The sequence below is a fragment of the Merdimmobilis hominis genome (genome assembly GCF_016901855.1).
GTDB lineage: Bacteria > Bacillota > Clostridia > Oscillospirales > Ruminococcaceae > Paludihabitans.
In genome coordinates this window covers 57,672-154,733 of record NZ_JACJKY010000006.1, presented here as the reverse complement: position 1 = coordinate 154,733, position 97,062 = coordinate 57,672, and the positions used below count along the sequence as shown (strand labels likewise).

Below are 97,062 nucleotides of genomic sequence, written 5' to 3'. Positions count from 1 at the left end.
TCCTGCACTTTTTGATATCTTCTCCGCATATAAATTCCCCCCTGTTGTAGTTCCATTTTCCTACATCAGGGGGGATTTGTCTATTGTCCGTTTTTTCTGGCGCGGTTCATAAAAAGCGGGGATTTTTGTTATGCGGCATTATTTTTTTCGATTTTTACAACAAGAATCGTGATATCATCGTATGGCGTTTTGAGTGCGGTGCTGATGGCGCTGCAAAGTGCAAATGCAATTTCCGCAGCGCCTTCTTCGGCATACCGGTTTAAGAGCGGACAAATGGCATCAACAGGGAAGGTATCCGTAACACCGTCACTCACGAGAATCAAAATATCGTCCGGTGCAAGCTGTTCTGTGTGAGGGGAGATTTCCGCATCCTGCAAAATGCCGAGTGGAAGCGCGGTTCCTTTGATTTCTTTCATCTTTTTTGCACGATAAAGCAGTGAGAGCGCGGCACCGGCTTTGAAAAACTGCGCTTGTCCGCTTACGGGGTCTACAGTTAAAAGATCGACGGTTGCAAGCGATTCATCGGATGATTTTGTGCGAAGCGCACCGTTTAAGAGCCGCAGAGATGCGGAGGTTCCAAAGCCTGCACGCAGCAGTTTTTTTAAAAGCGAGCAGGTCATCAAGCTGTCGATGGCAGCGCGCTGTCCGTTTCCCATACCGTCACTCAATAAAAAGCAGTGATTTCCGGCATCGTCGGTAAAGGATGCGACACTGTCACCGCAGATACGGCTTTCTCCGCATGCGATTTGCCGTGCTTCAAACGAAATCGAAAACGGCGCTTCCTCCAAAAATAACAAACGATGCAGATGTCCGGCGGTACAGATTTGCGGGCGGTCAAACGAGAGATCGAGCGCTTCGCTGGCAATGACTGCAAGGGTGTCGAGCGTACAATCGGGAAGCTGTTCAAAATAGACTTCGGCACACAGCCGCTCGGAGGTGTTTTCAAATACGCAGACGGTTTGCGGTTCAAGCGATTGTTCAAACAAAGCCGCTCTGAGTGTTTCGCTTTTTTCTTTGTCGACATATACCATGGAGGAGATCCCCTGCTCCATTTGTGTGAGCAGCGAGCGAATTGCCTCAAGACCGTCTGTCATCAGCTGTCTTGTTTCCTTGAGTGAGCGGGATTTTCCTTCTTTAAAGCGAAATGTGCGGTATCGTGCGTTGATTGCTGTACACAGCTTGTCCGGCTGTCTGCAGCATTCGGTGAGATAGCGAGGGAGCGTTTGCGGTGTGACGCATCCTGTTTGCCGAAGTGTTTGTGTCAGCGGATGAAAGGCGTCCAGCATTTCGCTGAATCGTGCATCCCAGCAGGACAAACAGTGCGGACACGATTTGCAGACTTCGTTCGAAGCACTTTCATAAACCGTGGTGATGTTGTTTACGTCAATTTGATCGAATTTTTCGGAGATTTCCAAAAATTCATCTTCCATAGCACCCAGTGCATTGGAAAGAAATTTCATCCGGACGCGAAAGACGGAGTCGCCTGTATCGGTATAAAAATGGGTTGTGTATGTTTGCGGAAAAAAGCGCTGCGGAATCAGCAGATAGACTGCACATCCGATAAACAGCGAAAGAACCCAGAAGGTAATGGTGGAAGATGCGCCCATCAAAAACAACGAGAAAACACTGCATGCCAAAAAGGCGAGCAACTGCACAAACTTTCCGGCATTCTGAAACATTCCGCACAAAAACGCAGCAATCGCCAAAAATACAGCAAAATCAGCAAATGAGGAGTGGCATAAACACAGTGCCGCGCCGCATAAAATACCAGCAATACTTCCGCCGGCAACGCCGCTTCTTGCAGACATTGTCAGGATGACAACGGCACAGAGCATCATACCGAGGTTCATGCCAAAGAGCACAATCGCCGCACACGAACAAATCAATGTCACAAGCAGCAAACAAATGCCGATTTTTTCGGTATCGTGCAGAGGCTGATGCTGCTGTGTGTTCGTAATGCCCTGCAAAGCCGCGGAAAACAATGGGATGCAGCTCGTTGATAAAATGAGTTCAATCAGCAAAACGGAAATCGAAAACGGTGTGAGATTTGCTGCCAATGCATAAAAGAACAGACATAGTCCGCTGATGCCAAAGCAGCACAGGCATTTTGCAAGTACAGAAAAACGATTGGAAAGGACACGTTCCAATACGAACCGTATGATTGTAAACAACACGATAGCAACAATATGAAATATGGTGTGATCTGTTTGAAACACGAATATACCGCTGACAGCGCCGATAGCTGCGGGGAATATCATTTTGACAGGTACAGCAGCTGCAAACGCGATCGAAAACGGAGAAAGCGTGTTGAGCAAGGTTGCCGCACCGAGTAAAAACGGCAGCATTCCTGAAAGAAGTGCGTGCAATAAGATGTTGGCTTTTGTTTTTTCCGGGGTAATCCGGAGCAGATTCGCATTCATGTTTATTCCTCCTGATGAGCTGTTGTCCGGGAACCCGGTGGTTTGAGTATATCAAAAACAGAATAAGAAAACGTGCGAATTGCGTATGGGAAAAAACAAGAAGTACTGTCTTTTTGGGCGATTTTGAGAAGAACGACACTCAATTTTATAAAACAGAAAAAACAGCGCGGAAGAATTGAAAAACCAGACGATTCATGGTATACTCAACACAGGATCACCAAAGGAAAGGCGTTTTTTATGGAACAAGAAAAAATTGATCGGATCAACTTTCTCGCAAGAAAAGCAAAGTCGCCCGAAGGATTGACACCGGAGGAAACAGAGGAACGCGCACAGCTTCGTGCAGAATATATTGAAGCATTTCGGCGCGATTTGCGCAGTCAGCTCGAAAACACATATTTGGTGGATGAAAAGGGAAACAAACGAAAGCTTTCGGCGAAAGGGAAAAAATAATTTGCATGAAAAATCGGCAAAGCCAATGAGTGCTCTGCCGATTTTTTGTTTGCGAAGGAAATGGCGGAACCAAAACGAGGAATATTGCATAAGATAATGAGAGAGTAAAAGAGGTGGAAGCGGGATGAAACGGTATTGCTGTCAGTGTTGTTCGCCAATTTTTTCAGGTACTGGTGCCACAGGTCCGACCGGCGTTACGGGAGCGACAGGAGCAACAGGCCCGACCGGCGTCACAGGAGCAACGGGTGCCACAGGTCCGACCGGCGTCACGGGAGCAACGGGTGCCACGGGTCCGACCGGTGTTACAGGAGCGACGGGAGCAACAGGTCCGATGGGTGTTACAGGAGCAACGGGTGCCACGGGATCGACCGGTGTCACGGGAGCGACGGGCGCCACGGGTCCGACCGGTGCGGCTGGTATTGTACCGGATGATGTGTTTGCTTCGTTTAATACGTTTCAGGCACAATTTACGATGGGAAGCCGCATTGCGCTGTTTCCCGATGTGACTGATCCAACCGGGCATATTACACAGATTGATTCACAGCAGATCGCACTCCAGCCAGGCTACTATCTGGTCTCCTGCAAGGTGTCTGCTGTGTTTCGTTCAGGAAATTACATGCAGATTACACCGTTTTATAACGGAACGGCACATTTGGAAACCGGCATCTATTTTGCAACACCGGGTGCGGGAAGTGCCTGCGGTTCTTCATTTATTATTATTGACGCACCTGTTCAAACGCCACTGTTTTTTACCTATTCCGGTTCTGCCGATGCACGTGACGGAGAGGTGAATCTGACGATTGTAAAACTGCGCCGGTCTGTATAAAAAAACATCGAACACGTTATCGTGTTCGATGTTTTTTTATTTATTGAATAGCTGCGGCAATTCGGTCGCCCATTTCACTGCAGGAAATTAAGACTGTGTGTGCATCCATCATATCTCCGGTGCGGAATCCTTCGTCCAATACAGCCGAAACAGCGCGTTCGATTGCATCTGCTTCACTTGGCATATCAAACGAGAATCGAAGCATCATCGCAGCAGACAAAATCGTGCCGATGGGGTTTGCTTTGTCTTGGCCGGCAATATCCGGTGCAGAACCGTGGATCGGCTCATACATGCCGCGTGTTCCGCTGCCAAGCGAGGAGGAACCGATGGTGCCGATGGTGCCTGTGATCATGCTTGCTTCGTCGGAAAGAATGTCGCCGAACATATTTTCAGTCAAAATCACGTCAAACTGTGCAGGATTTTTGCAAATCTGCATTGCGGCATTGTCCACATACATGTGTGAAAGTGTGACATCCGGATATTGTTCGGCAACACGCTCAACGACTTTTCGCCAAAGCCGCGAGGTATCTAATACATTTGCTTTGTCAACCGATGTGACATGATGACGGCGTTTTCTCGCCGTTTGGAAAGCGACGTGTGCAATCCGCTCGATTTCATGCTCGCTGTAAATCATCAGATCCGAGGCGACCGCTTCGCCGTTTTCACTGGTTGTCTGGTGTGCACCGAAATAGACGCCGCCGGTCAGCTCGCGTACAACAACAAAGTCGATGCCATTGGCTGTGATGGACGGCTTGAGCGGACTTGCGTCGGCAAGCTGCGGGAATAAAACCGCCGGCCGGATATTTGCATACAATCCGAGCGCTTTGCGCAGACCAAGCAGTGCTTTTTCAGGGCGTTCACTGCCCGGGAGATGATCCCATTTCGGTCCGCCTACTGCACCAAGCAGTACACTGTCACTGTTTAAACAGGTCTTGAGTGTTTTGTCGGGCAGACAAGTGCCGCACGCATCGATGGCGCATCCGCCTGCAAGCACTTCCTCAAAAGAAAACGTGTGACCGTATTGTTCTGCGATGCGTGTTAAGACTTTTTGTGCTTGGTCGATGATTTCAGGGCCGATGCCGTCTCCTTTGATGACTGCAATATGTTTTTCCATGATGTTGCCTCATTTCTTCTGAATTGCGTTTAAGTAGCCGTTTGCACGAATGATATTTTGAATAAACGGCGGGAACGGCTGTGCAGTATATGTTTCGTTTTTGGAAACGTTTGTGATGACACCTGTGTCAAAATCAATAAGAATCTGATCGCCTTCTTCGATGCGTTCACTGGCTTCGGCGCATTCTAAAATCGGCAGACCGATATTGATGGCATTTCGATAGAAAATGCGCGCAAATGTTTTGGCAATGACGCACGAAATGCCGCTTGCCTGAATTGCGATCGGTGCATGTTCACGCGAGGAACCGCATCCGAAGTTATATCCGCCGACAATCAGATCACCCGGATGTACTTTTTGAGAAAACGATGCGTCGATATCTTCCATGCAATGGGATGCAAGTTCTTTTTTGTCCTGTGTATTCAGATAGCGGGCAGGGATGATGACATCCGTGTCCACGTTGTCGCCGTATGTATGCGCAATACCGTTTGCTTTCATTTCAGATAACCTCCTTGATCCTTTCAGTTCATCACTTCTTCCGGCGCTGACAGCCGTCCTGTGATGGCGGATGCTGCCGCGACCTGCGGAGAAGCCAAATAAACTTCGCTTTTTGGATGACCCATTCTGCCGACAAAATTTCGGTTTGTGGTTGCGACACAGCGTTCGCCCTCTGCCAAAATACCCATGTAACCGCCTAAGCACGGTCCGCAGGTCGGCGTGGACACCACACAGCCGGCGTCAATAAAAATTTCCAAAAATCCGGCTTTCATTGCGTCTTTATAAATCTGCTGTGTTGCAGGAATCACGATACAGCGGATATGATCGGCGATTTTTTTGCCTTTTAAAATTTCGGCTGCCGCTGCAAGGTCGGAAAACCGTCCGTTTGTGCACGAACCGATGACCACCTGATCGATCGGAAGCGTGCCCCATTCGTTTTTGGTGCGTGCGTTTTCCGGCAGGTGCGGGAATGCGACGGTGTGGTCGATTTCGCTCAAATCAATCGTATATTCTGCTTCATAGACAGCGTCTTCATCGGCCTCAAATACGGTATACGGTTCTTTGACACGGCCGTCCATGTAAGCGCGTGTGATATCGTCCACCGGGAAAATGCCGTTTTTTGCACCTGCTTCGATCGCCATGTTTGAGATGCAGAGCCGGTCATCCATCGACAGGGAAGCAACACCGTCACCGGTGAATTCCATCGACTGATACAGCGCGCCGTCTACACCGATTTTTCCGATGATGTGCAAAATGACATCTTTTCCGCTGACATATGGGCGAAGTGTGCCGGTTAAGTTGAATTTGATCGCAGAAGGCACTTTAAACCACAGCTCGCCGGTTGCCATTGCAGCCGCCATATCGGTGGAGCCGACACCGGTGGAAAACGCACCGAGCGCACCATATGTGCAGGTGTGAGAATCGGCGCCTACAATCAAATCACCGGCTTTGACGATGCCCTGTTCCGGCAGCAGTGCGTGTTCGATGCCCATTCTGCCTGCATCATAAAAATGGGTGATGTCATACTGTTTTGCGAATTCGCGTGTTTGTTTTGACTGCGTGGCAGCTTTGATGTCTTTGTTTGGTACAAAGTGATCGAGTACGAGCGAGATTTTATCTTTTGAAAACACGCGGTCAAATCCATATGCATTGAATTCGTTGATTGCAACCGGTGAGGTGATATCATTGCCGAGCACCATATCAAGCTTTGCCATAATAAGCTGTCCCGGTGCAACAAAATCGAGACCGGCATGTGCGGCAAGAATTTTTTGTGACATTGTCATTCCCATAGTAAAACATCCTTTCATTCTTTCAACGTGCGGTTGACCGCGCTGACTAAGCTGATGATTGACGAGGCAATGATGTCCTCGTGTACGCCTGCACCCCATACGGTTGTGCCGTTGCCCGGATCGATGCCGACATACGATACAGCGCGCGAGGAAGAACCGCGCTCGAGTGCATGTTCTTCATATGTTGTAAGTGTGTAGTTGCAGCCGGTCAGTTTGCGCAGGGCGTTGCTCACTGCATCCAAACGGCCGTTTCCTGTTGCGGTGACATCTTGAATTTTTCCGTTGAACTCCATGGTGAGTACGACTTTGAACTGGTCGCCGCTGCGGACAAAGTGATAATCGTGGAGATTGAGCGGACTGCTGTTGTTGACGTATGTTTGCAGGAAAATCTCATAGATTTCACCCGGCAGAAGCTCTTTGTGCCGGTGATCGGAAATAGATTTGATCGTATAACCGAAATGTTCGCGCATTTTTTTCGGCAGATTGTATCCGTAATGCTGTTCCAGCAGATAGCCGATGCCGCCTTTTCCGCTCTGGCTGTTGATGCGGATGACGTCGGATTCGTATTCGCGGCCGACATCTTTCGGATCGATCGGAAGATATGGCACCTCCCAAAACGGGCATTCATGCTCCTCGCGGTATTTCATGCCTTTTGCAATCGCATCCTGATGTGAACCGGAGAACGCTGCAAAGACAAGCTTTCCGGTATATGGCTGACGATCGCCGACATGCATGCGTGTAACCTGCTCGTACAACTGTGAAATGGAAGGAAGATCGGAAAAGTCGAGTTTCGGGTCGACACCGTGTGCGTATAAGTTCATCGCCAGCGTAATCAAATCGACGTTTCCGGTGCGTTCGCCGTTGCCGAACAGTGTGCCTTCAATACGCTCTGCGCCGGCGAGCAAGCCGAGTTCACTGTCTGCTACGCCGCATCCGCGGTCATTGTGCGGATGAAGCGAAACGATAACGTTTTCTCTGTATTTTAAATGCTTGCACATGTATTCCACCTGACTTGCATACACATGCGGCAGGGAAAGCTCGACGGTTACGGGAAGATTGATGATAACCTTATTGTCTTTTGTCGGTTTGAATACATCCAAAACAGCGTTGCAGACTTCTAACGCATATTCCGGTTCTGTTCCGGTGAAGCTTTCAGGTGAGTATTCAAACTGGAAATTTCCGTCCGTCTGTTCAGCAAGTGTTTTTAAGAGTTTTGCACCGTCGACTGCGATTTGTAAAATCTCCTCTTTCGATTTTTTGAACACCTGCTCGCGCTGTGCAAACGAAGTGGAGTTATACAGATGGACAATGGCGTGTTTGCATCCGTGAAGTGCGTCAAACGTTTTGCGGATGATGTGTTCGCGCGCCTGGGTGAGCACTTGAACCGTGACGTCATCGGGAATTAAGTTTTGGTCAATCAGAGCACGCAGAAATGTGTATTCTGTTTCGGATGCGGCAGGAAAACCCACTTCAATTTCTTTAAAGCCAATCTTCGTCAAAAGCTTAAAATAGGTGAGTTTTTCTTCAAGGCTCATCGGGATGACAAGCGACTGGTTGCCGTCGCGCAAATCCACGCTGCACCAAGTCGGCGCATGATCGACATATTCTTTTGTCACCCAGTCGTTGCAGACTTCGGGCGGTATGTAATAGCCGCGTCTGTATTTTTCGTAATTCATCATCAAATATCGTCCACCTTTCTTTTTTTCAGACAAATAAAAAACCTTTCGTCCCGCTGAAACTGTTTCAGCAAGAGACGAAAGGCTGTAAATCCATCCGTGGTACCACTCTTTATTGATATAAATGTTATATCCACTCATCTGTATCGGCAAAAATGCGAATACATTCTCGTCATAACGGGGAGAAACCGGTCAAGCTTACTGTTGGTTCAGCCGACTGCTCAAGGGGGAGTGAATTCAAACGTTTGCACAGCCTCGCACCAACCGGCTGTTCTCTGTACCATGGACGTTTTAATCCAATGTCCCTTTCAAAGCATTTGATATTTTTAATTTTTAAATATCATACACGAAATAAACGCAGATGTCAAGTATATAATACAGCAAAAACCTCCGGAGTTCCGGAGGTTTTTGTCATCGCAATAGATAAGGGGATTATGCGCTTTTCAAAAACGCATAGTAAAGAAAAAGAAGAAGACAATGAGTGAACTCTTATCAAGTTCTCCTTTATTATATCCACCCAAAATACGTTTGTAAAGCATTTTGGGCGGTTTTTTGTATGTTTTAAAAAAGTTTGTGAATTTCGCCGGATCAAAAAAGTTGTTCGATTTGTTTCTTGTTAAAATTTCAGTAAAATTCCAACAACAGCGGCGATGCCGATCCATGCAGCCGGATGGATTTTCTTGAATACATGTGAAAGAACCATCAATACTGCAAACAATACAATCGCTTTCCACACAAACAGATCGCCGATCTGCAGCGTTTGAAAAAACGTACCAAAACGGAACAAGCTGTCCGCGACCACTTGATAGCCGGCATAGGCAATCAAGGCTGTGACTGCCGGGCGAAGGCCGTAAAACGCATCTTTGACAAATACGTTGGTTTTAAATCGCTCTAAGAATTTTGCAATAATCAAAATGACGATCAAAGAGGGAAGCACCAGCGCGGTTGTTGTCAGCACTGCGCCCATAATACCGCCCGGGATGCCGAACATCTGCGAGCCGACATGGTATCCGACATACGTTGCCATGTTGATGCCGATAGGGCCGGGCGTTGATTCGGAAATTGCAATCATATCCGAAAGGATTGCCTCGTTGAACCACGGATATTTTGCCGCCATATCATAGAGGAACGGAAGCGTTGCAAGTCCGCCGCCGATTGCAAACAGACCGGTTTTGAAAAATTCAAGGAACATGATCACAAATGTCATTTCTTTGCCCTCCCTTTCAGACGGCCGGCAAGAATGCCGACGAGAATTGCTGCAATGACCACAAATACAGGAGAAAGTGAGAACACAGCAGAAACCACAAAGGTGACGATAAAGATGATGATGCCCAAAAGATCCTTGATACCGGATTTCCACAGCTTCAATACGGCGTTGACGACCAATACAGCAACGGCAACGCGGATGCCTGCAAACGCGTGCTGTACCCATGCAAGGTGTGAAAAACTCTGGATAAAGCCTGCGATGATAGAGATGATGACGAGCGACGGAAACACAACACCTGCGGTTGCAAATACAGCGCCCCAGAAGCCTTTGATTTTTTGACCGACAAACGTTGCCGTGTTGACAGCAATGATGCCGGGGGTACATTGACCCACGGCATAATAATCAAGAAGCTCTTCTTCTGTTGCCCAGTTCCGTTTTTCAACAATTTCATTTTGAAGCATCGGCAGCATTGCATAGCCGCCGCCGAACGTCAATCCGCCAATGCGGAAAAACGTAAAAAACAGATCCCATAAAAGCTTCATAAACAACCTCGTTTCGTTATAATTTATTATTTCTCTCCCCGATATACACGCTTCACAAATGTACCGCACAGCAAAAGGCCGAACAAAAATCCGGTTTGAATCCAAAGCACTGTGTGGTCAGTCAGCCCGTGTACCAATACAGCAACAAGTGCCGCAGCGGAGAGTGCACACGCATAACAGTACCGTGTGCGGATATTTTGTATGAGTTTTTTAATATAGCGCACAACATAGAACATCCAAAACGCAACGCCGACAATACCGTAGCACAAAAATACATCGAGATATAAGTTGTGTGCATGGGTTGCAGGGTACATGCTGAGCGGTTGCCACAAGACCGAATATGCCATCGTGCCGAATCCGAACAGCGGATAGGATTGAATTGCCCGGCATGTTCCGCTCCAAATATAGGACCGCAGATCATAACGGTAAGGAAGTTCCATAATGCGGTACATAATCGACGGAATCGAGAGCGCAATAATGACAAGTACAGCACAAGCGCTCAGTGCCAGCAAAATTGCACGTTTCTTTTTGCACAATACCAGCAGAGCAAACACAGACACCGCGATGGTGACCCATGCGGATTGGCTGTCACACCAAAACAGTGCAAGACTGCATGCCAGCAGCGTGATGTAATAAAACAGACGCCGATGATGGTTTCGGATGATACGGTACAAACAAATTAAAACGGTAAATTCCAGTACGGTGCCGTAATAATTTGGGTTGTACATGCCGGCATACGAGCGCATCCACCAGCCTAAAATCAGCTTTTCGGAAAACGCATATAAAAATGCGGCATAGCTCGCAAGACAGCAAACATCCATCGCCAGATCAAATAAAGAAATGGTCATTCTCTTGCAGCACAGCAAGAAAAGCAGAACCATCAAAATGATTCCAACGCCTGCAATCGCTCCTTTGAAGTTCCGATAATGATAGGGAACAGCAACCAGCATGGCTGCCAGCGGAAGAAACGGAATCATCCACTTATGCAAAAACGTGTCGCGGAAAAGCTGCTTGTTGCACAAAAGAAAAACCAATCCGGCAAACAGCACAACCGCTGTGACGATATAGTGAAAATAGCAAGAAGCTGCACAGAGAACAACAGCGATTCCTGTCTTGTTTGTTGCGCGCAGTCTTTGGAAAATAGAAAGAATCACGCTGTTTCGTGTGATTTCGGTTCGCATCAAAATCCCTCGTTTTATCGTTTGATTACCACAGCAATAAACAGACAGTCAGCGCCATCGACAGCAATCATGCCGTGGCTGTGACTGGAATCATACATGATGCTGTCGCCTTCATGCAGTTCGACAATGTGATCTTCCACACGCACTTTCAGTGTGCCCTTTAACACGTAGTCAAATTCCTGGCCTTCGTGTGTGGAGAGTGCGATCGGTTTATTCTGCTCTTCTTCAGAATAAATGGCTGTAACCAAAAACGGTTCGCACAGTTTATTTTTTAAGTTGTGTGCCATGTGCTGATAGTGGAAGCCGCTGCGGCGGTTCAGTGTAACGCCGTGGCCTTTTTTTGTCACCGTGAAAAACGACAAATGCGGATTTTCGCCGGTTAACAGTTCAACGATATCAACGCCGAATTTTTCTGCGCATTTGTGCAGGAAAGTAAACGAAAAATCATTGCTTCCGGATTCACACGCGGTGTATTCTTCAACTGTGGTGTCTGTCGCTTCTGCCATTTCTTCAGCAGAGATTTCAAGAATCTCACGCAGACCTTTGATGCGTTGAGCAATTTCAGCAATTCTTGTATCCATAAAAAGGACCTCCGTTCCAGAGAATAAGGGGATTTCGTCATATTTTGCAAAACAAAACACACACAGCGTGTTGTTTTAGCGAAAAGACGTATAAATTGTTTTTTCATTATAGCATGATTTTTTCTGTTTGAAAAGACCAAAAGTAAGAATTTGGAGATTGTTTCCTTCAAAAAATTGATATACTTTCACCCGACTCTTTTGTTTTGAGCGAATCGGTTGCAGACACAGAAAAGAGATGATACAATAAAAGCAAAAAAGGAGGATCGTAAATGTCGAAAATTGTCTGGAATCCTGCGGCAATTCATGCGCCGCTTCCGCCGGCACTCGTTTCGTGCGGAACAATGGAACGATCCAATATCATTACGATTGCATGGACGGGAATCATCAACACGATTCCGCCTATGACATACATTTCTGTACGTCCCGAACGGTATTCCTATCCGATTTTGTGTGAAACGGGAGAATTTGTGATCAATCTGACGACCACAAAGCTGGTGCGTGCAGCAGACTTCTGCGGCGCGCGTTCCGGTGCAAAAGTCGACAAATTTGCGCACTTTTCGCTTACAAAGGAGCCGTGTCAAGGAGTATCCTGTCCGGGTATCGGGCAAAGTCCCGTGCAGATTGCCTGCAAAATAAAACAGCGGATTCCGCTTGGTTCGCACGAGATGTTTTTAGCGGAAGTCGTATCCGTGCAGGTGGAGGAATCGCTGATGGACGAAGCAGGAAAGCTTCATCTTGAACGTGCAATGCTTGCCGCGTATGCACACGGCGATTATTATACACTCGGCAAGCGGATCGGTTCGTTTGGATTTGCTGTGAAGAAAAAGAAAAAAGGAGGACGCACGGATGGCAACGAAAGAACGCGTGCTGTCGTTTCTCGAAGCGCACAAAGGAAATGATATCTCCGGTGCTATGATTGCGGAATCGCTCGGTGTGTCGCGTGCGTCTGTCTGGAAAGCAGTAGAAACGCTGCGGAGCGAGGGATATCCGATTGATGCGGCATCGAAAAAAGGATATCGACTTGCAAACCGGTCGGACATTCTTTCAAAAGAGAGCATCGTTCCGTTTTTGAAGCCAAACAGCCGGATCAAAGAGATTCATGTATATAAGGAAGTGGATTCGACCAACACTGTGGCAAAACAGCTTGCAAATGCAGGCGCGCCCGATGGCGTTTTGGTGGCGGCAGAACATCAGACAGCAGGCCGCGGACGAATGGGGAGGCAGTTTTATTCCCCGAAAGAAAACGGCGTTTATTTTTCGGTGATGCGGAGACTTCCGTTCCCGGCAGAGGTCACAACGCTTGTGACCTCTGCGGCGGCTGTTGCGGTTTGCCGGGCGATCCAGTCACTTTACGGCATTGAAGCACAGATCAAATGGGTCAATGATGTGTATATTGCGGGCAAAAAGGTCTGCGGCATCTTGACGGAAGCGTCGATGAACTTTGAGCATCAGACACTCGATTATGTTGTGGTCGGCATTGGCGTCAATGTGACCGCACAGGAATATCCGCCGGAGCTTGCATCGATTATTACGTCGCTCGATCAGCATACGAGCGAGCCGATTGACCGAAGCCAGCTGATTGCGGCGATTGTCAATGAATTAGAGGATTTTTGCGAAAATCTCTCCGCGCGCACATTCTTGCCGGAATATCGTGCGCGCTCGTTTTTGATCGGACAGCCGATCCGCGTCATCTCGCCGATGCAGACATACGAAGCAAAGGCAATCGAGATCGATGACGACGGACATCTGGTCGTGCAAACGGCAGACGGAACGACAAAAACCGTCAATTCTGGGGAAGTATCTGTGCGGCCGGTGAAATGATTTTTAGTGATTTTTCCTAAAAATCAGAGTATAATTTCAGCAGTTTGCAGACTGTACACCGGGAATTGATTTCGCTATAATGTGGCTGTTCCTTATATAAAAAAGAGAAACAGTTTTTATTATACTTATTTAAAAGAGAGGGGGAAATGATGATGCAAATAATTCCGCTTTCGCCTTGGAAGGCTGTTGGCACGTTGCCGTATCAGGCGGATTTTTCAAAACATATGCAGGAGGGTGTACTCCTGCCGAATTTAACACCGTGGTTTGACGCAGAGGTTCCGGGCAGTATTTACCGGGATTTGATGCGCGCCGGACTGATTGAAGACCCGTATTTTGACAAAAACAGCTTGTCTTGCGAATGGGTTGCCGGCCGCTGGTGGATTTACCGCACGACATTTCGTGTCACCAAAGAACAGACCACACGCCCGCTCGTACTTCATTTCGGGGGAATCGACTATTCCGCACAGATTTATGTAAACGGTGTTGCACTTGGCCATCACGAGGGTATGTATATCCCGTTTGAAGCGGAAATTTCAAAGATCGTCAAACCGGACGAGGAAAACATCTTAGTTTGTGTGCTCGAGCATGCGCCGCTTGCCGATGCACAGCCCGGTTATACGTCAAAAACCCGCTATTTGAAAGCGCGGTTTAACTACAAATGGGATTTTGCCGCACGGCTCATTGACCTTGGATTGTATGAACCGGTGACGCTCACGTCCTATGACAATGCGCGGATTCTCTCGCACTTTGCCCGTCCTGTTTTGACAAATGAGGGATGGAAGCTTTTGTGTGAAGCAGAGGTCGAAGCGTTTTGCGACCATACGGCTTCGCTTTCGGTATCACTTTCGGTGAAGACGAAAAACGGTGAAGTGCCAATGCAGGAGCAGGTGTCTGCGCTGCTTACAAAAGGCATCCATACAATGTCGCTTACGCTCTCGCTCGGCGAAAATGAACCGCTTTTGTGGTGGCCGAACGGATACGGCGAGCAGGTGCTTCACGATATGACGATGACCATATCGAGCGAATCGGGTGTGGAAGATGCCGTTTCGCACAGTGTGGGCTTCCGTACACTTTCCTATGAACATGCAGACGGCAGAGAAGACGCACTGCGTTATCTGGTGGTTGTAAACGGCAAACGTATCTATTTAAAAGGAACAAACATGGTGCCGCTTGACTGCATGCACTGTGTGGACGAAGAAAAAATCCGCGAACGGCTTCTTGCCGCAAAAGAGGCAAACATCAACTATCTGCGCATCTGGGGCGGCGGCCATTTGGAAAGTGAAACGTATTACCGCATCTGCGACGAATACGGTTTGATGATTTTGCAGGAATTTACGATGTCGAGCTCCGGCTGTGACGATGTGCCGTCGCGTAATCCGGAATTTCTCGCGCTTTTACATGAAGCGGCAGTGTATACCGCAAAACAGCGGCGCAATCATGTTTGCCTGACGTTCTTTGACGGCGGCAACGAGCTGACCGACTGGCATTACATGGACACCGAGGATCACGAGGGCCATCCTGCGACATTCGAGGACCCGACGCTTGCGATGTTAAAAGGCGTGCTCGAAACGCTCTGTCCTGATGTGCAGATGCTGCCGTCGTCGGCATCCGGCCCGAATGCACTGTTAAAAGTCGGTGATACCGGCAACAACCATGACGTACACGGCCCGTGGGGATATATGGGTCCGTACGATCACTACCGTTACTATGACAATTCCGACAGCATTGTCCATGGTGAATTCGGATGCGGCGGCATCAGTTCGCTTGCGCAGATCAAACGGATTTTCAAACCGGAAGATCAGCATCTGTGCACCGCATTTAAAAATGCAGCATGGTCGCATCACAGCGGCGGCTGGGATAATTATGCGTTCCGTGAGCGGGTGATGTTCGGCGAGCTTTATGATATCCCGTTTGAAGAATATATCAAAGTCAATCAGTTTGTGCAGGCGGAAAGTCTGCGCTATTCGCTCGAATCAAACCGCCGCCGCCAGTGGAAAAATGTCGGCGAAATGACGTGGCAGTTCAACGAGCCGTGGCCGAACGTGCAGTGCTCGAACGTACTCGAATATTACGGCGGCAAAAAGCTTGCGTATTACTTCCTGCGGGAAGCATACGACCGTGTGCTCGTGAGCCTTTCGTATGAAAAACTGTTCTTTACGGCGGGTGAATCGTTTACCGCAGGTGTGCATATCATCAACGACGGCGCAGACGCACCGTATACGATTACCTGTACGGTAAAAACCGAAGACGACCGTGTGCTCTGCACAGAACGTTTCTGCGGCGAGGCAAAAGAGGACGTTTCCACCTGCTGCGGACAGATCAACGTGCAGCTGCCGGACGATTTGACCGGCGGATTTTCCGTGATTGTTGAAAGCCAGTGCGGCGATTATACCGGTAAGAAGGAATATCTGCTGCTGATTGCAGATAAGAAACTGCCGGTTACAATGAGTGAAACGGAGCTGCTTTCGATGTCGATGCACAAGTTCCATCCGCGTCATTTAGATGAAGAAAACCGCGCGGACTGGCAGGTTGTTTCCCGCTATGTCGATCGGATGAGAGCGCTTTATCACGCAGAATAAAATTTTATTAAAAAACACTTGACACAAAAGAAACCCCATGCTATAATCTTTAGGAAAACAAAGCAGAACCGCCATGTTCTCACCTGTGGATAATGGATTGCACGGGTCAATACGGAAAAAAGCGGAATGATTCCGTGTTTCTTTGTGTTGAAAAAGCGCAGGCGAGTTCGTCTGCGCTTGTTTATTTTCTTTCATTTTTTGGAGGTGCTTGGTCATTAGCAAAACGAATGAATTGCTCATGAATGAAGAGATTCGTGACAAGGAGATCCGCGTCGTCGGCAGCGACGGCAGCCAGCTTGGCATCATGTCTCCGCGTGAGGCAATGAAGATCGCTGCAGAACAAAATCTGGATCTTGTGAAAATCGCGCCGCAGGCGACTCCGCCGGTGTGCCGCATCATGGACTACGGTAAATACCGTTATGAGCAGGCAAAACGCGAAAAAGAAGCAAGAAAGAACCAGAAAACCGTTGACGTCAAAGAAGTACGCATGTCTTTAAACATTGATGTGCACGATTTTGACACAAAAGCGAATCAGGCAAAGAAATTTTTAAAGAGCGGCGACAAAGTGAAAGTTTCTGTGCGCTTCCGCGGCAGAGAGCTTGCACACCCGGAAATGGGCAAAACATTGCTCGAGCGATTCATTGAAGCTTGTGCTGAGGTCGGATCGGTCGACAAACCGCCGAAAATGGAAGGACGCAGCCTGGCTGTGTTCATTGCGCCAAAAGCTGCAAAGTAATTAAAATCAAGGAGGCTTTTTACCATGCCTAAAGTAAAAACACATACCGGTGCGAAAAAACGCTTTAAACTGACCAAAAACGGCAAAGTAAAACGCGCGCACGCTAACAAATCCCACATCCTCAACAAAAAAACAACCAAACGCAAAAGAGCGCTTCGTATGGGTGCGTATGCAGATAAAACAAACGTTGCAGCTATCAAAAAGCTGATCCCGTACAAATAATCAACACATAGGAAGAATAAACGGAGGTACTGAATTATGGCTCGTATTAAAGGAGCAATGGCTACTCGTAAGAGAAGAAATAAAACGCTCAAACTTGCAAAAGGTTACTGGGGCGGCAAAAGCAAGCTGTTTAAAACTGCAAAAGAGGCAGTGATGAAATCCGGTCAGTATGCGTACATCGGCCGCAGACTGAAAAAACGCGACTTCAGAAGACTGTGGATCACCCGCATCTCTGCTGCTTGCAAAGCAAACGGCATGAACTACTCCACCTTCATGAACGGCCTCAAAAAAGCTGGCGTGACTTTAAACCGCAAAATGCTCTCTGAGATCGCTATTCATGACGCTGCTGCTTTCACCGCTCTGTGCGAGCAGGCAAAAGCACACCTGTAATTTTTTGAAAAAATCGCCCGGTCAAAACGACTCGGGCGTTTTTCGTATGTGGAAAAAGAAAGGCGGAACAAACGTTGTTTGAACAAATCTCATCAAAAGACAACCGGCAGATTAAACGCTATGTGAAACTCTGCACATCAAAATCTGCGCGGACGGACGCAGGCGAATTTGCCATTGAGGGAACGAAGCTTGTGTATGAAGCGGTGCGCAGCGGGATTTTACTTGATACGCTGTTTATCACCGCGCCGTGCCTTGAACGGCTTGCGTATCGGGAGGAGATCATAGGCGCGAGCGCACAGGTGTTTTTGATTGAGGGGAGTTTGGAATCAAAGCTTTCGCAGGTGCAGACACCGCAGGGCGTCTATGCGATTGCAAAGAAGCTTGACAACGATTCGTCCTGCGCTACAATAGAACACAAAGGAAAGAGTATCCTGCTCGTCGATTTGCAGGATGCAGGCAACGTGGGCACGATTATCCGGACAGCCGAGGCTGTCGGCATTGACCGCGTGCTTGTGACGAGCAGAACGTGCGATGTCTATAATCCGAAAGTCATTCGCAGTACGATGGGGTCGCTGTTTCGCATGATGGTGCAGACGGTGCCGGATGCTATGACGGCGATTGAAGCGTTTCAGTCGAACGGTGCGGCTGTGTATGCGTCGGTTGTGGATGCGGACGCACAGAAAATCGGTACGTTTTCCTTTGCGCAGGACAGCCTTCTGCTCATTGGCAATGAAGGCAATGGGTTGCCGCAATCGATCTCACAGGCGGCAGATCATCGGATTACAATTCCGATGAAAGGAAATACGGAGTCGTTAAATGCTTCGATGGCTGCGTGTATTCTGATGTGGGAGATGAATCGCTGAAAGGGGATGTTTCACATGGAGGACAAGCGTTATGATGTCTGGCTTTCGCAGTGCTTTCCGTATGGGAGTCCGCTTCCCGGAAGACTGCTTGCGCAGTATGGTTCGGCGAAAGCTATTTATGAGGCGGAAGAACAAGACCTTGCTTCGTGTGGCATTTTGACAAAAAAGGAAGCAGCCATCGTTAAACGCACGTTGATCGAACGTGCGGATCGGATTTTAAACGATTGCGCACATCATAAAATCCGTGTGCTGACGCAAAATGATCCCGATTATCCGGAGCGGCTTCGTAATCTGTTTGCACCGCCCACCGTGCTTTATGTGCTCGGTGCTTTTTCGGGAATTGACGAAGAACCGGTTGTCACGGTGATTGGCACGCGGAGTGCGAGTGAATATTCGCTTGCAGTGGCAAGACAGCTTTCGGCCGATCTTGCGAAGGCGGGATGCACGATTGTGAGCGGATGCGCAGTCGGCATTGATGCACAGGCGCATCGTGCCGCTATCGAAGCAGGCGGAAAAACGATCGCTGTGCTTGCATGCGGACTGAATGTGAACTATCCGGCAGAAAACGGGAAACTTAAGCGTGCGATTTTAAACAGCGGCGGTGCACTCGTTTCCGAGTATCCGCCCGGTGTGAACGTAACAAGGCAAACGTTTCCTGTCCGTAATCGGCTGATGGCAGCGCTGGCGGTCGGGGTGCTGATTGTGCAGGCGCCGGTTCGCAGCGGAACGCTTTTGACGGCGGAACACGCGCTTGAGCAGGGAAAAGAGCTTTACTGTGTACCGCCGTGTGATCTGTTTGATCCAAACTATAACGGTGTGATCCGCTACTTAAGAGACGGCGCTGTTCCCGTGTTTGCTGCGGAGGATATTGCACTCCCGCTGTATGCAGCCTTTTCGGAGAAACTTGATTTGTCCGAATTAAAAGGTGATTACGGATATGCGGGAATCGTTTCGATGAAAGGCCTTTCAAAGCACAGTCCCGGCTCCAAATGGAACAAACGGGATGAAAATGAAACGGTTTCTCAAGAGAAAACCCGTTCAAAATCCGAAAAAAAGCAAGAAACAGTAGAAACAATGTTTGATGAAATCCACAAAATGGTGTATAATCATTTAGATACGCACCCGAAAACGATTGATGAGCTGGCGGTTCTCTGCCAGCTGGATGTGGGAACACTGTATTCAGTGCTCACGGATCTTGAATTGTCGGGAGCGATTTCCTCTCCGGTCGGCGGACGATATGTCGGCGGCGAAGAGGTAAAATAAGTGTAAAAAATGGTGTGGAGGCAGTATGGCAAAGAAACTGGTCATTGTGGAATCGCCGGCAAAGGCGAAAACAATTAAAAAATATCTGGGCCGAAATTACGAAGTCGTTGCATCCATGGGACATGTACGCGATCTTCCAAAATCGCGTCTTGGTGTGGACACCGAAAATGATTTTGCGCCAAAATATATTAACATTCGAAAACAATCTGAAACCATCAAAAAGCTGAAAGCGGCGGCAAAGGATAAAGACAAAATTTATCTTGCAACCGACCCAGATCGCGAAGGCGAAGCGATTTCCTGGCACTTGGCACAGCTTTTGGGTGTTGATTTAAACGAGAAAAACCGTGTGACGTTTAATGAGATCACAAAAAGCGGCGTCAAAAGCGGTATGGCTTCACCGCGCAAAGTGAACGAAGCGCTTGTCAATTCCCAGCAGGCGCGCCGGATTCTTGACCGATTAGTCGGCTATAAACTGAGTCCGTTTCTCTGGAAAAAAGTTAAAAGCGGTTTGTCGGCGGGACGTGTGCAGTCAGTGACGGTACGCATGATTGTTGACCGTGAGGAAGAAATCCGCAATTTTGTGCCGCAGGAATACTGGTCGATTGAAGCGATGCTGAAAGCACCGTCGTCTGATAAGCCGTTTGTCGCAAAATTTTACGGCAAGGACGGCAAAAAGATTGATCTGCATACCAAAGAGGAAACAGACGCCATTTTGGCTTCCGTTGCGCATGCGGATTATCAGGTTATGTCTGTGACAAACCGGGTGCGTCAGAAATCGCCGGCGCCGCCGTTTACGACTTCTACCATGCAGCAGGAGGCATCACGCAAACTCGGTTTCCAGGCACGCCGCACAATGAAAGCGGCGCAGGAGCTCTATGAGGGCGTCGATGTGGAAGGTTTGGGCGCAATCGGTCTGATTACCTATATGAGAACCGACTCGCTCCGGATTTCCGACGAAGCAAAAGCGGCAGCAGCCGATTATATCGAGCAGACATACGGAAAAGCATATATTCCGCAGACACCGCGCGTCTACAAATCGAAAAACAACGCGCAGGATGCACATGAGGCAATCCGTCCGTCCTTGCCGGAACTTTCGCCGGACAAGGTCAAAGCGAGCCTCACATCCGATCAGTATAAACTGTATAAACTCATCTGGGAGCGGTTTATCGCAAGCCAGATGGCGAGCGCACTGCTCGATACCGTGGCGGCACAGATCGACGCGGCGGGCTATATGTTCAAAGCATCCGGTTTTACGGTGAAATTCGATGGTTTTACCGTGCTGTACACTGAGAGCCGCGATGAAGAAAAAGAAGAGGGCGGTGTATTGCCGCCGCTTGCCGAGAAAGATTATCTCGACCCGCAGGATGTCAAAGGCAGTCAGCATTTTACACAGCCGCCTCCCCGCTACACAGAGGCATCGCTTATTAAGGAACTTGAGGAAAACGGCATCGGCCGTCCGAGTACCTATGCGGCGACGATTACGACGATTCTCGGCAGAAACTATGTCGAGCGCGAGGGCAAGCAGTTAAAACCGACGGAGCTCGGCGAAGTGACGACGAAGCTCATGAAAGAGCATTTCGAACAAATCGTTGACGCTGATTTTACGGCGAACATGGAGAAAGATCTCGACGAGATCGAGGACGGCGATAAGTCCTGGACAGCTGTTCTGCACAGCTTCTATGACGGCTTTGAAGAAACGCTCGCAAAAGCGGAGGCAGAAACCGAGGGTAAATCATACCGCATTCCCGATGAAGAAACCGATGTCGTCTGCGAGCTCTGCGGACGCAAGATGGTCATAAAAAGCGGACGGTTTGGCAAATTCCTCGCTTGCCCGGGCTATCCGGAATGCAAAAACACAAAACGCATTGTCAGTGAAATGCCGGGTGAATGTCCGCTCTGCGGTTCTAAAATTCTCGAGAAGAAATCGAAAAAGGGCAAAAAATTCTATGGATGCGAAAAGAATCCGGAATGCTCATTCTTGTCCTGGGACCCGCCGATTGCAGAGCACTGTCCGCAGTGCGGCAAAACACTGCTCAAAAAGAGCGGCCGCAACGGCAAAATCTATTGTTCAAACGAATCGTGCAGCTATGAAAGAGGATTGAAAGACGAATGAATGTTACAGTGATCGGCGCAGGCCTTGCAGGCTGTGAAGCGGCCTATTGGCTTGCACAGCACGGTGTTTCGGTTTCGCTTTATGAGATGAAGCCTAAAAAATATTCGCCTGCGCACCATTACAGCGGATTTGCCGAGCTTGTCTGCTCGAATTCCTTGAAAGCCGCACGGGTGGAAAGCGCCGCAGGCCTTTTAAAGGAAGAAATGCGGCGCATGGGATCGCTGACGCTCGAAAGCGCTGCGCAATGCAGTGTTGCGGCAGGCGGTGCACTGGCGGTCGACCGCACACTGTTTTCCGACTATATCACAGAGAAAATCAAAACACATCCGAATATCACGGTCATTTCTAAAGAAGTCACCGAAATTCCGGACGGAAACTGCATTATTGCAAGCGGTCCGCTCACGTCGGACGCACTGGCAGATGCCATTGGCGAGCTTGTGCACAAACGGCGGCTTAGTTTCTACGATGCGGCGGCACCGATCGTCACAGCGGAAAGCATTGACCGGTCTGTTGCGTTTGCGGCATCCCGGTATGACCGCGGCGACGACGATTATTTAAACTGTCCGATGAACAAAGAGGAATATGAGCGGTTTTATGAAGCGCTCATTTCGGCAGAATCGGCGCCCCTGCACAGCTTTGACCGCGCTGACGGACTGAAAGTGTATGAGGGCTGCATGCCGGTGGAAGTGATGGCAAAACGCGGTGCCGATACGATTCGGTTCGGTCCGTTAAAGCCGGTGGGACTGCGTGATCCGCGGACAGGACACCGTCCGTGGGCAGTCGTGCAGCTTCGCAAGGAGAATGCAGACGGCACGCTTTATAATTTGGTCGGATTCCAGACAAATCTGAAATTCGGCGAGCAAAAGCGCGTGTTTTCGATGATTCCGGGCCTTGAACATGCGGAGTTTGCGCGCTATGGCGTAATGCATCGCAATACGTTTTTGGATTCACCGCGTTTGCTTCATGCGTCGTTCTCTTTCAAAGAACGGCCGGGACTTTATTTTGCAGGGCAGATGACCGGTGTTGAGGGCTATATGGAGTCGGCGATGAGCGGCATTATTGCGGCAAAAAATATGTTCCGCTATTTGCAGGGAAAACCGGCGCTTGCACTTCCGGCAGATACGATGTGCGGTGCGCTGAGCCGGTATATTTCGGACGAAACCGTCACCGACTTTCAGCCGATGGGGGCGAATATGGGCATTTTGCCGCCGCTTAATGCACCGGTGCGCGATAAAAAAGAACGGTACCGGCAGCTGGCGGAGCGTGCGCTCGCGTCGCTTGACCGGGTATTAAGACAAGAGGGGGAAGAATAATGAGAATCATTATCGACGGATTCGGCGGCGATCATGCGCCGAAAGCCGTTTTGGAAGGAAGCCGCATGGCGGTGGACGAATATGGCGTTTCCATCATCATGACTGGCGATAAAGAGCAGATTTTATCCTGCGCAAAAGAAAACAATATTTCGCTTGACGGCATCGAGATCGTTCATGCGCCGAGTGTGATTCCGGTGGATGCACATCCGCAGGATATCATGACCGAATATAAAGATTCTTCGATGGCAAAAGCGTTTGAACTCTTAAACGAGGGCAAAGGCGACGCCGTTGTCTGTGCGGGAAGTACCGGCGCAATGGTTGTCGGCGCATCGCTCATGCTGCGCCGAATCAAAGGCGTGCGCCGTGCGACGCTCGCACCGATTATTCCGTCAGAAACCGGATGCTATATGCTTATGGACGCAGGCGCAAACGTTGAATGCCGTCCGGAAATGCTCGTGCAGTTCGGCGTGATGGGTTCTGTGTATATGGAGAAGATCATGAAAATCGCATCTCCGCGCGTGGCAGTCGTCAATATCGGTGCGGAGGAAACAAAAGGCCGTGCGCTCGAGCTTGGTGTGCATGCCATGATGAAGGACAGCGACCTGTTTCACTTCACCGGTAATATTGAACCGCGTTATATTCCGCGCGGTGACGCAGATGTGGTCATCACCGACGGTTTTACCGGAAACGTGATTTTAAAACTCACCGAAGGCCTTGGCAAAATGATCGGCAACGCACTCAAAGATATTTTCAAAAGTTCGTTTATGGGAACACTCGCCGGCCTTTTGGTACTCAAAAAAGTCAAGGGCTTCAAGAAAAAGATGGACTATACCGAATACGGCGGCGCACCGCTTTTGGGTATTTCAAAGCCGGTCATCAAAGCACACGGCAGTTCAAACGGTGTGGCATTTAAAAATGCAATCCGTCAGGCGCGCGATTTCGTGAAGATGGATGTCATCGGCGAGATCACGTCCTCGATGGAACAGTTAAGACAGCAAAACAAGGAAAGACAAAACGATGGAACAGTTTAAAAAAATTGAAGAGGCAATCGGATATTCGTTTGAAAATCCGATTCTCTTAAATGAGGCGCTGACCCATTCCTCTTATTCACACGAGGGTCGGCGCAATTTAAAAGACAACGAGCGGCTTGAATTTTTGGGCGATTCCGTGCTTTCGCTGATCGTTGCGGAGTATCTGTTTTCGCACTATCGCCATCAGCCGGAGGGAGATTTGACAAAGCTTCGCGCATCGCTTGTGTGCGAAAAGAGTTTGTTTCAGTTTGCAAACGAAATCGGACTCGGCGATTTTATCCTGCTCGGAAAAGGCGAGGAGAACACCGGCGGACGCACACGGCCGTCTGTGGTATCCGATGCATTTGAGGCCGTTTTGGCGGCGATTTATCTGGACGGCGGCTATGAGCCGGCAAAGCGGTTTGTGCTCCGTTTTATGCCAAAACATATGGACATTCACCGCATCAGCATGACAAGCGACTATAAAACGGCGCTCCAGGAGATCATTCAGAAAAACCGCGAGGAAAAAATCGAATATGTGCTTGTCGGCGAGTCGGGTCCTGATCACAACAAGGCATTCACAGTCGAAGTACACCTAAACTCGAACGTGATCGGCACTGGTACAGGCCGCAGCAAAAAGCAGGCCGAGCAGCTTGCGGCAAAAGAGGCGCTTTCGCTCATGGGCTATGAAACATAAGACGTTTCCGTTCTTTATTCCGCATTACGGCTGTCCGCATCAGTGCAGTTTCTGCGAACAGCATGCCATTTCCGGACAGGAAGCGGCAGTCACACCGCAGGAAGTCGCAGATACACTGGCGCGGGCGAAAGAGCAGTGCTTGCTCACTTCTGATATGGAAGTGGCGTTTTTCGGCGGCAGCTTTACAGCGATCGGCGAGGAGCGGGTGCGTGCGTATCTGACGGCAGCATTTCCGTTTGTTGAACACGGAGATTGCGCGGGTATTCGGGTGTCTACCCGTCCCGATGCAGTCGAGCCGCCGATGCTTTCACTGCTCAAAGAATATGGCGTGAAAACAATCGAACTCGGCGCGCAGTCGATGCGGGACGAGGTGCTTTTAAAAAACGGACGCGGTCACACAGCGGAAGAGGTACGACAGGCATCAAAACGCATCAGGGAAGCGGGATTTTCGCTCGGACTTCAGATGATGGTCGGACTTTACGGCGACACTTGTCCGGAAGATGCAATGTATACTGCAAGGGAACTGTGCGCGCTTTCGCCGGACTTTGTGCGGATTTATCCGACGGTGATCGTCAAAGGAACAATGCTTGCATCGCTGTATGAAGCGGGCGCGTATGTGCCGATGACGCTTTGGACAGGTGTAGAAGTGTGTGCAGATTTGCTTGAGCTTTTTGATGCGCACGGTATTCCGGTCATTCGTCTTGGGCTTCAGGATTCCGCGTCGTTGATTAAGACGCAAATAGGCGGACTTTATCACCCGGCGTTTCGTGAACTGTGCGAATCGGTTCTGTACCGGCGGCGGATAGAAGAAGCGTTGTGCGGACAGCCGGACGGACACTATACAGTGTTTGTGCATCCGTCATGTGTGTCAAAAGCAGTGGGACATGCACAGTGCAATAAAAAAGAATTTGAAACGAGAGGATTTTTCCTCAAAATAAAGCCGGATGAACAGATTCCGGTGTATCGTGTACTTGTGGAAAGGAGTGAGAATTTTGCGGTTAAAAAGTCTGGAAATTCAGGGGTTTAAGTCGTTTCCCGACAAGACAAAAGTGACGTTCGGAAACGGTCTTACCGCCGTTGTCGGTCCGAATGGCAGCGGTAAAAGCAACATCAGCGACGCGGTGCGCTGGGTGCTCGGCGAACAGTCGACCAAAACACTGCGAGGCGACAAGATGGAGGACGTCATTTTCACCGGTACGAAAACGCGCAGAGCGCAGGGATTTGCCGAGGTGTCTTTGACGATTGACAATAAAGACCGCACACTCCATATTGAGGAAGATGAAGTGACAATCACCCGCCGGTATGACCGGTCGGGCGAGAGTGAATATATGATCAATCGCAAACCGGTCAGACTGCGTGATTTGCAGGAGAGTTTTCTTGATACCGGTTTGGGAAAAGACGGCTATTCGCTGGTTGGACAGGGCAAAATCGCAGAGATTGTGCAGGCAAAGAGCACACAGCGGCGCGAGATCTTTGAAGAGGCGGCCGGAATTGCGAAATTCCGTTACCGCAAAACGGAGGCACAGCGCAATCTTGTGCGTGCTGAGGAGAATTTGGCGCGGCTGCGTGACATTCTGACAGAGCTTGAAAGCCGTTTGGCACCGCTTCGTTCCCAGTCGGAGAAGGCAAAAGCGTTTTTGACGCTTGCCGCTGAGAAAAAGGAACTCGAAGTTTCCATCTGGACCGATACGATCGAATCGTCAAATCGGGCGCTTAAGGATCAAAGTGACAAGCTTTTGGTGAGCAGTCAGCGCCTTGCCGAAACGGATGATCTTCTAAAGCAAAATGAAGCACAGTCTGCATCGGCGTTTGAAGAGATGCAGCGCTGTATGGTGGAAGCGGATACGCTCCGGCAGCAAAAAACGAAGATGCAGGCGGAGGTTTCTGCGGCAGAATCGGAATGTGCGGTGCTCGAGAATGATATCCGTCACAACGATGAACAGAGAAAACGTACCGAACTTGATATTTTGCAGACAGAGCAGACCGTTTTGGATGCTGCGCATCGTGTGGAAGAAAAACAAACCGAAGCGCAGAAAATGAAAGAAAAAGCTGAATCGCTGTTAAAAGAACAGACAGACAGCGAGGAAAAGCGCGCGGCAATTTTTGCACAGCGTGCAGAGCTTGCCAAGAGGGAGCAGGCTGAACGGGAAAAACTGCATAAAATGACCATCGACAAATCATCGGCACAGCTTGCAAAACAGGCGGCAAGCGAGTCGCTTGCACAGCTAAGCGCCGATGCAGAACGTCGTGCACAGATGATTGCACATCAGAAAGAACAGCTTGCTTCTTATGAACAGTCGATTCTTCAGGCAGATGCGCTGATTGCATCGGTCACAGAGCAGATGGAGCGAGAGAAAAATACCCGTGCCGGTCTTTCACTGAAAAAAGAGCGGCGGGAGCAAAAACGAGATGCACTCAGCGAGGAAATCCGTGCGATCGACAAACAGCTTACAGAGGCGTCCCAGAAAGAAAAACTGCTCACAGCAATGGAACAGAGCCTCGACGGTTATGCATTCAGTGTCAAAGAGGTATTAAAACGCGGACAGCGCGGTGTGCTTTCGGGCATTCACGGCACAGTGTCCAACTGCATTACGGTAAAGGATCAATATGCAACAGCAATTGAAACGGCGCTGTCCGGTTCGCTGCAGCATATTATTACCGAAAACGAAGAAAATGCAAAAGCAGCGATTCGTCTTTTGAAGGAAGAAAAACTCGGCCGTGCAACATTTTTGCCGCTGTCCGCTGTCAAAGGCAATCGATTAGACTGCCGCGGGCTCGAGCGGTTTGACGGCTTTGTGGGTCTTGCATGCAATCTTGTGTCGTTTGCACCGGTGTATCAGGGTGTGATGGATTCTCTGCTCGGCCGTGTCGTTGTGGCGGAGGATTTGGACGATGCGGTTTCGATCGCAAAGGCAAACCAGTATAAATTCCGCATCGTTACACTCGATGGTCAGGTGGTCAACGCCGGCGGTTCGATGACGGGTGGTTCTAAAAATAAAAGCACGGGTCTTTTGAGCCGGAAAAACGAGATTTTAGAACTCCGCACCGTTGCACGGACACTTTCCGAGAAAAAGCAGTCGCTTTCAGAATCGTTTGCATCGATTGAACAGGAAGTGAGAAAGCTTTCGGCGGAAATTTCGGCTTCCGAGGCGCAGAGCCGTACGATGCAGGAGGACAATATCCGTGCACAGAGCGAAAAAACGCATCTTTCTTCGCTGATTGCGCAGGCGCGCGAACAGATTTCGCATGAGCGTGACGACGAGCAGGTTCGTGCCGAACGGGCGAAAGCGTTTGAAGAGACGATCGCGATGCTCACAAACCGCGAGGAAGCGGCAGACGCACAGATTGCAGAAATTGAGCAGGTGCTCGCTTTGCTTCACGAAGAAATCGTGAAAACAGAAGGCGCGGAACAGCAAACAGAGCAGGATACCGGAAGGATTCGCGACGCATACAGCGAAGCGATGAAGGAATATGCACTTCTCTGTCAGGAAATTGAGATGATCAAGCGCACCGCCGAAATGGGAGCCGATCAGAAAGAGCGGCTTTACGCGCTGTGTGAACAGCTTCGTGCAGACAACGAAGAAATCCGCGTAAAAATCGAAGAGAAACAAGCGCTTTGTCAAACGCTTCAAACGCGGTTTGCCGAAGTAGACAAGGAAATCGCGGTGCTTTCAGTCAAACGGCAGGAGGCCGAGGGGAAAACGACAGCACTGCGTGAGGAAGAACGAAAGCTTCAGCAGATCCGCGAGCAGTATATGAGCGAATCGGTACGGCTCGAGGAGCGGAAAGCGCAGATTCAAAAGACGTTTGACGAGCTTGTCGAAAAGCTCTGGAGCGAATATGAACTCACCCGTGCGGAAGCTATAAAACTTGCAAAACCGGTTGAGGATCTGACAAAAGCAAATATGATGCTTTCGACCGTGCGGAATAAAATCCGTGCACTCGGCAGTGTCAATGTGGACGCCATCGAGGAATACCGTGAGGTCAACGAACGATATACATTCTTAACGCATCAGATTTCGGATGCGGAGCAGTCAAAGCGGGAGCTGTTAAAGCTTATCGATGAACTCACCCAGCAGATGAAAACGGTGTTTTCTGAGAATTTCGCGCAGATCAACCGTCACTTTAAGCAGATTTTTGTCGATCTGTTCGGCGGCGGCCGCGCAGAGCTCACGATGACCGATCCGTCCGACGTGCTGGAAACAGGCATCGAAATTCATGTCGAACCGCCCGGAAAGGTGATCAAAAATTTAACGCTTCTCTCCGGCGGCGAGCAGGCGTTTGTGGCGATTGCGATTTATTTTGCGATTCTGCGGGTACATCCGGCGCCGTTTTGTATTCTCGACGAGATCGAGGCGGCGCTTGATGACGTGAACGTCGATAAATATGCGGCATATTTGAAAACGCTTTCCGAACAGACACAGTTTATCATGATTACGCACCGCCGCGGTACGATGGAGGCGGCGGATGTGCTGTATGGTGTTACGATGCAGGAGGACGGCGTGTCGAAGCTTTTGACACTGACGCTTTCCGAACCGAGTACAAACAATCTGCTTTCGGCGGAATAAAGGAGGACGCGAGATGGGCTTTTTTGATAAAATTAAAAACGGACTCAAAAAGACGAAGGATTCGATGATTCGCCGGGTGGAAACGGTGATTCATTCGTTTACAAAAATTGACGAGGACTTCTTTGAAGAACTCGAGGAGACGCTGATTCTGTGTGATATCGGCGTGCAGACATCGGTGAAAATCTGCGATGAACTGCGCAGCCGTATCAAAAAGACGGGTGCAACCGATCCGGCTGTGATCAAAGATATGCTCAAAGAGATCATTTCCGAGATGATGTCCGGTTCGGATGAAATGCATATCAGCACAAAACCGTCAGTCATTCTGATGATCGGCGTCAACGGTGTCGGCAAAACAACCACAATCGGCAAGCTGGCGGCAAATTATAAAGCACAGGGCAAAAAGGTCATCCTCGGTGCGGCAGATACATTCCGTGCAGCGGCTGCCGATCAGCTCGGCATTTGGGCGGAGCGCGCAGGCGTTGATATGATTCGTCACGCAGAGGGTGCTGATCCTGCCGCGGTTGTATATGATACGATCAAAGCCGGACAGGCACGCGGCGCAGACCTCATTATCTGTGATACAGCGGGACGGCTTCACAACAAGAAAAACCTGATGGACGAGCTTGCGAAAATTTCGCGTGTCATCGACCGCGAGGCAGGCGACTGCGATCGCGAAATTCTGCTTGTCATTGATGCGACGACCGGTCAAAACGGTGTCAATCAGGCACGCGAATTCAAAGAAACCGCAGGCATCACCGGTATCGTGCTGACAAAACTCGACGGTACGGCGAAAGGCGGCATCGTGATCGCCATCAAAGATGAACTGGGACTCCCGGTCAAATTCGTCGGCGTGGGCGAAAAGATCGACGATTTACAGCCGTTTGTCGCACAGGATTTTGTGAACGCACTGTTTGACTGAGCAGGAGGTGCAGGCAGATGAAACTGATCGTTGCAACAAACAACGCCCATAAGGTCAAGGAGTTTACACGCATTTTAGAGCCGCACGGCTATACCGTGCTGTCGCTTCGCGATGCAGGCATCGTGTGCGAGGCGGAGGAAAACGCCGATACCTTTGGAGGAAACGCATATATCAAGGCAAAAGCCGTGTTTGATTTGAGCGGACTGCCGACTGTGGCGGATGATTCGGGCCTTTCGGTTGATGCACTGGGCGGTGCACCGGGTGTGTTTTCTGCACGCTACGGCGGACCGGGTCTTGACGATATCGGCCGTTATGAAAAGGTGCTTACAGAGCTTAAAGATGTGCCGGATGAACAGCGCACCGCGCGGTTTGAATGTGCGATTTCGCTCGTTCTTTCAGACGATGAAGTCTATTCGTTCCACGGTACATGCGAGGGCAAAATCGGAACCGGCCCGCGCGGCGAGAACGGATTTGGATATGATCCGATCTTCATGGTCGGAGAAAAAAGCATGGCAGAATGCACTCCGGAAGAAAAAGACGCCATCAGCCACCGCGGTATGGCGCTTAAAAAAATGGATGCATTCTTAAAGCAGAGAAAAGGAGAAACCGAATGATTACGACAAAACAGCGCGCAGCGCTTCGCAAATATGCCAATTCGCTCGAAGTGATTTTGATTATCGGCAAAAACGGCATCACGCCGACCGTATTAAAACAGTTAAACGACGCATTCCCGTCGCGTGAGCTTGTCAAGGGCAAAGTGCTTGAAAACAGCCTGCTCACGGCAAGAGAAGCTGCACAGGAACTTGCTGAGGCAGCGGAGTGCGACATCGTGCAGGTGATCGGTTCGAAATTTGTGTTGTACAAGCGAAACAACAAAGAACCGATTTATGACTTGGACGCATGAGCGAGAAAATCGGCATTTACGGCGGGACATTCAATCCCGTGCATGACGGGCATGTGAGTTTGTGCCGCCAGTGTATCGACGCGCTTTCGCTCGACCGGATGATCGTGATTCCCGCAAATGTGCCGCCGCATAAGCAGGCAAAGGAATTAGCTTCCGGAAAAGACCGCATGGCGATGCTTTCACTTGCATTCAAAAGCGAAAAAGCCGTTGAAGTGAGTGATATCGAACAGAAACGGCAGGGCAAAAGCTATACAGTCGATACCCTGCGGGAAATTCACACTGCATTTCCGGATGCACAGCTTTTTCTGCTTGTCGGTTCGGATATGCTTTCGTCGTTTGACAAGTGGTACTGCTTCGAGGAAATCCTCACATTGGCAACACTTGTCGCCGGCGCACGGGAAAAAGATGAATATACCGCACTTTGCAGTGACCGCGAACCGCTTTTGCGCTATGCACAACGGATTCTGATTCTGCCGGTCGAGGAAATTCCCGTTTCGTCCACCGAGGTGCGCAAGAACATCAAAGAAACCGGTACGTCGCCGCATGTTCCGCCGGCGGTGCTCTCGTATATCAAGGAACATCATCTCTATGAATAAAGGAGGCGGCGAAGACGGATCTTTTAAAGTTTGAACAGGCGGCACAAAAAGCACTTTCAAAAAAGCGATATGAACATACGCTCGCAGTCGCACGGCTGTCCGGCGAACTGGCCGAAGTATACGGCGCGGATGTGACCGCGGCAAAGGCGGCAGGTCTTTTACACGATATTGCCAAGGAAATTCCTGCCGATGTGCAGTTTACAATCCTCAAAGAATCTGGTATAATCAATGATACTTCTTTGCTGGCTAATCCGAATGTCTATCACGGCATCACAGCGTTTTTAACGGTGCCTAAATGGTTTTCGGTGACAGATGAGGACGTGCTCAACGCAATCCGGTATCATACAACCGGCCGCCGCGGCATGAGCCTGCTCGAAAAAATCGTATATGTTGCCGATGTCGTGTCCTATGACAGAACCTACAAAGAAGCGGAAGAACTGCGTGAACGCGCATTTTCCGATCTAAATGGCGTATTGCTTTATGCGCAGCGCTTCACGATCAAAAAACTGGTAAAACAATCGCTTCCGATTGCGTTCGATTCAATTGACTGCTATAATGAATTGTGCGAACAGCTTTCGGCGGCAAACAAATAAAACGGAGGAACATCAATGGATTCTTTAGCACTGACCAAACGGATTATCGAAATCCTCGACAATAAAAAAGCCGATCAGATTGAAGCAATCCGGGTGCATGACGTCACCATCCTCGGCGACTATTTTGTCATCGCATCGGCGGACAACACCACACACGTCCGTGCGCTTGCCGACGAGGTGGAGTATCAGTTAAAACAAGAAGGCCGTCTGCCCAAAAGTGTGGAAGGGTATCAGACAGCAAACTGGATTATTCTCGATTACATCGATGTCATTGTTCATATCTTCCACGAACCGTCCCGCAGCTATTATAATTTGGAAAAACTGTGGTCGGACGGCACACGGCTTGACGTGAAAGAGATTCTGGGAATCGAAGAATAACAAACAGCAGTAAGGAGTATGGGGTCAAATGAAATATGATTTTAAAGCCATTGAGTCAAAATGGCAGAAAATCTGGGAAGAAAAACAGACATTCCGCGCAGAAAACGACTATTCAAAGCCGAAATATTATGCGCTGGTGGAATTTCCGTATCCGTCGGGACAGGGCCTGCACGTCGGACATCCGCGTCCGTACACAGCACTTGACATCGTGTCAAGAAAACGCCGTTTAGAGGGCTATAACGTGCTGTATCCGATGGGATGGGACGCATTCGGCTTGCCGACCGAGAACTATGCGATGAAAAATCACATCCATCCGGAGATCGTCACAGCCAAAAACGTGGCGCATTTTAAAGAGCAGATTCAGTCGCTCGGTCTGTCATTTGACTGGAGCCGCGAAATCAATACCACCGACCCGGCATATTACAAATGGACCCAGTGGATCTTTTTGCAGCTGTTTAAGCACGGTCTGGCATACAAAAGCGAAATGAACGTCAACTGGTGTACATCCTGTAAAGTCGTTTTGGCAAACGAAGAAGTCGTCAACGGCGTCTGCGAGCGCTGCGGCGGCGAAGTCGTACACAAGGTTAAAAGCCAGTGGATGTTAAAAATCACCGAATATGCACAGCGCTTGATCGACGATCTTGATGACGTTGATTACATCGAACGCGTCAAAGTTTCGCAGAAAAACTGGATCGGCCGTTCGACCGGTGCAGAAGTCAACTTTAAAACGACTGCCGGCGATACACTGACTGTTTATACCACCCGTCCGGATACGCTGTTCGGTGCGACTTATATGGTTATTTCGCCGGAGCACCCGATGATCCGCGAAAAAGCAGATCTTATCAAAAATATGGACGAAATCTCTGCATATCAGGAAGCGGCAGCGAAAAAATCCGATTTTGAACGCAGTGAGATCGCAAAAGATAAAACAGGCGTTGAGATTCAGGGCATCCGTGCGATCAACCCGGTCAACGAAAAAGAAATTCCGATCTTCATTTCGGACTATGTCCTGATGAGCTACGGCACCGGTGCCATCATGGCAGTTCCGGCGCACGATACCCGTGACTATGACTTTGCAAAGGCATTCAACCTGCCGATCATCGAAGTTGTTGCAGGCGGCGATATCGAAAAAGAGGCGTTCACCGACTGTGCAACCGGCGTGATGGTCAACTCCGGTATGCTTAATGGCTTGAGCGTCGAGGAAGCAAAGAAAAAAATCATTGCTTGGCTCGAGGAAAACGGCATCGGTCATCCGAAAGTGAACTTTAAACTCCGTGACTGGGTCTTCTCCCGTCAGCGTTACTGGGGTGAGCCGATTCCGATCGTACACTGTGAAAAATGCGGATTCGTTCCGGTTCCGGAAGAAGAACTGCCGCTGATGCTGCCGGAGCTCGAGTCGTTTGAGCCGACCGACGACGGTCAGTCACCGCTTTCGAAGCTCGACAGCTTTGTGAACACCACCTGTCCGTGCTGCGGCGGCCCGGCAAAACGCGAAACCGATACGATGCCGCAGTGGGCTGGTTCGTCGTGGTACTTCCTGCGCTACTGTGATCCGAACAACGTGTCGGCACTGGCTGCAAAAGAAGCGCTCGATTACTGGCTGCCGGTTGACTGGTACAACGGCGGTATGGAGCATACCACACTGCACTTGCTCTACTCCCGGTTCTGGCATAAATTCCTGTATGATATCGGTGTCGTCAGCTGCAAAGAACCGTATGCAAAACGTACAAGCCACGGCATGATTCTCGGCGAAAACGGCGAGAAAATGAGTAAATCCCGCGGCAATGTCGTCAATCCGGATGACGTTGTCAACGAATACGGCGCAGATACCATGCGTCTTTACGAAATGTTCATCGGTGACTTTGAAAAAGCTGCACCGTGGAAAGACACCAGTCTGCGCGGATGCAAACGCTTCCTTGATCGTGTCTGGAACTTGCAGGATATCGTCTGCGAGGGTGATGCCTATTCGCCGAAAATCGAATCTTCGATTCACAAGACGATCAAAAAAGTCAGCGAGGATATCGAAAATCTCAAATTCAACACAGCAATCGCCGCAATGATGGCGCTGTTAAATGATATTCAGGATGCAGGAAGCCTCACAAAAGCGGATTACCGCACCTTGCTCATCCTCTTGAATCCGTTTGCACCGCACATCACTGAAGAGCTGTATGAGCTTCAGGGCTTTGACGGCATGCTCAACGAGCAGGCATGGCCTTCCTATGACGAGGCAAAATGCAAAGCGGCAACCGTGGAGATCGTGCTGCAGGTCAACGGCAAGATCAAAGCGAAAGTCGAAGTGGATGCAAACGCTTCCAAAGAGGAGATGGCTGCACTCGCAAAAGAAAACGAGAAAATGCAGCAGGCGATGGAGGGCAAACAGATCGTCAAAGAGATCGTTGTTCCGGGAAAACTCGTCAATTTTGTCGTTCGATAAAATTCATCTTCGTACTTTTTGGAAAAAGCTTGACAATCGTAGTGCGAATTTGATATAATAAATTCGTTGCAATATAGATTGTAAACCTCTGCCTATGCGGCAAAGGGAGGGAATAAAGTGTCAGAAGTTCGTGTAAAAGAAAATGAGTCTCTCGACAGCGCGCTCAGAAGATTTAAAAGATCTTGTGTTAAGTCCGGTGTGTTGGCTGAGGTTCGCAAAAGAGAACACTATGAAAAGCCTTCTGTAAGACGGAAAAAGAAGTCTGAGGCTGCACGGAAACGCAAATATAGATAAGTGTTTGTAAGAAAGAAAAAGCGGGCGTAGGCTCGCTTTTTCGTTTATTTCGGGAGGATGTTATGTCTGTTTTTCAACCGAACGTCATTTTAAAAGATGTCACGCGCATTGATCAGGCATTTTTGCGCGCAAACGGCTTAAAAGGACTGATCCTTGATGTGGATAACACACTAACACTCCACAACAGCCAGATGCTGCGTGCCGATGTACAGGCGTGGATTTCTGCAATGAAAGAAAGCGATATCCGGCTTATCATTGTGTCGAACAACTATCCGGAACGAGTCGCACCGTTTGCAAAAAATCTCGGACTTGATTTTGTTGCACCCGGCTATAAACCGCTGACAATCGGGTTTTCCAAAGCACAGAAAGCGCTCGGTCTGCCTGTACAGGAGATTGGCGTCGTCGGTGATCAGATTTATACCGACATTGTGGGCGGCAATTTAAAAGGCATGTTCACGGTGCTTGTTTGTCCGATGCTTGAGGAAACCGGCGTGACATTTAAAGTTCGGCGTACGCTTGAAACGATTCACATCCGCGCGTATTACAGAAAACGCGCACTTTTAAAACCGTATCAATCCAAATGGGAGATGAAGCAAAAATGACAGAAGCATTAAAAAAACTGATGAGCCGTCTGCCCGATGATGTGGACGGTGCAATGATTACTTCCGACTTAAACCGCCGGTATCTGACGGGAATGAAGTCTTCGGCAGGCACATTGCTGTTCACCCGCGAACACGCACAGTTCATTATTGACTCGCGTTATATCGAAAAAGCACAGAAAGTCATCACCGATTTTCCGGTATTGCTGCAGGGAAATCTGTGCGAGCAGGCTGCGGCATTTTTCGCAGAGGAAAAGGCAAGCCGTATTGCTGTGGAAACCGAGACAATGACGCTTTCGGATTACCATCGTTATGCGGAGAAAATGCCGTCGCTTACACTGCTTGCCGACGACCGGCTGAGCAATGAAGTGAATCTGCTGCGTTCGTTTAAATCCCCGCAGGAAGTCGAGGCAATCAAACGCGCACAGGCAATCACCGACGACACGTTTTCGCATATTCTTTCGTATATCAAACCGGGTGTGAGCGAACGCGACATTGCACTCGAGATGGAATATCATATGAGAAAGCAGGGCGCTTCGGGACTGGCATTTGAAACGATTGCTGTTTCGGGTGTCAACAGCTCGATGCCGCACGGTGTGCCGACCGACAAAAAAGTGGAAGCCGGCGACTTTATCACAATGGATTTCGGCGCTTCCTATGACGGTTATTGCAGTGATATGACCCGTACTGTTGCAGTCGGCTTTGTGACCGATAAACAGCGTCATGTCTATGATACCGTGCTTACCGCGCATTTGATGGCGGCAGAGGCAGCAGCACCGGGCAAAACATATGCTGAGATTGACAAAATTGCACGCGATTACATTGACCAAAACGGCTATGCAGGCAAATTCGGCCACGGACTCGGCCATTCGCTTGGTCTGTTCATCCATGAAGAGCCGCGTTTTTCGCCTGCCTGCACAGAGATCATCAAGCCGGGCGTCATCATGACGGTTGAGCCGGGCATTTATCTTCCGGGCGAATTCGGCGTGCGCATTGAGGATATGATCTTAATCACCGAAACCGGTGCAGAGGGACTCACCCACAGCAAAAAAGAACTCATTATCCTGTAAGAACGCAAAATTTTGATTTTTCCTATTGAAATTTTATGCAGGATACGGTAAACTATTGAATAGAACAAACTGACTTGTCATGTAACTTGGAGGTACATTTATGGTAACAGCAGGAGATTTCAGAAACGGCATGACTTTTGATATGGACGGCGACGTCTATCAGATCATCGAGTTTCAGCACGTAAAACCGGGAAAAGGCGCGGCTTTTGTCCGCACAAAAATCCGCAACGTCATCAGCGGTGCGGTAACCGACAAAACCTTTAACCCGACCGATAAATTCCCGACTGCATACATTGAGCGTCGTGAGATGCAGTATCTGTATCAGGATGGCGACCTGTACTACTTCATGGACAATGAAACATATGAGCAGGAGCCGATCGATTCCCACAAACTGGGCGATAATTTCAAATTCGTAAAAGAGAACATGGAGTGCAAAATCCTGTCCTACAAAGGCAATGTCTTCGGTGTTGAGCCGCCGACCTTTGTTGAACTCGAAGTTGCACACACAGAGCCGGGTGTCAAAGGCGACACTGCAACAAACGCAACCAAACCGGCAACTCTGGAAACCGGTGCAGAAATCCGCGTTCCGCTGTTCATCAATGAGGGTGAAATGATCCGCATTGACACCAGAACCGGCGAATACATGGAGCGCGCATAAGTCGTTTCTTTTTGGAAATCATCAAAATAAGAAAGGATGAATCACATGAGCATGGGCGAAAGCGTTTCTTATCTGAAAGGTCTTGCAGAAGGCCTGAATATCGACAAATCGACAAGCGAAGGCAAATTGCTGCTCGCGATTGTTGACGTTCTCGATGACATGGCAGCAGAAATTGCTGAGATCGAAGAAGCTGCAGATGAGCAGGCAGAACTGCTTGACATCATCGATGAAGATCTGGGTTCCTTGGAAGAGGATTTTTACGGCGACGAAGACGAGGACGACGATGAAGATTGCTGCGACGGCGATCTTTATGAAGTGACCTGTCCGAACTGCGGCGACGAAATCTATCTCGACGAGGACATGCTGCTCGAAGGCAACACCAATTGCCCGAACTGCGGCGAAAAACTGGAGTTTGATTTTGACGGCTGCGACTGCGGCTGTGAAGATGACGAAGATTGCGGCTGTGGCTGCGGTTGTGAGCACTAATCAAATTCACATTCTGATTTTGTAGAAAAATCTGTTTCAGGGCGGAGTGAAAGTCTCCACTGGTGGTGATCGGAAATGATTCCGTAAGTCCGCGAGCGCATCTGCGCAGAACTGGTGTGAATCCAGTACCAACGGTTACAGTCCGGATGAAAGAAATATGCAGAACAATTTGCATAAAAACGCCCGCAGTGTTTCTGCGGGCGTTTTTTCTGCACGATTCTCCCAAAGAACAGATCTCTCTAAATATTTTTATTTTGAAGGAGGATGTTCAAAATGGGACATCAGCAAGGAACAATCGCAAACACACAAACAGGAAAAATGGCACTCAAAACAATCACAAAAGTGGCGGTTCTCAGCGCGATTTCGGTGATCGTTATGCTGTTCGAGATTCCGCTTCCGTTCGCACCCGGGTTTTACAAGGTGGATTTGAGTGAAGTCGTTGTCATGATCGGTACGCTTGCAATGGGTGTGGTACCCGGCATTTTTATTGAGCTTATTAAGGTGCTTTTAAACCTGCTCATTAACGGTACGATCACCGCAGGCGTCGGCGAACTCGCGAACTTCGTGATCGGATGCTCGTATATCGTGCCGGCGGCGCTCATTTACCGCCACCGCAAAACGCTCAAAACCGCAATCGTGGGAATGAGTGTCGGTACAGTGAGCATTACGATCGTGGGTGCACTGATGAATCTGTTTGTACTGCTTCCGGCGTATTCGGCGCTCGCAGGTATGCCGCTTGACACACTTGTTGGCATGGGAACAGCAGTGAACCCTGCCATTACCAATGTGGCAACGCTCGTGCTGTTTGCAACAGTGCCGTTTAATCTCTTAAAAGGTGTGGTGTCATCGGTACTTGTACTGCTGCTCTACAAACGGCTGTCGCCGATTCTGCATCGATAATTTTTTACAAAGAAACAGGGATAATACCGCAAACGAGATACTATGTATATAGTATCTCATTTTTTTATTGCGGAGGTGGCGTTTTGCGAACGATACGCAGCAGCTCTTTTCTATATGGTTCGGCATTGCTTGGAATTTCGGTGGTGCTTGTCAAAATTCTCGGTGCGGTATTTAAAATTCCGCTTGCCGGCATTCTCCATGAAACAGGCATGGGCTATTTTACCTCCGCGTATACCATCTATACGGCAGTGTATGCGCTGGCAGTCAGCGGTCTTTGCACGGCGACCGCACGCGTCACAGCAGATTATGCTGCAAGAGGGTATCGGCTTTCTCCGGTGTTTCGTGCATCGATGATTTTGTTTTGTATCATCGGTATTTCCGGCAGTGTGCTTGCCGTTCTCTGTGCAAACCTGCTTGCCGGCATGATGGGCAGTCCGGACACATTTTATTCGATTCTTGCCGTAGCGCCTGCGATTTTATTTTGCTGTGTGATGGCGGCGTTTCGCGGCTATTATGAGGGACTTTCCGACATGAAGCCGACGGCTGTCACGCAGGTGATTGAAGCGGCAGTCAAGGTGCTGTGCGGATTGACGGGTGCGTTCTTGGTGATGCAGTATGCCAAAACCGCCTTTTTGGCGGGGGAACCGGTGTTCGGGACGGTGTGGAAAACATGGGAAGCGCTCGAACAGAATATGCTGCCGTTTGCCTCTGCGGCGGCAATGGCGGGTGTGTCGCTTTCGACAGCGGGCGGCTGCATTTATCTGTTTCTGCACCGGAAAAAACGAATGATCCCAAGAGGGAACAAACCAATCAAAACACGGAGCGTTTGCAAAATCCTATTAAGAACAGCCGCCCCGGTTGCTGTCGCGGCAGGATTGATGCAGCTTTGTGCGATGATCGATACACTGACGATTCAAACGCAGCTGATGATTGCCGAGCAAACGCCGGGGAATACACTTGCTGAGAAATTCGGCGCATATCTTGCGCCATCGGAGGAGCTGCATACCTTTTTGTACGGTGCGCTGATGAGCTGTATGACGCTGTTTCATTTGATTCCCGCATTTACCGCTGTGTTTTCAAAAAGTGCGCTTTCGTGTATTACGCGTGCATTTTCGGGCGGCAATCGGGAAGAGAAAAATCGCGCCATCCGAAATCTCTTTTTTATGACGTCACTTGTTTCAATGCCGGCCGTATTTGGACTCTGCTTTCTGGCAAAACCGCTGTTAACCCTTCTTTATCCATCGCTTCCGGGAATGGTCGAATCATGTGCACCTGTGCTGCCTGTTTTGGCGGTTTCATCGCTGTGTATGGCGTTTTTCGTTGCATCGCAAACGGTGATGCAGGCGGTGGGGAAACAGCAGGTTCTTTTGCCGGTGATTGCTGTCGGTGCAGTGGTAAAGCTTGTGTGCAATCTGTGGCTTGTGCGGCTGCCGCATGTACATATTATGGGCGCCGCTGTCGGAACATTGGCTTGCAATTTTTTGATGGTTTGGTATGGGCTTTTATCTGTTTGCCGTGTGACCGGCGGGTCGTATGCATTCCTGCGTGAAGCAAAAAAGCCGATGATATGCGGTTTTTTGTGCGGGATTTGCGCATTTTTTGCTGAGAAAGCTTTGACAAATGCATCGCAGAATAGTATAATTACTTTCGTCAGTATTGCGTGTGGCGCGGGAGTGTATGGCTTGTCGCTGCTTTTCTTGCGCGTATTTCGTCTGCCGACTGTTTTCTTTGGGCGAAAACACGCAGAAAAATCGAAAAATACTTGAATTCTCTTTGGTTATACTGTAGAATAGTCAAAGGCGTCCGGAAAGCAGGAACAGATCATGACGTTTAAGCAAAAACAATCATATGGCATAGAGGATTTGCGCGAGATTATGCGTGTGCTCCGCAGTGAAAGCGGATGCCCTTGGGACAGAGAGCAGACACATGCATCCATCCGCAAGGATTTCATTGAAGAAACATATGAAGCCATTGAGGCAATCGATCAAAATGATCCGGCAATGCTTCGCGAAGAACTCGGCGATGTACTGCTTCAGATTGTGTTCCATACACAGATGGAGGAAGAAGCCGGCACCTTTTCGTTTGATGATGTGGTCGATGAGATCTGCAAAAAGCTGATTATCCGTCATCCGCATGTATTCGGGGACGCACAGGTCAGTAATGTGTCCGATGTGCTTGACCAGTGGACACGGATCAAACAGGAAACCAAAGGACAAACGACGGCTTCCGAAACGCTGGATGCGGTACCAAAACAGCTGCCGGCGCTCATGCGTGCGCAAAAAGTGCAGGGACGCGCGAAAAAGGCAGGTTTTGATTATCCGGATGTTACGATGGCATTTGATGATTTAAAAAGCGAAGTCATCGAGCTTTCTGCTGCAATGGATGCGCAGGATGCGGATAACATCAAAGAAGAACTGGGCGATGTGCTGTTTGCCGCAGTAAATGTCGCGCGGCTCTGCGGTGAGGATGCCGAGGAGGCGCTGACCGGTTCGTGCAATAAGTTTATTGCCCGGTTTAAGCATGTGGAAGCGCTTGCCGCAGCGGAGCAGGTTGATTTGAAAACGGCTTCCATCGAAACACTGCTGACGCTTTGGAAAAAAGCCAAGCAACTGTAATGTCATTCAAAGGGATTTCCCTTCTGAATAATAAATTTTTTTAGCATGTTAAATTTATAGGAGGTACAACCATGACCAAAGTCGAACTGATTGCTGCTGTTGCAGAGAAAGCTGAGCTTTCCAAAAAAGATGCAGAGAAAGCTGTAAACGCAACGCTTGATGCAATTGCAGAAGGCATGAAAAACGACGGTAAAGTACAGCTCGTAGGTTTTGGTACGTTCGAAGTTCGCGAGCGTGCTGAGAGAAAAGGTTTGAACCCGGCTACCGGCGCAGAGATCACCATCGCTGCTTGCAAAGTTCCGGCATTCAAAGCTGGCAAACACCTGAAAGATTTTGTGAAATAATTGTTTGCAAACAAAGCTGATAGATCGTCCATTTTTCCGGGCGATCTATTTTGTTTTTAAAAAAGATTGGAGGAGAAGCCATGCGGCTTGATAAATATTTAAAAGTCACCCGGCTCATCAAACGCAGAACGATTGCAAACGAGGCGTGTGATGCTGGAAAAATTACAGTAAACGGCGTGGTAGCAAAGGCATCGTACCAGGTAAAAATCGGCGATATCATCGAGATTGTGCTCGGCACACGGAGCACAAAAGTGCAGGTGACTGCACTGAACGAGCACGCAAACAAAGAAAGTGCTGCACAAAACTTTGTTGTAATCGAAGAATAACAGACGATCTGCGCGCATAGGAATGAATAGTCCCATCTGATAAAGAGTTGATGAGGAGGTCATTGCGTGCAGGGAGAAATGACAAAACAGGCGCCGCATCATGTGGTGCTTGAAAACAGAAAAAAGCTGTCTGTTTCGGGTGTCAATGATATTGAAAGCTTTGACGAATCGCATGTGCTGCTGCATACAGTGCAGGGGTGTATGGATGTGCGGGGAAGCCGTCTGCATATCGGTGTGCTGGATGTGGAAACCGGAAATCTGTCGATTGACGGTATGGTGGAAGCGATCATATATCGTGATGAGGAAAAACGAAAACAGCGCATGTCCATTTGGGCGCGCATTTTTCGGTGATGATGCATATGGGCATGGGAACTGTGTTTTTATGGTACTGTGCTGCAGGCGGAATGCTTGGTGTGGTGTTTGATCTGTTCCGGCTCGGCAGGCGAATGATTCGTCATCCGAAAGCGGCTGTGATCGCTGAAGATCTTATGTTTGCGTTGGTGCTGTTTTGCATTTCGTTTTACGGTCTTGTGACAAAGACAAACGGTGTTTTTCGGTGGATCTTTCTCTTTGGAGAAGCGGCAGGCTTTTTTGTGTATCAGCTGACGATCAGCCGCTTTGTTTTGCGGTGGGCAGAATGGCTTTTGCGTATGATACTGCGCCTGATTGGTTGGATTGTCCGGCCGTTTTGGCGGTTTATCTGTTTTTGGGTGCGCAAAATTCATTTTTTGACAAAAAAACTGATTTTTTTTGCGAAAAACCGCTTTCATGGTCTTGCAAAACAAAAACAAAATGATGTATAATAAAACAGTACAAATTTGCTCAGGGAAGGATGTGAGGAGCGTGGCAAAAGGAAAGAAGAACAAAAAAAGCTTCATTTTTAAAGTTGCGTTTCTTGCATTTACATGTTATGTTGCTGTATCGTTTACGCTGATTCAAATTGATATTGCAAACAAGGAAAAACAGCTCGCGGATGCAAAGACACAGCTTGCTGAGCAAAAACTGATCAAATCGGAAATTATTGACGTTTTGAATTCCGGAGAGAATACCGAATATATCGCGAAAATCGCGCGCGAGAAACTTGGAATGGCGTATCCGGATGAAGAGGTCTTTGTAGATCCGAACCGGAAAGAATAGTCACAGGAGGATAATTGGGTTAATATGCCGCACGAAGTAGGTACAATTGTTGAGGGTAAGGTCACAGGAATCACAAAATTCGGTGCGTTTGTGGAGCTTGAAGACGGTGCAGTTGGAATGGTTCACATTTCTGAGGTTGCAAGAACGTATGTAAGCGATATTTCGGAGCATCTGAAAGAACAGCAAAAAGTCACAGTGAAAGTGCTCAACGTCAGCGATGACGGCAAAATCAGCCTTTCGATTAAACAGGCACTTCCGCAGCCGCAAAATCAAAACCGCGAGCATCGTTTTAATGGTGGTTCAAGACCGTCAGGAAACTTTAATCGTTCGGGCAATTCCCGTCAGAATAACGGAAACCGGCGTTTTTCCAATGAGCAGCGCCCATCTCCCCAGCAGCCGAAAGGCCCTGCTTCGTTCGAGGATATGCTGGCAAAATTTATGTCCTCAACAGACGAGAAGTTTTCGGATATGAAACAGCCGGAGCGCAGACGCCGCCCGCGCAAAAATTATAACGATTACGATTAAGCGATCAAACCGTCCTTTTCAGGACGGTTTTTTGTATCTCAGCAGGATTGTTTCGCGCCTGAAAATGTGGTATACTTTTAAGAAGCTTGATCGGCCAAAAAACAGGAACGCTTTTTCCTTTTTTTCATACAATAGAGTAAGCGCGTGTGAACGAACAAAGATGTTTTCGCGTGCGGTATGTTCGATTTGAAAAGGAGGATTTTTATGGCTGATCAAAAATTTGCAGGACAGCAGTCCGGCTGTTCAAACGGATTCAAAGAAGCCGTCTGCATCAATGCCGGCCGAATTTATGACAGCTGTTCCGACAAGGACTGCTTAGAAGATCTCCGGGTCTATTTTACGCCGCTCAACCAGTCGATTATTGACAATGCCACAGCGGTGAAATGTAAAAATGTGCAGGTATATACCGTACTTATGGACGTTGAACCGGTTCCATTCAACAAGGGCTTTTACTCTGTTGACATGACGTTTTACTTTTTGGTGCGCTTAGAAGCGATCGTTTCGCCGATGACCAAACCGGTGAAAGCAGAGGGCATCAGCGTATTCCAAAAGAAAGTGATTCTTTATGGCAGCGAAGGAAGTGTCAATCAGTTTACCTCAAATCGTTTGACGGTTAATAACGACAAGCACTGCTGCTGTGACGAGAATCTTCCGACGGCGAATTTGTCGGTTGTTGATCCGATTTGCCTTTCCTGCCGTCTTTGCGACGTTTCGGATTGCCAAAAGGAAGTCATGTTCACTTGTCCGGATGTGGTATCGAAGCTGTTTGACGATGAGTTTGACAAAGTCCGTCCTGCAAAAGTGGTCTGCATCAGCATCGGTCTGTTTTCGATTGTGCAGCTTGAGCGCAATGTGCAGATGATGGTGCCGGTGTATGACTTCTGCCTGCCGGATAAAGAGTGCGTGACATCCGCAGATGATCCGTGCGAGCTGTTTAAGAAAATCAAATTCCCGGTCAACGAATTCTTCCCGCCGAAGCTGGAAGACGTGGACTGTGACTGATCTGCGGCAAAAAGGAGAATAAAAAAGCGGCGCCGGAGTCTATGCTCCGCGCTGCCGTTTTTTAGGAAACAGGAGGACAACCCATATGAAAGTGACATTGATTTCCCACACCCCAAATCCAGAAAAGACGATTGCCTGTGCAGCAAAGCTTTGCTATGCAAATACAACCGTCGGCGAAGTATATGACGGATTGACGGATGAAAAAGCGGCTTCGTTTGTGGAGATGCTCGCTTCGTTTGGGCACGAAAGTCCGATTGAGCATGTAAGCTTTACGTTTGGCATTGAAGGCGTGTCGCGTGCACTGCTGGCGCAGATCACCCGTCACCGGATTGCGTCGTTCAGCGTGCAGAGTCAGCGATATGTGAACAAAGACGGCTTTTCGTACATTGTACCGCCGGAAATCGCAAAAAACGAAGCGGCAATGCGTGTGTATGAGCAGACGATGCAGGCAGATCTTGCGGCATATAACGAACTCACCCGCATCTTAAAGGAAACACATACCAAAACATTTTTGGATGAAGGAATGGACGAAAAAGAAGCTGCAAAAAAGGCGGAGAAAAAAGCGATTGAAGACGCACGGTTTGTACTGCCGAATGCATGTGATACCCAGATGATCGTTACAATGAACGCGCGCAGCCTGTATAATTTCTTTAAGCACCGCTGCTGCAACCGTGCGCAGTGGGAAATCAAAGCGCTTGCTGACGAAATGCTGCGGCTTGTCTGCGAAGTGGCGCCGACATTGTTTAAAACGGCAGGCCCTGCTTGTTATGCAGGTGCATGCACTGAAGGTGGTATGACCTGCGGACATGCCAAAGAAATGCGCGCATTTTATAAAGAACTTCATGAAGCGGCACAGGGGGAGAACAGCAAATGAGCGGAAAGCTGATTGTCATTGACGGACTGGACGGTTCGGGAAAATCGACGCAGGCAAAACGTGTTGCCGATGCGCTCACGCAAAAAGGAATCAAAAATATGCTGATTTCATTTCCCGATTATGAAAAACCGTCCTCTGCTTTGGTTAAAATGTATTTAAGCGGTGCATTTTCGGAAAATGCAAATGATGTGAATGCGTATGCGGCATCGAGTTTTTACGCGGTGGATCGGTACGCAAGCTATATGACGGTATGGCGTTCGTTTTATGAAGCGGGCGGTGTGGTGATTGCCACACGGTATGTGAGCTCGAATGCGATTCACCAGATGTGCAAGCTGCCGAATACGGAATGGGACAGCTATCTTTCGTGGCTTTCCGATTTTGAATATGAAAAACTGGGCTTGCCGCGTCCTGACCGGATTTTGTTTTTGGACATGCCGCGCGACGTTGCGGACCGGCTCATTGAATCGCGTTACGGCGGCGACATGAGCAAAAAGGATATTCACGAGAAAAATACAGCCTATCTGCGTCAATGCGAGCAAACGGCCGCATATGCCGCGCAAAAGGAGAACTGGACAGTGATTTCGTGTGCACAAGCGGGTGCACCTCGCCCTCAGGAAGAAATCACCGCGGAACTTTTAGAGAAAATAATCGGAGATCTTTCATGTTAACCTTTGAAACCATAACGATTCAAGATCGTGACTGGATCAAAACCATCAATCAAACAGCGCCTCATGCATCCTGCGAGTATTGCTTTGGCAATTTATTTATTTGGCAGGATATGTATCACACGCAGATTTGCCGAATCGGCGGCTATTATACTGCCTCATTTCAAACGGAAAGCGGAACGTCGTTTCTGTTTCCGATCGGAACCGGCGCGTTAAAGCCGGTGATTGATGAAATGTTACTGCACTGCGGCGAACAAGGCATTCCTTTTAAAATGCACAGTATGGAAGAACAGGATAAGGCGGCTTTGATGCAGGCGTTTCCCGGGAAATTTTTGATTTCTCACTGCCGGGATTATGACGACTACGTGTATGATGTTGCGGCGCTCACATCTCTTTCCGGGAAAAAATATCATGGCAAGCGCAATCATTTGGCGCGGTTTTATGAGCAGAACTGGTCGTTTGAACCGATTGGAACGCAGAATATTGCGGAATGTTTGGCGATGCAAGCACGATGGCTTGCACAAAAGCAGAATGATCCCGCGCTGCTTCATGAACAAAAGGCACTGTTCCGTGCGTTTTCAAATTGGGAAGCGCTTGGCTTTTTCGGCGGACTTTTGCGGGTGAACGGTGAGGTGTGTGCGTATACGATCGCGGAAGAATTAAACGCGGAGACGGTCGTGATTCATTTTGAAAAAGCGGATACGCAGATTCCCGGTGTGTATGCGGCAATCAACCGGGAGTTTTTGGCACGGTGCTGTCAGAAATACCGGTTTGTTAACAGAGAAGATGACGTGGGCATCGAAGGATTGCGGCGCGCAAAGCTTTCGTATCATCCGATCGCTCTTGTTTCAAAATACGAGGTGAGTGCATGACGGACATTTTGATGCGTCGGCTGCAAAACGAAGATTGGCCGCAGGTCCGTTCCCTTTGGATGGAAGCATTTGCAGACAGCGAAGATGTAACAAACGCTTTTTTGCAGGAAATTCGGCTTGAGGAAACAGGATTTGGTGCATTCACCATGACAGGTGCGCTTGTGTCCATGATGTTTTTGATTCCTGCGGAGCTTTATGTGCAGGATCAGATCGCACCTTGCCGGTATGTCTATGCAGTTGCGACAGCAAAAAACGAGCGGAACAAAGGCTTGATGCGTCGGCTTCACGCTTTTGCAGCAACTGAGGCAAAGGCAGCCGGTGCGACTGCACTTTTGCTTGTACCGGCCGAGAAGTCGCTGTTTTCGCTGTATCAAACGCTCGGCTATCGTACACGTTTTTTCCTGGGAGAGCAGCAGGTCGTGTGCACATACAATGATGCGGTGACGCTTGCACCGTGTTCACCGGAACAATTTTTGTGTATGCGTGAAGAACTGATTCATTCTCATGCAATTTCGTTTGATTTTTCGCATGAATTTCGGTCAATGCGATATCCGCTGATGAAAAAGACAGGTGCTTCCTTTTGGATGGTACAGGGTACCGTGCCACAGGGATATCTGTGCACAGAGCAGCGAGCGGAAGAATGTGTTGTACTCGAAACGAATCTTGTTGGGCAGTCACTTTCGGATGCATGCGGCGCATTGGCGAAACAGATCGGATGCCGGCGGATTTTGGTTGTCGGAACAACGGGAAAAGTGACGCCATATGGGATGATTTTGCCGTTTTTTTCGTCAAAATCAGAAAAAATCCCGTTTTTCATTGACGCATATATGAATTTGATGTTAAACTAAAAGTGAATATCATGGAAGTTTGGTTTGATACCGTGGGGAGGAACGAAAATGATCTATGTATTTCTTGCAGATGGATTTGAAGAGATTGAAGCGCTCACACCGGTCGATTTTCTGCGCCGATGCGAGCTTCCGGTTTGCACCGTCGGTGTAACGGGCGCGCAGGTGAAAGGATCGCACGGCATTGTGGTGAAAGCGGACTGTTTGCCGGAGGAAATCAATCCGCAGGATGCGCAGATGATTGTTTTGCCCGGCGGTATGCCCGGTACCTTAAATCTTGAAAAATCGCAGGCAGTACAGGATATGATTTCTTACTGCGTTGAAAACGAGATTCCGATCGGCGCGATTTGCGCAGCACCTTCGATTCTTGGCCACCGCGGGCTGCTTGCCGGAAAACGTGCCACCTGCTTTTCGGGATTTGAGAGTGAACTCTTGGGTGCAAATGTCACCGGTGCACCGGTGGAAGTTGACGGAATGTTTGTGACATCGCGCGGCGCCGGTGTTGCGAATACATTTGCTTTTGCGCTTGCTGCACTGCTGTTGGGAGAAGCGCGGGCACAAACACTCAAGGACAGTCTGTTATGCGAAAAATAGTCGATATCCGTCCGATCAAACGGGAGCTTCGGGCGAAATACCGCCGGATTCGCGAACGGATGAATGCGGCACAGAAAAAAGAATGGGATCATATGATTTTTTGCCGGCTTGTGGAAGCGCCGTTTTATAAGCGGGCAAAAACGCTTTTTTGTTTTGTGTCTACAGCGATTGAAGTGGATACGATTGCGATTTTAAAACAGGCATTTGCAGACAACAAAACGGTTGCTGTTCCAAAATGTATGGATCGAAACGGCCATATGGAGTTTTTCATCATTCACAGCTTGGACGAACTCAAGGAAGATATGTTCGGCCTTTTAGAGCCTGATCCTGCGCAGTGTGAAAAGGCAACGGATTTTACCGATGCACTTTGCATTCTGCCGGCGTTTGCGTTTGATACGGAAGGGTTCCGGATTGGATTTGGAAAAGGATATTATGATCGGTTTTTACAGCGGTTTTCCGGTGTAAAAGCGGGCATTTGTTATAATAATTGCATGACAAGCAGTTTGCCGCACGGAAGATATGATGTGCCGGCTGACTTTGTTGTCACGCCCAAATACATTCTTACAGTAAAAAAACAGGAGGAGCAGTCGCATGACTGAAGAGGAAAAACAAACAAACAAATCATTCGAGTCAGATGCGATTCATGCGTCTGATGCTGAGGATTTGAATGAAGATGCAGAAAAACAGGCACCGCAGGAGAGCAAAACGATTGCCGAACGCCGTGTGCACGCGTTTAAACTGCATGCAGGCAAGGAAATCGAGGAAATCCCCGAATATACGCTGGCGAATGAAGATCCGAAAAAGATCCGCACAAAACGGCGCCGCAGTGCATGGATTCGTGTGACACTCGGTATTGTGATTGTTGCACTGACCGGTCTTTTGTCATACGGTATTTTGTTTGGTGTACAGGATATGTCGGGCTTTGGAAAAGCGGACAGTGCAGTCACCATCGAAATTCCGCAAAATGCCGGAACCGAAAAGGTCGCCTCCATTCTCGAAGAAGCAGGTATCGTCAAATCGGGTATGCTGTTTCGTGTGTATTACAAACTGACCAAGCCGGTCGGTTCGTTTCATGCCGGTGTGTACACATTAAACACAAGTATGTCGTACAGCACGATTTTATCGGAACTGTTTAAATATGCTTCATCGAAAGAAGAAGTTCAGGTACAGTTCCCGGAAGGTGCAACGATCTATCAGATGGCTAAAAAGCTTGAGGAAAGCGGTGTTTGCTCTGCGCAGGAGTTTTTGACCGCGGCAGATACGGTTTCGATTGATTTGCCGTTTGTTTCGGAACTTGAGAAAAACGAGCTCGAATATCATCCGTTGGAAGGATATCTGTTCCCGGATACGTATATGTTTTATAAAAACGACAATCCTGCAAATGTCATTAAAAAAATGATGTCGACATTTGAAACGAAAGTGCTGACTGAGGAGAACAAAGCGCGGGTGCAGGAACTTGGTCTTTCTTTGGAAGATACGATTGCGCTGGCATCTATCGTACAGCAAGAGGGCAACAGCGAGGAGAGCATGGCAATGGTTTCTTCGGTGTACCACAACCGTTTAAATGATGCTGAGACATTCCCGCTGCTTCAGGCAGACCCGACGCGTGTGTACGGCAGAGAACTGCGCACACAGATGGCGGATAACGTGAACGAGGAAATTATCACGGCATATGATACGTATCAGTCGGAAGGATTGCCGCCGGGACCGATTTGCAATCCTGGTGTTCAGGCGATTACAGCCACACTGTATCCGGAATCGACAGAGTACTATTACTTCTGCACCAATCTCCAGACCGGAAAATTCTATTATGCAAAAACACTTGCACAGCACGAGAAAAATCTGGCTTTGGCAGGACTGAAATAACAAACAGGCGAGCAAATCATCCGCAATGCGGATGATTTGTTTTATGAAGGAGGAAAACAGAATGATTTGTACGAAAATTCCCGAAGTATTGGCACCTGCCGGCGACTTTGAACGGTTAAAAGCAGCGGTCACATACGGCGCGGATGCAGTATATCTGGCGGGCAAGCAGTTTGGCATGCGCGCATCACAAACAAATTTTGATGAAGAATCACTTGTTCGTGCGGTTGAATATTGTCACGCGCACGGTGTGCGCGTGTATTTGACGGTGAATGTGTTGCCGCGCAACGAGGAAATTGATGCACTTCCGCCGTATCTTTGTCAGGCGGCAGAAGCGGGCGTTGATGCAATGATCGTTTCGGATCTCGGAACGCTTTCGCTCGTCAAACGTGTCATTCCGCAGATGGAAATTCACATTTCGACACAGACGGGTATCGTCAACTATGAAACGGCAAACGTGCTGTATGAAATGGGAGCAAAGCGTGTCGTGCTCGCACGTGAGCTTTCTCTGCGCGAAATTGCCGAGATTCGCAGACGGACGCCGCCGGAACTTGAAATTGAGGCGTTTGTGCATGGCGCAATGTGTATGTCGTTTTCCGGCCGCTGTGTCATTTCGAACTATCTGACCGGACGTGATGCAAACCGCGGTGAATGTGCACAGCCGTGCCGCTGGGGTTATCATTTGATGGAAGAAAAACGCCCGGGACTCTATTTCCCGGTGTTTGAAGACGAAAAGGGAAGCTATATTTTAAATGCAAAGGATCTTTGCATGATTGAATATATCGATGCGCTGGCTGAAGCGGGAATTACAAGTTTTAAAATCGAGGGACGTGCAAAATCGTCTTACTATGTTTCCGTCGTGACGAATGCATACCGGATTGCAGTGGATGATTATCTGCGCGATCCTGCGCATTTCTCGCTTCGCCCGTGGCTTTTGGAAGAAGTCACCAAAGTAAGCCACCGTCAGTACAGCACAGGGTTCTATTTCGGCACACCGGAGCAATATTATCAAAATGGCGGATATATCCGCGAGTATGATATTGTGGCGCTTGTGTCAGGCTATGAGGACGGCAGACTGCTTCTGACGCAAAAGAATAAGTTCTGTGCAGGCGATACGGTCGAAGTGCTCGAGCCGGGCAAAGAACCGGTTTCGTTTGTCGTTTCCGACATGAAAAACGCAGAAGGCGAGCCGATTGATGCGGCATGCCATCCGGAAATGACACTGTCCGTTTCGTTTGATCGTCCGCTTGCCGTTGCATCAGTTGTGCGTAAAGCAAAATGAATCATGTGATTTCTCACCTTGCAGAGCACCACGGCATTCATCTGAATGAACAGCAGCAAACGGCTGTGTGCACGGATGCGGCACATGTGCTGCTTCTAGCGGTGCCCGGTTCGGGCAAAACAACGGTCATGACAGCGCATATTGCATACGTATTGGAAGAACAGCAGGCGCGTCCTGAGCAGATTCTCACACTCACGTTCAGCCGCGAAACGGCACGCGATATGAATGCGCGGTATGAAAAGCTGTTCGGTGAAAATAAAGCACTTTCGTTTTCCACCATTCACAGCTTTTGTTTTCGGGTACTGCGTCGGTTTGCCGCGCAGTATGACCGGACTGTACCGACGCTCATCGGTGCAGGAGAGGGCACATCGGCACAGAAATATCAGGTGTTGCGTGAAACGATCCGCCACTGCACAGGTGAGTTTCCCGATGAAGAAATGATCGGCGAAATTGAGCGGGTCATCGGCTGTGTGAAAAATCGGATGATTTCGCCTGAAACGGTGCAGTTTTCGCCGGTAGAGCCCGAAGTGTTTGCACGGATTTACGGGGAAGTGCAGCGCGTGTACAAAGAAAACGGCTGGATGGATTTTGATGATATGCTCGTGCTTTGTCACGATATTCTTAAGCGATTTCCGTCGATTTGCCGCTGGTTTCAGCAGAAATACCGCGTGATTTGCGTGGACGAAGCGCAGGACACGTCGCTTTTGCAGCATGAGATTATCAGGATTTTGACAAACGGCGGTGCAAAGCTGTTTTTGGTCGGCGATGAGGATCAGAGCATTTACTCGTTCCGTGGTGCAAGCCCGAAAGAACTGCTCGGCTTTCAAACGGTGTATCCGGATGCGGTGATTTTAAAAATGGAGGAAAATCATCGCTCGAACAGTGATATTGTGGCGATCGCCGATGCATTTATCAAACAAAACAGTGCACGGTATGAAAAACATATGGTGACGCGCAATCAGGATACCGATTCTGTTCAGGTGATCTCGCTTTCGGACTATGATTTGCAGTATGAAACGATCTTGTCGATTATCCGCCAGAAGCATCCGGATGAAACACTTGCGGTGCTCTATAAAAACAATGAATCCTGCATTGCGCTCGTTGACTTGTTTTTGCGGCAAGGCATTTCGTATCGCTGCCGAGAGTCAAATGCCGTCTTTTTTCATTCGACTGTGGTGCGTGACATTTTGGCGTTTTTCCGATTGGCAGTTGATCCGTGTGATATCGATGCGTTTTCGCAGATTTATTATAAAATGGGCTGCTCGAAAGTGATGCTGGAAGCTGCCAAACACGATACCGCCAGAGGACAGACGGTTTTTGACAGTATTCTGTCGCTTTCTTCTGTTTCGAAAGGACGCCGGCGGATGATTCTTCGGTATCAGACAGTGCTTTCAAAGCTGCCGCTCATGCGCTGCGGCGAAGCGATTGACGCCATCCGCACAAAGCTTGGATATGATGATTTTATTGCAAAGCGTATGAGCGGATTTATGCAGGTAAGCACGTATCAGAAGCTGAGTGCGCTCTCGCTGATTGCCGAACGTCTTCGAAGCATCTTTGAGCTGTCCAGACGGCTCTCTGAGCTTGAAGCATTTATGCAGGAGGGCGCTTCGGATGATACGTCGGGCGTATTGCTTTCGACGATTCATTCGTGCAAAGGTATGGAGTTTGACACGGTGATTCTGCTTGATATGCTTTCGGATGTACTGCCGTCTTATCATGCGGTTTCGTTAAAACGCGAAGGCGACGTGAGCGAATACGAAGATGAGGTGCGGCTTTTTTATGTGGCGATGACACGTGCAAAACGAAAGCTGATCGCCTTTTTAAGCACACGGTTAAATGGTGCGGATGCCGCGCCGAGTCCGTTTGTCAAGGCACTTTTACCGCAAGAACCAAAGCAAACCGGTCACACAGAGGTGAAAACGATGGTGCGCGGCACGGAGATTGTGCATAAAACGTTCGGAAAAGGAACGGTTCTTGACGAAAATGACGGAATTATTTTCGTACAATTTGAATGCGGAATCAAAAGACTCAGTGTTTCGGCATGTACAGAAAGAAATTTGTTGATTTAACACAACATTCATTTACGTTTATTGACAAACCGGCAGATTGCTGTTACTCTTAAAAGTGTAATATGCTGATTCTGACCTGATGGAGGAGATCGCAATGATGGAAAACAGATGTTTTCGTTGTATGCGTGTGATTGAAACAGAAACTTGTCCGTATTGCGGGCATGACAATACAGCACCGGAAAATACATGGCCGTCGCTTCTTGCACCTGGAACGGTTGTCGGCAAGCGGTATCAGATTGGGATTGCGCTTGACCGCAACGGTGAAGGTGTCAGCTATATCGGATATGACACCGCACTGCAGCGGCGTATTCGGCTGCGTGAATTTTTCCCGTCCACGCTTGCGCACAGAGCAGAAAACGGCGCGACCATTTTGGTAAATCCCGGCTGTGAAGTGCAGTACAAAGCGCTGATGACCGATTTTGTAGAGCTTTCGCGGCAGATGATTGCACTGCGCACACAAGAGAGCAGCCTGCTGCGTGCGTTTGACGTGTTTACGGATAACGCCACTATCTACACGGTGTATGAAGATGTTGAGTGCGTAACGCTCGCGTCGTATTTATCGGAGCATGTGGGCGATTTTTCGTGGGCACAGGTGCGCAAACTGTTCCGGCCGCTGTTTGATACGGTTGTCATGCTCAATGAGCGCGGCATCATTCACCGGGGAATCAGCACCGATACGATTTTGGTGACACCGGAGATGACACTCCGTTTAAAAGGTGTTTGCACAGCGGCAGTGCGTGCCATCAATTCTGAGGTAAAACCCGAGTTGTTCGACGGATACGCAGCGCCGGAGCAGTATGAAAAATGTAAAGGGCACGGCGAGTGGACCGATGTGTATGCGCTGAGTGCCGTGATGTATCGCGTGCTTTCCGGTGTGACACCGCAGCGCGCCGATTTGCGCATGCAGGAAGATCGGGTGTTCCCGCTTTCGCTGCAAAAGCCGTCTGTTGCGCCTGAGGTTTCCGATGTCATCATGAACGGTTTGGCGCTTTCGTATGATCATCGGATTCGTTCGGTGCGTGCACTGCGGGATCAGCTGTATGCGATTCCGGCAGCATTCCGGCAGATTCAGCTCGATGATGATGAACCGGAGCAGAAGAAAAAAACTGCAAAGCAGAAAAATGAAGTACCGCGTGAAAAACATAAGCTGCCTGTATGGCTGATTGTGGTGCTTGTTTCTCTTCCGATCATGCTGATTTTGTTCTTTGCAGCATATATTTTGGTGCTCGGCGGCAATCAAAGGGAGATTTATGTGAATCCTTCGTCCGAATCTCAGATCGAATCGTCTGTGGAAGAATCGAGTGAGGAATCAGACGATAATCCGGATGAAACATCAAGCAAGCAGGAATCTTCCAAAGAAAGTCAGACGATTGCAAATGTCAGCGTCGATAATTTTGTCGGAAAATTTTATGATGATATTGTTTCCGCAAAAGTATATACAGACAATTTTAAATTTACAGAGAAAAAAGAAGTGTTCGATGATAACGCAGAGATTGGCATGATTGTTGAGCAGAGCATTGAAGCGGGTTCTACTGTCCCGATGGGGACAGAAATTGAACTGACGGTCAGCAAAGGACCGCAGTATGTAGATCTCCCGCCGTTTACGGACAACAGCGGCAATCCGATCGATGCGGCGTCTTATCGTGAGTATCTTGAAAGTCAAGGGCTTTCTGTCACCATTAAAACAGTTTCGGACCCGGATCATGAGGCGGGCGAAATCGTTTCGATGGACCCTGATGTCGGAACGCGGATTGACCGTTCAAAAACCTCTTCTGTAACAATTTACGTTGCAAAATAAAAGAAAGAGGAAAAGCGCACAACATCGGAACTTTCTTGTGTCGTAGAAAATTCCGGTGTTTCTTTGTGTGTTTTTTAAATATTTTACCGGTTGACAAATCATACACGACACTATATAATGATTATCAGATCGCGATAGAACACAAGATGTTGTGGTTTGAACACAGCATAGAAATACAAGGGAATCAAAGGAAGGAAAGAAATGATCACCACAATCACAAAGCGCGACGGACGTACTGTTCCGTTTACTTATGAAAAAATTGCAAACGCTATTTTCAAGGCAGCACAGGCTGTGGGCGGCAGTAACTATGAGGAGTCGCTGACACTTGCATACCGCGTGTGTGACTATGTTGAAAACGTCTTGAAAACAACCAATCCGACCGTTGAGCAGGTGCAGGACGCGGTAGAGAAAATTTTGATTGAAACCGGTCATTCCCAGACAGCAAAACAATATATTCTGTATCGTGCAGAGCGCACACGCGCACGCGACATGAACACAAAACTCATGAAGGTCTATGAAGATCTGACGTTTAAATCGGCGTGCGAAGTGGATATTAAACGTGAAAATGCGAACATTGACGGTGATACCGCAATGGGCACGATGCTTCGCTATGGTTCCGAAGGTGCAAAACGGTTTTACGAGCTGTATGTGCTCGATCCGGTTCATGCACAGGCACATGCTGTCGGCGATATCCATATTCACGATATGGACTTTTATACGCTGACAACAACCTGCTGCCAGATCGATATTTTAAAACTGTTCCGCGACGGCTTCTGCACCGGTCACGGCTATCTGCGTGAGCCGCAGGATATCCGCAGCTATGCAGCACTTGCTTGTATTGCCATTCAGTCGAACCAGAATGATCAGCACGGCGGACAGAGTATTCCGAACTTTGATTTCGGCATGGCACCGGGCGTTTCTAAAACGTACAAAAAATTGTATCGTGCAAACCTTGCAAAAGCGCTGATGCTTTTGTGCGATGTAGAACATGCAGAAGAGGAAGCAAAACGCATTCTTTCGGCAGTAGAAGAGAAAACCGGTCTTGTCCCTGTTTTAGCAAACGATAACGGCTATCAGGACGCAGAGGCACCGTATGTCCTGGCACTTGCACAGGATGAAGTGCTGGCTGATCGTGTGCAGAAATTTGCGGCATCACAGGCATATGAGGAAACCGACAAAGCAACATTCCAGGCAATGGAGGCACTTGTTCACAATCTGAATACGATGCATTCCCGTGCCGGTGCGCAGATTCCGTTCAGCTCCTTAAACTATGGCACTGACGTATCGCCGGAAGGCCGCATGGCAATGAAAAACCTTCTGCTTGCAACGGAAAAAGGTCTCGGAAACGGTGAAACACCGATTTTCCCGATTCATATTTTCAAGGTCAAAGAAGGTATCAACTATAATCCGGAAGATCCGAACTATGATTTGTTCAAACTTTCGATGCGTGTTTCCGCAAAACGTCTTTTCCCGAATTTCTCGTTTTTGGATGCGCCGTTTAATAAACAGTACTATAAGCCGGGCGACTACAACTCCGAAGTGGCATATATGGGATGCCGTACCCGTGTTATGGCAAACGCATATGATCCGTCACGCGAAGTGACCTGCGGCCGAGGAAACCTGAGCTTTACTTCAATCAACCTGCCGCGCCTTGGCATTGAAGCACATGGTGACATTGACCGGTTCTTTGAAATGCTCGAGCAGAAGCTTCAGATTGTGTCCGATCAGCTTTTACATCGCTTGCGGATTCAAAGTCAAAAACGTGTGCGCAACTTCCCGTTCTTGATGGGACAGGGCATTTGGCTCGATTCTGATAAACTGGGCATTGATGACACAGTCAGTGAAGTGCTTAAACACGGTACATTAACCGTTGGTTTCATTGGATTGGCAGAAACACTCGTTGCATTGACAGGCGAGCATCACGGTCAGAGTGAACGTGCACAGGAACTTGGCCTTAAAATCATCGGTTTCATGCGTGATTTCATGGACAAAAAGGCAGAAGAAACACACTTAAACTTCTCTGTCATTGCAACGCCGGCAGAAGGCCTTTCCGGACGTTTTGTCCGCATTGACCGCAAACGCTACGGCGAGATCCCGGGTGTAACGGACCGTGACTATTATACAAACTCGTTCCACATTCCGGTATACTTCCCGATCAGCGCGTTTGAAAAGCTCAAAAAAGAAGCACCGTATCATGCGCTGACAAACGGTGGTCATATCAGCTATGTTGAGCTGGACGGCGATCCGCTGAACAACCTGGAAGCATTTGAACAGGTGGTTCGTTATATGAAAGAAATCGGAATCGGCTATGGTTCCGTAAATCACCCGGTTGACCGCGATCCGGTTTGCGGATATACCGGTGTCATCAACGATGTCTGCCCGCGCTGCGGCAGACGAGAAGGCGAAGGCGTCAGTGTCGAAAAACTGCGTGAACTTCGCAGACAGTATCCAAATATGCCGCATTTTTGTGGTTGTGAATAAATAAGCTATTGAATGGATCAAGAGAGGAGTATTACTTATGATGGAGACAAATGAAAACAAGGCAGTATGCAAAGAAGTTGGAAACGGTGTTGGATTTGAACGCATCCGCAGAATCACCGGCTATCTCGTCGGCACATTGGATCGTTTCAACAACGGAAAACGTGCAGAAGAAAAAGACCGTGTAAAACACAGTGTTTAATTGGCAGAATCCCTCCCAGACGGAGGGATTTTGTTTTGAAGGGAGAAACGAATATGGAACAAACAAAAAAACTGCGGTTAAGCGGTGTTGTGACCGATTCGATTGTGGATGGAAAAGGAATTCGCATGACGGTGTTTGTGCAGGGATGCCCGCATCATTGTCCGGGATGTCATAATCCGCAGACGCATGATTTTTCGGCAGGCTATGAAGACAGCGTCGACCGACTGGTCGAAAAGCTTAAGGAAGATCCGCTGCAATGCGGCGTTACACTTTCGGGCGGCGAACCGTTTTGTCAGGCTGAGGCGCTGTTTGAATTCGCAAAGAAAGTCAAAGCGCTTGGTAAAAATGTGTGGGCATATTCCGGATATACATTCGAAGAACTGACAAGCGGAACGATTCCGTTTGCAAAAGAACTGCTTTCTGTCTGCGATGTGTTGGTGGATGGGCGGTTTTTGATGGAACAACGGAACTTGACACTGCCGTTTCGCGGAAGTGAAAATCAGCGTGTGCTTGATGTTGCAGCGTCGCTTGCACAAAATAAGCCGGTGTTGCTTGCGCTTTGACATAAATGCAGAAAAAGCCGCATTCTCCTCGATCATTTACGAAAAATTCATTGCTATTTGCGCGTGCGGATGATATCATAAATAATGGTATCTTATGAAAAAGAGGAGGAGATGTCGGTGAAGCGCATTTTTGCGTTTGTTTTGGCGCTGTGTCTGGCAATTTGCTTTTGTTCGTGCAGCGATTCTTCTGAACCTATTGTGCTGGCCTATGGCTTGCAGGCAAATCCGACAAATTTAGATCCCCAAAGTGCATCATCGCCGTCGGCGTTTACTGTATTATATGCGACAATGGAAGGCTTGTATCGATTTGATGAAACCGGAACACCGGTATTGGGTGTTGCGGAAAAGGAACCGGAGATTTCGGCCGATCAAAAAAAATATACGTTTACCATTCGGGAAGATGCAGTCTGGACATATTTGAACGAGGACAAGCAGGAACAAACGGTACCTGTGACAGCAGATGATTTTGTGTTTGCATTCGAGCGCTTGCTCGATCCGCAGACAAAATCACCGGCGGCAGAGCGCTTTTATTGTATTAAAAATGCTTCCGATATTCACGCAGGAACGATGGCACCTGAGACAATCGGCGTGCAGGCGATTGACGAAAAAACACTCGTGATCGAGCTTGAAACACCGACTGATTATTTTGAAAGCCTGCTTGCAACAACGTATGCAATGCCATGCAACCGGGAATTTTTTGAATCCACAAACGGAAGATACGGATTAAACAGAACGACGGTGCGTTCAAACGGAATGTATCGGATCGGATCCTGGGATGAAACAACACAGATTCGATTGGATAAAAATACGTATTATCATGCACCGGAGATTGTATTTGCCGATACGGTTCGGCTGCGCATTCCGCAAAAAGATGATGCGTCAGAGCTGGAACGGCTGTCTGATGATATTGTAAACGGTGTATTCATAAGCGGTCAGGATGCACAAGCATTGGATGAAACGGAATATCGGATGCTCCAGATGAAGGACGCTGTATGGGGAATTCAATTTCAGGTTGCAGACGGACCATTTTCAAATGCATCTATTCGAAAGGCGGTTTCGCTGTGCTTTGACCGTGCCGTTTATCAGTCGAAGCTCCCTTCTTATCTTACGGCAACCAACACGATTATTCCGACAGATGCGATGCTGTTTGGAAAAATGTATGAACCGCTTCAAAAAACCGATACCATTGATCCAGCTGCTGCTTATACAGCGTATCAAAAGGGATTGTCGGAACTTTCGAAAAATAGCATCACAGGGGCAAAACTTCTTGTGTGTGAATCGGATACAGTAGACGTTGCGTCTTATTTTTCGGACATTTCTCAGATCTTACAGCGTGATTTATCCCTGTTTTTAAGTGTTGAGTCGCTGCCGCAGAAAGAATATACGCAAAAACTCAAAAACGGTGACTACGATCTGGCGGTTGTCTGTTTAACGTCATCAGACAATAACGCACTTACATATTTGTCGTCATATGCTTCGACAGCTTCAAACAATACAAGCGGCTATCAGAATGCATCGTTTGATGCGCTTTTAAGTGAGGCAAACAGTGCCAATCAATCCAGTCAGGCGCTTGCATTGTGCAGACAAGCAGAAGATCAGCTCCTTTCTGACAATGTATTTTTACCGATGATGTGGCAGTCAAAGGTATTTGCCACGAAAAAAGCGACAGAGGGATTGGTTTACCTAAAACAGACCGGTGTTGTGCATTTTATGAAAACGACAAATGAAACAGCTTGATCAAATAAACAAGCACGGAGGAACTATGGAGAATATTCAGTTTTTTTCATTGGAATGATTATTGGACTTGCGAATATTATTCCGGGTGTCAGCGGCGGAACAATGGCAGTGGTATTCGGTGTATTTGACCGATTGATTGCATCGATCAGCAATATCCGCAAGGAATTCAAAAAAAGTATTTTGTTTTTACTTCCGATCGGCTTGGGTGCCGGCGTGGCAATTCTGCTGCTGAGCCAGGGCCTCAAATGGCTGCTGGATCACTATTATATGGCGACAAACCTTTTCTTTATCGGTGTCATTGTCGGCAGTATTCCGATGATTTTTGGAAAAGCGGTGGAAGGCGGCTTTAAAATCCGCAATCTGATTCCGTTTGTTGTGACGTTTGCCATGATGATTGGAATGATGTTCCTTTCACCGGAGGGTGAGCAGGTGATTGCTCGTTCATTGGATGTGCTTACATTCATAAAATTGCTGGTATTCAGTGCGATTGCAGCGATCAGCATGATCATTCCTGGTTTAAGCGGCAGTTTTGTCATGCTATTGCTTGGCACGTATAATACCGTGATTACAGCGATTGCCGAACTGAATATTGTGATGCTGATACCGGTTGTTATCGGCGTGGCGTTTGGTATTTTGTTTGGTTCAAAACTCATCAACTGGCTGATTATGCGTTTTCCGCAGGCAACGTATTTTGCGATTTTAGGCTTTGTCATCGGTTCCATTCCGACTATTTTCGGGAAAATCAGTGCAGCACAGGCATATCGCGGCGGCTGGGAGCTTGTAATTGGTATATTGGTGGGTGTAATCGGTGTTTTGATTTCGTTTGTATTTTCAAGCGAAACTTTAAAGGAACGTTTATTTAAGAAAAAGGAACATAAAGAAGTATAAATGAATAAATCCGGCGAAGAAAGGATGGCATGCAATGAAACGATGGGAAAAAGCGGGGATTGTTTGCTGTTCCGATCCGTTGCCGGATTCTTTTTTGCCGCAGACGCAAGCACTCTGCGAGGTACTCTCTTCACTCGGCATTACACCGGTGTTGAGTGATGCGATGTTTATATCTGGATTACGCGGGAAAAACGCGATGAAAGCAAAAGCAGATGCATTGATGCGAATGATCAAAGATCCCGATATTTCGGCGGTATTCGATGTCTCCGGCGGTGATCTTGCGAACGGAATGTTGCCGTATCTTGATTTTTCGGTTTTTGCAGACCATCCGAAACCCATATTCGGGTACAGTGATCTGACTGCATTGCTCAACGCAGTATATCAAAAGGCTGGAACTGCCTCGGTGCTCTATTCGGTCAAGAACTTGATCGGAAAGCACGCAGATGTGCAGATCGCACGGTTTTTTGCATATTTGCAGGGGAACAGCGATCTGCTTTTTTCACCGACATGGCAGTTTGTGCAGGGAGAATCCATCCATGGCACGTTGATCGGCGGAAACATCCGCTGTTTGCTAAAGCTTGCAGGCACGCCTTATTTTCCGGCGTGCAGCGATGCTGTGCTGTTTTTGGAATCGAGAAGCGGCGGAGAAAACCGCATTTGTTCGTATTTTGATCAGCTTTTGTGCATGGATGTGTTTTCGAAGGTGAACGGTGTGCTGCTCGGAACATTTACGGAGTTTGAATCTGTGTGCGGTGAGGATGCACCGCAGCAGCTGCTGATGGAAGTTGTGCAGAATAAACATCTTCCGATTGCGAAAACGAAAACAGTCGGGCATGGCAGTGATTCACATGCACTGCCGATCGGTGTTCGGGTATCGCTGTGCGCGCAAAAAGCTTCATATTTGCAGTTTTCACATCATTCGGATTATGATATAATACCATTATAACAACGAAAAACAGGCGGAGGAACCATACATGCAGTTCATTCATGGCGTAATTCATACAATGGAAGGCGAGGTCTTTGAAGACGGCTATCTGACGACGAACGGCTCGGTGATTGAGTCGGTCGGATCGATGGACAGTCTTTCTCAGATTAAAGCCGATGCAGTCGATTTAAACGGTGCAAGCGTGTATCCGGGATTTATTGACGCGCACTGCCATATCGGCATTTGTGAGGACGGATTAGGATTTGAGGGCGAGGATGTCAACGAGGAAACACATCCGCTCACACCGCAGATGCGTGCGATTGATGCAGTCAACTTTTTGGACGACTGCTTTGCGGAAGCAGTGGATTCCGGTGTGACAACGGTATTGACCGGCCCAGGCTCGGCAAATCCGATCGGCGGTCAGTGGCTGGCAATGAAAACATACGGCCGCTGTATGGAAGAAATGGCGTTTGCCGATCCGGTCGGTATGAAATTTGCATTCGGTGAAAATCCGAAAGTTTCATATAACGCGAAAAATATGTCGCCGATGACACGTATGGCAACTGCGGCGCTTATTCGCAAGCAGCTGCAGAAGGCGCGCAATTATATCGAAGATATTCGCCGTGCCGAAGAGGATGATGAGTTGGACGAGCCGGAATTTGATGAAAAATGCGAAGCACTCATTCCGGTGCTCAAAGGCGAGATGAAAGCGTTTATGCACGCACATCGTGCGGATGATATTATGACCGCACTGCGCATTGCAAAAGAGTTCTCGCTCGATGCGGTCATTGTCCATGCGACGGAAGGGTATAAAATCGCGGATCTGCTTGCAGAACGTGATGCTAAAATTATCACAGGTCCGATTATCTGCGACCGTTCCAAACCGGAATTAAAGGGCCTCACGCCTAAAAATGCGGCGATTTTAGCACAGCACGGAATCAAAGCAGCTGTGTGTACCGATCATCCGGTTATCCCGATTCAGTATCTGCCGCTGTCTGCGGCGATCTGCGAAAAAGAGGGACTTTCTCATCAGGCGGCGCTCGAAAGTATTACCATCCGTGCGGCAGAAATTGCAGGCATTGATGCGCGTGTCGGTTCGCTCAAGGCCGGAAAAGATGCGGATTTCTGCGTATTTCCAAGTGATCCGCTCACCGTGAGCGCAAGTCCGTCGATGGTTGTAATCGGCGGCGTGGTTGTGAAAAACAGAAAAGACGGAGGAAATGCATGACACAATATCAGTTTGTATGTCCGTGTTTGTTCGGACTCGAAAGCGTGCTTTCGGGAGAACTGCGCCGCATGGGTGCAGGCAATGTCATGGCACATAACGGAAAAGTCACATTTACAGGTGACAGCGCAATGATGGCGCGCGCGAATATCGGACTGCGCACTGCGGAACGTGTGCTCATCGAAATCGGAAAATTCACAGCAAAAACGTTTTCCGAGCTGTTTGATCAGGTGCGTGCATTGCCGATTGAGGAATATATCGGCTCCAGAGATGCGTTCCCGGTAAAAGGCTGGGCGCTTGAATCGAAGCTTATGAGTGTACCGGATTGTCAGGCAATCATCAAAAAAGCTATGGTAGAGCGGATGCGCCACCATTATAAAATGGACTGGTTCCCGGAAACAGGAGCACTGCATCAGATTCAGTTTTCCATTTATCATGATGAGGTATCGATTATGCTCGATACCTCGGGCGCAGGACTTCACAAGCGCGGTTACCGTGTTAATTCCAATGCAGCGCCGATTAAAGAAACGCTGGCGGCAGGCATGCTGGATCTGATCCGCGTGTATCCCGATACGGTTTTGTGTGATCCGTTTTGCGGTTCGGGAACCATTTTGATTGAAGCGGCTATGAAAGCACTCAATGTTCCGCCGGGACTCAAGCGTAAGTTTGCGGCACAGAATTTCGGCATGTTCGATGAATCGATTTGGCGGCAGGAACGTCAGCGCGGCATTGACGGTGTACGCCGGGATATCACATTTTTTGCGTATGGTTCGGATATTGATCCGGAGAGCGTGGCGCTCGCAAAGGAAAATGCAAAAAAAGCCGGCGTGTTTTCCCGTATGCTCATCGGACAAAAGGATGTTCGTTCGCTTGTGATGCGTGATGATCTGACGCTGATTGCGACAAACCCGCCGTATGGCGAGCGTATGCTCGAGCAGGAGGAAGCACGGGAACTGTATCGTGCGATGGGAAAGGTGCTTTCCGGTTCGGATGCGGCAAAGGCGATCATTACGCCGGACGAACAGTTCGAAACGCTGTTTGGCAAAAAAGCCGACAAGCGCCGGAAATTATATAACGGCATGCTCAAGTGCCAGTTGTATTTATATCAGAGAAATCGCAAAAAACCAGAAAGGGTGGAAACCTATGCAGCAGAATGAAAAACAAGCAGCCAGAAAGCTGTTCATTAAGACAGCAAGTGCATTTTTTATGGGACACATCGGCGGTGTGATCATTGCGTTTATTTTTTGCTTTGGACTGTCCGGCTTGTTTGAAGGAAACGGTATTTTTGTGCTGATTCCGGTTGTTTTATTTGTTTACAGCTATCCGGCTTACGGAACCATGTGGAATGCCGGACATCGAGATTTGAACGCGGCAAACTTTGGTCATACAACACTGCATCGCTGGAAAGGCCTTGTCTATGGACTGGCAGGAATGATTCCGGTTATTTTGATTTCGTTAGGATTTATCCTTTCAAAATTTGGCCTGCTGTTCAATTTCGTCATGCCGTATAAAGTGATCAATGCGGAAATCTGGCCGATCATCAATCTGATCAATACAAGCATCTATCTGCCGGAATTTACATACGGACAGGTCTTTTTGATTGCGGCTTGTTCGCTGATTCCGGTGCTGATCGGCGAGTTTGGGTATCTGATGGGCACATATGACATCTCCATTAAACAAAAAATGGTATACCGCAACGAAAAGAAGAAGTGATCTGCATAAACAAACGCCTGCTTCCATATAGATAGCGATGATAACAAGGAAAAAGCATCGAGTGGGAGGAGGCGTTTTCTCATCGTTACGCGTGTGATTCGTGTGCGTCGAGGTCTTTTGGCTATGATTTGTGCAGGACTTATTGCTGTTTCGGCATTGTTTCATGTTGTGGCACAAACGACGCTCTATACGTCCGAACAACGGGAAATTGTACTGGATGCAGGACATGGCGGATTGGACCCTGGTGCGGTTTCAGCGGATGGGATCAGTGAAAAGGATATCAATCTTGATATTGTGCTCATATTGCGTGATCTTTTGACTGCGAGCGGGTTTTCTGTGACGCTGACAAGAGAAACAGACTGTTCACTGCATGAGGAAGGCTGTCGCACTGTTGCAGAAAAAAAGACGTCAGATTTAAAAAAACGGCTTTCTATCATCAAGGAACATCCGCAGGCAGTTGTTGTTTCGGTTCATCAGAATCATTTTGGTGAATCAAAATATCACGGCGCGCAGATGTTTGCCGGACCAAAGAACGAACAAAGCCGCGTGTTGGCAGAATATTTGCAGGCGTCATTTCGTCAGACACTTCAGCCGGAAAATACGCGCGAGGTGAAAACGGCGACAAGCAGTGTGTATATCATTCACGAAGCGCCCAATCCGATTGTGCTTGCAGAGTGCGGCTTTTTGTCGAATCCGCAGGAGAGCCAGCAGCTTGCCGATCCGGATTACAGAAAAGCAGTGGCGCTGACATTATATCAGGGAATTCTTGCGTATTACGCAAACGAAACATGAAAGAGGGATACGATTGGCAAAACCAAGGACACAGTTTGTCTGCAATCAATGCGGATATGAAACGGTAAAATGGCTGGGCAGATGTCCGGAATGCGGGAACTGGAACTGCTTCGAGGAAGTGGTGAAAAATGCGCCTGCACCGGCATCGTCGTCAAAAATTCAAATTGAGCCGCAGCGTTGGCACGCGCAGCAGATCCGCTCACTTCAAGAGATCAACGAGGATGATGAAATCCGGTTTTATACAGGAATCGGCGAACTTGACCGCGTGTTGGGCGGTGGCATTGTGAAAGGATCGCTCGTGCTGTTGGGTGGCGATCCTGGCATCGGAAAATCAACACTACTGCTCCAGATTTGCGAGCATCTCGGAAAAGAACTGACGATTTTGTACGTTTCCGGCGAGGAATCGGCGCGTCAGCTAAAACTGCGTGCAAACAGACTCAATGTAAAAACAGAGGGACTTTTGGTGCTCGCTTCGACCGATGTGGAAACAGTCGTGAATACGATTCTTGCCAAAAAGCCGGATCTTGTCATGATCGACTCGATTCAGACGATGTGTATCGGTTCGATCACTTCATCGCCCGGCAGTATTACGCAGGTGCGTGAGAGCACCAATGCGTTTTTGCGCGTGGCAAAATCGGAGGATATCCCGATTTTGATTGTCGGCCATGTGAATAAAGACGGTGCGATTGCCGGCCCGAAGGTGCTTGAGCATATTGTGGACTGCGTGCTCTATTTTGAAGGTGAACGCAATATTTCATACCGGATTCTCCGCGCTGTGAAAAACCGCTATGGCTCCACCAATGAGATCGGCATGTTCGATATGGGGGATGAGGGTCTTTGTGAAGTGCCGAATCCGTCGCTTACACTCATTTCCGGCCGTCCGCAGGGTGTTTCGGGAAGCTGTGTCGCATGTATTCTCGAGGGCAGCCGCCCGATTCTTGCCGAGGTACAGGCGCTTGTCACAAAAACCGGATTCGGTACGCCTCGCCGCACAGCAAACGGCTTTGACTATAACCGCATGAATCTTTTGCTGGCAGTGCTTGAAAAGCGGGCAGGCTTTTTCTTCGGAACGCTTGACGTGTATATCAATGTTGTCGGCGGACTTCGGCTCGATGATCCGGCGGCAGATTTGCCGGTGGCACTCTCGCTTGTGTCAAGTCTGCGCGACCGTGCGGTCGATGACGACTTGATCGCATTCGGCGAAATCGGTTTGGGCGGAGAAATCCGCAGTGTCCACAACTTGGCCGAGCGGGTCAAAGAGGCGCAGCGGCTTGGATTCTGTCGGGCGATTGTACCGAAATCTGCGATGTCACAGCTTGCACAGCTGCGCGGGCTGAAGATGGAGCTTTTGCCGGTTTCACACATCAAAGAGGCGTTTGCTGTGCTTTCGTGACTTCCGTGAAAGGAATGATAATATGTTTTATGAACGGTTCTGTGCACTGTGTGCGCCGATGCGTGTCGAACGGATTACATTGGACAATCTTTCGCGTGTGATTGCATTGTTTGCGTCCAATCCGGACTATTTTTCGTGTGTGCAGTCGCATCCGGTCGATGCAGACGAGTGTAAAGCGGATATCACAATGCTGCCGCCTGGGAAAACACTGGCAGACAAGACATATATGCTCGTATCAGATGAGCATGGAGATCTTGCGGTTATCGATTTTGTGGAGCGGTATCCCGATGACATGACCGGATATCTTGGATTTTTGATCGTGTCCGGCAATCGCCGTGGACACGGAGCAGGCACACAGCTTCTTTCAATGATCGAACAGGCGGCAAGTATGTGCGGTCTTTCGCGGATCGAACTTGGCTGTTATGAAACGAATACGAGCGGAATGGCGTTTTGGAAAGGGTCAGGATTTTCGCCGATTCGGAATTCAAAACGCGAAACAGACGGGATTGTGTATACGATCGTTTCGATGGAGAAACATATTGAAACAGAAAAAGTGCCGGAATAAGCGTTTTCGTTCATAAACATACGAACATAACGAATAAAACGACCGCAAGTCATCTGTTTTGATGGCTTGCGGTCGTTTGGTATCTGTTTTTTATACTTGATGTGAGCGTATCACAGTAGGTTTCATTCTTCTATCAGGCGTTATCGCCGAAGAACAGCTTCATATCGTCTTCGACTGTGCCGATGCCTGCAATGCCGAAGTTCTTAACGAGAACATTTGCCACATTAGGGCTGAGAAAAGCGGGCAGTGTGGGACCGAGGTGAATATTTTTGACACCCAGATATAACAGTGCCAGCAGTACAATAACAGCTTTCTGCTCGTACCATGCGATGTTGTAGATAATCGGCAGGTCATTGATGTCGTCTAAACCGAAGATCTCTTTCAGTTTCAGGGCAATGACCGCCAAGGAGTAGGAGTCGTTGCACTGACCGGCATCCAGCACACGGGGGATTCCGCCAATGTCACCCAGAGGCAGTTTGTTGTATTTGTATTTCGCACAGCCGGCAGTGAGGATGACTGCATCTTTAGGCAGAGCCTTGGCAAATTCAGTGTAGTAGTCGCGGCTTTTCGCGCGGCCGTCACAGCCGCCCATAACCACAAATTTTTTAATTGCACCGGATTTCACCGCCTCTACCACTTTGTCTGCCAATGCAAATACCTGAGCGTGCGCAAAGCCGCCGATGATTTCGCCGGTTTCAATTTCTGTAGGTGCAGCACATTTCTTCGCGTGTTCGATAATGACGGAGAAGTCTTTTTGCTCTCCGATCTCACCAGGGATGTGTTTGCAGCCGGGGTAGCCTGCAGCGCCGGTGGTGTACAAACGGTCTTTGTAGCTGTCTTTCGGCGGTACAATGCAGTTGGTGGTCATCAGAATAGGACCGTTGAAGGATTCGAACTCTTCTTTTTGTTTCCACCAAGCATTGCCATAGTTGCCTACGAAGTTTGCATATTTCTTGAAAGCAGGGTAGTAGTGGGCAGGGAGCATCTCAGAGTGGGTGTATACATCCACGCCGGTACCCTGTGTCTGCTCCAGCAGCATTTCCAAATCGCGCAGGTCATGACCTGACACGAGAATGCCTGGATTTTTGCCGACACCGATGTTTACTTTGGTAATCTCAGGATTGCCATAGGCAGTGGTGTTGGCTTTATCCAGAAGTGCCATACCGGAAACACCATACTTGCCGGTTTCCAGTGTTAAAGCCACCAGATCATCCACGCTGAGGGTATCATCCAGAGTAGCGGACAATGCGCGCTGCAGGAAAGCATCTACTTCTTCGTCATCCTGAAGCAGCACATTTGCATGTTTGGAATAGGCGGACAGACCTTTCAGTCCGTAGGTGATGAGTTCGCGGAGAGAACGAATATCCTCATTTTCCGTGGAAAGAACGCCCACAGTTTTCGCCTTTTCTTCCCAGTTTCCGGAGCCGTCCCATAAAGCAGCTTCAGGTAAATTGGCAGTGTGGCTCAACTTAGAGAGCAGCTCTTTTTTGGCGTCGAGTGTGGCACGGATACGCGCCTCGATGCTTTCTTTGTCAAAGTTGGCGTTGGTGATGGTGGTGAACAGATTGAGGGTGATCAGATGATTGATTTTGGCAGTGACTGTTTTCCCCTCATTGCGCAGCGCAGTGGTGACAGCAGAAATTCCCTTGCTTACATACACCAGCAGATCCTGCATAGCTGCTACATCCGGTTTCTTGCCGCATACACCTGCTATAGTGCATCCTTTGCAGCCGGCAGTCTCCTGACACTGATAACAAAACATTTCATTTTCCATAGTCGTACTCCTTTGTGTTATATGCTATACTTTATCCTTCCTGCAGATCTTTTTAGATCGTTAGTCTTTCCAGCTGATTGCCGATACAGGACAGGAATCGATGGCGCTCTGCACATCGCTGTGATTTTCCTCGCTTGCCGACTGGCAGGCTTCGGCTTTTCCATCGTCATTCATGCTGAATACTGCGTCGCATATTCCGCAGCAAAGACCGCATCCAATGCAGACGTCCTGATCTACAACTGCTTTCATTATGTATCGCTCCTTTTTTAAAATACAACAACCAGCAGCATCTTGAATGCTTCTTCTCCATACACTGCATGAGGATGTCCTGCGGGCATGACGATGGACTCGCCCTCGTGCAGAAGATAATCAATACCGTCGATGGTGATTTTGCCGACTCCGTCAAGGCAGGTAACAAAAGCATCGCCGCCCGATTTGTGGGTGCTGATCTCTTCACCTTTGGCAAAAGAGAACAGCGTGATGCTCACTGCATTGTTTTGTGCCAGTGTTTTGCTGACCACCTGACCTTCCTGATAGGTGATCTGATCCTTTAAAACCAAAACCTCTGCCTGACTGATATTTTTCATTTTTACATTCATGATGATGCCTCCTTGTCTGTATTTAGTTTCAGACGGTTTCCTGGGATTTATTCACTGCAAATTGAGTTTTGCACAGCTTTATTCCCGTTTGTGTCTTGAAAATGCGTTCTAATGTGCTTTCGATCCCTTCGGGTGAGATTTGTTCCTCATACAGATTCACCAGAAAATCTGCTTCCACCAAAATCTGATAATCCAGCCCGTCGATGGAATGATAAGAGTGATGGTGTGCTACGAGATAACAAATGCGCTGGATATCTTCTTCCGGCAGATCAAATGCCGCAAGCAACTCGCGTGCATAGGCAGGACCTTCTTTTTCCTGCAAATCACCGGTACAGCGGCCGTATTTTTTCTTACAAGGTCCGATTGCAATGTCATGGACAATGGCTGCACATTCCAGGATAAACTGCAGGTGTTCATCCAACTGTTCTGCTCTGCCAATCAGCTGAGCGAAGCGGTGTACTTTGAGAAAATGTTGAATACGTTTTGCACTGCCTGCGTCATGTTCTATCATTTTCAGTGTGATTTGATCCAGTTTGTTCATATGGACGCTTCCTTTCTCTTTTTAAAACCGGTGTGCTTGACCTTATGTCTGCATTTTACTATAATAAAAACAAAAATGATGTTGGAATTCCAACGTCGGAGGTGTTTATGGAAAAATATTTTTCGATTCTGCTTGAATGTCCTCTCTTTTATGGAATTGGGCAGGAAGATCTTAAAGCAATGATGGGATGCCTTGGTGCAAAATTTACAGCAGTGTCCAAAGGAGATCCTGTCTTTTTGGAGGGTGATTCTGCACAGCTGGTCGGTGTTGTTCTTTCCGGCGGTGTACAGGTGGTTCAGGATGATTACTACGGCAACCGAAGTGTATTGTCTATTTTGCAGCCCGGTGAATCCTTTGGGGAGGCCTTTTCCTGCGCCGGATTGGAAAGCATGCCTGCCAGCGTGTTTGCGATTAAGGATAGCGAAGTGCTTCTTCTGAATTGCCGGAGAATATTGACTTTGTGCTCTCAAACCTGCCACTTTCACAGTCTGTTGATTCAAAATATCTTAAAAGGATTGGCGCAAAAAAATCTGGCATTTACGCAAAAGGTACGGTATATGTCTCAAAAGACCACAAAAGAAAAGCTGCTGGCTTATCTTTTGGATCAGGCAAAACAGCAAGGAAGCGCAGAGTTTGTCATCCCCTGTGAGCGACAGGCATTGGCAGATTATTTAGGCGTGGAGCGTACAGCTATGTCGACAGAAATCAGTAAACTGAAAAAGGCAGGACTGCTGGATACAAAGGGGTCTTGGTTTCGGCTTAAACAAATCGATTCGGATAACTGACAAGCCAAAGAAGCTCCAAAGCGAGATTGTATCATTTTTAAAAAGAGGCTGTGCAAAAACACGGCCTCTTTTTTAGGTAAATACTATGAAATTTAAAATACCGAACCTTCTTCGGACAAAAAAATAACAGCCTTGCGGCTGTTATTTTTTACAATGCAAATCTTATGCCAATTCAGCAAAGTATTTGATTGTTCTGACCATCTGGCTTGTGTAGGAGTTCTCGTTGTCGTACCAGGAAACAACTTTAACCAGAGTTTTGTCTTCGCCAAGCGGAGTAACTTTGGTCTGAGTTGCGTCGAACAGAGAACCGTAGGTGATGCCGATGATATCGGAAGAAACGAGTTCTTCCTCTGTGTAACCAAAGGAGTCAGAAGATGCAGCTTTCATTGCAGCGTTAACTTCGTCAGCTGTAACAGCTTTGTTGACAACAGCGGTCAGCTCGGTCAAAGAACCTGTCGGAACCGGAACACGCTGTGCAGCGCCGTCCAGTTTGCCAGCCAGTTCCGGAATAACCAGACCGATTGCTTTTGCAGCGCCGGTGGAGTTCGGAACGATGTTGACAGCAGCAGCGCGAGCTCTTCTCAGATCGCCTTTTCTGTGCGGGCCGTCGAGAACCATCTGATCGCCTGTGAAAGCGTGGATTGTGGTCATGAAGCCTTTTTCGATCGGAGCGAGTTTGTTGAGCGCGTCAGCCATCGGAGCGAGGCAGTTGGTGGTGCAGGAAGCAGCCGAGATGATGGTGTCTTCCGGTTTCAGGGTTTTTTCGTTTACGCTGTAAACGATGGTCGGCAGATCATTGCCAGCCGGAGCAGAGATAACAACTTTTTTTGCACCTGCGTCGATGTGAGCCTGTGCTTTGTCTTTTTTTACGTAGAAGCCGGTGCACTCGAGTACAACGTCAACACCGATTTCGCCCCACGGCAGCTCTGCAGCGTTGGGTTTTGCGTAAATTTTGATCTCTTTACCGTCAACGACGATTGCGTCCTCTTTTGCTTCGACTTTGTCTGCCAGTGCGTATCTGCCCTGAGCAGAGTCGTATTTCAGCAGGTGAGCGAGCATTTTCGGGTTGGTCAGATCGTTGATAGCAACAACCTCGTAACCCTCAGCGCCGAACATCTGTCTGAATGCGAGACGACCAATGCGTCCAAAACCGTTAATAGCAACTTTAACAGCCATAATGATAAAACCTCCTGTAATTGTATTACACGTTTATTCTATACCATTTTGACGATAAAGGCAAGCCTCTGTGACGGATTTAACAATATTTTTTTAACCATTGCACGGAATAATTCGAAAAAACGGGCACAGAATAGGTTTAAAAGGAAAAAGAATTTACAAATAAAATAAAATGCGATATAATCATTTTATATATATCCGTACAAAATAAAGTCTGATATGAGGTGCAGTATGGAAGCTTCCCTTGATTTTATCGACTGGATTTTGCATTCGGAAAAAACGGCGGCTTTTTTATGTGATCAGAACTTGTGCGTGACAAAAAACGGCGGTGCACCGGTCAAAGAAGGGAAAACACTTTACGAACTGTTTCCCGCACTTGCGGATGAATTTTGTCATGCAAAATCGACATTGTGTCAAAATGCGCCCTTTTTTTCGACAAAATTCGAGCTTTTTCTAAAGAATACGACACTGCTCATTCTGCCGACGCAGAATCCGGATGTCTTTTTGGGCATTTTTTCAAACGATGAAACCGGAAAAAAAGAATCGGCTGATCTGATTGCGCAGATCAGTGATCGTTATCGCTCGCCGGTATCGAATATATTGAATATTCTTTCAGTGCTGTCCTCGGGAATGCAGGGAGAAGCACACGAGCGTGAGCGTGCATATCTGAATGCAGCGGCAAGAGAATGTTATGCAATTCTGCGCGGTGTGATGCCTGCAAACGACTATTACCTGCTCGTCAATCACCGGATGCCGTGCACACGAAATCCGCAGCTTTTGGATTCGTTTTTGGCTGATATCTGTGCAGCACTGCGTTCGTTTTTCCGCAAAACGGAATATGAGATCGTGTTTTCTGCAGAGCAGACAGCCGTCTGCGCGTCGTTTGATGCAAGGCTTTTGTCACTCGCTGTATTTCATCTGGTCGCAAATGCGGCCGCCTTTTCGCCGCAGGATTCGCGCATTACTGTTTCTCTGCGCGTGATTAAAGATCGGGCAGTCATTACGGTGCGGGATGAAGGCGATGGCATTGCACCAGAAGAGCTTTCCCGCGTGTTTGAACCGTTTTATACAAGTCACCGCACAGCCGTTCCGGAGGAGAAAATGGGCATGGGCCTTGGACTTCCGATTGTGCGGGAGATCATGGCACTGCACGATGGTTCTGCGGCAATCACAAGCACGGTAAATCAAGGGACGAGCGTTTCACTGACACTGCCGTTGTGTGAAGAAGTCCCTGCAAAAATGATGCACAGTGATACGGCAAAATATGCGGCGGATAAATTTTCCGATCTTTATATTCTGTTTGCCGACCTGTGTCAGATCAACCTGTTTTATTAAAAATCGTATAGAAAAAGAGCTGTCTTTAAACATTTAAAGACAGCTCTTTTTCGTATACACGGTGCAGCCTTGGCTATGCCGTTTTTATTTTGCGCATTTGCAAAGGTTTTTATGAACATTTATCTGTGTGCATTTTCATAGGCTTTCCTGATTTCCTCCGGCATATCTTCCGCTTTCATCGCACTCAGCCGATCTTCATTTCCGTCTTTGATTGCCTGTTCGTAATACCAGCATTTGAATTTGATCATGTCAAGTGCTCGGTTCATGCGCTCAATTTCAGATTCTACAAGTTCTTTTTGTTTTAAAAACAATTCTCTTCGCTGTGCATACGTTTCACTGCCTTGCACACACCATTCCATAAACTGTTTGATCTCTTTGATTTCGAGCCCTGATTTTTTCAGGCATTCAATGACACGCAGTGCTTCAAGTTCTTTGTCACTGAATTTCCGGATACCGGATACGCGGTTCATGTCCGGGAATAATCCTTCTTTATCATAGTATCGCAGTGTGGAAACAGGTAAATGAAACATTTCTGATACTTGACCGATGGTATACATAAAAAATAATCTCCTTAAATTTTAAAAAAACCATTGACCTGAAGTTAGGTTTAGGTATTACAATGATCATAGCAAATAAAAATGAATGTGTCAAACATCTTTTTGGAGGTCTTATAATGTCAAAAAATATTCTTGTCATTCGTACAAGCCTTAGAAACAACAGCAATTCGGATCTTTTAGCGGATTCTTTTATCAAAGGCGCTGAATCAGCAGGGAATCACGTAGAGGACATCACACTCAAAGAGAAAACGATTGCTTTCTGCAAAGGATGTCTTGCTTGTCAGAAAACGAAGCAGTGTGTTATCCATGATGACGCAGTAAAAATTGCAGATCAGATGTGCAGTGCAGATGTCATCGTGTTTGCGACGCCGATTTATTATTATGAAATGAGCGGTCAAATGAAAACAATCCTTGATCGTGCAAATTCGCTTTTTGCCCGGGATTACGCGTTCCGGGAGATTTATTTGCTGACAACGGCGGCAGAAGATGAAGCGTATGTACCGGAAAAAGCAGTCAGCGGATTAAACGGCTGGATTGACTGTTTTGAAAAAGCAGCGCTTGCAGGTACAGTGTTTGCAGGCGGTGTTGGAGGTGCAGGCGATATCGCCAATCATCCGATGCTTCAGAAAGCGTATGAAATGGGAATGAACGTATGAGAAACAGAAAACAATGGATTCTGCTGGCAGGTTTATTGATTGTTTTGCTGATGTTTACATGCTGTGGGCAAAACAACAAAACGCCGGGAGATGGTTCTGAGCAATCCTCTGTACTTGCGGTTTCATCCGATCCGTCAGAAAACAACGAGGAAAGTTCTTCGTCACAATCAGAGAGCGCAGCAGAAAGGGAGGATACAGCGTTGAAGATCAATGTGCAGGTTGGAGATCATCTGTTTACAGCAACATTGGAGGATAACACTGCCGCGGATGCATTTTTTGAAATGATGAAAACGGCGCCGGTACTGATTGAGATGCGCGATTATTCCGGATTTGAAAAAGTAGGTTCACTGGGCGCGCGTCTTCCCGCCAGCGATCACCAGACGACAACGCACGAAGGCGATATTGTTTTGTATAACGGAAATCAGATTGTCGTGTTTTACGGTTCCAATTCTTGGCGTTATACCCGGCTTGGAAAAATTGATGATTTGTCCGGTTTTAAAGACGCACTGGGCAGCGGTGATGTGACCGTGACCTTTTCTGCGGCGTGATATGGTTTTATTTATAAGAAAGGAGATTTTTAAAAATGAAAGAACAGCTTGAATTAACACAGGAGTGGGATAAAACATTCCAAAAAAGTGATAAAGTCAATCATCGCAAAATTACATTTCATAACCGTTACGGCATCACGTTAGCGGCGGATTTATATGAGCCGAAACATATTGCAGGGCCGCTTCCGGCGATTGCAGTAAGCGGTCCTTTCGGCGCAGTAAAAGAGCAAAGCGCAGGCTTGTATGCGCAGACAATGGCAGAAAGAGGATTTTTGACAATCGCTTTTGATCCGTCTTTTACAGGTGAAAGCGGCGGAACACCGAGATATGTTGCATCTCCTGATATCAATACAGAGGATTTTCAGGCAGCTGTTGATTTTTTGTCTGTTCAGGACAATGTCGATCCAGACAGAATCGGAATCATCGGAATCTGCGGCTGGGGCGGAATGGCACTGAATGCCGCCGCTGTTGACACCAGAATCAAAGCGACCGTCACATCGACAATGTATGATATGACGCGTGTCAATGCAAACGGTTATTTTGATGAAGAGGACAGCGAAGAGGCGCGATATGAAAAGCGCAAAGCTTTAAATGCGCAGAGAATCGCGGATTATAAAAACGGAACATATAAACGAGCAGGCGGCGTGGTCGATCCGCTTCCAGATGACGCGCCTTTTTTCGTAAAAGATTATTATGATTATTATAAAACAGCCCGTGGATATCATGAAAGATCTTTAAATTCAAATGACGGTTGGAATGTAACGTCTTCGCTGTCATTTCTCAATATGCCGATTTTGCAGTACAGCAGCGAGATTCGCAGTGCTGTACTGATGATTCACGGTGAAAAGGCGCATTCCTGTTATTTCAGCAAGGATGCATTTCAAAAGCTCACGGGCAGCAATAAAGAACTGATGCTGATTCCGAATGCGGTTCACACCGACTTGTATGACCGAACAGACATCATTCCTTTTGATCGGATTGAAACATTCTTCAAAGAGAATATGTAATAAAATAAAAGAGCCACACCTAATATACAGGTGTGGCTCTTTTATTCGGCGAACGGTGCACTGTTTTACGGAGAAACAGGACTGCGGTTTTCGATTTCTTTTTTGACTTCAAAATAGGAGGAAATCGATTGGTCGATTGCATTTTTTAAAAGCTCGGCATCACGAATGCTGTCACAGCGCGCAGCATATGCGGCAATCAGCGCGGATTCAAGCCGGAGCATTTCTTCAAACAGAAACGATTCTTCGGTTTGCGAATATGAAAACGACACAGCATTCACCTCATCAGTTTAATTGCTTTAACAGTGCGTCATATTGATTTTGATGGGATGCAGAAAGACGCTCAAGCGCAATCTTTGTTTGCTGATCGTGGCAGTTTACACTATGCCGTCGGTACATTTTTACCATGAATTGCTCATATCGGAGCAGATCTTCGATCGCTGTCGTGTGTTTTATGTTGTTTTCCATAAACTTCCCACCTTTTGTTTTCCTGCAAATAGTATGGGAGGTTTTTTTATGTTTATACGGAGAAATGGTCGCCTTGGAACAAATCGTGATCGCGGAAATAGTTGTCGATGGCGGCGAGAACACCACGTTTGTCGGTTGTCCACCGCGGTGCAATCAGATGGTTTCGGTCACCGTCGCCGGTCAGCCGTTCGATGACAGTATCCGGAGAAAACAGCGCAATCTGCCGGCATACAAGCGATACATAGTCCTCTTTTGACAAAAGCGGAAACGGCTTCTTTTGATATAAAGCGGCAAGCGGCGTCTGTTCCATTACATGAAGCATGTGAAGCTTTACGCCAAACGGCAAAAGTGCGGCAACCGTTTTTGCTGAAGCAAGCATCCGTTCTTCCGATTCCCACGGAAACCCGTTGATCAGATGAACCGTGACCGGAATGCCTGCCGCTTTGAGTGCTTCGTATCCGGAGAGAAACACAGAAAACGGATATCCTCTGTGAATCCGGCTTGCGGTTTCGTCAAAAACGGTTTGCAGGCCGAGCTCCACAAACAGCGGAATTTCTTCGGCGATTTTTATTAAACAGTCAATGATTTCTCGCGGCAGGCAGTCGGGACGTGTGGCAATCGCGATTGCCTCTACGCCGGGAAAAGACATCGCTTCCCGGCACAATGCATACAGCCGCTCAGGCGTTGTATAGGTGTTGGTGTTTGCCTGAAAATAGGCGATATAGTGTTTGTCCGGCCACTTGTTTTTCATGCGCATCGATTCAGCGGTGAGCTGTTCGGTAATAGACGTACTTGGGTTTCCAGCAAAATCACCGCTTCCCGATGCAGTACAGTAAATACAGCCGCCGGTTCCCGCGGTGCCGTCGCGGTTTGGACAGGTGAATCCGGCGTTTAAGCAGAGTTTAATCATCTTGTGACCAAACCGCTGTTTCATTGCGGTGTCAAAGGTCAGATAGTGCTTGTTGTTTGGGTATTGTGTGCGCATAAACGATTCCTCCGGCGGATTGGTTCGTTTTTTAGTATAACAGAAAGGAAACAATTTTAAAATCTTTTTCACCGATTGTATTTGCGCTTTTTGCGTGCATAAAGTATAATAAAAGAAACGTATTTTGTGATGAAAACAAGGAGTATACCATGTTTGATAAATTGATCGAACGATTAAAGAACGAATCCATTCCATATAAAGAAAATATCCGCCTGCGTGACTATACCACATTTCAGATCGGCGGCAACTGTCCGCTTGCGGTTTCGCCCGAAACCGCGGCACAGATGCAGACGGTAACCACATGGCTTTTGGAAAATGACTGTCCATATTTTGTGCTGGGAAAAGGCTCAAATATCCTGGCGAGCGACAACGGCTATGACGGCGTTCTGATTCTGACGCAGTCGCTTCGCACAATCGAAAAAAATGAGAATACGGTGCGGTGCGGTGCAGGCGTTTCGCTTTCAAAGCTTTGTGCATTTGCGGCATCTCATGCGCTTTCTGGACTTGAGTTTGCATGGGGCATTCCGGGCTCTGTGGGCGGTGCTGTGTATATGAATGCGGGTGCATACGGCGGCGAAATCGTCGATGTGATCAAAAGTGCTACGTTTTTGGAAGAGGACGGCACAATCCGCACACTGCCGGCGGAGGAACTTGACCTCACTTACCGTCACAGCTGTTTTACAGGAACAAAACGCATCATTTTAGAGGCGGAATTTTCGCTTCACCCCGATGAAAAGGAAGCGATAAGCGCACGTATGGACGATTACATCGGGCGCAGAACGTCAAAACAGCCGCTCGACAAGCCGAGTGCCGGCAGTACGTTTAAACGGCCAAAGGGCGGCTATGCCTCTGCACTTATTGAGCAATGCGGCTTAAAAGGGTTTACGATCGGCGGTGCACAGGTGAGCGAAAAGCACAGCGGATTTTTGATCAACTGCGGCGATGCAACGGCTGCGGATATGGAAGCGCTCATTCACCATGTACAGCGCGTTGTAAAAGAACAGACGGGTTTTTCGCTGGAATGCGAAGTGATTCATCTTGGATTTTAATAGGGAACAACAGGAGGAGCGACAGATGGATTTTTTAATTGTAACGGGACTTTCGGGCGCCGGAAAATCGCGCGCAGTCGATGCGCTTGAGGACATCGGATTTTTCTGTGTGGACAATATGCCGCCGAAGCTTATTTCGCGGTTTGCCGAAATCGCATTGCAGTCGGGCGGAAAAATGACAAAGGTTGCCGTGGTGTCGGATGTACGCGGCGGCACGCTGTTCAACGATTTTCAGTCGGAGCTTGATCTTATGCAGCAGTTAAAAATCGACTATAAGCTGTTGTTTCTCGATTGCAGCGACGAGATTTTGCTGCGCCGCTTTAAAGAAACGCGCCGCCGTCATCCGCTGATTGACCAGAGCGACGCATCATTGGAACGGGCAATCGAGGCAGAGCGCGCACTGCTTGTCCCGTTCCGGGCACGCGCAGACTACATTATCGACACGTCCAATATGGCGCTCGCACAGTTCCGCGAACGCATCAATACGCTGTTTTTGGAGAATCCGTCCGCATCGATGCAAATCAACTGCATGTCGTTCGGGTTTAAATACGGCGCACCGGCGGAAGCGGATCTGATGTTTGACGTGCGCTGCCTGCCAAACCCGTTTTACATTGATTCGTTAAAATATAAAACAGGACTCGATGCCGATGTAAACGAATATGTGATGGCATGGCCGCAGTCGGTCCTGCTGTTGCAAAAGCTTGTCGATCTGCTTGACTACTTAATCCCGCTTTACATGAAAGAGGGAAAAAGCCAGCTTACCGTGGCGTTTGGATGTACCGGCGGAAAACACCGTTCCGTGACGTTTGCAGAAAAGCTGTATGCGCACTTTTCTGAGCAGAATTTGAGCGTTTCAGTCAACCACCGCGATATTTCCAAAACATAAAGGAGGAACAGACGAAATGTCGTTTTCCGCAGATGTGAAAAAAGAACTGGCAGCCGCGAAAAACGGCTGTTCGTTTTGTTTGGGCGCCTCGCTTTACGGGATGCTGTTATACGGCAGATGTGTGCAGGAGGATAAAATCTCGTTTTCCACTGAGAGCGACGATGCCGCCGAACTGTTTGCAGCTCAGGTGATTGCCATGACGGGAACACTTCTCACCATTCATGAGCCGGACTCCGGTAAGCGTCCGTTTTTTATGGTTACAGTGGAGAATGTGCGCAGTGTACGCCGGCTGCTTGATCAGTTTGAATGGCCGGTATCCGAAAAAGAGCCGGTAAATCGCCGTTTTTTGCCGAATCCGTGCTGTATGGAATCGTTTCTGCGCGGGGTTTATCTTGCATGCGGTTCGATGAGCGACCCACAGAAGGAGTACCATCTTGAATTCCGCGCACCGAACGAAACATTCGCACAAGTATTGCTGTCGCTTCTTTCGGAGAATGGACTTCATTTTAAAGTGACATCACGTGCCGGGCAGTTTGTCGTGTATGCAAAGGACAGCGAACAGATCGAGGACACACTCACACGCCTTGGTGCGGTGCACAGCGCGATGACGCTCATGAATTTAAAAATTGAAAAAGAAATGCGCAATCAGGTAAACCGCGTGACAAACTGCGAGACCGCAAATATCGAAAAAACGGTCAATGCCGCGTTTGCGCAGGTTCAGAAAATCAAATATATCAAAGACACCGTCGGGTTTGACAGCCTGCCGATTCCGCTTCAGGAAGCGGCGCTTCTGCGGCTTGCCAATCCGAACGCAACGCTTTCGGAATTGTGCCGGCTTTCGGGCGGAGCAGTCAGCCGCAGCGGCATGAACCACCGTCTTTCGCGGCTTTCAAAAATTGCGGACGAGCTGAAAGAATCGTTTGCGGAATAACACACAAAGGAGGGATGAGATGCGCGATTTTGTTCATTTGCATCTGCATACGGAATACAGCCTGCTCGATGGCGCATGCGTGATTGACCGGCTGGTCGACAGGCTTTCGTCTATCGGACAAAAAGCGGCGGCGATCACTGACCACGGCAATATGTACGGCGTGATTGCGTTTTACAAAGCCTGCAAAAAAGCAGGCATCAAGCCGATTTTAGGCTGTGAAGTCTATGTCGCACCGCGCACACGGTTTGACAAGGTGCATAAAGTGGACAGCAGTCCGTATCATTTGCTGCTGCTGTGCAAAAACGAAGTGGGCTATCACAATTTGATGAAGCTTGTATCGTATGGCTATATCGACGGCTTTTATAACCGCCCGCGTGTCGATCGTACGCTTCTTTCCCAGTATCATGAGGGACTCATCTGCCTGTCGGCGTGTCTGGCAGGTGAGATTCCGCGTGCGCTTTCCGCAAACGACTATGATCGTGCAAAAGAAGCGGCACTGTTTTATAAAGGGCTGTTCGGTGATGATTATTACATTGAACTTCAGGATCACGGCATCGAGGAACAGCGTCGGATTCTGCCTTTGCTCAAAAAGCTTGCGCGGGAGCTTTCGATTCCGATGGCAGCAACGAATGACTGTCATTATCTTGATAAAGAGGATGCCAAAACGCAGGCAGTGCTCATGTGCATTCAAACAAATACTGTGCTGGGCGAGGGAAATGCCATAGAATTTCCGACAGAGGAATTCTATGTGAAAACAGGCGACGAGATGGCGTCCTTATTTGCCGATGTGCCCGAGGCGATCGACAACACGGTTCGCATCGCCGAGCAATGCAACGTAGAGATCGTGTTCGGTCAGACGAAACTGCCGCGCTTTACGATTGAGGGCGTTTCGGATAATACAGAGTATTTCAAAAACCTCTGCTACCGCGGTCTGCGTAAACGGTATGGCGGTAATGTGACGAAAACACTCACCGACCGGCTTGAGTATGAGCTTTCGGTCATCACGCGCATGGGCTATGTCGATTACTTCTTGATTGTGTGGGACTTTATCCGCTATGCAAAGGAGCACGACATCCCCGTCGGGCCTGGACGTGGTTCGGGTGCAGGAAGCCTTGCGGCATATGCCATCGGTATCACAGGCATCGACCCGATGAGGTACGGGCTGCTGTTTGAACGGTTTTTGAATCCGGAACGCGTCAGTATGCCGGATTTCGATATTGACTTCTGCGTCGAAAAACGTCAGCAGGTCATTGACTATGTCGTGCGCCGGTACGGAAGCGATCATGTTGCGCAGATCATCACGTTTGGTACGATGGCGGCAAAGGGTGCAATCCGCGATGTCGGGCGTGCGCTCGGCATGCCGTATCAGGCGGTCGACCGGATTGCAAAGGCGGTGCCGGGCGGGCTCAATATGACGCTTTCGCGTGCGCTCGAGGAGTCAAAGGAATTTCGGGAGATCTGCGGCGAGAATGCGCAGAATACCGAGCTTGTCACGCTGGCCAAAAAGCTTGAGGGAATGCCGCGTCATGCGTCCACGCATGCGGCAGGCGTTGTCATCACCCGTGATGAGGCGAGCGACTATGTCCCGCTGCAAAAAAACGAGGAATCGATTGTCACGCAGTTTACGATGACAACGCTCGAAGAACTCGGGCTTTTGAAAATGGACTTTTTGGGACTTCGCAACCTCACCGTCATCGACCACTGCGAAAAGGAAATTCGGAAAACTGAACCCGATTTCCGCGTGGCAAATATTCCGATCGACGACAAAAAGGTGTTTGCGATGTTTTCGCAGGCGGATACGGAGGGTGTGTTCCAGTTTGAATCGGCTGGCATGAAACGCGTCCTGCGGGAACTTCGTCCTGAGTCGATCGAGGATATCATCGCAGTCATTTCCCTGTATCGTCCGGGTCCGATGGAGTCGATCCCGCGGTATATTGAAAACCGTCATCATCCGGATCGCGTGACGTATAAGCATCCGCTGTTAAAGCCGATTCTTGACGTGACATACGGCTGTATTGTCTATCAGGAGCAGGTCATGCAGATCTGCCGCAGTTTGGCGGGGTATTCCTATGGCCGAGCCGATTTGGTACGCCGTGCGATGGCGAAAAAGAAAGCAGATGTCATGGCGAAAGAGCGGCAGTATTTTCTCTACGGCAAGGATGACAGCGACGGAACCGCCGCTTGTCCGGGCGCGGTTGCAAACGGGGTGAGCGAACAGGTTGCAAATGAGATTTTCGATGAGATGTCATCGTTTGCGGCGTATGCGTTCAATAAATCCCATGCGGCGGCGTATGCCTATGTCGCATATCAGACGGCATATTTAAAATGTCATTATAAGCATGCGTATATGGCGTCATTGCTGACGAGTGTGTTAAGCAATACCGACAAAGTGATTCAGTATATCGAAGCGTGCAGTGAACAGGGCATTCGCGTGCTGCCGCCGTCTATCAACAGCAGTGAGGTAGCGTTTACTGTAAACGGTGATGCGCTCAATTTTGGGTTGCTTGCCGTTAAGAATCTCGGACGCGGCGCCATTGAACAGATCGTTGCCGAGAGAAACCGCGGCGGTGCGTTTTCTTCGCTGTATGATTTTTTAAAACGGATGCAGGGAAAAGACGTGAACAAGCGCGCAGTCGAGGGACTTATCAAGTGCGGTGCGTTCGACGGCTTTTCGCAGAACCGAAAAGAGATGATGGCTTCCTATGAGGAAATGATGGATCAGGTGCAGGAGGATGCGCGCAAAAACCTGGAGGGACAACTGATGCTGTTTGGTTCAGCGGAAGAACCGGAACAAGCAGTGCCGGCACGGCGGTTGCAGGATTATTCGGTTAAAGAAAAACTCGCGATGGAGCTTGAATCGACAGGTATGTATTTGTCGGGACATCCGCTTGACGAAGTGGCGCCGTTTGAAGGGGCGGTGCCACTTCGGGAAATTATTTCGGAAGAAGCATCTGTCCGCGACGGACAGCGGGTCTGTGTGCTGTGTATTATTCAAAGCAAAAAGCAGATGAGCACCAAGGCAAAGGCGGTCATGGCGTTTTTGAACATCGAAGATAAAACCGGTGTGATGGAAGCAATTTTGTTTCCGAATGTATATGAACGATATAAAATGATTTCTTCGCCTGATTCTATTGTGCTGATCGAGGGTACAATATCATTAAAGGAAGATGAAAAGCCGAAACTCATTTGCGAGAAGATGATCGATTATTTGTCTGTTTCCAAAAAAAATGATAAAAACAGTTTGACGCAATCTTCTTTTAATGGTAAACTATATATAAAGGCGGATTCGCGAAATGATCCTGCGATTTTAAAAATAACAGAACTCATTCATGAATTTCCGGGACAGACACCTGTCTGCATTTATTTTGCCGACCAAAAAAAGAGTGTGACAATCAAAAATGCGGGGGTTTTACTGTCGGATTCTCTCTTAATTCGACTAAAAAAACTGTTTGGAGACAATAATATTGTTTTGAGATGACAAATTCCACGGCAAACGGTTGACTTTTCGCAGTGGAAACGATAAAATGAGAATATATTTTGTCTAAGATCATGTTTGTATAGATAGCTTAGGAGGAAAAGTAATGGGACAGAAGACAATTGGCGTATTGACAAGCGGCGGTGACGCGCCCGGCATGAACGCAGCGGTGCGCTCCGTTGTCAGAACTGCATTGAAAAAAGGTTTCCGTGTCCTCGGTATTCAGAGAGGATATAACGGACTGATTCACGGTGAAATGTTCGAAATGAACATGCGGTCTGTTTCGGATATTATTCATCGCGGCGGTACGATTCTTTACACGGCAAGATGCCTTGAGTTTAAAGAGGAAGCCGGCGTATTAAAAGCAGTTGAGGTCTGTAAAAATGCGGGAATTGACGGCATCGTTGTCATCGGCGGCGACGGTTCGTTCCGCGGTGCAGCAGATCTGTCGAGACTGGGCGTTCCGTGTGTCGGTATCCCGGGCACCATCGACAACGATATCTCCTGCACAGATTACACCATCGGTTATGACACTGCAATGAACACTGCAGTTGAAATGATCGACAAAATCCGTGATACCGCACAGTCTCATGACCGCTGCAGCGTTGTTGAGGTTATGGGTCGTCATGCAGGTCACATTGCGCTCAACACCGGTATTGCATGCGGCGCTTCCTATATCATTGTTCCGGAAGTTGAATACGATGTCAATGATGTTGTGAAAAAAATCCGCGCAGCAGGTGAGCTCGGCAAACATCACTTCATTATCCTTGTTGCAGAGGGTATTGGCAAAGTGGACGAGATTTCCCGCCAGATCGAAGAGGCAACCGGCATCGAAACACGCGGCACCGTTTTGGGTCACGTACAGCGCGGTGGTAATCCGACCGTCCGCGACCGTGTTGTAGCAAGCCGTATGGGCTATCGTGCAGTAGAACTGTTGGAAAACGGCATCGGCAACCGCGTTATCGGTATCAAAGATTCTGATATTGTTGATTACGATATTCAGGAAGCACTCAAAATGAAAAAAGATTTCGATATGGAACTGTATCATATCGCAAACGAAATTTCGTTCTGAGTTTGATTTCTATGATAAAAAAGGCAAAGCAGGAAACTGCTTTGCCTTTTTTGTTTACGGCAGGGGTGTTTCGTGGTATAATATAACGACATGAAAAGGAGTGAGGAGATTGAACGCTTTGCATACAGAAGAAATCGGCAGCGGTATATGGTTTCATACACTGCGGGACAGCCGATTTAAAACAAATCGGATCTCTGTCCATTTTTTATCACCGCTTCGTGCGGAAACTGCCGCGGGTAATGCGCTCATTTCAAAAGTACTGCGCCGCAGCAGCAAACAATATCCGGATTATCAGTCGCTTGCAAAGGCGCTTGAGCATTTATATGGTGCATATATTGAATCGGGTGTGCAGAAACGAGGAGACTGTCAGGTAGTCACCACTGCAATCACAGGAATTGACGATCGTTTTTCGCTTGACAACGCTTCCATCAGCGCACAAATGGCAAAGGTGCTTTCAGATATTTTGCTGTGTCCGGTCATCGAGCACGATGCACTGAATCCACGCTATGTGGAAACGGAGAAAAAATCGCTCATTGAATCGATTGAAGCGCTTGTGAACGAAAAACGTGCCTATGCGGTATCACGTGCACTGCGCGCGCTGTGTGACGGACAAGCGCACGGAATTCCTGTCTATGGCGAAAAAGAACAGGTGGAAGCACTGACGGGTGAGGAATTGCTTGCACAGTATGTGCAGTTGATTAAACACTGTCCGGTTCATATCTTTTTCGTGGGATGCGGTGACGATAAACCTGCCAAACAGATCTTTGCGGATGCATTTTCCGGGATTGACCGGGAACCTTTTGCTGTTTCATGCCTTTCACCGCTTGCAGAAAAGCCGTTTTCCACGGTATCCGAAACGCTCGATGTTGCGCAGGCTAAAATGGTTCTGCTGATGCACAGTCCGATTGCCGGAAGCGACGTGAATCTTTCGGCAATGCGTGTGGCGGTGTCAATTTTGGGCGGCACACCGATGTCAAAACTGTTTTTGAATGTCCGCGAAAAAGAGAGTCTTTGTTATTATTGTGCGGCGCGCTACGATTCATATAAAGGCATTATGGCGATTGACTGCGGCGTCGAGGAAGAACAGTGTGAACAGGCAAAAGAATCGATCTTAAAGCAAGTGGAAGCGCTTAAGGCAGGCGATTTCACAGAAGAAGAAATCGAATATGCAAAACAGAGTTTGGCCAACGGATATCGATGTGTGTATGAGTCCGATGTTTCGGCGGAAAACTTCTTCTTCGGACAGCTGCTGCTTCAGACAAACAATACACCGGAAGAACAGTTTGAACAGATGATGAAGGTGCAGAAAGAAGACGTGGCCAAGGCGGCACAAACGCTGACGCTGTCGCTTGTCTATGTGCTCAAAGGGGAGGGAGAAGCTTGAACGAAAAACAAATCATATCCTCCGCGCTGCTTAAAGAGTCGTATTCGGTTTATACGCACAGCTCAGGACTGCGTGTGCTGTTATATCCAATGACACAGTTTTCGAGCACCTATGCGCTGTTTGGCACGTACTACGGTTCTTCTGATGAATGGCTTGTGAAAGCGGACGGCACGCGTGTGCGGATTCCTGACGGAACAGCGCATTTTCTTGAGCATAAGCTGTTTGAGGATGAGGACGGCGATGTATCGCGTCATTTTGCAAAAATCGGCGCTGTATCAAATGCATATACGTCGTTTGAAAGTACGGCATATCTATTCAGTACGTCAAGCGAAGTGGAAACGGCAGTCGAGGCGCTTGTAAAATTCGTGCAGACGCCGTATTTTACAAACGAAACGGTTAAAAAAGAGCTTGGCATCATCGGACAGGAGACCCGGATGTATGAGGATGATCCGAACTGGCGGGTATTTTTCAATTTGATCGGGAATTTGTATCATCATCATCCGATTAAAATTGATATTGCCGGTACCGATGAGTCGATTGCAGCGATCACACCGCAGATGCTGTATGACTGCTATGAAACGTATTATAATCCGGCGAATATGGCGCTTGTGATCGTCGGAAACTTTGATGAAGAAAAAATCTGCGCGCTGCTTGACCGTGTACTGCGGACAGATCTTCAAGCAAACCCAGTGGAAAAGCCGCCGGTTGATGAACCGGATTCGATCGTGCGCGCATACAGCGAACAAACGCTTTCGGTGTCAGCGCCGCTGTTCCACATCGGATTTAAAGAGCATCCGGTTTCCTCAAAAGACGAGCTGCCGACACAGCTTGCCTATACGATTTTGCATGAATTGCTTGTCGGAAAGAGCAGTACGCTCTATCAGCAGATGTACGAGGAAAAGCTGATCAATACGGCGTTTGATAAATATGTGTTCATCGGACGCGGTTTTCTTTCGAGCATTTTTTCCGGCGAGTCCGCATATGCAGACGAAATTGCAGACAGAATTTTGACTGAAGTGCAGAGAATGCGGGAAAACGGCATTGAGGAGGAAGCGTTTGAACGTGCGCGCCGTGCGCTTTACGGGCAGGCAGTAATGATGTTCAGCGAGGTCGATCAGGTGGCGGGCGCACTGCTGAGCGCACATTTTTCAAACCGCAGTTTGTATGATACGCTTTCGATTTTATCATCCATGAAAAAAGAAACACTGGAACAAATTCTTGATTCGGCATTTTCGAAAGAGCGCATGTCGATTTCGATGGTTGTTCCCGTTTCGCATGAATAAAAAGTAAGGAGACAGCTTTATGGAGAAAATTGTAGAATTTCCGGGACTGGGGCTCACATTTTCGTTTCACAATTCATTTACGATCGGGCCGATTACGATTGCTTATTACGGACTGCTGATTGCAGTTGGACTGCTGCTGGCGCTTGTATATGCATTCCGTACATTCAAAAAAGTCGGTATTGATTCCGACAAAGCGATTGACTGCATTTTAGGCGGTATTATCGGCGGTATTGTCGGCGCACGGCTTTATTTTGTCATTTTCAGCTGGGAAGATTATGGCCTTGATTTTTCGAGCATGGACGCGTTTTGGGATTCGTTTGCCCGCATTTTCAAAACATGGGAAGGCGGTCTTGCGATTTACGGCGGTTTGATTGGCGCATTGCTTGTTGGACTGTTCATTGCAAAACGCAAAAAAATCTGCATTCGTGCGCTGCTTGACGTAGTAGGCGTAGGATTTCTGCTTGGACAGGGTATCGGCCGTTGGGGCAACTTCTTTAACGTTGAGGCCTTTGGCAGCAACACGACGCTGCCGTGGGGAATGACCGGACCGGATATTGTGCAGTATCTGACGCAGATGCAGGATAAACTGGCATCCATCGGTGTGACGGTTGATCCGAATGTACCGGTGCATCCATGCTTTTTGTATGAATCGATTTGGTGTATTGCGGGATTTTTCCTGCTTGCATGGTATATGAAGCGCAGAAAGTTTGACGGCGAAGTCTTTTTGATGTATCTTGCATTTTACGGCGCAGAGCGGTTTGTGGTCGAGGGACTGCGTACAGACAGCTTGATGATCGGTGCATTGCGCGTGTCGCAGCTGCTGGCGGCTGTTTTAGTGATTGCTTCTGTCATTGCGATTTTGGTGATCCGCGGAAAAATCAAAAACAATCACGATGAAAATTATCTGAAGCTGTTTGTTCTCACACCGGAAGGCCAGGCAATCGCACAAAAAGAAACCGGCAGATTCTTTAACTTCAAGAAAAAAGTGCAGGTTACAGAAGAGGTGAAAGCCGAAGAAAGCGTTTCCTGTGAAGCGGAAGCGGATGAAACCGAACAGCCGCAAGCAGAAACAGCAGATTCAGAGCCGGCAGAAGCCGAAAAAAACACGCCGAATGCGTAAAAAAATGCTTGCATTTTGATTTCGAATGTGGTATACTATCAAACGCAAAATACGCACGTCTGCGATAAATGCGGCACGGTGCTATGTCACATAGTCGTTGCATCGAAAGGCAGACGGAGGCAATTTTAACCAAAATTAAGGAGGTTACTACCATGGCAGTAGTATCAATGAAACAGCTTCTTGAAGCAGGTGTTCACTTTGGCCACCAGACAAGAAGATGGAACCCGAAAATGGCTCGTTACATCTTTACCGAGCGCAATGGCATCTACATCATCGACCTGCAGAAAACAGTGAAAAAACTCGAAGAAGCATACAGCTTTGTAAGAGACACCGTTGCAGCAGGCGGCGACATCCTCTTCGTCGGCACCAAAAAACAGGCTGGTGACTCCGTAAAAGAAGAAGCAGAGCGCTGCGGCATGCACTATGTAAATGCTCGTTGGCTCGGCGGTATGATGACAAACTTTAAAACCATCCGCCGCAGAATCGCAAGACTTGACCAGCTCAAGAAAATGCAGGAAGACGGCACATTTGACCTTCTCCCGAAAAAAGAAGTAACCAAACTGATGCTCGAGATCGAAAAACTCGAGAAATTCTTAGGCGGCATCAAAAACATGAACAAACTGCCGGGTGCACTGTTCATCGTTGACCCGAGAAAAGAGAGAATCGCTGTTGCTGAAGCGAAAAACCTCGGTATTCCGATCGTTGCAATCGTTGACACCAACTGTGATCCGGACGAAATTGACTATGTCATTCCGGGCAACGACGACGCAATCCGTGCAGTAAAACTGATTGCCGGCACAATGGCTGACGCTGTTTTGGAAGCAAGACAGGGCGCTGAGACTGCTGAAGTTTCCGAAGAGGCTGAAGAAGTCGAGACAATCGAAGCTGAATAATCAAAATGGAAGATTGCCCGGGCAAATGCACGGGCATTCTTTTGGAAAATACGAAATGATTTTAGGAGGAATTCACAATGGCTTTTACCGCTGCTGATGTTAAAAACCTGCGCGAGAGAACCGGCTGTGGCATGATGGACTGCAAAAAAGCACTGACCGAGTCGAACGGCGATATGGACAAAGCAATCGAGTTTTTGAGAGAGAAAGGCCTTGCAGCTGCTGCGAAAAAATCGGGCAGAATCGCTGCTGAGGGTCTGGTTGTTTCTGTAAAAGACGACGCAAAAAAAGTGGGCGTTGTGCTTGAAGTCAATGCAGAGACTGACTTCGTTGCGAAAAACGAGAAATTCGTCAACTTCGTAAACGATGTTGCACTGACCATCATCAATGAAAATCCGGCTGATATGGACGCACTCATGGCTTGCAAATGCTCAAACAGCGAGATGACTGTCGAAGAAGAGCTGAGAGAGAAAATCCTCACCATCGGCGAGAACATGAAAATCCGTCGTTTTGAGAGAATGGAAGGCGACCTGGTTGCTTACGTTCACGGCGGCGGCAGAATCGGCGTTATGGTTCAGTTCAACACTGACCTCGCTGATAAAGCAGAGTTCGGCGCATATGCAAAAGACATCGCAATGCAGATTGCAGCAGTAACTCCGCAGTACCTCAACGAGAGCGAAGTTCCGGCTGAAGTTGTCGCAAAAGAGAAAGAGATCCTGACTGTTCAGGCAATGAACGAAGGCAAACCGGCAAACATTGCAGAGAAAATGGTTGCAGGCAGAATTAAAAAATTCTTCAAAGACGTTTGCCTGGTTGATCAGCAGTTCGTTAAAGATTCCGATAAATCGGTTGCACAGTACACTGCTGACACAGCAAAAGCTCTGGGCGGCTCGATCGAGATCGTGAAATTCGTTCGCTTTGAAAAAGGCGAAGGTCTCGAGAAAAAAGAAGAGAACTTTGCAGAAGAAATCGCAAAAATGGTGAAATAATTGATATTTTGCTGTAAAAAGACGTATCCGAATATTCGGATACGTCTTTTTTTATGACTTATGTGCTTGTGAAAAAAAGGCGCGGTTATATTGTACCGCCGGACTATCCGGGTAAAACCGTGCCGCCTGCTCGTTGCATTCGATTGCCTTTTGTCGCTCGCCGAGCCGGTCGTAGCAGACGCACATCTCAAGATACGGAATGTAGCCGCGGCAGTCGTGCAGAATAAATCCGGCTTCCTGCGGCAGTTCGCCGAGCTTCGCCGCCAGCGTAAACCAAAACAGCGCAGTTTCCGTTGCGTCTTTTCCCTTAAACCAGTATCCGATCTGACAGCAGATTTCCGGACGCGGCCTGTCAAATGCAAAGCTTTTGAGCAAAGCGGTAAGCGCCTGTGTGGAATCTCCAAGCATCTGATAGCAGGCAGACATGTGAAAACACGCGCTGATGATGTCCTCGACCCACCCCTCATTCGTGTCGATAAACGCCTGAAAATACCGGATGGCTTCCTGCGGCTCGCTGTTTTCAAACAGTTCTCTGGCAAAATAGTAGAGATTGCGCGGTGTGAACCGTACGCCCTCGCGCTCCATCTGACGGTAAATCGAAAGATTGCGCCCTTTCGTCGTCGGATGAATCTTTCGGTGTGTGACCGCGCAGTCGCTTCGGATGATGTTTCCGACTGGCGGAATGTATTCGTGTACCCGATCAACCCAGTAATAGCCGCGGTGGTTTTTTAACAGCCGCTCCCGGTCATACGAAAGTGTCAGCCGCCCCGACTCGTCAAATCCGGCGTAATAGGGCATCATCACAATATCGACCGCAGGGTCTAACGTCTGCTTGAGCGTCAAAAACCGCGCACGATCTTCCTCTAAGATCACATCATCCGCGTCAAGCCACAGCAAATAGTCCTTTGTCCCTTTGGAAAAGGCAAAATTGCGTGCCGCCGAAAAGTCGCCGATCCATTTAAAATCATAGATCCGATCGGTATAAGCGGCGGCAATTTCTTTCGTTTGATCGGTTGAGCCGGTGTCTGCAATGATGATCTCGTCGGCAATCTCCTTTGCGGAGTCAAGGCACCGCGCGAGCGTGTCCGCCTCGTTTTTCACAATCATACATAAACTTATTGTAATCATAAACCCCTCCGACGCATTGCTTTTTTCAAAACATATGCGACGGAGGGATTTTTTAGAAGGGATTGTTAGAATGCTTTTATAATTCGGCAGGGTCCGGATTGTGCGGCGGATCGTCAAATACATGCGCGATCGTTTTGCTCGAGAGTTTCGGTGTCACAAGGCTTACCACCGGAACGACAACGAGTCCTGCAATCATTGCCACTGCACCTGCGACGATCGGTGAGGAGAAGACCGGAACAAACAAATTGAACACCGTGATGCCAATGCCGACAATAAAGTTTACCCAGACAGACGCTTTCGTCACGCCTTTCCAGTACAGCCCGTATAAGAACGGCGCTAAGAACGAGCCTGCCAGCGCACCCCACGAAATGCCCATGAGCTGTGCGATAAACGCGGGCGGGTCAATCGCTAAGATTACTGACAGCGCCACAAAGAACACCACGAAAATCCGCATCAGCAAAAGCTGTCCGCGCTCGGTCATCTTTTTTAAGACTGTGCCGCCTAAAAAATCGAGTGTGAGCGTGGAGCTCGATGTGAGCACCAGTGAGGAGAGCGTCGACATCGACGCCGAGAGCACCAAGATAATTACAATGCCGATTAAGAGATCGGGCAGGGTGGAGAGCATATGCGGAATGATCGCGTCGTAGACCACTTTTCCGTTTTCCATGATCGCCTCTCCGCCGAACAGCCGGCTGAAGCCGCCTAAGAAGTAGCAGCCGCCGGATACGATCACGGCAAAGATAGTCGAGATCACCGTACCGGTGCGGATGGCTTTTTCATTTTTGATCGCGTAGAATTTGTGAATCATCTGCGGCAGTCCCCAGGTGCCGAGCGAGGTGAGAATGATGACGAAAAACAGTCCCACCGGGTCGGGGCCGAAGAACGAGGTAAACGCGCCCTGCATATTCGGCGCTGTTTCGCTTTGAATCGCGGAGAGCGATTCGATCGCCGCTGTAAAACCACCCTGTCCGTTTAAGACTGCGACAATGACTGCCACAATTCCTACAAGCATGATGATGCCCTGGACAAAGTCGTTGATCGCCGTCGCCATGTAGCCGCCGACAACGACATAGATGCACGTAAGCAGCGCCATTCCCGCGACACAGACCCAGTATGGCACGTGAAACGCCATCTCAAACAGACGGGACAAGCCGTTGTAGATCGAGGCGGTGTAGGGGACAAGGAAAATAAAGATAATCGCAGACGCTGCGATTTTTAGCGCTTTGCTGTCAAACCGCTTTTCAAAGAAGTCGGGCATTGTCGCAGACTTTAAGCGTCTGGTCATCAGTCTTGTGCGCTTGCCGAGCACCACCCACGCGAGCAGACTGCCCAAAAACGCATTGCCCAATCCGATAAAGGTGGAGGCAATTCCGTATTTATACCCAAACTGACCTGCGTATCCGACAAAGACCACTGCGGAAAAATAAGACGTACCATACGCAAACGCCGTCAGCCATGCGCCAACGCCGCGGCCGCCTAAAACAAAATCGCTTACATTTGTTGCGTGCTTTCTTGCGTAGATCCCGATGAAGATCATCGAACCGAAAAACAGGACCAGCAAAATGAGTTTGATTGCCACGCACACCGCCTTCTTTCCATGTTGCTTTTTTGATTTAAAGCTTTTATGCTTTAAAGTGATTTCAATTATATCACGTACTGCATGAAAAGTCAATGAGGTTTTTTTCGAAAAAACATGAAAAAGCCGGCTTTCGTTTAAAAGCCGACAGGATGATTGGATATTTGATTGTTTGGGTTCGTTCAGGGCGCAAGAGTCGTTTATACAGACACGTCCGTCCGGGCACGTCCATGCAGGGGTGACTGTGCAGGTGTGTCCACACAGATATGTCTGCATTCATTAGGAAAACGGCAGGTATTCCTTGCCGTAGCGGTCAATCGTGACAGTAACGGACGTCGTCAGCAGACAATCGGACAGCGTTTCATCAAACGTATCCTTGACCTGCTCATATCGTGCAGTATCTTTTTGCAGGATATGATCTTTAAGCCGGAATAAATCCGTGGAAAGCGCCCCAGCGCGCGCCCATGCGGCGTTGCACTCGTCGGCAATCAACGCTTGTGCGCGCGCGGTGATGTCCTCGGTCAGATGCGCCGCCGATGAACCTGTAAGCACTGTTTCCGTGAGGCTTGCCCGGCAGGAAACCGTTAAATGAAACGAGATCTTGTCCTGATTCAGAATCGGCGAAAGCGTCGTATTCACTTCATACAGTTCGAGCGCGGCGGTATACTGCTTGGGTACAAAGACCGTCAGCTTCGTATGATCCATGTCATTTAGCAGCCACAGCGCGCCGCGGGATTCGTTTTCGTCAAAGATTCCGCAGAAAAAGCCGTCCTTTGTGAATGCTGCCGCCTGCGTCAGGTGCACGGAGCTGACCGAGTCGATTTGCTCCGTACCGCTTTTGCTTTCGCTGTCCTGCGGTATTTGTGCAATCACAGGAAGCAGGACACCTTTGTCGTCTTCGTCTGCGGCTTTTAACACCTCAAACAGTTTGACGTTTGGAATTTTACCGTGTTGGCCGGCGTTTTCCGCAATCTGTTCGAGCATTTCAGCAGGGAGAATGCCTTGATTTCCCTTTGCGCCGAGAATTTCAGACGCGGTCGTTTCCGAAAAGAGCACCTGCGCGTTGCGACTGGTAGCCGGATCGCCGCCAAAATAGTCCAAAGCGTTTAACAGCCCTCGCTCGGCGGCGGCTTTCCCGATCACAATGACACGGTTTTGTCCGGTAAACATCCGCTTTCCCTGTACGAGCACACTGTTTGCCATCGCTTCGGATACGGTCTTTCCGGTCGAGGTGATCTGCTTTGCGTTATCCGCCGATGCGCCGATGTTTGAGCCGCCCGACTCCGAGGGTGAAAAAATCTGAAACGACAGTGTATATCCGCCGTTTTCATAGTCGATGCCGATTGCCTGCACGATCGACTGACGGTTTAACGGTGTGGAGGAAAGGCACCCCGTACAGGAAAACAGCAGACTAACGGTCAGCGCCCATAAGAGCACCATGCGTCTTTTGCGGCGAATTGGTTTCATTACGCTTCTCCTTTCGTTTTAAGAGAATGAAAATGACGAGCGGGAAGACAAAGGCGAGCAGTGCCGGCACAATGGCGGTTGAGGTGTTGAGTGCGCGCACCGCCTGCGGATGATCCGCCAAAAAGACGGAGCCGAAAAACAGAAAAACTGCCAGGCTGTAAAACAAAACGGCGCGCGTTTTCTTCTTTATTACAAAGGTGCCGAGACACTTTTTAAACAGGAAGAGGTATAAAAGCGACCGGAAAAACGCGCAGACAATCCAAAGCGACATATGAAACGAGTCCAGCCGCTGCAATACGGAGAGATCCACGACAGACGCCAATGCGTAATACGGATATGTCTGTTCCATGCCGAAGTCGGACAGAACCGATAAAATGACCGTCTGCGTGACGAGCATAAAGACGCATGTGAGCAGTAAAAACCAAAACCCGGAATGCGCGGCTTTTTTGGGGGTGCGCAGGGAGGGGTAGAGCAGCAGCAGGCAGTAAAGCTCGCCGTTTTTGGAGATCTCACCGAGTGCGGCGGAAAAAATGTTATGAAATGCGCCCTGTGTGGGCAGCGGTGTGATATTTAAAAGATCAGCGCTCGGGATTGCACCAATGCAGATGGACGCCGCAGACAGCAAAAAGAGCCAGAAAAAGATGGCGGCTGCCCGGGAAAAGCTTTCGAGTCCCCAGCGCACGCAAAGGATGAGCGTAAGAAAGAACGGAATCAAAATGAGGACAGACGAAGCGTTCGGGAATACAATCGAGGTCATGAAAAAGGAAAATGCCGAAAGACTGCCGCAGATTTGAACAGAGAACATCAGAAGAAAGAGGAGCGCCGCTCCTTTTTTGAGCCATTCGCCGCCTGCATCACCGGCACATCCGATGAGCGTTTTGCCGCCATAGCGGCGTGATAACAGC

At 48.4% G+C, this 97,062-nt stretch carries 96 protein-coding genes, 1 pseudogene, 1 riboswitch and 1 other annotated feature (1 of these 99 cut by a window edge); of the genes and pseudogenes, 75 read left to right on the top strand and 22 right to left on the bottom strand.

The genetic code is table 11. The annotated features are described in order from the left end of the window. Positions 1-128: 128 nt before the first annotated feature. On the bottom strand, positions 129-2,420 hold the full coding sequence (locus H6A12_RS05545) for a SpoIIE family protein phosphatase (RefSeq protein ID WP_204445671.1): 2,292 nt from the start codon (positions 2,418-2,420) through the stop codon (positions 129-131). A gap of 237 nt (positions 2,421-2,657) precedes the next feature. Here H6A12_RS05545 and H6A12_RS05540 point away from each other — a divergent pair, with 237 nt between their 5' ends. Further along, positions 2,658-2,870 carry a DUF896 domain-containing protein gene (locus tag H6A12_RS05540; RefSeq protein ID WP_204445668.1) on the top strand — a complete coding sequence of 71 codons (213 nt, stop codon included), beginning with the start codon at positions 2,658-2,660 and terminating at the stop codon, positions 2,868-2,870. Between the two features lie 124 nt (positions 2,871-2,994). Beyond that, positions 2,995-3,696, top strand: coding sequence for a collagen-like triple helix repeat-containing protein (locus tag H6A12_RS05535; protein WP_204445666.1), 702 nt, complete (start codon positions 2,995-2,997; stop codon positions 3,694-3,696). 40 nt (positions 3,697-3,736) lie between these two features. Here H6A12_RS05535 and leuB read toward each other — a convergent pair whose 3' ends face one another. From leuB to H6A12_RS05495, 8 genes are all read right to left on the bottom strand, one after another. Next, positions 3,737-4,810, bottom strand: coding sequence for a 3-isopropylmalate dehydrogenase (leuB, locus tag H6A12_RS05530; RefSeq protein WP_204445664.1), 1,074 nt, complete (start codon positions 4,808-4,810; stop codon positions 3,737-3,739). A 9-nt stretch (positions 4,811-4,819) separates the two neighbouring features. After that, complete coding sequence (gene leuD, locus H6A12_RS05525) at positions 4,820-5,305, bottom strand: 3-isopropylmalate dehydratase small subunit (RefSeq protein WP_204445662.1); 486 nt, start codon at positions 5,303-5,305, stop codon at positions 4,820-4,822. A gap of 23 nt (positions 5,306-5,328) precedes the next feature. Then, a complete protein-coding gene (gene leuC / locus H6A12_RS05520; protein WP_204445660.1) occupies positions 5,329-6,594 on the bottom strand; it encodes a 3-isopropylmalate dehydratase large subunit in 1,266 nt (421 codons plus the stop codon). 14 nt (positions 6,595-6,608) lie between these two features. Then, positions 6,609-8,273 (bottom strand): 2-isopropylmalate synthase, encoded by a 1,665-nt coding sequence (locus H6A12_RS05515; protein ID WP_204445658.1) that lies wholly within the window; start codon positions 8,271-8,273, stop codon positions 6,609-6,611. Between the two features lie 67 nt (positions 8,274-8,340). Continuing rightward, positions 8,341-8,591, bottom strand: a binding site (T-box leader). Between the two features lie 295 nt (positions 8,592-8,886). Then, entirely contained in the window at positions 8,887-9,477 is a 591-nt protein-coding gene (locus H6A12_RS05510) for a chromate transporter (RefSeq protein ID WP_204445655.1), read from the bottom strand. Then, a complete protein-coding gene (locus tag H6A12_RS05505; RefSeq protein WP_204445653.1) occupies positions 9,474-10,019 on the bottom strand; it encodes a chromate transporter in 546 nt (181 codons plus the stop codon). The genes H6A12_RS05510 and H6A12_RS05505 overlap by 4 nt, the downstream gene beginning before the upstream one ends. A gap of 26 nt (positions 10,020-10,045) precedes the next feature. Beyond that, positions 10,046-11,200, bottom strand: a complete 1,155-nt coding sequence (locus H6A12_RS05500) for an O-antigen ligase family protein (RefSeq protein WP_204445651.1) — start codon at positions 11,198-11,200, stop codon at positions 10,046-10,048. Between the two features lie 14 nt (positions 11,201-11,214). After that, positions 11,215-11,781 (bottom strand): helix-turn-helix domain-containing protein, encoded by a 567-nt coding sequence (locus H6A12_RS05495; protein ID WP_204445649.1) that lies wholly within the window; start codon positions 11,779-11,781, stop codon positions 11,215-11,217. Between the two features lie 269 nt (positions 11,782-12,050). Here H6A12_RS05495 and H6A12_RS05490 point away from each other — a divergent pair, with 269 nt between their 5' ends. The 58 genes and pseudogenes from H6A12_RS05490 to H6A12_RS05205 all read left to right on the top strand — a co-directional run bounded on the left by H6A12_RS05490 (position 12,051) and on the right by H6A12_RS05205 (position 68,479). Next, entirely contained in the window at positions 12,051-12,680 is a 630-nt protein-coding gene (locus tag H6A12_RS05490; protein WP_204445647.1) for a flavin reductase family protein, read from the top strand. Continuing rightward, positions 12,628-13,602 carry a biotin--[acetyl-CoA-carboxylase] ligase gene (locus tag H6A12_RS05485; protein ID WP_204445645.1) on the top strand — a complete coding sequence of 325 codons (975 nt, stop codon included), beginning with the start codon at positions 12,628-12,630 and terminating at the stop codon, positions 13,600-13,602. The genes H6A12_RS05490 and H6A12_RS05485 overlap by 53 nt, the downstream gene beginning before the upstream one ends. A gap of 146 nt (positions 13,603-13,748) precedes the next feature. Next, positions 13,749-16,181 (top strand): glycoside hydrolase family 2 protein, encoded by a 2,433-nt coding sequence (locus tag H6A12_RS05480; protein ID WP_204445642.1) that lies wholly within the window; start codon positions 13,749-13,751, stop codon positions 16,179-16,181. Positions 16,182-16,419: 238 nt separating this feature from the next. After that, positions 16,420-16,917, top strand: a complete 498-nt coding sequence (gene infC, locus H6A12_RS05475; protein WP_243415304.1) for a translation initiation factor IF-3 — start codon at positions 16,420-16,422, stop codon at positions 16,915-16,917. Between the two features lie 24 nt (positions 16,918-16,941). Then, positions 16,942-17,139 carry a 50S ribosomal protein L35 gene (gene rpmI / locus H6A12_RS05470; RefSeq protein ID WP_204445638.1) on the top strand — a complete coding sequence of 66 codons (198 nt, stop codon included), beginning with the start codon at positions 16,942-16,944 and terminating at the stop codon, positions 17,137-17,139. Positions 17,140-17,175: 36 nt separating this feature from the next. After that, a complete protein-coding gene (gene rplT / locus H6A12_RS05465; protein ID WP_204445636.1) occupies positions 17,176-17,529 on the top strand; it encodes a 50S ribosomal protein L20 in 354 nt (117 codons plus the stop codon). A gap of 74 nt (positions 17,530-17,603) precedes the next feature. Further along, positions 17,604-18,392: a TrmH family RNA methyltransferase gene (locus H6A12_RS05460; RefSeq protein ID WP_204445634.1), complete on the top strand. Its 789-nt coding sequence runs from the start codon at positions 17,604-17,606 to the stop codon at positions 18,390-18,392. A 15-nt stretch (positions 18,393-18,407) separates the two neighbouring features. After that, a complete protein-coding gene (gene dprA / locus H6A12_RS05455) occupies positions 18,408-19,655 on the top strand; it encodes a DNA-processing protein DprA (protein ID WP_204445632.1) in 1,248 nt (415 codons plus the stop codon). Between the two features lie 25 nt (positions 19,656-19,680). Beyond that, complete coding sequence (gene topA, locus H6A12_RS05450) at positions 19,681-21,768, top strand: type I DNA topoisomerase (protein WP_204445630.1); 2,088 nt, start codon at positions 19,681-19,683, stop codon at positions 21,766-21,768. Further along, positions 21,765-23,081: a methylenetetrahydrofolate--tRNA-(uracil(54)-C(5))-methyltransferase (FADH(2)-oxidizing) TrmFO gene (trmFO, locus tag H6A12_RS05445; protein WP_204445628.1), complete on the top strand. Its 1,317-nt coding sequence runs from the start codon at positions 21,765-21,767 to the stop codon at positions 23,079-23,081. The genes topA and trmFO overlap by 4 nt, the downstream gene beginning before the upstream one ends. Beyond that, positions 23,081-24,112 (top strand): phosphate acyltransferase PlsX, encoded by a 1,032-nt coding sequence (plsX, locus tag H6A12_RS05440; protein ID WP_204445626.1) that lies wholly within the window; start codon positions 23,081-23,083, stop codon positions 24,110-24,112. Before trmFO ends, plsX begins: the two co-directional genes overlap by 1 nt. After that, on the top strand, positions 24,099-24,788 hold the full coding sequence (gene rnc, locus H6A12_RS05435; protein WP_204445623.1) for a ribonuclease III: 690 nt from the start codon (positions 24,099-24,101) through the stop codon (positions 24,786-24,788). The genes plsX and rnc overlap by 14 nt, the downstream gene beginning before the upstream one ends. Then, entirely contained in the window at positions 24,778-25,815 is a 1,038-nt protein-coding gene (locus tag H6A12_RS05430) for an elongator complex protein 3 (RefSeq protein ID WP_204445621.1), read from the top strand. Before rnc ends, H6A12_RS05430 begins: the two co-directional genes overlap by 11 nt. Beyond that, positions 25,781-29,356, top strand: coding sequence for a chromosome segregation protein SMC (gene smc, locus H6A12_RS05425; protein WP_204445619.1), 3,576 nt, complete (start codon positions 25,781-25,783; stop codon positions 29,354-29,356). Before H6A12_RS05430 ends, smc begins: the two co-directional genes overlap by 35 nt. A gap of 13 nt (positions 29,357-29,369) precedes the next feature. After that, complete coding sequence (gene ftsY / locus H6A12_RS05420; RefSeq protein WP_204445617.1) at positions 29,370-30,275, top strand: signal recognition particle-docking protein FtsY; 906 nt, start codon at positions 29,370-29,372, stop codon at positions 30,273-30,275. 17 nt (positions 30,276-30,292) lie between these two features. Next, positions 30,293-30,889, top strand: a complete 597-nt coding sequence (gene rdgB / locus H6A12_RS05415; protein WP_204445614.1) for an RdgB/HAM1 family non-canonical purine NTP pyrophosphatase — start codon at positions 30,293-30,295, stop codon at positions 30,887-30,889. Continuing rightward, positions 30,886-31,179: a YhbY family RNA-binding protein gene (locus H6A12_RS05410; protein ID WP_204445613.1), complete on the top strand. Its 294-nt coding sequence runs from the start codon at positions 30,886-30,888 to the stop codon at positions 31,177-31,179. The genes rdgB and H6A12_RS05410 overlap by 4 nt, the downstream gene beginning before the upstream one ends. After that, a complete protein-coding gene (gene nadD, locus H6A12_RS05405) occupies positions 31,176-31,775 on the top strand; it encodes a nicotinate (nicotinamide) nucleotide adenylyltransferase (RefSeq protein WP_204445612.1) in 600 nt (199 codons plus the stop codon). The genes H6A12_RS05410 and nadD overlap by 4 nt, the downstream gene beginning before the upstream one ends. Next, complete coding sequence (gene yqeK / locus H6A12_RS05400) at positions 31,772-32,368, top strand: bis(5'-nucleosyl)-tetraphosphatase (symmetrical) YqeK (protein ID WP_204445689.1); 597 nt, start codon at positions 31,772-31,774, stop codon at positions 32,366-32,368. The genes nadD and yqeK overlap by 4 nt, the downstream gene beginning before the upstream one ends. A gap of 15 nt (positions 32,369-32,383) precedes the next feature. Next, positions 32,384-32,746 (top strand): ribosome silencing factor, encoded by a 363-nt coding sequence (gene rsfS / locus H6A12_RS05395; RefSeq protein WP_204445611.1) that lies wholly within the window; start codon positions 32,384-32,386, stop codon positions 32,744-32,746. Between the two features lie 28 nt (positions 32,747-32,774). Beyond that, positions 32,775-35,180: a leucine--tRNA ligase gene (gene leuS / locus H6A12_RS05390; protein WP_204445610.1), complete on the top strand. Its 2,406-nt coding sequence runs from the start codon at positions 32,775-32,777 to the stop codon at positions 35,178-35,180. Positions 35,181-35,297: 117 nt separating this feature from the next. Then, positions 35,298-35,474, top strand: coding sequence for a 30S ribosomal protein S21 (gene rpsU, locus H6A12_RS05385; RefSeq protein WP_204445609.1), 177 nt, complete (start codon positions 35,298-35,300; stop codon positions 35,472-35,474). A gap of 62 nt (positions 35,475-35,536) precedes the next feature. Then, positions 35,537-36,076 carry a YqeG family HAD IIIA-type phosphatase gene (locus tag H6A12_RS05380; protein WP_204445607.1) on the top strand — a complete coding sequence of 180 codons (540 nt, stop codon included), beginning with the start codon at positions 35,537-35,539 and terminating at the stop codon, positions 36,074-36,076. Next, on the top strand, positions 36,073-37,143 hold the full coding sequence (locus H6A12_RS05375) for a M24 family metallopeptidase (RefSeq protein ID WP_204445606.1): 1,071 nt from the start codon (positions 36,073-36,075) through the stop codon (positions 37,141-37,143). The genes H6A12_RS05380 and H6A12_RS05375 overlap by 4 nt, the downstream gene beginning before the upstream one ends. A gap of 100 nt (positions 37,144-37,243) precedes the next feature. Continuing rightward, on the top strand, positions 37,244-37,801 hold the full coding sequence (gene efp / locus H6A12_RS05370) for an elongation factor P (RefSeq protein ID WP_204445605.1): 558 nt from the start codon (positions 37,244-37,246) through the stop codon (positions 37,799-37,801). Between the two features lie 45 nt (positions 37,802-37,846). Continuing rightward, positions 37,847-38,287: a CD1247 N-terminal domain-containing protein gene (locus H6A12_RS05365; protein WP_204445604.1), complete on the top strand. Its 441-nt coding sequence runs from the start codon at positions 37,847-37,849 to the stop codon at positions 38,285-38,287. Positions 38,288-38,315: 28 nt separating this feature from the next. Next, a riboswitch (FMN riboswitch) is annotated at positions 38,316-38,449 on the top strand. A gap of 111 nt (positions 38,450-38,560) precedes the next feature. Beyond that, positions 38,561-39,187, top strand: a complete 627-nt coding sequence (locus tag H6A12_RS05360; protein WP_204445603.1) for an ECF transporter S component — start codon at positions 38,561-38,563, stop codon at positions 39,185-39,187. An 83-nt stretch (positions 39,188-39,270) separates the two neighbouring features. Next, the gene (locus H6A12_RS05355; protein ID WP_204445602.1) at positions 39,271-40,953 is read left to right on the top strand and encodes a polysaccharide biosynthesis protein; all 1,683 of its coding nucleotides are present in this window, start codon (positions 39,271-39,273) and stop codon (positions 40,951-40,953) included. Positions 40,954-41,010: 57 nt separating this feature from the next. Continuing rightward, positions 41,011-41,802 (top strand): nucleoside triphosphate pyrophosphohydrolase, encoded by a 792-nt coding sequence (mazG, locus tag H6A12_RS05350; RefSeq protein WP_204445599.1) that lies wholly within the window; start codon positions 41,011-41,013, stop codon positions 41,800-41,802. A 71-nt stretch (positions 41,803-41,873) separates the two neighbouring features. Further along, on the top strand, positions 41,874-42,146 hold the full coding sequence (locus H6A12_RS05345; protein ID WP_204445597.1) for an HU family DNA-binding protein: 273 nt from the start codon (positions 41,874-41,876) through the stop codon (positions 42,144-42,146). A gap of 80 nt (positions 42,147-42,226) precedes the next feature. Further along, a complete protein-coding gene (locus tag H6A12_RS05340) occupies positions 42,227-42,472 on the top strand; it encodes an RNA-binding S4 domain-containing protein (RefSeq protein WP_204445595.1) in 246 nt (81 codons plus the stop codon). 66 nt (positions 42,473-42,538) lie between these two features. Continuing rightward, complete coding sequence (gene yabP, locus H6A12_RS05335) at positions 42,539-42,823, top strand: sporulation protein YabP (protein WP_204445592.1); 285 nt, start codon at positions 42,539-42,541, stop codon at positions 42,821-42,823. A gap of 8 nt (positions 42,824-42,831) precedes the next feature. Then, a complete protein-coding gene (gene yabQ / locus H6A12_RS05330) occupies positions 42,832-43,275 on the top strand; it encodes a spore cortex biosynthesis protein YabQ (protein WP_204445590.1) in 444 nt (147 codons plus the stop codon). A gap of 40 nt (positions 43,276-43,315) precedes the next feature. After that, a complete protein-coding gene (locus tag H6A12_RS05325) occupies positions 43,316-43,609 on the top strand; it encodes an FtsB family cell division protein (protein ID WP_204445589.1) in 294 nt (97 codons plus the stop codon). 24 nt (positions 43,610-43,633) lie between these two features. Then, positions 43,634-44,134 (top strand): S1 RNA-binding domain-containing protein, encoded by a 501-nt coding sequence (locus H6A12_RS05320; protein WP_204445588.1) that lies wholly within the window; start codon positions 43,634-43,636, stop codon positions 44,132-44,134. A gap of 204 nt (positions 44,135-44,338) precedes the next feature. Further along, on the top strand, positions 44,339-45,136 hold the full coding sequence (locus H6A12_RS05315) for a hypothetical protein (protein WP_204445587.1): 798 nt from the start codon (positions 44,339-44,341) through the stop codon (positions 45,134-45,136). An 85-nt stretch (positions 45,137-45,221) separates the two neighbouring features. Beyond that, positions 45,222-46,010, top strand: a complete 789-nt coding sequence (thyX, locus tag H6A12_RS05310; protein WP_204445586.1) for an FAD-dependent thymidylate synthase — start codon at positions 45,222-45,224, stop codon at positions 46,008-46,010. Continuing rightward, positions 46,007-46,678, top strand: a complete 672-nt coding sequence (locus tag H6A12_RS05305) for a dTMP kinase (RefSeq protein WP_204445584.1) — start codon at positions 46,007-46,009, stop codon at positions 46,676-46,678. The genes thyX and H6A12_RS05305 overlap by 4 nt, the downstream gene beginning before the upstream one ends. Next, positions 46,672-47,547, top strand: coding sequence for a DUF2156 domain-containing protein (locus tag H6A12_RS05300; protein WP_204445582.1), 876 nt, complete (start codon positions 46,672-46,674; stop codon positions 47,545-47,547). Before H6A12_RS05305 ends, H6A12_RS05300 begins: the two co-directional genes overlap by 7 nt. Further along, a complete protein-coding gene (locus H6A12_RS05295; protein WP_204445580.1) occupies positions 47,544-48,395 on the top strand; it encodes a GNAT family N-acetyltransferase in 852 nt (283 codons plus the stop codon). Before H6A12_RS05300 ends, H6A12_RS05295 begins: the two co-directional genes overlap by 4 nt. Before the next feature lie 48 nt (positions 48,396-48,443). Next, positions 48,444-48,986, top strand: a complete 543-nt coding sequence (locus H6A12_RS05290; RefSeq protein WP_204445578.1) for a DJ-1 family glyoxalase III — start codon at positions 48,444-48,446, stop codon at positions 48,984-48,986. Next, the gene (locus H6A12_RS05285; protein WP_204445575.1) at positions 48,974-49,585 is read left to right on the top strand and encodes a 5-formyltetrahydrofolate cyclo-ligase; all 612 of its coding nucleotides are present in this window, start codon (positions 48,974-48,976) and stop codon (positions 49,583-49,585) included. The genes H6A12_RS05290 and H6A12_RS05285 overlap by 13 nt, the downstream gene beginning before the upstream one ends. After that, positions 49,578-50,852 carry an endolytic transglycosylase MltG gene (mltG, locus tag H6A12_RS05280; protein WP_204445573.1) on the top strand — a complete coding sequence of 425 codons (1,275 nt, stop codon included), beginning with the start codon at positions 49,578-49,580 and terminating at the stop codon, positions 50,850-50,852. The genes H6A12_RS05285 and mltG overlap by 8 nt, the downstream gene beginning before the upstream one ends. A gap of 61 nt (positions 50,853-50,913) precedes the next feature. Beyond that, entirely contained in the window at positions 50,914-52,131 is a 1,218-nt protein-coding gene (locus H6A12_RS05275; RefSeq protein ID WP_204445570.1) for a peptidase U32 family protein, read from the top strand. Then, positions 52,128-54,200: an ATP-dependent helicase gene (locus H6A12_RS05270; protein WP_204445568.1), complete on the top strand. Its 2,073-nt coding sequence runs from the start codon at positions 52,128-52,130 to the stop codon at positions 54,198-54,200. Before H6A12_RS05275 ends, H6A12_RS05270 begins: the two co-directional genes overlap by 4 nt. Positions 54,201-54,294: 94 nt before the next feature. Then, complete coding sequence (locus H6A12_RS05265; protein ID WP_204445566.1) at positions 54,295-55,998, top strand: PASTA domain-containing protein; 1,704 nt, start codon at positions 54,295-54,297, stop codon at positions 55,996-55,998. 201 nt (positions 55,999-56,199) lie between these two features. Further along, positions 56,200-58,479 (top strand): anaerobic ribonucleoside triphosphate reductase, encoded by a 2,280-nt coding sequence (locus tag H6A12_RS05260; protein ID WP_204445564.1) that lies wholly within the window; start codon positions 56,200-56,202, stop codon positions 58,477-58,479. Positions 58,480-58,561: 82 nt separating this feature from the next. Then, a pseudogene (gene nrdD, locus H6A12_RS05255) lies at positions 58,562-58,678 on the top strand (anaerobic ribonucleoside-triphosphate reductase); the annotation flags it as partial. A 53-nt stretch (positions 58,679-58,731) separates the two neighbouring features. Next, positions 58,732-59,241, top strand: coding sequence for an anaerobic ribonucleoside-triphosphate reductase activating protein (gene nrdG / locus H6A12_RS05250; protein ID WP_204445562.1), 510 nt, complete (start codon positions 58,732-58,734; stop codon positions 59,239-59,241). 117 nt (positions 59,242-59,358) lie between these two features. Continuing rightward, entirely contained in the window at positions 59,359-60,978 is a 1,620-nt protein-coding gene (locus H6A12_RS05245) for an ABC transporter substrate-binding protein (protein WP_204445560.1), read from the top strand. A 54-nt stretch (positions 60,979-61,032) separates the two neighbouring features. Continuing rightward, entirely contained in the window at positions 61,033-61,866 is an 834-nt protein-coding gene (locus H6A12_RS05240) for a DUF368 domain-containing protein (RefSeq protein WP_204445558.1), read from the top strand. Positions 61,867-61,900: 34 nt separating this feature from the next. Beyond that, positions 61,901-62,812: a S66 family peptidase gene (locus H6A12_RS05235; protein ID WP_204445556.1), complete on the top strand. Its 912-nt coding sequence runs from the start codon at positions 61,901-61,903 to the stop codon at positions 62,810-62,812. A 28-nt stretch (positions 62,813-62,840) separates the two neighbouring features. Beyond that, complete coding sequence (locus tag H6A12_RS05230) at positions 62,841-64,019, top strand: amidohydrolase (RefSeq protein WP_204445554.1); 1,179 nt, start codon at positions 62,841-62,843, stop codon at positions 64,017-64,019. Beyond that, complete coding sequence (locus H6A12_RS05225) at positions 64,016-65,173, top strand: THUMP domain-containing class I SAM-dependent RNA methyltransferase (RefSeq protein ID WP_204445552.1); 1,158 nt, start codon at positions 64,016-64,018, stop codon at positions 65,171-65,173. The genes H6A12_RS05230 and H6A12_RS05225 overlap by 4 nt, the downstream gene beginning before the upstream one ends. Beyond that, positions 65,160-65,729, top strand: a complete 570-nt coding sequence (locus tag H6A12_RS05220; RefSeq protein WP_204445550.1) for a hypothetical protein — start codon at positions 65,160-65,162, stop codon at positions 65,727-65,729. Before H6A12_RS05225 ends, H6A12_RS05220 begins: the two co-directional genes overlap by 14 nt. Before the next feature lie 123 nt (positions 65,730-65,852). Then, entirely contained in the window at positions 65,853-66,521 is a 669-nt protein-coding gene (locus tag H6A12_RS05215; protein ID WP_204445548.1) for an N-acetylmuramoyl-L-alanine amidase, read from the top strand. 13 nt (positions 66,522-66,534) lie between these two features. Next, positions 66,535-67,914 (top strand): DNA repair protein RadA, encoded by a 1,380-nt coding sequence (gene radA / locus H6A12_RS05210; RefSeq protein WP_204445546.1) that lies wholly within the window; start codon positions 66,535-66,537, stop codon positions 67,912-67,914. 22 nt (positions 67,915-67,936) lie between these two features. Then, positions 67,937-68,479: a GNAT family N-acetyltransferase gene (locus H6A12_RS05205; protein ID WP_204445544.1), complete on the top strand. Its 543-nt coding sequence runs from the start codon at positions 67,937-67,939 to the stop codon at positions 68,477-68,479. Between the two features lie 133 nt (positions 68,480-68,612). Here H6A12_RS05205 and hcp read toward each other — a convergent pair whose 3' ends face one another. The 4 genes from hcp to H6A12_RS05185 are packed head-to-tail and all read right to left on the bottom strand — an operon-like array spanning position 68,613 to position 71,393. Continuing rightward, positions 68,613-70,253 carry a hydroxylamine reductase gene (gene hcp, locus H6A12_RS05200; RefSeq protein ID WP_204445542.1) on the bottom strand — a complete coding sequence of 547 codons (1,641 nt, stop codon included), beginning with the start codon at positions 70,251-70,253 and terminating at the stop codon, positions 68,613-68,615. A gap of 60 nt (positions 70,254-70,313) precedes the next feature. After that, a complete protein-coding gene (locus tag H6A12_RS05195) occupies positions 70,314-70,502 on the bottom strand; it encodes a ferredoxin (protein ID WP_204445540.1) in 189 nt (62 codons plus the stop codon). Positions 70,503-70,519: 17 nt separating this feature from the next. Next, a complete protein-coding gene (locus H6A12_RS05190) occupies positions 70,520-70,852 on the bottom strand; it encodes a cupin domain-containing protein (RefSeq protein ID WP_204445537.1) in 333 nt (110 codons plus the stop codon). Between the two features lie 28 nt (positions 70,853-70,880). After that, positions 70,881-71,393 (bottom strand): HD domain-containing protein, encoded by a 513-nt coding sequence (locus H6A12_RS05185; protein WP_204445535.1) that lies wholly within the window; start codon positions 71,391-71,393, stop codon positions 70,881-70,883. A gap of 107 nt (positions 71,394-71,500) precedes the next feature. On the opposite strand from H6A12_RS05185, the gene H6A12_RS05180 reads away from it, so the two are divergent. Further along, the gene (locus H6A12_RS05180) at positions 71,501-72,178 is read left to right on the top strand and encodes a Crp/Fnr family transcriptional regulator (RefSeq protein ID WP_204445533.1); all 678 of its coding nucleotides are present in this window, start codon (positions 71,501-71,503) and stop codon (positions 72,176-72,178) included. Between the two features lie 162 nt (positions 72,179-72,340). On the opposite strand, the gene gap is transcribed toward H6A12_RS05180, so the two are convergent. Then, positions 72,341-73,354, bottom strand: a complete 1,014-nt coding sequence (gene gap, locus H6A12_RS05175) for a type I glyceraldehyde-3-phosphate dehydrogenase (RefSeq protein ID WP_204445531.1) — start codon at positions 73,352-73,354, stop codon at positions 72,341-72,343. A gap of 231 nt (positions 73,355-73,585) precedes the next feature. Here gap and H6A12_RS05170 point away from each other — a divergent pair, with 231 nt between their 5' ends. Next, positions 73,586-74,689 (top strand): sensor histidine kinase, encoded by a 1,104-nt coding sequence (locus tag H6A12_RS05170; RefSeq protein WP_204445529.1) that lies wholly within the window; start codon positions 73,586-73,588, stop codon positions 74,687-74,689. A gap of 119 nt (positions 74,690-74,808) precedes the next feature. Here H6A12_RS05170 and H6A12_RS05165 read toward each other — a convergent pair whose 3' ends face one another. After that, positions 74,809-75,246: a MerR family transcriptional regulator gene (locus tag H6A12_RS05165; RefSeq protein WP_204445527.1), complete on the bottom strand. Its 438-nt coding sequence runs from the start codon at positions 75,244-75,246 to the stop codon at positions 74,809-74,811. Positions 75,247-75,362: 116 nt separating this feature from the next. On the opposite strand from H6A12_RS05165, the gene H6A12_RS05160 reads away from it, so the two are divergent. The 3 genes from H6A12_RS05160 to H6A12_RS05150 are packed head-to-tail and all read left to right on the top strand — an operon-like array spanning position 75,363 to position 77,457. Beyond that, positions 75,363-75,902 carry a flavodoxin family protein gene (locus tag H6A12_RS05160; protein WP_204445525.1) on the top strand — a complete coding sequence of 180 codons (540 nt, stop codon included), beginning with the start codon at positions 75,363-75,365 and terminating at the stop codon, positions 75,900-75,902. Further along, a complete protein-coding gene (locus tag H6A12_RS05155) occupies positions 75,899-76,450 on the top strand; it encodes a cyclophilin-like fold protein (RefSeq protein WP_243415302.1) in 552 nt (183 codons plus the stop codon). The genes H6A12_RS05160 and H6A12_RS05155 overlap by 4 nt, the downstream gene beginning before the upstream one ends. Before the next feature lie 35 nt (positions 76,451-76,485). Then, complete coding sequence (locus H6A12_RS05150) at positions 76,486-77,457, top strand: alpha/beta hydrolase (protein WP_204445523.1); 972 nt, start codon at positions 76,486-76,488, stop codon at positions 77,455-77,457. 65 nt (positions 77,458-77,522) lie between these two features. Here the strand turns inward: H6A12_RS05150 and H6A12_RS05145 are convergent, their stop codons facing one another. The 3 genes from H6A12_RS05145 to H6A12_RS05135 are packed head-to-tail and all read right to left on the bottom strand — an operon-like array spanning position 77,523 to position 78,907. Next, complete coding sequence (locus H6A12_RS05145; RefSeq protein WP_204445521.1) at positions 77,523-77,726, bottom strand: hypothetical protein; 204 nt, start codon at positions 77,724-77,726, stop codon at positions 77,523-77,525. Positions 77,727-77,739: 13 nt separating this feature from the next. Then, entirely contained in the window at positions 77,740-77,922 is a 183-nt protein-coding gene (locus H6A12_RS05140; protein ID WP_204445519.1) for a hypothetical protein, read from the bottom strand. A 52-nt stretch (positions 77,923-77,974) separates the two neighbouring features. After that, positions 77,975-78,907: a TIGR01212 family radical SAM protein gene (locus tag H6A12_RS05135; protein ID WP_204445517.1), complete on the bottom strand. Its 933-nt coding sequence runs from the start codon at positions 78,905-78,907 to the stop codon at positions 77,975-77,977. Between the two features lie 149 nt (positions 78,908-79,056). Here H6A12_RS05135 and murB point away from each other — a divergent pair, with 149 nt between their 5' ends. The 10 genes from murB to tsf all read left to right on the top strand — a co-directional run bounded on the left by murB (position 79,057) and on the right by tsf (position 91,986). Further along, positions 79,057-79,956: a UDP-N-acetylmuramate dehydrogenase gene (gene murB, locus H6A12_RS05130; protein WP_204445514.1), complete on the top strand. Its 900-nt coding sequence runs from the start codon at positions 79,057-79,059 to the stop codon at positions 79,954-79,956. Positions 79,957-79,981: 25 nt separating this feature from the next. Then, the gene (gene rapZ, locus H6A12_RS05125) at positions 79,982-80,842 is read left to right on the top strand and encodes an RNase adapter RapZ (RefSeq protein ID WP_204445511.1); all 861 of its coding nucleotides are present in this window, start codon (positions 79,982-79,984) and stop codon (positions 80,840-80,842) included. A gap of 16 nt (positions 80,843-80,858) precedes the next feature. Then, positions 80,859-81,773, top strand: a complete 915-nt coding sequence (gene whiA / locus H6A12_RS05120; RefSeq protein WP_204445509.1) for a DNA-binding protein WhiA — start codon at positions 80,859-80,861, stop codon at positions 81,771-81,773. Positions 81,774-81,792: 19 nt separating this feature from the next. Beyond that, positions 81,793-85,251: a DNA polymerase III subunit alpha gene (locus tag H6A12_RS05115; RefSeq protein ID WP_204445507.1), complete on the top strand. Its 3,459-nt coding sequence runs from the start codon at positions 81,793-81,795 to the stop codon at positions 85,249-85,251. 103 nt (positions 85,252-85,354) lie between these two features. Continuing rightward, positions 85,355-86,320 carry a 6-phosphofructokinase gene (pfkA, locus tag H6A12_RS05110; protein WP_204445505.1) on the top strand — a complete coding sequence of 322 codons (966 nt, stop codon included), beginning with the start codon at positions 85,355-85,357 and terminating at the stop codon, positions 86,318-86,320. Between the two features lie 109 nt (positions 86,321-86,429). Then, positions 86,430-87,704: an EF-P 5-aminopentanol modification-associated protein YfmF gene (yfmF, locus tag H6A12_RS05105; protein WP_204445503.1), complete on the top strand. Its 1,275-nt coding sequence runs from the start codon at positions 86,430-86,432 to the stop codon at positions 87,702-87,704. Further along, complete coding sequence (gene yfmH / locus H6A12_RS05100; protein WP_204445502.1) at positions 87,701-88,987, top strand: EF-P 5-aminopentanol modification-associated protein YfmH; 1,287 nt, start codon at positions 87,701-87,703, stop codon at positions 88,985-88,987. Before yfmF ends, yfmH begins: the two co-directional genes overlap by 4 nt. Positions 88,988-89,006: 19 nt before the next feature. Then, a complete protein-coding gene (gene lgt, locus H6A12_RS05095) occupies positions 89,007-90,107 on the top strand; it encodes a prolipoprotein diacylglyceryl transferase (protein WP_204445501.1) in 1,101 nt (366 codons plus the stop codon). 152 nt (positions 90,108-90,259) lie between these two features. After that, positions 90,260-91,000: a 30S ribosomal protein S2 gene (gene rpsB / locus H6A12_RS05090; protein ID WP_204445500.1), complete on the top strand. Its 741-nt coding sequence runs from the start codon at positions 90,260-90,262 to the stop codon at positions 90,998-91,000. 77 nt (positions 91,001-91,077) lie between these two features. After that, positions 91,078-91,986, top strand: a complete 909-nt coding sequence (tsf, locus tag H6A12_RS05085) for a translation elongation factor Ts (protein ID WP_204445499.1) — start codon at positions 91,078-91,080, stop codon at positions 91,984-91,986. Between the two features lie 51 nt (positions 91,987-92,037). Here the strand turns inward: tsf and H6A12_RS05080 are convergent, their stop codons facing one another. The 4 genes from H6A12_RS05080 to H6A12_RS05065 form a co-directional block, all read right to left on the bottom strand. After that, entirely contained in the window at positions 92,038-93,114 is a 1,077-nt protein-coding gene (locus H6A12_RS05080; RefSeq protein ID WP_204445498.1) for a glycosyltransferase, read from the bottom strand. Positions 93,115-93,190: 76 nt separating this feature from the next. Then, entirely contained in the window at positions 93,191-94,651 is a 1,461-nt protein-coding gene (locus tag H6A12_RS05075; protein ID WP_207753189.1) for a sodium:solute symporter family transporter, read from the bottom strand. Between the two features lie 318 nt (positions 94,652-94,969). After that, a complete protein-coding gene (locus tag H6A12_RS05070) occupies positions 94,970-96,157 on the bottom strand; it encodes a Ger(x)C family spore germination protein (protein WP_204445495.1) in 1,188 nt (395 codons plus the stop codon). Beyond that, positions 96,102-97,062: the 3' portion of a GerAB/ArcD/ProY family transporter gene (locus tag H6A12_RS05065; RefSeq protein ID WP_204445493.1), read on the bottom strand. The gene runs 185 nt beyond the window's last position; the window shows 961 of its 1,146 coding nt (coding positions 186-1,146); its start codon lies beyond the right edge, outside the window; the stop codon is at positions 96,102-96,104. The genes H6A12_RS05070 and H6A12_RS05065 overlap by 56 nt, the downstream gene beginning before the upstream one ends.

Excerpts from the sequence above, each read along its gene's own strand:
- H6A12_RS05545 (WP_204445671.1), bottom strand. The coding sequence starts at position 2,420 with ATGAATGCGAATCTGCTCCGGATTACCCCGGAAAAAACAAAAGCCAAC.
- H6A12_RS05540 (WP_204445668.1), top strand. The coding sequence starts at position 2,658 with ATGGAACAAGAAAAAATTGATCGGATCAACTTTCTCGCAAGAAAAGCA.
- H6A12_RS05535 (WP_204445666.1), top strand. The coding sequence starts at position 2,995 with ATGAAACGGTATTGCTGTCAGTGTTGTTCGCCAATTTTTTCAGGTACT.
- leuB (WP_204445664.1), bottom strand. The coding sequence starts at position 4,810 with ATGGAAAAACATATTGCAGTCATCAAAGGAGACGGCATCGGCCCTGAA.
- leuD (WP_204445662.1), bottom strand. The coding sequence starts at position 5,305 with ATGAAAGCAAACGGTATTGCGCATACATACGGCGACAACGTGGACACG.
- leuC (WP_204445660.1), bottom strand. The coding sequence starts at position 6,594 with ATGGGAATGACAATGTCACAAAAAATTCTTGCCGCACATGCCGGTCTC.
- H6A12_RS05515 (WP_204445658.1), bottom strand. The coding sequence starts at position 8,273 with ATGATGAATTACGAAAAATACAGACGCGGCTATTACATACCGCCCGAA.
- H6A12_RS05510 (WP_204445655.1), bottom strand. The coding sequence starts at position 9,477 with ATGACATTTGTGATCATGTTCCTTGAATTTTTCAAAACCGGTCTGTTT.
- H6A12_RS05505 (WP_204445653.1), bottom strand. The coding sequence starts at position 10,019 with ATGAAGCTTTTATGGGATCTGTTTTTTACGTTTTTCCGCATTGGCGGA.
- H6A12_RS05500 (WP_204445651.1), bottom strand. The coding sequence starts at position 11,200 with ATGCGAACCGAAATCACACGAAACAGCGTGATTCTTTCTATTTTCCAA.
- H6A12_RS05495 (WP_204445649.1), bottom strand. The coding sequence starts at position 11,781 with ATGGATACAAGAATTGCTGAAATTGCTCAACGCATCAAAGGTCTGCGT.
- H6A12_RS05490 (WP_204445647.1), top strand. The coding sequence starts at position 12,051 with ATGTCGAAAATTGTCTGGAATCCTGCGGCAATTCATGCGCCGCTTCCG.
- H6A12_RS05485 (WP_204445645.1), top strand. The coding sequence starts at position 12,628 with ATGGCAACGAAAGAACGCGTGCTGTCGTTTCTCGAAGCGCACAAAGGA.
- H6A12_RS05480 (WP_204445642.1), top strand. The coding sequence starts at position 13,749 with ATGATGATGCAAATAATTCCGCTTTCGCCTTGGAAGGCTGTTGGCACG.
- infC (WP_243415304.1), top strand. The coding sequence starts at position 16,420 with ATGAATGAAGAGATTCGTGACAAGGAGATCCGCGTCGTCGGCAGCGAC.
- rpmI (WP_204445638.1), top strand. The coding sequence starts at position 16,942 with ATGCCTAAAGTAAAAACACATACCGGTGCGAAAAAACGCTTTAAACTG.
- rplT (WP_204445636.1), top strand. The coding sequence starts at position 17,176 with ATGGCTCGTATTAAAGGAGCAATGGCTACTCGTAAGAGAAGAAATAAA.
- dprA (WP_204445632.1), top strand. The coding sequence starts at position 18,408 with ATGGAGGACAAGCGTTATGATGTCTGGCTTTCGCAGTGCTTTCCGTAT.
- topA (WP_204445630.1), top strand. The coding sequence starts at position 19,681 with ATGGCAAAGAAACTGGTCATTGTGGAATCGCCGGCAAAGGCGAAAACA.
- trmFO (WP_204445628.1), top strand. The coding sequence starts at position 21,765 with ATGAATGTTACAGTGATCGGCGCAGGCCTTGCAGGCTGTGAAGCGGCC.
- plsX (WP_204445626.1), top strand. The coding sequence starts at position 23,081 with ATGAGAATCATTATCGACGGATTCGGCGGCGATCATGCGCCGAAAGCC.
- rnc (WP_204445623.1), top strand. The coding sequence starts at position 24,099 with ATGGAACAGTTTAAAAAAATTGAAGAGGCAATCGGATATTCGTTTGAA.
- H6A12_RS05430 (WP_204445621.1), top strand. The coding sequence starts at position 24,778 with ATGAAACATAAGACGTTTCCGTTCTTTATTCCGCATTACGGCTGTCCG.
- ftsY (WP_204445617.1), top strand. The coding sequence starts at position 29,370 with ATGGGCTTTTTTGATAAAATTAAAAACGGACTCAAAAAGACGAAGGAT.
- rdgB (WP_204445614.1), top strand. The coding sequence starts at position 30,293 with ATGAAACTGATCGTTGCAACAAACAACGCCCATAAGGTCAAGGAGTTT.
- H6A12_RS05410 (WP_204445613.1), top strand. The coding sequence starts at position 30,886 with ATGATTACGACAAAACAGCGCGCAGCGCTTCGCAAATATGCCAATTCG.
- nadD (WP_204445612.1), top strand. The coding sequence starts at position 31,176 with ATGAGCGAGAAAATCGGCATTTACGGCGGGACATTCAATCCCGTGCAT.
- rsfS (WP_204445611.1), top strand. The coding sequence starts at position 32,384 with ATGGATTCTTTAGCACTGACCAAACGGATTATCGAAATCCTCGACAAT.
- leuS (WP_204445610.1), top strand. The coding sequence starts at position 32,775 with ATGAAATATGATTTTAAAGCCATTGAGTCAAAATGGCAGAAAATCTGG.
- H6A12_RS05380 (WP_204445607.1), top strand. The coding sequence starts at position 35,537 with ATGTCTGTTTTTCAACCGAACGTCATTTTAAAAGATGTCACGCGCATT.
- H6A12_RS05375 (WP_204445606.1), top strand. The coding sequence starts at position 36,073 with ATGACAGAAGCATTAAAAAAACTGATGAGCCGTCTGCCCGATGATGTG.
- efp (WP_204445605.1), top strand. The coding sequence starts at position 37,244 with ATGGTAACAGCAGGAGATTTCAGAAACGGCATGACTTTTGATATGGAC.
- H6A12_RS05365 (WP_204445604.1), top strand. The coding sequence starts at position 37,847 with ATGAGCATGGGCGAAAGCGTTTCTTATCTGAAAGGTCTTGCAGAAGGC.
- H6A12_RS05360 (WP_204445603.1), top strand. The coding sequence starts at position 38,561 with ATGGGACATCAGCAAGGAACAATCGCAAACACACAAACAGGAAAAATG.
- mazG (WP_204445599.1), top strand. The coding sequence starts at position 41,011 with ATGACGTTTAAGCAAAAACAATCATATGGCATAGAGGATTTGCGCGAG.
- H6A12_RS05345 (WP_204445597.1), top strand. The coding sequence starts at position 41,874 with ATGACCAAAGTCGAACTGATTGCTGCTGTTGCAGAGAAAGCTGAGCTT.
- H6A12_RS05340 (WP_204445595.1), top strand. The coding sequence starts at position 42,227 with ATGCGGCTTGATAAATATTTAAAAGTCACCCGGCTCATCAAACGCAGA.
- yabQ (WP_204445590.1), top strand. The coding sequence starts at position 42,832 with ATGGGCATGGGAACTGTGTTTTTATGGTACTGTGCTGCAGGCGGAATG.
- H6A12_RS05320 (WP_204445588.1), top strand. The coding sequence starts at position 43,634 with ATGCCGCACGAAGTAGGTACAATTGTTGAGGGTAAGGTCACAGGAATC.
- H6A12_RS05315 (WP_204445587.1), top strand. The coding sequence starts at position 44,339 with ATGGCTGATCAAAAATTTGCAGGACAGCAGTCCGGCTGTTCAAACGGA.
- thyX (WP_204445586.1), top strand. The coding sequence starts at position 45,222 with ATGAAAGTGACATTGATTTCCCACACCCCAAATCCAGAAAAGACGATT.
- H6A12_RS05305 (WP_204445584.1), top strand. The coding sequence starts at position 46,007 with ATGAGCGGAAAGCTGATTGTCATTGACGGACTGGACGGTTCGGGAAAA.
- H6A12_RS05300 (WP_204445582.1), top strand. The coding sequence starts at position 46,672 with ATGTTAACCTTTGAAACCATAACGATTCAAGATCGTGACTGGATCAAA.
- H6A12_RS05295 (WP_204445580.1), top strand. The coding sequence starts at position 47,544 with ATGACGGACATTTTGATGCGTCGGCTGCAAAACGAAGATTGGCCGCAG.
- H6A12_RS05290 (WP_204445578.1), top strand. The coding sequence starts at position 48,444 with ATGATCTATGTATTTCTTGCAGATGGATTTGAAGAGATTGAAGCGCTC.
- H6A12_RS05285 (WP_204445575.1), top strand. The coding sequence starts at position 48,974 with ATGCGAAAAATAGTCGATATCCGTCCGATCAAACGGGAGCTTCGGGCG.
- mltG (WP_204445573.1), top strand. The coding sequence starts at position 49,578 with ATGACTGAAGAGGAAAAACAAACAAACAAATCATTCGAGTCAGATGCG.
- H6A12_RS05275 (WP_204445570.1), top strand. The coding sequence starts at position 50,914 with ATGATTTGTACGAAAATTCCCGAAGTATTGGCACCTGCCGGCGACTTT.
- H6A12_RS05270 (WP_204445568.1), top strand. The coding sequence starts at position 52,128 with ATGAATCATGTGATTTCTCACCTTGCAGAGCACCACGGCATTCATCTG.
- H6A12_RS05265 (WP_204445566.1), top strand. The coding sequence starts at position 54,295 with ATGATGGAAAACAGATGTTTTCGTTGTATGCGTGTGATTGAAACAGAA.
- H6A12_RS05260 (WP_204445564.1), top strand. The coding sequence starts at position 56,200 with ATGATCACCACAATCACAAAGCGCGACGGACGTACTGTTCCGTTTACT.
- nrdG (WP_204445562.1), top strand. The coding sequence starts at position 58,732 with ATGGAACAAACAAAAAAACTGCGGTTAAGCGGTGTTGTGACCGATTCG.
- H6A12_RS05240 (WP_204445558.1), top strand. The coding sequence starts at position 61,033 with ATGATTATTGGACTTGCGAATATTATTCCGGGTGTCAGCGGCGGAACA.
- H6A12_RS05235 (WP_204445556.1), top strand. The coding sequence starts at position 61,901 with ATGAAACGATGGGAAAAAGCGGGGATTGTTTGCTGTTCCGATCCGTTG.
- H6A12_RS05230 (WP_204445554.1), top strand. The coding sequence starts at position 62,841 with ATGCAGTTCATTCATGGCGTAATTCATACAATGGAAGGCGAGGTCTTT.
- H6A12_RS05225 (WP_204445552.1), top strand. The coding sequence starts at position 64,016 with ATGACACAATATCAGTTTGTATGTCCGTGTTTGTTCGGACTCGAAAGC.
- H6A12_RS05220 (WP_204445550.1), top strand. The coding sequence starts at position 65,160 with ATGCAGCAGAATGAAAAACAAGCAGCCAGAAAGCTGTTCATTAAGACA.
- H6A12_RS05215 (WP_204445548.1), top strand. The coding sequence starts at position 65,853 with ATGATTTGTGCAGGACTTATTGCTGTTTCGGCATTGTTTCATGTTGTG.
- H6A12_RS05205 (WP_204445544.1), top strand. The coding sequence starts at position 67,937 with ATGTTTTATGAACGGTTCTGTGCACTGTGTGCGCCGATGCGTGTCGAA.
- hcp (WP_204445542.1), bottom strand. The coding sequence starts at position 70,253 with ATGGAAAATGAAATGTTTTGTTATCAGTGTCAGGAGACTGCCGGCTGC.
- H6A12_RS05195 (WP_204445540.1), bottom strand. The coding sequence starts at position 70,502 with ATGAAAGCAGTTGTAGATCAGGACGTCTGCATTGGATGCGGTCTTTGC.
- H6A12_RS05190 (WP_204445537.1), bottom strand. The coding sequence starts at position 70,852 with ATGAATGTAAAAATGAAAAATATCAGTCAGGCAGAGGTTTTGGTTTTA.
- H6A12_RS05185 (WP_204445535.1), bottom strand. The coding sequence starts at position 71,393 with ATGAACAAACTGGATCAAATCACACTGAAAATGATAGAACATGACGCA.
- H6A12_RS05180 (WP_204445533.1), top strand. The coding sequence starts at position 71,501 with ATGGAAAAATATTTTTCGATTCTGCTTGAATGTCCTCTCTTTTATGGA.
- gap (WP_204445531.1), bottom strand. The coding sequence starts at position 73,354 with ATGGCTGTTAAAGTTGCTATTAACGGTTTTGGACGCATTGGTCGTCTC.
- H6A12_RS05170 (WP_204445529.1), top strand. The coding sequence starts at position 73,586 with ATGGAAGCTTCCCTTGATTTTATCGACTGGATTTTGCATTCGGAAAAA.
- H6A12_RS05165 (WP_204445527.1), bottom strand. The coding sequence starts at position 75,246 with ATGTATACCATCGGTCAAGTATCAGAAATGTTTCATTTACCTGTTTCC.
- H6A12_RS05160 (WP_204445525.1), top strand. The coding sequence starts at position 75,363 with ATGTCAAAAAATATTCTTGTCATTCGTACAAGCCTTAGAAACAACAGC.
- H6A12_RS05155 (WP_243415302.1), top strand. The coding sequence starts at position 75,899 with ATGAGAAACAGAAAACAATGGATTCTGCTGGCAGGTTTATTGATTGTT.
- H6A12_RS05150 (WP_204445523.1), top strand. The coding sequence starts at position 76,486 with ATGAAAGAACAGCTTGAATTAACACAGGAGTGGGATAAAACATTCCAA.
- H6A12_RS05140 (WP_204445519.1), bottom strand. The coding sequence starts at position 77,922 with ATGGAAAACAACATAAAACACACGACAGCGATCGAAGATCTGCTCCGA.
- H6A12_RS05135 (WP_204445517.1), bottom strand. The coding sequence starts at position 78,907 with ATGCGCACACAATACCCAAACAACAAGCACTATCTGACCTTTGACACC.
- murB (WP_204445514.1), top strand. The coding sequence starts at position 79,057 with ATGTTTGATAAATTGATCGAACGATTAAAGAACGAATCCATTCCATAT.
- rapZ (WP_204445511.1), top strand. The coding sequence starts at position 79,982 with ATGGATTTTTTAATTGTAACGGGACTTTCGGGCGCCGGAAAATCGCGC.
- whiA (WP_204445509.1), top strand. The coding sequence starts at position 80,859 with ATGTCGTTTTCCGCAGATGTGAAAAAAGAACTGGCAGCCGCGAAAAAC.
- H6A12_RS05115 (WP_204445507.1), top strand. The coding sequence starts at position 81,793 with ATGCGCGATTTTGTTCATTTGCATCTGCATACGGAATACAGCCTGCTC.
- pfkA (WP_204445505.1), top strand. The coding sequence starts at position 85,355 with ATGGGACAGAAGACAATTGGCGTATTGACAAGCGGCGGTGACGCGCCC.
- lgt (WP_204445501.1), top strand. The coding sequence starts at position 89,007 with ATGGAGAAAATTGTAGAATTTCCGGGACTGGGGCTCACATTTTCGTTT.
- rpsB (WP_204445500.1), top strand. The coding sequence starts at position 90,260 with ATGGCAGTAGTATCAATGAAACAGCTTCTTGAAGCAGGTGTTCACTTT.
- tsf (WP_204445499.1), top strand. The coding sequence starts at position 91,078 with ATGGCTTTTACCGCTGCTGATGTTAAAAACCTGCGCGAGAGAACCGGC.
- H6A12_RS05080 (WP_204445498.1), bottom strand. The coding sequence starts at position 93,114 with ATGATTACAATAAGTTTATGTATGATTGTGAAAAACGAGGCGGACACG.
- H6A12_RS05075 (WP_207753189.1), bottom strand. The coding sequence starts at position 94,651 with ATGATCTTCATCGGGATCTACGCAAGAAAGCACGCAACAAATGTAAGC.
- H6A12_RS05070 (WP_204445495.1), bottom strand. The coding sequence starts at position 96,157 with ATGAAACCAATTCGCCGCAAAAGACGCATGGTGCTCTTATGGGCGCTG.